Annotated in this window: 110 protein-coding genes, 6 tRNA genes and 3 rRNA genes (2 of these 119 only partly in view); 28 read left to right on the plus strand and 91 right to left on the minus strand. The window is 50.1% G+C overall.

Going from position 1 to position 115,343, the window contains the following annotated elements; all coding sequences use genetic code 11:
* From IJ22_RS15470 to IJ22_RS15490, 5 genes are all read right to left on the minus strand, one after another.
* Positions 1–56: the start of a LamB/YcsF family protein gene (locus IJ22_RS15470; RefSeq protein ID WP_062409463.1), read on the minus strand. Its footprint begins 718 nt before the window's first position; 56 of the gene's 774 nt are visible here — the first part of the coding sequence; its start codon is at positions 54–56; its stop codon lies off the left edge, out of view.
* Positions 57–168: 112 nt separating this feature from the next.
* Positions 169–477 carry a CD3324 family protein gene (locus IJ22_RS15475; protein ID WP_054818653.1) on the minus strand — a complete coding sequence of 103 codons (309 nt, stop codon included), beginning with the start codon at positions 475–477 and terminating at the stop codon, positions 169–171.
* A 540-nt stretch (positions 478–1,017) separates the two neighbouring features.
* On the minus strand, positions 1,018–2,034 hold the full coding sequence (locus IJ22_RS15480) for a 5-oxoprolinase subunit C family protein (RefSeq protein WP_062409464.1): 1,017 nt from the start codon (positions 2,032–2,034) through the stop codon (positions 1,018–1,020).
* A complete protein-coding gene (gene pxpB, locus IJ22_RS15485; RefSeq protein WP_054820073.1) occupies positions 2,031–2,840 on the minus strand; it encodes a 5-oxoprolinase subunit PxpB in 810 nt (269 codons plus the stop codon). The genes IJ22_RS15480 and pxpB overlap by 4 nt, the downstream gene beginning before the upstream one ends.
* 301 nt (positions 2,841–3,141) lie before the next feature.
* Positions 3,142–4,725: a bifunctional metallophosphatase/5'-nucleotidase gene (locus IJ22_RS15490; RefSeq protein WP_062409465.1), complete on the minus strand. Its 1,584-nt coding sequence runs from the start codon at positions 4,723–4,725 to the stop codon at positions 3,142–3,144.
* A gap of 194 nt (positions 4,726–4,919) precedes the next feature.
* On the opposite strand from IJ22_RS15490, the gene IJ22_RS15495 reads away from it, so the two are divergent.
* Positions 4,920–5,876: a phosphate/phosphite/phosphonate ABC transporter substrate-binding protein gene (locus IJ22_RS15495; protein WP_062409466.1), complete on the plus strand. Its 957-nt coding sequence runs from the start codon at positions 4,920–4,922 to the stop codon at positions 5,874–5,876.
* A 69-nt stretch (positions 5,877–5,945) separates the two neighbouring features.
* Here IJ22_RS15495 and IJ22_RS15500 read toward each other — a convergent pair whose 3' ends face one another.
* From IJ22_RS15500 to IJ22_RS15515, 4 genes are all read right to left on the minus strand, one after another.
* Positions 5,946–6,737: a lipid II flippase Amj family protein gene (locus IJ22_RS15500; RefSeq protein ID WP_062411014.1), complete on the minus strand. Its 792-nt coding sequence runs from the start codon at positions 6,735–6,737 to the stop codon at positions 5,946–5,948.
* 139 nt (positions 6,738–6,876) lie between these two features.
* Positions 6,877–7,650, minus strand: a complete 774-nt coding sequence (locus IJ22_RS15505; RefSeq protein ID WP_054820068.1) for an ABC transporter permease — start codon at positions 7,648–7,650, stop codon at positions 6,877–6,879.
* Positions 7,643–8,563: an ABC transporter ATP-binding protein gene (locus IJ22_RS15510; protein ID WP_062409467.1), complete on the minus strand. Its 921-nt coding sequence runs from the start codon at positions 8,561–8,563 to the stop codon at positions 7,643–7,645. Before IJ22_RS15510 ends, IJ22_RS15505 begins: the two co-directional genes overlap by 8 nt.
* Positions 8,564–8,649: 86 nt before the next feature.
* Positions 8,650–9,462 carry a uroporphyrinogen-III synthase gene (locus tag IJ22_RS15515; protein WP_062409468.1) on the minus strand — a complete coding sequence of 271 codons (813 nt, stop codon included), beginning with the start codon at positions 9,460–9,462 and terminating at the stop codon, positions 8,650–8,652.
* Between the two features lie 376 nt (positions 9,463–9,838).
* On the opposite strand from IJ22_RS15515, the gene IJ22_RS15520 reads away from it, so the two are divergent.
* Entirely contained in the window at positions 9,839–10,543 is a 705-nt protein-coding gene (locus tag IJ22_RS15520; RefSeq protein ID WP_062409469.1) for a 3D domain-containing protein, read from the plus strand.
* A 149-nt stretch (positions 10,544–10,692) separates the two neighbouring features.
* Here IJ22_RS15520 and IJ22_RS15525 read toward each other — a convergent pair whose 3' ends face one another.
* The gene (locus tag IJ22_RS15525) at positions 10,693–11,751 is read right to left on the minus strand and encodes a TRAP transporter substrate-binding protein (protein WP_062409470.1); all 1,059 of its coding nucleotides are present in this window, start codon (positions 11,749–11,751) and stop codon (positions 10,693–10,695) included.
* A 158-nt stretch (positions 11,752–11,909) separates the two neighbouring features.
* Here IJ22_RS15525 and IJ22_RS15530 point away from each other — a divergent pair, with 158 nt between their 5' ends.
* The 3 genes from IJ22_RS15530 (at position 11,910) to IJ22_RS15540 (ending at position 14,817) form a co-directional block, all read left to right on the plus strand.
* On the plus strand, positions 11,910–12,296 hold the full coding sequence (locus tag IJ22_RS15530; protein WP_062409471.1) for a hypothetical protein: 387 nt from the start codon (positions 11,910–11,912) through the stop codon (positions 12,294–12,296).
* Positions 12,297–12,459: 163 nt separating this feature from the next.
* Positions 12,460–14,034, plus strand: coding sequence for an ATP-binding protein (locus IJ22_RS15535; protein WP_054820072.1), 1,575 nt, complete (start codon positions 12,460–12,462; stop codon positions 14,032–14,034).
* 42 nt (positions 14,035–14,076) lie between these two features.
* Positions 14,077–14,817: a response regulator gene (locus IJ22_RS15540; RefSeq protein WP_054820075.1), complete on the plus strand. Its 741-nt coding sequence runs from the start codon at positions 14,077–14,079 to the stop codon at positions 14,815–14,817.
* A 7-nt stretch (positions 14,818–14,824) separates the two neighbouring features.
* Here the strand turns inward: IJ22_RS15540 and IJ22_RS15545 are convergent, their stop codons facing one another.
* From IJ22_RS15545 to IJ22_RS15670, 26 genes are all read right to left on the minus strand, one after another.
* Positions 14,825–15,535 (minus strand): DNA alkylation repair protein, encoded by a 711-nt coding sequence (locus IJ22_RS15545; RefSeq protein WP_062411015.1) that lies wholly within the window; start codon positions 15,533–15,535, stop codon positions 14,825–14,827.
* A 573-nt stretch (positions 15,536–16,108) separates the two neighbouring features.
* Positions 16,109–16,179: transfer RNA gene (locus IJ22_RS15550), tRNA-Gly, on the minus strand.
* Between the two features lie 233 nt (positions 16,180–16,412).
* Positions 16,413–17,261: an alpha/beta fold hydrolase gene (locus tag IJ22_RS15555; RefSeq protein ID WP_062409472.1), complete on the minus strand. Its 849-nt coding sequence runs from the start codon at positions 17,259–17,261 to the stop codon at positions 16,413–16,415.
* Positions 17,262–17,301: 40 nt separating this feature from the next.
* Positions 17,302–18,264 (minus strand): DODA-type extradiol aromatic ring-opening family dioxygenase, encoded by a 963-nt coding sequence (locus IJ22_RS15560; RefSeq protein WP_062409473.1) that lies wholly within the window; start codon positions 18,262–18,264, stop codon positions 17,302–17,304.
* Between the two features lie 98 nt (positions 18,265–18,362).
* Complete coding sequence (locus IJ22_RS25800) at positions 18,363–18,749, minus strand: RidA family protein (protein WP_074728795.1); 387 nt, start codon at positions 18,747–18,749, stop codon at positions 18,363–18,365.
* Positions 18,750–18,812: 63 nt separating this feature from the next.
* Entirely contained in the window at positions 18,813–19,574 is a 762-nt protein-coding gene (locus tag IJ22_RS15570) for an SDR family NAD(P)-dependent oxidoreductase (protein ID WP_054820006.1), read from the minus strand.
* 97 nt (positions 19,575–19,671) lie between these two features.
* Complete coding sequence (locus IJ22_RS15575; protein WP_062409474.1) at positions 19,672–20,763, minus strand: ABC transporter substrate-binding protein; 1,092 nt, start codon at positions 20,761–20,763, stop codon at positions 19,672–19,674.
* Between the two features lie 39 nt (positions 20,764–20,802).
* A complete protein-coding gene (locus tag IJ22_RS15580) occupies positions 20,803–21,156 on the minus strand; it encodes a Rieske (2Fe-2S) protein (RefSeq protein WP_062409475.1) in 354 nt (117 codons plus the stop codon).
* Between the two features lie 39 nt (positions 21,157–21,195).
* Positions 21,196–22,242: an amidohydrolase family protein gene (locus tag IJ22_RS15585; RefSeq protein ID WP_062409476.1), complete on the minus strand. Its 1,047-nt coding sequence runs from the start codon at positions 22,240–22,242 to the stop codon at positions 21,196–21,198.
* Between the two features lie 21 nt (positions 22,243–22,263).
* Complete coding sequence (locus IJ22_RS15590; protein WP_062409477.1) at positions 22,264–23,097, minus strand: ABC transporter permease; 834 nt, start codon at positions 23,095–23,097, stop codon at positions 22,264–22,266.
* A 1-nt stretch (position 23,098) separates the two neighbouring features.
* Positions 23,099–23,878, minus strand: a complete 780-nt coding sequence (locus IJ22_RS15595) for an ABC transporter ATP-binding protein (protein ID WP_062409478.1) — start codon at positions 23,876–23,878, stop codon at positions 23,099–23,101.
* A gap of 29 nt (positions 23,879–23,907) precedes the next feature.
* A complete protein-coding gene (locus IJ22_RS15600; RefSeq protein WP_062409479.1) occupies positions 23,908–24,993 on the minus strand; it encodes an ABC transporter substrate-binding protein in 1,086 nt (361 codons plus the stop codon).
* 11 nt (positions 24,994–25,004) lie between these two features.
* Positions 25,005–26,309: an FAD-dependent oxidoreductase gene (locus IJ22_RS15605; RefSeq protein ID WP_062409480.1), complete on the minus strand. Its 1,305-nt coding sequence runs from the start codon at positions 26,307–26,309 to the stop codon at positions 25,005–25,007.
* 27 nt (positions 26,310–26,336) lie between these two features.
* The gene (ilvD, locus tag IJ22_RS15610) at positions 26,337–28,019 is read right to left on the minus strand and encodes a dihydroxy-acid dehydratase (protein WP_062409481.1); all 1,683 of its coding nucleotides are present in this window, start codon (positions 28,017–28,019) and stop codon (positions 26,337–26,339) included.
* 27 nt (positions 28,020–28,046) lie between these two features.
* Positions 28,047–28,547, minus strand: a complete 501-nt coding sequence (locus IJ22_RS15615) for a 3-phenylpropionate/cinnamic acid dioxygenase subunit beta (RefSeq protein WP_054820325.1) — start codon at positions 28,545–28,547, stop codon at positions 28,047–28,049.
* Positions 28,548–28,585: 38 nt separating this feature from the next.
* On the minus strand, positions 28,586–29,956 hold the full coding sequence (locus tag IJ22_RS15620; RefSeq protein WP_062409482.1) for an aromatic ring-hydroxylating oxygenase subunit alpha: 1,371 nt from the start codon (positions 29,954–29,956) through the stop codon (positions 28,586–28,588).
* Positions 29,957–30,264: 308 nt separating this feature from the next.
* A complete protein-coding gene (locus tag IJ22_RS15625) occupies positions 30,265–30,663 on the minus strand; it encodes a RidA family protein (protein ID WP_054820326.1) in 399 nt (132 codons plus the stop codon).
* A 47-nt stretch (positions 30,664–30,710) separates the two neighbouring features.
* Positions 30,711–31,355: a GntR family transcriptional regulator gene (locus tag IJ22_RS15630; RefSeq protein ID WP_054820327.1), complete on the minus strand. Its 645-nt coding sequence runs from the start codon at positions 31,353–31,355 to the stop codon at positions 30,711–30,713.
* Positions 31,356–32,020: 665 nt separating this feature from the next.
* Positions 32,021–32,104: transfer RNA gene (locus IJ22_RS15635), tRNA-Leu, on the minus strand.
* A 24-nt stretch (positions 32,105–32,128) separates the two neighbouring features.
* A tRNA-Leu gene (locus IJ22_RS15640) sits at positions 32,129–32,214 on the minus strand.
* 16 nt (positions 32,215–32,230) lie between these two features.
* Positions 32,231–32,303: transfer RNA gene (locus IJ22_RS15645), tRNA-Lys, on the minus strand.
* A gap of 11 nt (positions 32,304–32,314) precedes the next feature.
* Positions 32,315–32,400: transfer RNA gene (locus tag IJ22_RS15650), tRNA-Tyr, on the minus strand.
* Positions 32,401–32,426: 26 nt separating this feature from the next.
* Positions 32,427–32,502: transfer RNA gene (locus IJ22_RS15655), tRNA-Phe, on the minus strand.
* A gap of 47 nt (positions 32,503–32,549) precedes the next feature.
* Positions 32,550–32,666, minus strand: a 5S ribosomal RNA gene (gene rrf / locus IJ22_RS15660).
* Positions 32,667–32,739: 73 nt separating this feature from the next.
* A 23S ribosomal RNA gene (locus IJ22_RS15665) occupies positions 32,740–35,652 on the minus strand.
* Positions 35,653–35,864: 212 nt separating this feature from the next.
* Positions 35,865–37,415, minus strand: a 16S ribosomal RNA gene (locus tag IJ22_RS15670).
* The 16S, 23S and 5S rRNA genes sit together here with 5 tRNA genes alongside, the layout of an rRNA operon.
* A gap of 527 nt (positions 37,416–37,942) precedes the next feature.
* Between IJ22_RS15670 and IJ22_RS15675 the strand changes: the two genes are divergently transcribed.
* The 3 genes from IJ22_RS15675 to IJ22_RS15685 all read left to right on the plus strand — a co-directional run bounded on the left by IJ22_RS15675 (position 37,943) and on the right by IJ22_RS15685 (position 40,968).
* A complete protein-coding gene (locus tag IJ22_RS15675) occupies positions 37,943–38,692 on the plus strand; it encodes an ABC transporter ATP-binding protein (protein WP_054819207.1) in 750 nt (249 codons plus the stop codon).
* A complete protein-coding gene (locus IJ22_RS15680; RefSeq protein ID WP_062409483.1) occupies positions 38,689–39,918 on the plus strand; it encodes an ABC transporter permease in 1,230 nt (409 codons plus the stop codon). Before IJ22_RS15675 ends, IJ22_RS15680 begins: the two co-directional genes overlap by 4 nt.
* A 99-nt stretch (positions 39,919–40,017) precedes the next feature.
* Entirely contained in the window at positions 40,018–40,968 is a 951-nt protein-coding gene (locus IJ22_RS15685; protein WP_062409484.1) for an alpha/beta hydrolase, read from the plus strand.
* Positions 40,969–41,093: 125 nt separating this feature from the next.
* Here the strand turns inward: IJ22_RS15685 and IJ22_RS15690 are convergent, their stop codons facing one another.
* The 3 genes from IJ22_RS15690 to IJ22_RS15700 form a co-directional block, all read right to left on the minus strand.
* On the minus strand, positions 41,094–41,546 hold the full coding sequence (locus tag IJ22_RS15690; protein ID WP_235594141.1) for a thiol-disulfide oxidoreductase DCC family protein: 453 nt from the start codon (positions 41,544–41,546) through the stop codon (positions 41,094–41,096).
* A 31-nt stretch (positions 41,547–41,577) separates the two neighbouring features.
* The gene (locus IJ22_RS15695; RefSeq protein WP_062409485.1) at positions 41,578–42,369 is read right to left on the minus strand and encodes an alpha/beta fold hydrolase; all 792 of its coding nucleotides are present in this window, start codon (positions 42,367–42,369) and stop codon (positions 41,578–41,580) included.
* 201 nt (positions 42,370–42,570) lie between these two features.
* Entirely contained in the window at positions 42,571–43,512 is a 942-nt protein-coding gene (locus IJ22_RS15700; protein ID WP_062409486.1) for an S-layer homology domain-containing protein, read from the minus strand.
* Positions 43,513–43,739: 227 nt separating this feature from the next.
* On the opposite strand from IJ22_RS15700, the gene IJ22_RS15705 reads away from it, so the two are divergent.
* On the plus strand, positions 43,740–45,182 hold the full coding sequence (locus IJ22_RS15705) for an FAD-binding oxidoreductase (protein ID WP_062409487.1): 1,443 nt from the start codon (positions 43,740–43,742) through the stop codon (positions 45,180–45,182).
* The gene (locus tag IJ22_RS15710; RefSeq protein WP_062409488.1) at positions 45,172–45,744 is read left to right on the plus strand and encodes an MFS transporter; all 573 of its coding nucleotides are present in this window, start codon (positions 45,172–45,174) and stop codon (positions 45,742–45,744) included. The genes IJ22_RS15705 and IJ22_RS15710 overlap by 11 nt, the downstream gene beginning before the upstream one ends.
* A 110-nt stretch (positions 45,745–45,854) precedes the next feature.
* On the opposite strand, the gene IJ22_RS15715 is transcribed toward IJ22_RS15710, so the two are convergent.
* From IJ22_RS15715 to IJ22_RS15740, 6 genes are all read right to left on the minus strand, one after another.
* On the minus strand, positions 45,855–46,661 hold the full coding sequence (locus IJ22_RS15715; protein ID WP_062409489.1) for an ABC transporter permease: 807 nt from the start codon (positions 46,659–46,661) through the stop codon (positions 45,855–45,857).
* On the minus strand, positions 46,662–47,462 hold the full coding sequence (locus tag IJ22_RS15720; protein ID WP_062409490.1) for an ABC transporter ATP-binding protein: 801 nt from the start codon (positions 47,460–47,462) through the stop codon (positions 46,662–46,664).
* A gap of 50 nt (positions 47,463–47,512) precedes the next feature.
* Positions 47,513–48,532, minus strand: a complete 1,020-nt coding sequence (locus IJ22_RS15725; RefSeq protein ID WP_062409491.1) for an ABC transporter substrate-binding protein — start codon at positions 48,530–48,532, stop codon at positions 47,513–47,515.
* Between the two features lie 43 nt (positions 48,533–48,575).
* Entirely contained in the window at positions 48,576–49,646 is a 1,071-nt protein-coding gene (locus IJ22_RS15730; RefSeq protein WP_062409492.1) for an ABC transporter substrate-binding protein, read from the minus strand.
* 50 nt (positions 49,647–49,696) lie between these two features.
* The gene (locus IJ22_RS15735) at positions 49,697–50,413 is read right to left on the minus strand and encodes a class II aldolase/adducin family protein (RefSeq protein ID WP_062409493.1); all 717 of its coding nucleotides are present in this window, start codon (positions 50,411–50,413) and stop codon (positions 49,697–49,699) included.
* 293 nt (positions 50,414–50,706) lie between these two features.
* Positions 50,707–52,065, minus strand: a complete 1,359-nt coding sequence (locus IJ22_RS15740) for an MFS transporter (RefSeq protein ID WP_062409494.1) — start codon at positions 52,063–52,065, stop codon at positions 50,707–50,709.
* Between the two features lie 118 nt (positions 52,066–52,183).
* Between IJ22_RS15740 and IJ22_RS15745 the strand changes: the two genes are divergently transcribed.
* Positions 52,184–53,002: a dienelactone hydrolase family protein gene (locus tag IJ22_RS15745; RefSeq protein ID WP_062409495.1), complete on the plus strand. Its 819-nt coding sequence runs from the start codon at positions 52,184–52,186 to the stop codon at positions 53,000–53,002.
* Between the two features lie 129 nt (positions 53,003–53,131).
* Positions 53,132–53,389, plus strand: coding sequence for a hypothetical protein (locus IJ22_RS15750; RefSeq protein WP_054819222.1), 258 nt, complete (start codon positions 53,132–53,134; stop codon positions 53,387–53,389).
* Positions 53,390–53,434: 45 nt separating this feature from the next.
* Here the strand turns inward: IJ22_RS15750 and IJ22_RS15755 are convergent, their stop codons facing one another.
* Positions 53,435–54,202 carry an IclR family transcriptional regulator gene (locus IJ22_RS15755; RefSeq protein WP_062409496.1) on the minus strand — a complete coding sequence of 256 codons (768 nt, stop codon included), beginning with the start codon at positions 54,200–54,202 and terminating at the stop codon, positions 53,435–53,437.
* 130 nt (positions 54,203–54,332) lie between these two features.
* On the opposite strand from IJ22_RS15755, the gene IJ22_RS15760 reads away from it, so the two are divergent.
* The gene (locus IJ22_RS15760) at positions 54,333–55,226 is read left to right on the plus strand and encodes a LysR family transcriptional regulator (RefSeq protein WP_062409497.1); all 894 of its coding nucleotides are present in this window, start codon (positions 54,333–54,335) and stop codon (positions 55,224–55,226) included.
* A 79-nt stretch (positions 55,227–55,305) separates the two neighbouring features.
* Here IJ22_RS15760 and IJ22_RS15765 read toward each other — a convergent pair whose 3' ends face one another.
* From IJ22_RS15765 to IJ22_RS15790, 6 genes are all read right to left on the minus strand, one after another.
* Positions 55,306–56,253 carry a substrate-binding domain-containing protein gene (locus tag IJ22_RS15765; RefSeq protein WP_062409498.1) on the minus strand — a complete coding sequence of 316 codons (948 nt, stop codon included), beginning with the start codon at positions 56,251–56,253 and terminating at the stop codon, positions 55,306–55,308.
* A 27-nt stretch (positions 56,254–56,280) separates the two neighbouring features.
* A complete protein-coding gene (locus IJ22_RS15770) occupies positions 56,281–57,180 on the minus strand; it encodes a VOC family protein (RefSeq protein WP_062409499.1) in 900 nt (299 codons plus the stop codon).
* 39 nt (positions 57,181–57,219) lie between these two features.
* Positions 57,220–57,723, minus strand: coding sequence for an aromatic-ring-hydroxylating dioxygenase subunit beta (locus tag IJ22_RS15775; protein ID WP_062409500.1), 504 nt, complete (start codon positions 57,721–57,723; stop codon positions 57,220–57,222).
* 26 nt (positions 57,724–57,749) lie between these two features.
* Positions 57,750–59,036: an aromatic ring-hydroxylating oxygenase subunit alpha gene (locus tag IJ22_RS15780; protein WP_235594142.1), complete on the minus strand. Its 1,287-nt coding sequence runs from the start codon at positions 59,034–59,036 to the stop codon at positions 57,750–57,752.
* Between the two features lie 182 nt (positions 59,037–59,218).
* Positions 59,219–60,001: a 2-keto-4-pentenoate hydratase gene (locus tag IJ22_RS15785; protein ID WP_062409502.1), complete on the minus strand. Its 783-nt coding sequence runs from the start codon at positions 59,999–60,001 to the stop codon at positions 59,219–59,221.
* 84 nt (positions 60,002–60,085) lie between these two features.
* Positions 60,086–60,898 carry a 2-keto-4-pentenoate hydratase gene (locus IJ22_RS15790; RefSeq protein WP_235594356.1) on the minus strand — a complete coding sequence of 271 codons (813 nt, stop codon included), beginning with the start codon at positions 60,896–60,898 and terminating at the stop codon, positions 60,086–60,088.
* Between the two features lie 145 nt (positions 60,899–61,043).
* Here IJ22_RS15790 and IJ22_RS26560 point away from each other — a divergent pair, with 145 nt between their 5' ends.
* Positions 61,044–61,184: a hypothetical protein gene (locus tag IJ22_RS26560; RefSeq protein ID WP_171005980.1), complete on the plus strand. Its 141-nt coding sequence runs from the start codon at positions 61,044–61,046 to the stop codon at positions 61,182–61,184.
* Positions 61,185–61,385: 201 nt separating this feature from the next.
* Positions 61,386–62,852 (plus strand): CAP-associated domain-containing protein, encoded by a 1,467-nt coding sequence (locus IJ22_RS15795; RefSeq protein WP_062409504.1) that lies wholly within the window; start codon positions 61,386–61,388, stop codon positions 62,850–62,852.
* Between the two features lie 86 nt (positions 62,853–62,938).
* Here IJ22_RS15795 and IJ22_RS15800 read toward each other — a convergent pair whose 3' ends face one another.
* Positions 62,939–63,829 carry a metal-dependent hydrolase gene (locus IJ22_RS15800; RefSeq protein WP_062409505.1) on the minus strand — a complete coding sequence of 297 codons (891 nt, stop codon included), beginning with the start codon at positions 63,827–63,829 and terminating at the stop codon, positions 62,939–62,941.
* A 609-nt stretch (positions 63,830–64,438) separates the two neighbouring features.
* On the opposite strand from IJ22_RS15800, the gene IJ22_RS15805 reads away from it, so the two are divergent.
* Positions 64,439–64,912: a ribonuclease H-like YkuK family protein gene (locus tag IJ22_RS15805; RefSeq protein WP_054819231.1), complete on the plus strand. Its 474-nt coding sequence runs from the start codon at positions 64,439–64,441 to the stop codon at positions 64,910–64,912.
* A 113-nt stretch (positions 64,913–65,025) separates the two neighbouring features.
* On the plus strand, positions 65,026–65,877 hold the full coding sequence (locus IJ22_RS15810; RefSeq protein ID WP_062409506.1) for a polysaccharide deacetylase family protein: 852 nt from the start codon (positions 65,026–65,028) through the stop codon (positions 65,875–65,877).
* 73 nt (positions 65,878–65,950) lie between these two features.
* Here IJ22_RS15810 and IJ22_RS15815 read toward each other — a convergent pair whose 3' ends face one another.
* The 9 genes from IJ22_RS15815 to nfsA all read right to left on the minus strand — a co-directional run bounded on the left by IJ22_RS15815 (position 65,951) and on the right by nfsA (position 74,505).
* Entirely contained in the window at positions 65,951–66,697 is a 747-nt protein-coding gene (locus IJ22_RS15815; protein WP_082660840.1) for a sulfite exporter TauE/SafE family protein, read from the minus strand.
* A complete protein-coding gene (locus IJ22_RS15820; protein WP_201023560.1) occupies positions 66,694–68,067 on the minus strand; it encodes an amidase in 1,374 nt (457 codons plus the stop codon). The genes IJ22_RS15815 and IJ22_RS15820 overlap by 4 nt, the downstream gene beginning before the upstream one ends.
* The gene (locus IJ22_RS15825) at positions 68,060–68,953 is read right to left on the minus strand and encodes a carbon-nitrogen hydrolase family protein (RefSeq protein WP_235594143.1); all 894 of its coding nucleotides are present in this window, start codon (positions 68,951–68,953) and stop codon (positions 68,060–68,062) included. Before IJ22_RS15825 ends, IJ22_RS15820 begins: the two co-directional genes overlap by 8 nt.
* 84 nt (positions 68,954–69,037) lie before the next feature.
* Positions 69,038–70,075, minus strand: coding sequence for an ABC transporter substrate-binding protein (locus tag IJ22_RS15830; protein WP_062409509.1), 1,038 nt, complete (start codon positions 70,073–70,075; stop codon positions 69,038–69,040).
* A gap of 28 nt (positions 70,076–70,103) precedes the next feature.
* A complete protein-coding gene (locus IJ22_RS15835) occupies positions 70,104–70,958 on the minus strand; it encodes an ABC transporter permease (protein ID WP_062409510.1) in 855 nt (284 codons plus the stop codon).
* Positions 70,958–71,782, minus strand: a complete 825-nt coding sequence (locus tag IJ22_RS15840) for an ABC transporter ATP-binding protein (protein ID WP_062409511.1) — start codon at positions 71,780–71,782, stop codon at positions 70,958–70,960. Before IJ22_RS15840 ends, IJ22_RS15835 begins: the two co-directional genes overlap by 1 nt.
* Positions 71,783–72,043: 261 nt before the next feature.
* Positions 72,044–72,811: a GntR family transcriptional regulator gene (locus IJ22_RS15845; protein WP_062409512.1), complete on the minus strand. Its 768-nt coding sequence runs from the start codon at positions 72,809–72,811 to the stop codon at positions 72,044–72,046.
* A 256-nt stretch (positions 72,812–73,067) separates the two neighbouring features.
* A complete protein-coding gene (gene queF / locus IJ22_RS15850; protein ID WP_054819240.1) occupies positions 73,068–73,562 on the minus strand; it encodes a preQ(1) synthase in 495 nt (164 codons plus the stop codon).
* Between the two features lie 94 nt (positions 73,563–73,656).
* Positions 73,657–74,505 carry an oxygen-insensitive NADPH nitroreductase gene (nfsA, locus tag IJ22_RS15855; protein WP_373864986.1) on the minus strand — a complete coding sequence of 283 codons (849 nt, stop codon included), beginning with the start codon at positions 74,503–74,505 and terminating at the stop codon, positions 73,657–73,659.
* 259 nt (positions 74,506–74,764) lie between these two features.
* Here nfsA and IJ22_RS15860 point away from each other — a divergent pair, with 259 nt between their 5' ends.
* Positions 74,765–75,646 carry a M15 family metallopeptidase gene (locus IJ22_RS15860; RefSeq protein WP_235594144.1) on the plus strand — a complete coding sequence of 294 codons (882 nt, stop codon included), beginning with the start codon at positions 74,765–74,767 and terminating at the stop codon, positions 75,644–75,646.
* Between the two features lie 73 nt (positions 75,647–75,719).
* Here IJ22_RS15860 and IJ22_RS26800 read toward each other — a convergent pair whose 3' ends face one another.
* Both IJ22_RS26800 and lipA read right to left on the minus strand, forming a co-directional pair.
* Positions 75,720–76,391: a YutD family protein gene (locus tag IJ22_RS26800; RefSeq protein ID WP_235594145.1), complete on the minus strand. Its 672-nt coding sequence runs from the start codon at positions 76,389–76,391 to the stop codon at positions 75,720–75,722.
* Positions 76,392–76,434: 43 nt separating this feature from the next.
* Positions 76,435–77,310, minus strand: a complete 876-nt coding sequence (gene lipA, locus IJ22_RS15870) for a lipoyl synthase (RefSeq protein ID WP_062409513.1) — start codon at positions 77,308–77,310, stop codon at positions 76,435–76,437.
* A gap of 180 nt (positions 77,311–77,490) precedes the next feature.
* Between lipA and larB the strand changes: the two genes are divergently transcribed.
* Complete coding sequence (gene larB, locus IJ22_RS15875) at positions 77,491–78,294, plus strand: nickel pincer cofactor biosynthesis protein LarB (protein ID WP_062409514.1); 804 nt, start codon at positions 77,491–77,493, stop codon at positions 78,292–78,294.
* Positions 78,291–79,277 (plus strand): nickel pincer cofactor biosynthesis protein LarC, encoded by a 987-nt coding sequence (gene larC, locus IJ22_RS15880; protein WP_082660841.1) that lies wholly within the window; start codon positions 78,291–78,293, stop codon positions 79,275–79,277. The genes larB and larC overlap by 4 nt, the downstream gene beginning before the upstream one ends.
* 127 nt (positions 79,278–79,404) lie before the next feature.
* On the opposite strand, the gene larC2 is transcribed toward larC, so the two are convergent.
* Positions 79,405–79,893 (minus strand): nickel pincer cofactor biosynthesis protein LarC2, encoded by a 489-nt coding sequence (larC2, locus tag IJ22_RS15885; protein WP_054817460.1) that lies wholly within the window; start codon positions 79,891–79,893, stop codon positions 79,405–79,407.
* A 161-nt stretch (positions 79,894–80,054) separates the two neighbouring features.
* Here larC2 and IJ22_RS15890 point away from each other — a divergent pair, with 161 nt between their 5' ends.
* Complete coding sequence (locus IJ22_RS15890) at positions 80,055–81,119, plus strand: M23 family metallopeptidase (RefSeq protein ID WP_062409515.1); 1,065 nt, start codon at positions 80,055–80,057, stop codon at positions 81,117–81,119.
* A gap of 91 nt (positions 81,120–81,210) precedes the next feature.
* On the opposite strand, the gene IJ22_RS15895 is transcribed toward IJ22_RS15890, so the two are convergent.
* The gene (locus tag IJ22_RS15895; protein ID WP_054817459.1) at positions 81,211–81,573 is read right to left on the minus strand and encodes an ArsR/SmtB family transcription factor; all 363 of its coding nucleotides are present in this window, start codon (positions 81,571–81,573) and stop codon (positions 81,211–81,213) included.
* Positions 81,574–81,689: 116 nt separating this feature from the next.
* The gene (locus IJ22_RS15900) at positions 81,690–83,132 is read right to left on the minus strand and encodes a nicotinate phosphoribosyltransferase (protein WP_054817458.1); all 1,443 of its coding nucleotides are present in this window, start codon (positions 83,130–83,132) and stop codon (positions 81,690–81,692) included.
* Between the two features lie 460 nt (positions 83,133–83,592).
* Between IJ22_RS15900 and IJ22_RS15905 the strand changes: the two genes are divergently transcribed.
* Both IJ22_RS15905 and IJ22_RS15910 read left to right on the plus strand, forming a co-directional pair.
* Complete coding sequence (locus tag IJ22_RS15905) at positions 83,593–84,039, plus strand: DUF6376 family protein (protein WP_062409516.1); 447 nt, start codon at positions 83,593–83,595, stop codon at positions 84,037–84,039.
* A gap of 83 nt (positions 84,040–84,122) precedes the next feature.
* Positions 84,123–84,437, plus strand: a complete 315-nt coding sequence (locus tag IJ22_RS15910; protein WP_054817456.1) for a YbjQ family protein — start codon at positions 84,123–84,125, stop codon at positions 84,435–84,437.
* 200 nt (positions 84,438–84,637) lie between these two features.
* Here IJ22_RS15910 and IJ22_RS15915 read toward each other — a convergent pair whose 3' ends face one another.
* The 18 genes from IJ22_RS15915 to IJ22_RS16000 form a co-directional block, all read right to left on the minus strand.
* Positions 84,638–85,975, minus strand: coding sequence for a DRTGG domain-containing protein (locus IJ22_RS15915; protein ID WP_062409517.1), 1,338 nt, complete (start codon positions 85,973–85,975; stop codon positions 84,638–84,640).
* A 237-nt stretch (positions 85,976–86,212) separates the two neighbouring features.
* Positions 86,213–87,235, minus strand: coding sequence for a Gfo/Idh/MocA family protein (locus IJ22_RS15920; RefSeq protein WP_062409518.1), 1,023 nt, complete (start codon positions 87,233–87,235; stop codon positions 86,213–86,215).
* Between the two features lie 32 nt (positions 87,236–87,267).
* Entirely contained in the window at positions 87,268–88,032 is a 765-nt protein-coding gene (locus IJ22_RS15925) for a sugar phosphate isomerase/epimerase family protein (protein ID WP_062409519.1), read from the minus strand.
* A 32-nt stretch (positions 88,033–88,064) separates the two neighbouring features.
* The gene (locus IJ22_RS15930; RefSeq protein ID WP_062409520.1) at positions 88,065–88,883 is read right to left on the minus strand and encodes a carbohydrate ABC transporter permease; all 819 of its coding nucleotides are present in this window, start codon (positions 88,881–88,883) and stop codon (positions 88,065–88,067) included.
* Entirely contained in the window at positions 88,880–89,815 is a 936-nt protein-coding gene (locus IJ22_RS15935) for a carbohydrate ABC transporter permease (protein ID WP_235594146.1), read from the minus strand. Before IJ22_RS15935 ends, IJ22_RS15930 begins: the two co-directional genes overlap by 4 nt.
* 60 nt (positions 89,816–89,875) lie before the next feature.
* Positions 89,876–91,192: an extracellular solute-binding protein gene (locus IJ22_RS15940; protein WP_062409521.1), complete on the minus strand. Its 1,317-nt coding sequence runs from the start codon at positions 91,190–91,192 to the stop codon at positions 89,876–89,878.
* A gap of 194 nt (positions 91,193–91,386) precedes the next feature.
* Positions 91,387–92,400 (minus strand): LacI family DNA-binding transcriptional regulator, encoded by a 1,014-nt coding sequence (locus IJ22_RS15945; protein WP_062409522.1) that lies wholly within the window; start codon positions 92,398–92,400, stop codon positions 91,387–91,389.
* Positions 92,401–92,512: 112 nt separating this feature from the next.
* Positions 92,513–92,734 carry a hypothetical protein gene (locus IJ22_RS15950; protein ID WP_062409523.1) on the minus strand — a complete coding sequence of 74 codons (222 nt, stop codon included), beginning with the start codon at positions 92,732–92,734 and terminating at the stop codon, positions 92,513–92,515.
* Positions 92,735–92,875: 141 nt separating this feature from the next.
* Positions 92,876–94,222, minus strand: a complete 1,347-nt coding sequence (locus IJ22_RS15955; RefSeq protein ID WP_062409524.1) for a sulfatase family protein — start codon at positions 94,220–94,222, stop codon at positions 92,876–92,878.
* 51 nt (positions 94,223–94,273) lie between these two features.
* Positions 94,274–95,101, minus strand: coding sequence for a carbohydrate ABC transporter permease (locus IJ22_RS15960; protein WP_062409525.1), 828 nt, complete (start codon positions 95,099–95,101; stop codon positions 94,274–94,276).
* Between the two features lie 10 nt (positions 95,102–95,111).
* On the minus strand, positions 95,112–96,434 hold the full coding sequence (locus IJ22_RS15965) for a carbohydrate ABC transporter permease (protein ID WP_062409526.1): 1,323 nt from the start codon (positions 96,432–96,434) through the stop codon (positions 95,112–95,114).
* A gap of 87 nt (positions 96,435–96,521) precedes the next feature.
* A complete protein-coding gene (locus IJ22_RS15970; RefSeq protein ID WP_062409527.1) occupies positions 96,522–97,844 on the minus strand; it encodes an ABC transporter substrate-binding protein in 1,323 nt (440 codons plus the stop codon).
* A 229-nt stretch (positions 97,845–98,073) separates the two neighbouring features.
* The gene (locus tag IJ22_RS15975) at positions 98,074–99,081 is read right to left on the minus strand and encodes a LacI family DNA-binding transcriptional regulator (RefSeq protein WP_062409528.1); all 1,008 of its coding nucleotides are present in this window, start codon (positions 99,079–99,081) and stop codon (positions 98,074–98,076) included.
* A 237-nt stretch (positions 99,082–99,318) separates the two neighbouring features.
* Complete coding sequence (locus IJ22_RS15980; protein WP_062409529.1) at positions 99,319–100,839, minus strand: tripartite tricarboxylate transporter permease; 1,521 nt, start codon at positions 100,837–100,839, stop codon at positions 99,319–99,321.
* A 16-nt stretch (positions 100,840–100,855) separates the two neighbouring features.
* Positions 100,856–101,275, minus strand: a complete 420-nt coding sequence (locus tag IJ22_RS15985) for a tripartite tricarboxylate transporter TctB family protein (RefSeq protein ID WP_062409530.1) — start codon at positions 101,273–101,275, stop codon at positions 100,856–100,858.
* A gap of 89 nt (positions 101,276–101,364) precedes the next feature.
* Positions 101,365–102,417, minus strand: coding sequence for a tripartite tricarboxylate transporter substrate binding protein (locus IJ22_RS15990; protein ID WP_062409531.1), 1,053 nt, complete (start codon positions 102,415–102,417; stop codon positions 101,365–101,367).
* Between the two features lie 89 nt (positions 102,418–102,506).
* The gene (locus IJ22_RS15995; protein WP_235594147.1) at positions 102,507–103,292 is read right to left on the minus strand and encodes an enoyl-CoA hydratase-related protein; all 786 of its coding nucleotides are present in this window, start codon (positions 103,290–103,292) and stop codon (positions 102,507–102,509) included.
* A 32-nt stretch (positions 103,293–103,324) separates the two neighbouring features.
* Complete coding sequence (locus IJ22_RS16000) at positions 103,325–104,512, minus strand: CaiB/BaiF CoA transferase family protein (RefSeq protein ID WP_062409533.1); 1,188 nt, start codon at positions 104,510–104,512, stop codon at positions 103,325–103,327.
* Positions 104,513–104,603: 91 nt separating this feature from the next.
* On the opposite strand from IJ22_RS16000, the gene IJ22_RS16005 reads away from it, so the two are divergent.
* Both IJ22_RS16005 and IJ22_RS16010 read left to right on the plus strand, forming a co-directional pair.
* A complete protein-coding gene (locus IJ22_RS16005) occupies positions 104,604–106,181 on the plus strand; it encodes an ATP-binding protein (RefSeq protein WP_082660843.1) in 1,578 nt (525 codons plus the stop codon).
* A gap of 30 nt (positions 106,182–106,211) precedes the next feature.
* On the plus strand, positions 106,212–106,898 hold the full coding sequence (locus IJ22_RS16010; RefSeq protein ID WP_062409534.1) for a response regulator: 687 nt from the start codon (positions 106,212–106,214) through the stop codon (positions 106,896–106,898).
* A 19-nt stretch (positions 106,899–106,917) separates the two neighbouring features.
* Here the strand turns inward: IJ22_RS16010 and IJ22_RS16015 are convergent, their stop codons facing one another.
* The 3 genes from IJ22_RS16015 to IJ22_RS16025 all read right to left on the minus strand — a co-directional run bounded on the left by IJ22_RS16015 (position 106,918) and on the right by IJ22_RS16025 (position 111,184).
* Entirely contained in the window at positions 106,918–107,439 is a 522-nt protein-coding gene (locus IJ22_RS16015; protein ID WP_062409535.1) for a gamma carbonic anhydrase family protein, read from the minus strand.
* 244 nt (positions 107,440–107,683) lie between these two features.
* Positions 107,684–109,933: a heavy metal translocating P-type ATPase gene (locus IJ22_RS16020; protein WP_062409536.1), complete on the minus strand. Its 2,250-nt coding sequence runs from the start codon at positions 109,931–109,933 to the stop codon at positions 107,684–107,686.
* 303 nt (positions 109,934–110,236) lie between these two features.
* The gene (locus IJ22_RS16025; RefSeq protein WP_062409537.1) at positions 110,237–111,184 is read right to left on the minus strand and encodes a carbon-nitrogen hydrolase family protein; all 948 of its coding nucleotides are present in this window, start codon (positions 111,182–111,184) and stop codon (positions 110,237–110,239) included.
* 224 nt (positions 111,185–111,408) lie between these two features.
* Here IJ22_RS16025 and pdxR point away from each other — a divergent pair, with 224 nt between their 5' ends.
* Both pdxR and IJ22_RS16035 read left to right on the plus strand, forming a co-directional pair.
* Entirely contained in the window at positions 111,409–112,842 is a 1,434-nt protein-coding gene (gene pdxR / locus IJ22_RS16030; protein ID WP_062409538.1) for a MocR-like pyridoxine biosynthesis transcription factor PdxR, read from the plus strand.
* 88 nt (positions 112,843–112,930) lie between these two features.
* Positions 112,931–113,152 (plus strand): hypothetical protein, encoded by a 222-nt coding sequence (locus IJ22_RS16035; RefSeq protein ID WP_235594148.1) that lies wholly within the window; start codon positions 112,931–112,933, stop codon positions 113,150–113,152.
* Here IJ22_RS16035 and IJ22_RS26475 read toward each other — a convergent pair.
* Together IJ22_RS26475 and IJ22_RS16045 are read right to left on the minus strand one after the other, a co-directional pair.
* On the minus strand, positions 113,145–113,288 hold the full coding sequence (locus IJ22_RS26475; protein ID WP_162492397.1) for a hypothetical protein: 144 nt from the start codon (positions 113,286–113,288) through the stop codon (positions 113,145–113,147). The two genes, IJ22_RS16035 and IJ22_RS26475, sit on opposite strands and share 8 nt — an antisense overlap.
* A 73-nt stretch (positions 113,289–113,361) precedes the next feature.
* Positions 113,362–113,550, minus strand: a complete 189-nt coding sequence (locus IJ22_RS16045) for an IS3 family transposase (RefSeq protein WP_054817445.1) — start codon at positions 113,548–113,550, stop codon at positions 113,362–113,364.
* Positions 113,551–113,597: 47 nt separating this feature from the next.
* On the opposite strand from IJ22_RS16045, the gene IJ22_RS16050 reads away from it, so the two are divergent.
* A complete protein-coding gene (locus IJ22_RS16050) occupies positions 113,598–113,789 on the plus strand; it encodes a hypothetical protein (RefSeq protein ID WP_062409539.1) in 192 nt (63 codons plus the stop codon).
* A gap of 94 nt (positions 113,790–113,883) precedes the next feature.
* Here the strand turns inward: IJ22_RS16050 and pckA are convergent, their stop codons facing one another.
* Positions 113,884–115,343, minus strand: partial view of a phosphoenolpyruvate carboxykinase (ATP) gene (pckA, locus tag IJ22_RS16055; protein ID WP_062409540.1) — the 3' portion only. Its footprint extends 115 nt past the window's final position; only the last 1,460 of its 1,575 coding nucleotides appear in the window; its start codon lies beyond the right edge, outside the window; it ends in the stop codon at positions 113,884–113,886.

A 115,343-nucleotide genomic window follows, 5' to 3' on the forward strand; every position in this document is an offset into this window, starting at 1 on the left:
CCGAAGCTTTCTCCCATATCTCCATTCAAGTCGATGAATAACTGCTTCGTGGTCATGAACGATTCCCCCTTCGCCTAACTTCAAGCCCCAATCCAAAAAAAACGGGAAGAAAGCCAAAAGCGTCCACTTTTGGCTTGTTCCGCGTGCTGTGCTGTTATAATTCCCCGCTCAATGTCTCGTGGTCGCCGCTTCCTGCCGGTCTGCTGCAAGTCCTCTCGTTTTTACGATAATTTTACGGATGCTGTCTTCCGAGAGATGGAATTGACGAATCAGCTCCGTCACGGAGTGACCGCTTTCATATAATCGGAAAATTTCATGATTTCTGCGCTGGATCGATTGCCGGGCGCCGTTGTTTTCACCCCAGCCCGCACGGGTTTGTTCTTTTTTCGGTATATACACGATCTCGCCCTGTATGTACTCCTGCAGCTGCTTCAGCAGCACGGGCGGCAAAATGTCTTTTCCGTTCTTGTACCCCACCGATGAAAGCCTCCTTTCGCGCCGTGATGGCCATAGCCTCGAAAGTCGTTAGCATGTTCATCTTCACACCTCCATCGGGTTTTGCTCTCGCAAAACGATCATTTCAGCACAAGGGCATAAAATAAAGAAAAACACGATAGCCCTATCGTGCCTGAATGCCTTTAATATGTCATGTATCATGCAATGACGATCAGGTGACGGTGTTGGAGAAAATGCCTATTCATTTGTCGGCAAACCCTTTTCCGCTGGTCCATGCAAATGTGTTTACAAACATCGAATGACACTCCCTTCACCTGAGTTAGATTGATGATACGCATTATGCTCCACATTATAAACCATGCTTTGCTTGAAGTCCATTGGCGAATCGGATAAGAAGGGGCCCGAAGGCCCCTTCCGACAACTTGGGCTCCCCGCTTTACGCGGAGATCACCCCGGTTAACGTAATCATGTTCACGATCACTCCTTTCCCTTAGCGTCAGCCGGCCGGCTACATGTACTATTTACTCATATGTCACGGCTTGCCGCAAGATGAAAGAATGATTATAACGATTTTATCCTTGCTTCCACGGCCGCAGCCAGCTGACGAAACGCAAGCTCGCGGAGAATGTACAGCGCCTGCGCTTCCGGCGCCGTGATCTCGGTGAAGCGCAGCCTGCTGCCTGGACGCGCCTGTGCGACAAGCGGCAGATCGACGGCAGCGACCTGCGCAATGCGCGGATAGCCGCCGGTCGTCTGCACATCGGCGAGCAGCACGATCGGCTGTCCGTCCGGAGGCACCTGAATGGTGCCCGGTGTGACAGCCTCGGAGATCATTTCGAGCGGAGAGATTAAGGCGATCCGCTCTCCGTCCAGTCGGCAGCCCATGCGGTCCGACTGCGCAGTCACGCGATAGGGGGCGGAGAAGAAAGCTTCGAGGCTGCGGGCCTCGAAGCTTTCGGCCTCGCGCCCGCGTACCGCGCGGATCGCCGGATGCTCCGCATACGGCGGACGCGCCTCGCGCGCGAGCGCCCACGGTGCGGGCGAGAGCGCCGCCCCGGGCGCAGCCGCAGCCGCGAGACGGGCGTGGAGCGCGGCGGCCGGGGCCGGAGGCGGGCCCACGGGCAAGCGGTCGCCCGCCTGCAGGGGCCGGCCGGCCAGACCGCCGAACCGCGCCGGCACGTAGGTGCTGCGGCTGCCGAGCACGGCGGGCACGGCGAAGCCGCCCGCCACAGCGAGGTACGCGCGCACGCCCGAGCGCGCGGAGCCAAAGCGCAGCACCGTACCGCTGCGCACAAGCACCGGCCGCCAGCCGGGCAGCGGCGGCCCGCCTTCCGCGTGCGCGTCCATCTCCGCGCCGCAGAAGGCCACGACCGCCTCCTGCTCAAAGCGCAGTACCGCGCCCGTCAAGGTCATTTCCAGCACCGCCGCCCCCGGCGCGTTGGCCACGAGCGCATTCGCCGTTCGGAAGGCGAACGGATCGACGGCGCCGGCCGTCACGACGCCGATGCCGCGGCGGCCGAATCTTCCGGCGTCCTGCACCGTCGTGAGCATACCCGGCTTTTCCACCACCATGCTCATGCGTCTCTCCCTCCGATCCTTTCCGAACTGCTTGCATCCCGCTGCAGTTCCCGCTCCAGCTCCTCGTACCGCTCAGGGGTCAGCGGCTCAAAACGTACCCTGTCTCCCGGCTGCAGAAGACTGGGACGTTCGCGGTGAGGATCGAACAGCGTCTCCGGCGTTCGGCCGATGATCCGCCATCCGCCCGGCGACGCGAACGGATACACTCCTGTCTGCGTTCCGGCAATGCCGACCGAACCGGCAGGCACGTACGGACGCGGCCTGTCGAGACGGGGACAGCATAAACGGTCCGGAAGTCCCCCGAGATAAGCAAAACCGGGCATAAATCCGATCAGATACACCGTATAGGTATGGGAACAAAACAGCTCGATCGTGCGCTCCTCCGTCAACCCGGCTTGAGCCGCGACCGCCCCGAGATCCATGCCAAAGACACCTCCAAAGCATGCGGGGATCACAACGGGATTGCCGTCAAGTTCACCTGCATTTTCTTCCGATAAGCCAACCAGACGGCGATGAATCCATTCACAAACCTGATCATAGGGGGAAGTTTCCTGGCTGCCGTTCAACCCGGAACGATTCCCTTCCAGCCCCTCTTTATACACAAGCCAGGAGTCGTAATATACCGTCACCGTCGTATAAGCCCTTACCCACTCCACCACGGCTGCCGGCGGATGCTCGGCTAATCTGCGTACCGTACCGTCCACCAGCTTCCGATTCCGCTCCGAGACAACGCCTTTCCAGCGAATGACTACCGCCTGCTCACCAAGCGGGTACAACTCATAGGCACCATGATCACGGATCTGCATCTGTTCAAAACCCCTTTTGCGCGGCCAAGCACCGCAAGCCTGCGTCCATGCGAGTGCCCCGTGACGGTCTTTTCGCAAGTCCCAGCCCGTGACGGCCGCTCTTATATACATGGAATCGTGGCCAATCGTTCTAAGGCCGCTCCTCAAATCATACTATAAAAGCGGTCATTTCGAAAAACGGTTTCGACCGCCCCGCCGAACAAAAAAAACCGGAGAAAGTCATTCCTCCAGTCTCACCCGTCAGCCGGACCTTCCGCTGTTTTGGGCCGTGCCATCTTCGCCTGCAATCCATACAGCGGGACTAATCCCACACCACTTCCCAGTTCCGGTTAAGCGTCGCCTCGATCGTACCGCGTTCCATGATATAACCGGCAAGCAGCTCGGCCATGTCCGTCGGAATGTCCTTGATCACGGGCTTGCCTTGGAACATCAAATAATTTCCGCCTCCGCCGGCGCGGTAATTATTCATGACCACGTCATATTCCGCCAAAGGATCGACCGGACGCCCTTGATAGTTCAACTTCACCACCCGTTCCCCGACCGGACGTGAAATGTTAATCCGGTATTCAATGCCCTCCCACATATCGTAGTTATAATGCTGCGGCTTCGGATCGCTAAAATCGGGACTTACTTTGATCGGACCGTTTCCGTCATACCGCTCAAAATAGGATGCGGACCGCTCCAATGCATCCTTGATATCCTGTCCCGTAACCCTGATCACCTGCAGTGTATTGGGATATATGTAATTCGTCACAATATCGCGCATCGTAATTTGCTCGGGAAAGCCCGGCGAAACGTTGTCGAACAGCGCCGTATTGGAAATCGGAGCTCCGGACAGCTCCATCTGCACTTTGTTGATAAATTCGATCAGCGGATGCTCCTGGAGCCTCACCTGCATCGGATCGGTGATCCGCATATCTCCGATTAAACGTCCGATCGGCTGATCCAGCCAGATTTGCGTCTGTTCTTCGTGAGGCCGCATAAGCGAAAGAACCGTTCGGTCCGGCTCAACGCCCTTAGCGGACAGGAGCTCGGAATATTTGGATGTGATCCGATAACGGCCGTCCGTTTTGCGAAGGGTCAGCTGGACTTTGCCAAGGCATGCTCCGGCATAGCCCGGCTGAACAATCGGAACGCCGCCGATTTCTTTACCGGCAAGCATTCGATGCTGATGGCCCGTAAGGAGCACGTCGATACCTTCCACCTCGCAGCAAAGCGCATAGCCCTGATTTTCTCCCGTCAACGGCTCCGCAATCTCCCCCGTGTCCAGATGCCGTTCGAATCCCCCATGATAGGAGACGATGACCACGTCCGCCCTTTCCGTTTCCCGCAAATAGCGAACCCACCGTCTGCCCGTATCCACAGCGTCATCGAAACGCAATCCCGCGATATGCTCCGCTTTTTCCCAATTGGGGATGTACTGCGTCGTTAATCCAAGAACGGCTACCTTGCAATCGCCGCCGTATGTTTTTATGAGATAGGGCTTTCCGAAATACGGCTCCCCCGTCGAAGCATTCACGATATTAGCGCTCAGCCAAGGAAATCTCGATTCCGATACCGCCTTATTCAACAGTTCGATTCCGTAGTTGAATTCGTGGTTGCCGATGACTCCCGCGTCGTAGCCAAGCTCGTTTAAGGCTTGGATCATCGGATTCGGCTGCTCCCTGTTCAGCTTCGCATGATGGTACGCCAGCGGCGTGCCCTGTATTAAATCGCCATTATCGATGACCAGCACGGCAGCTTCCTTGCGCCGTTCTTCTTTGATCAACGCAGCGATTTTGGCAAAACCCGACTCGGTCGGATCATTGTTTGCATATTGAATGGGCAGCATATTTCCATGAATGTCGCTGGTTTCCAATATAGTGATGGTTAGACAGGTGGACATCCTCGTATCAACTCCAATATTCGTTGGCTGAGACCCACTATATCAAATTTGTGGAAAAAGAGCTACAACGGCACGAATTTCGTTTATATCGGGGATATGATCCACATGAATCCATATTTACAAAAGACAAAAACCAAATATGTTATATTGTTATCAAGATTGGATTCAAGATATTTCACAGGAGGTTCATAAGCATGTTCCATAAATTCGCTTCGATCAGTTTATCCCTGGTTCTTCTGGCCGGAATTGCAGCAGGCTGCGGGCCACAGCAAGATAACGCGCCGACGGATCGAGGAGATCAGCAGGAAACGCCGGCAGCCCGCTATGTTCCCAAAGAACTGAAGGTTCAGGTTGTCCCCCCGCACAACGCGGAGACACTGGAAGCCAAAGCGAAGCCGCTGGAGAAGCTTCTTGGCAATAAGCTGAACATTCCCGTGAAAATTTCCGTTTCAACGAACGACCATACCGTCATCGAAGCGCTGTCCTCCAGGCAAGCGGATATTGGCTTCCTACCTCCGAATGCTTACGTTCTCGCCCATGACCAGAAAAAAGCAGCCGACGTGCTCCTTCAGGCTCAGCGCTATGGGATTGAAGATGCAACGGGCGCGGAAACAAACGAGCTGGTCGATGTTTACAAAGCCATGATTATCGTGAAAGCCGACTCCCCGATTCACGCATTGAAGGATCTCAAAGGTAAAAAAATCGCTTGGCAAGACGCTGCTTCTTCCGCTGGCTATGTATGGCCGGCCAATGAAATGAAAAAGGCCGGCGTCGATCCAAAGAAAGACGTGACCGGCATCGAAGTCAAGGGCCATGACAAAGGCGTGCTAGCCGTATTGAACGGCCAAGTAGACGCAGCCGCCATATACCAGGATGCCCGTAACCTGGTGATAAAGGACAGGCCGGACGTATTCAGGCAAACGCGCGTTGTCGCATTCACGGCACCGATTCCCACCGATACGATCTCGGTCCGCAATGATATGGACCAAGCCTGGAGAGACAAAATCGCTCAAGCGTTCATCGATATCGGGAAAGATCCCGAAGGCTCGAAAATCATTTACGATGTCTTTTCCCACCGCGGTTATGTGAAGTCTGACGACCGGAAATTCAATATCGTTCGCGACTACTTTAAAAATGCCGGACAAAAGTAATGATCGATTTGTATCCCCAAGGTGCATTTGCCTTTACAGGGCCGTGTCATATCCGCATCCGGACCGGACTTAACTGACGTACCAAGCAATCAGCTGCGCGCCCGGAGCCAGAAAAAGGTGCGCCAACAGGGTACCTGCGAGCCTGGACAGCATTAGGAACCCGAACATTCGGTTCATCTCATTCAGGCTTGTTTGGCCGGCCATCGTCTTATCCGTGAGCAACGCCACCCTTGGATCGATAAAGACCGTCAGCAGGATCGTGGCCACGCCGTTAATCAAACCCGACGATTGCGATGCGGCCCTGGAATGCTCCGGTACGAGATACGATGCGTAAAGTGCCGAGAGTACCCCTACGGTATAAATGCCGGTGACCAGCGTATTTAACAGAAGCAGCCGCTTGGGAATCCCTCCCACCCGAAGCCTCTTCAGCATCTCCCAACGGGGAAAGCGCACATTGTTTTTTACCCGTTTAAGCTTGTCGATGGAAACGGATTGCCGCAAAAGCAGGGGAATCGAGCCAGCCGCTTCCAGACGGGATACCATCCGCATTGAAATAAAGACCATCGTCGGAAACAAAAGAATGGCCAGCAGCGTACCCGCCGCCGCACCGGCCAAAATGAGATGAAACTGCCATTCCAAAGGTGTTCCCGGTTGAAGAACGGCCGAATCGATCAAACCACCGGTTAGCGGCCCCTGCAGCAAATTCGACGTCCGCGACACCAGAAGGATAATGCCGGTCAAAGATAAGGCCACTGCCAGCTTGCCTGTACGAATCCCGGCCAGCCTCACGGCATAGGCCAGCGTTTCCACAGCATGAATCACCAGCGTCAACAGCACAACCAGCAACAGCTCTCCGGTCAATAACGCACCTCTCCTTTCATACCATTCCCGGGACCGCTTATACAGCGGTTTGCTTTTAACATCAAGCCGTTCCATGCGTTCTGACCGTAAAAAAAGGGATGGCGCACTCCGTCTGGAGCAGCTGCATCACGCTGTTCAATCAGCCTCCGGCAACGTCCCTTTTCGTGAACAGCAGCCAAGAGACGGCGCAAAAGACGATCCAATAAACCACCAGCATAGACACCGAAAATCCAAGCGTCATCCCCGGAATCAGCGGATTTCCGCCCAGTACATAAGGGGATAAATCGGTGTTGGCGAACAATAAATATTTTACCCAGGTATACTTGAGCTGCGCCAGTACCGAAACGACCGTTCCGGAAGTAAACATGAGAAAAATGGACAACCCGATCGCAAGCGAACTGCTGCGGAATACGGTGGAGATCATAAAAGCCAAGGTTCCGGTCATGACAATCTCGACGGCCTTCAGCCCGTACCTCTGCAGGATCGAAGAAATCGTCTCATCCGGAGCAACGATTCCGCCTGCGCCGAACAGCAGCAAGCCCGTAAAATAGGAAATGATCAGCATGACAAGCAGAAGCGTTACGCTAAAGAGCAGCACTGTCACATACTTGGACCAGAGAATTTTCCCTCGGGACGACGGACGGATCAGAAGCAGCTTAATCGTACCCCATGTAAATTCGGCAGCTACGATATCCCCCGCCACAATAACCGTAAATATGGTAACGAGCGAAGCCAGGCTCGACGCGAAAACCATAAATTGGAGGACATGATCCATCCCCGCTTCAACCACATACTTCATCAGCACACCCATGGCGATGACCGCGAGCGCCAGGATCGCCAGCATCACCCACGTACGCAGCCGGGTATAAATCTTCATGTGTTCATTCTGTACAAGCCGGACAAAGCTAGACAATCCGATTCCCCCTTGTCACTTCGAGGAATTGTTCCTCCAACGTTTTGATCTGCGTACGAATACCGTATACTCCGATTCCAGCCTTCACCAGTCGGGCATTCAGCTCCGCGATGGCCTGCCGCCGATTCGGCAAAGTAACGACCAGCTCCGAATCGTCAACTCTGGCCGTCATGTCATCGGTTAGCATGTCGAGCGCCTGAGCAAGCTCGTTCACCTCGAAGCGCACCTCCACCGTTTCCGACTCCGTCAGAACGTTTTTGAAGGAGCGGACATCCAGCAGCCGGCCGTTCTGAATGATCGCCACCCGGTCGCACATCAGCTCCATCTCGGAGAGCAGATGGCTGGAGACAATGACAGCAATCCCCTCCTCGTTCGCCAAACGCCGCAAATAATCGCGCAGCTCACGGATTCCTTCCGGGTCGAGCCCATTGGTCGGCTCGTCCAGCACAAGCACTGAAGGGCGGTGCAGGATGGCCTGGGCTACTCCAAGCCTCTGACGCATACCAAGAGAGTACGTTTTCACTTTATCCTGAATGCGATTCTCCAGGCGAACCAGCTGCACGACTTCGTCAATTCTTTCTTGTCCTACATCCGGCATCATCCGGGCAAAATGAACCAGATTCTGATAACCGCTCATAAAGCCGTAAAATTCAGGATTTTCTACAATAGCTCCGACGTGCACCATCGCTTGTTCAAATTCGTTTCTGACACTGTGGCCCCGGATCTTCACTTCTCCGTCAGTGATCGACATAAGACCTACCATCATCCGGATCGTTGTCGTTTTCCCCGCCCCGTTCGGCCCGAGAAAACCAAAAACCTCGCCGGGCATGACTTGAAAAGTCAGTCCGTCAACTATGGTTTTGGAACCGATCTTCTTTGTCAGGCTTTGCAGTTCAATTACAGGACTGGTCATATAGCCTCCAAATGAAAAAAGATATGATACGCTTTTCTGGCACGAAAAGTATACCATACCTCATGAAATATGACCAAACGCCCCGATTAATCTTCGTTTTCTTCATAATACTTGGCCAAGCTGACGATCATGCTCCCCATTCTTTCCTCTGCAGGAGCTACAACACGGTCAATCCCTTCATCACGAAGGGCCTCCGCCGTCACCTTCCCTACGGCAACAGCCACCACACTGCCGTTGAACGCCGACTTCACTTGCTCCGCCAAGCCTTGCTTGCGGGCATAGGACATCAGAAAACGGACTTGGGGCGTGCTTGTAAACGTTACGGCATCCAGCCGCCCTTCGACGATTTCCGATAAGAGCTGATTCATCACGCTCAGTTCCGGGGGCACATGCAAGTACGGAAGAATTTCATAGTACTGAGCCTGCTGCTCGCCCAGCCATTTCACAAGACGGGGTGCATGATCTCCATACAACTGCAGGGCAACCCTGCGGCCGCGGAGTTCATACGGCATAAGCGCCCTCAGAATGCCTACCGTCGTGCCGTCGTCATCCCTTACCTTGGGCTCCAAACCGAGAGATTTCAAATACCTCACTGTCTTGTAGCCTCTGGCGGCAATTTGTGTACGTCTTAAAGTATCGATGAACGCTTCGCCGACTCCCATCGACTCTGCCGCTTGAACCAGCATCTCCGTTCCCATACCGGTAGTAAAGATGACCCAGTCCGTTCCGTTTTCGATGAGGCTGGTGATCTCCTTCTCTACTTTCTCCCGTTCGACGGCTACCGTGCCTTGGGCGGGACGGACGAGCGGAATGCCTCCAAGCTTTTCTACCATAACGCTCAGCTCTGCGGCCTTCCTCGGTCCAGTGAGCGCGATTCTCTTTCCCTCTAGTCTGCGCATGTCCTTTCTCCCCCATATCCGCTGGTATCTTCTTGATGACTGAACCGCTCGTTCATACAGCGTGAAGACACGATTAAAAAAAACAAATTATGTCAATTATCCTATCTATAGGCGTAGTCTATCTTTACATAATATTTGTAATAGTAATATACCTTATGGACCAGGAAGATTCAATACAAATCTGCTTATAACATTCATAAATTGTGCTTATGAAGCCAAAATAAGCGAACATTTAAAACAAAAAAAACTAAATTGTTCGTCTTTATTTTCACAAACATGCCCCCCTCTATGAATTACACAGGTTTATATTCTATGAATCCGGGCAACTCTAGTACTATCGCTTCTATTAAATCAGATTCAGAGGAGGATACACTTGATGAATAAGTTTAGCCGAATAACAATGTTATGTTTTCACCTGCTTCTGCTGCATGTTTTCATTGGGGCTGTGCCTGCCGCTGCTTACAATACGTATGACGAATACTATGAGTCATGCTGCATATCCGCATCCTATTTTTATTCCGGAGAGAACGTGAACGAAGCTCCCGGGCTTCAAGTTCCGCCACCCCTGACGTACAAAATCAAGTCGGGAGACACAATGTACAGCATCGCCAGGTCCTTTGGTATTAGCCTTCCAACCTTACTCGCTGCCAATCCGACGGCAGAACCCAGCCGTCTCACCATCGGACAGCTGCTGGAGATCCCGGCGGATGAGGCGGAACTGCGGCTGCCCGACGGCCAAATGAATACGATAAGCCAAGTGTTCACTTCTACACTCACCGCCTATACCGCCGGGGCCGAATCGACGGGCAAAACCCCTTCCCATCCCGCCTACGGTGTTACATCCAGCGGCAGCAGAGCGGAAGAAGGACGGACGATCGCCGTAGATCCGTCGGTTATTCCGATCGGTACGACCGTATTTATCGAAGGTATCGGCATTCGTACAGCCGAGGATACCGGTTCCGCTATCCGCGGCGCACGCATCGACGTATTTATGGAAGATGTGCGGAAAGCCCGTAAATTTGGCGTGAAGAAGAATGTCAAGGTGTATGTATTGGGCAAAGACGCAGCACGAACCGGCTGATGACGCCCGTCTGTATTCAACCGATGGCGCTCGAATATGACAAAACAGCGGCAGGGGCTGTCCTTCCGGTTTAAAGAAGGACAGCCCCTTACACGTTTATTTTCGGCTCCCGACGGAGAGCCCCTTTCAAGAGGCGGTTCCTCTTAAAGTCATCCTCCGTATTTTTTCTGAAGTTGGCGAATCCGGTCGATCAAATCTTTGCCGATGACTCCCTCAAATTCTTCATAAATCGGTTCCCAAACACGCATCCACTCCCGCCTCTCCTCCGGCGTCTGGATATGGATTTGCATCATAGACCGGTCATAAATCTCCTGAAGCTGGCGCGCGTTCATCACGACGGCATTTTGATTCGCCCATTCCGTAGTCTCTTTTAACGCCTCGCTGATCAGGCCTTTCAAATCGTCAGGGAGCTTATCCCAGTATTCTTTGTTCATCAGTACCGCATATCCTAAATAACCGTGATTGCTAATCGTCATATATTTTTGAACCTGATAAAACTTTTTGGAGTCGATGTTGCTGATGGCATTCTCCCCGCCATCCACGAATCCTGATTCCAGTCCGCGATACACTTCGTCGAAAGGAATGGCCACGGCTTTGGCACCAAATAATCGAAACTGGGCTTTAAGCACGTCACTGGGCATGATCCGAAACTGCTGCCCTTTAAAATCCGCCGGATGAATAAGCGGCCCCCGGGCCGAGGTCATTTGCTTAAAGCCATTGCTCCAATATGAAAGCCCTATCATATTTTTGCTCTTTAATTTCTTAAAAAGGATTTCTCCTATTTCTCCGTCAAACGCCTCTTGCACCGCCTGATCGGTCAAAAAAGCATAAGGAAGATCGAATGCCTGCCAGGCCGGCACATATTGAGATATTTTCGAAAACGCCGGAGCGATCATCTGAATGTTGCCGTTCATCAATGCATCCACTTCGTCCGTATCGTTATAAAGAACGGCATTCGGGAAAACCTCAACCTTGACGCGCTGGTCCGTTTTTTGATAAACGCGACGGGCAAAATCTTGAGCCGCCAAGCCCTTGGGCGTATTTTCCGCAACAACATGACTGAATTTGATGACGATTTCCCGGTCGAAGCCCTGCTGTTCATCATCATCGGCGGCAGGAGCGGAGCTTAATGTGGGATAAAAGCCGATGGCAACCGCCGCGACAAGGCCGATCAAAATGACAAGCATCGTTCCGAGCAGCCGTCTCAAATCCGCCCACCTCCAACCTCATCAGGATGATAAAACTTAAGTACAGTATACCATGAAATCTTTGTCCTTGCAGGAACAAACATGAATTCGGAGTTTTGCGGTTACACTACAAAAAAGCCCTGCCGGCCGCGGCCATGAGAGCGAGGAGGAATAGCCCTATGATGTATAAAGGTTATGTTATCCGTTTAATTTGTTGTCCCGCCCTTGTTCTGCTTGTTGCATCCGGGTGCGGACAAAATCAGCAAAATTCCAATCCAAACCAGCAAAGCTCGAATCAACAAAATGTCAGACCGGTCGATACAGAGCTTCAGTACCAAATGAAAATGTACCAGGACATCCGGCAGGAAGAATTCAAGCAGCAGGAACAAATTCGCAAAAACGAAAAACAACAGCTAAAGACCCTGCAAAAGCAGCAGGAGGAAATGCTGAAGCAGGAGCTTGAGTTTCAGGAAAAAATCCGAAAAGCAGGTGATTCCTGGTCGATCAAGAATAAAGAAGAGAAGTCTTCCGGCAAGCAGGAGAACCAAGATGAGCAGGACAGGTAAAGCGCCAGAGGCTACCCCCGCCGTACATGCCTGTCATTGTAATTATTTCCACAGATAGGAATGACGGGCAAATTTATTCCCAATGGCTTCAGCTTATTGTATGATTAGAATAAACAATGGCTCAGTCATTCGCCGACGGGAAAGGGGACATCTTGCCAAAGCTATGCTTCAGCGTTTGAAAATTAATTGGAAAATCGCCATTCTATCATTTGGTATCGTGCTTTTTTCGCTGTGCATCGCCGGAAGCGTTCTCATGGGCGGCATTATCCGGATGAAAGAGGAAGATCTCGGGTGGCGGCTGCTTGTCACCGCGCGAACTGTGGCCCAGATGCCCGAGGTCATCGCCGGTCTCACTAACCCCGATCTGCGACCAGGGATCCAACCCGCCACCGAACGCATCCGCATTATCAATGACGTGACTTACGTCGTTGTCATGGATATGAATCGGGTACGGCTCTCTCACCCGGTTCAGAGCCTAATCGGCACCCAGTCGAGCGGAACTGACGAGGGATCGGCCTTCGCTGAGCACACCTATATATCCAAGGCAAAGGGGGAGCTGGGTACGGCACTGCGCGCTTTCGTGCCGATTATGAACGATAATGTTCAAATCGGAGTCGCGCTGGTCGGCCGCATTATGCCGACCGTAGGACAAGTGCTGCTCGACCTTTCCGGCCAAGCTTATGTGGTTTTGCTGCTCTCTCTTTTATTCGGGTTTTGGGGTTCCTGGAAACTTGCCCAGCACATCAAGCAGCAAATGTTTGAACTGGAGCCGCACGAAATCGCCAGGCTTCTGGTTGAGCGCACGGCAACCTTTCACGCAATGCATGAAGGCGTTATCGCGATTGATAAGAATGAACGCATTACCATATTTAATGAAAAAGCGAAACAAATGCTGAAAATTTCAGGCGACGTGATCGGGAAGCTGATTCACGAGGTCTTTCCGAATTCCCGTCTGCCCGAAATTCTCAAGATGAATCACCCCGTATATAATCAAGAACAAGCGATTGGCAGCGATATCATTATGAGCACACGTGTTCCCATTACAGTAGGCGGCCGCACCGTTGGGGCAGTGGCGATTTTTCAGGACCGGACTGAAGTGACGCGAATGGCCGAAGAACTGACCGGTGTGAAAGCGTTCGTTGACGCCCTGCGTGTTCAAAATCACGAGTATATGAACAAGCTTCATACGATCGGAGGCTTGATTCAGTTGGGCAACAATGAAAAAGCGCTCGACTACTTGTTTGAAATTAGGGAGCAGAAAGAAGAGCTGACCCGTTTCCTTACCCGACGGATCCAGGACGACAGCCTGACCGGACTTCTCCTTGGCAAGATCAGCCGCGGACGCGAGCTTGGCATTGAAGTAACGATCGACCGTCAAAGCCAGTTGGAGCGGTTTCCGGAACGGCTCGATCACCATGACTTTGTTATTTTGCTCGGGAACCTGCTGGAAAATGCTTTTGACGCTCTTCAGCAGGTTCAACGGGATAAGCGCGTATTCGTCAGCATTGCCCAAGACGAACAGGCCCTCTCGGTGCTTGTGGAGGACAACGGCTGCGGTATGGATAACGCTACTCGCGCCCGGATTTTTGAACGCGGCTTCACTACAAAAGGCGGCAGCGAGCGGGGCATCGGACTTCACTTGGTTGCCGGTATAGTGGATAAAGGCGGAGGTACCATCGAAATCGATTCAACACCTGGTGAAGGAACCACATTTGTGGTTTCGTTCCCGATGGACTAATGTTTGATATAACGAACGAGGCAAGGTGAACCTATGAATATGATGAATTCCCCAGAATCCAAGCTGTTTCGTGTTATACTGGTCGAAGACGATCCTATGGTTCAAGAAGTGAACCAACAGTTTATCGAACGTGTGAAAGGCTTTCAAATTATCGGCACCGCTTCCAGCGGAGATGAAGGGCTGCGCATGGTGAAGAAGCTGAAGCCGGACCTGATGATCCTTGATATTTTCATGCCGGTACAGGACGGGATAGAAACGCTGGCACAAATTCGGAAACAGCAGCTATCCGTTGATGTTATTGTGATCAGCGCCGCTAACGATATGCGAACCATTGAGCGGATGCTGCAAAACGGAGCGGTCGATTACATTATAAAACCGTTTAAATTCGATCGTGTCAAACAGGCGCTTGAGCATTACCGGAGCATCAAAGAAACGCTTCAAAGCGAGCATACGGTAACCCAAAGCGAGCTCGACCGGGTTCTGTACGGCAATCCGCAAACGCCTTCTTCACTTATATCCGCTTCAGACGCAGCGGCGGTCCAAGATCTGCCCAAAGGTCTGCAAGCTTTAACCCTGAAGCAAATTCTTCAATTTTTATCGGGCCAAACCGATCCGCTTTCAGCTGAAGAAGTAGCCGAAGGCGTTGGCATCGCCCGGGTCACGGCTCGGCGTTATTTGGATTATTTGGAAAAGAGCGGTCAAGTACGCCTTGATCTGCAGTATGGCGTAGGCCGCCCCATGAACAAATATGTTCTTTCATCCCGGCCGGGAGAATCCCGTTGAACGTAAATTAACAAATACAGGTCTTTTTCTTCTTGCCGATTTTGCCGGCCTGCTTCGCTTTGCGAAGGTATTCCGACGCCAGCGGTACTTTACAAGCCGTTGCCCCGACATCCACGTGTACGCTACCGATCGATTCAGCAACCCTCATTGCCTCCTCATGCAAAACGGCTGCGTAGGTACCGACTGCAATAACGAATGAATTCATGGTATAGCGGACCCGGTTCATTTCGTCATGTACGGTCGCTTCCACCTGCTTTAAAAGCTGTCTGATTTCATTTATATCCAAAAGCTCGTCAGGAGTAATCGAGATATAGTTCGCATAAGTGCTCCAGCCGCAAACGGCGATCATTTCCTCAGGCGACTTTATCCATTCCCTGGCTAATTCCATGGCGTACGGACTTTCCGCGGCAACCCATGCTACCGTATACTCAGCAAGCATGTACCAATTGGCTCTTCTCACCCAGTCTTGAAGCATTTCTTTTGTCGCCGTCTTGGGGTTAACGGTAAGTCCGGCCAAATACATCGCATCGCTATTTCCGGTTTCGTATAGCGCACGAGCGAGATGCTGGTCTTTTTTCACATCTTTGACCAGCTTCTTTAAATCGCCCACCTTCACTCCGAACAAAGGCTCTTTCGCACCGTGACGCAGGAAGATCTGTTTTGTTTGCTCCGATCCCATTGCTATGAGCTTGTCCATGATTTCGTTTAAATCAGTCATTGTATCCACCTTCCCCTCAATGTATGCTTTTCTCGATTTTGAAAATCCGATACTTTTAAACCAATTCTGGAATGAAGCATGCTCAAAACAATTCAGGAACATACTATCATAAGAGATAAAAAGGCCCCAGGAACCCACATCCTTGGACCAATTTTTTACTTTCTTAAAAATTAACTTCCAATGTGATAAGCCCATCCCCAACTTCCATTTGCCCTCCATTCCAACATAGCGTTTACATCCATTATCTTATTTTCTTCTATAAGAACTAAAATCATAATGGTACGGATAATCAATTCTTCCTCTAATGTTGCAAACAGAACATTCTAAAAAAGCCACCTTTCAAGGTGACTATTCCTTAAATGTTCGTTCAATTATCTTCCTCACTTGGCATACTGTAAGAATCATATCCGAAGAACTATGACCACTAAGGCTTTGAATGACACTTATGTCTTCTCCTGCTCTCACGCTCTTTATTAAGCAAGTATCCTCAAATTGTCCCCACCCCCTGAAGATGAAGGTTCGTGAAGAGAATAGAAAATAAAAAAAACCTTGATATACAAGGTTCTTTCATTAAGCGGGTGATGGGAATCGAACCCACGCCGCCAGCTTGGGAAGCTGGAGTTCTACCATTGAACTACACCCGCATGGCTGATTAAAATGGTCGGTACGGGACGACACGATTGGAATGCCGGTAGAGTGACAAATATTAATATAGCAGGCTTTAAGTCAAAATGCAACATTCTATTTTATTGTACATCATGCTTTCAATGTGTCTGAAATGAGGTATCTTTAAAAGGAAAAAACAAGGAATCCCGTATTGATGATTCCTTGTTTTAATTATCCGCTCGAGAGGACTCGAACCTCTTTTTGCCGTGATCTAAATGATCTTCATGGAATTCTGGTTGCTCTGCGATTCCAGATGCTTCTGTATAAATTGAATGATCAGAGCGTTGATCTCGCGGGGCTTTTCACTCGGGCCGTAATGCCCACAAGATACAACCGCCAGCTCAGAATGCGGAATCAGAGAATGCATCAATTCGCCCATACTGATATCATTGATCTTATCCTCGGATCCCCAGATAATTAAAGCAGGGCTCTTTATATAAGGCAATCTCCGCTGCAGGTTGTATCTGGCGCGGTGTGTAGGTTCATTCATATGGTTCAATATTTTTTGATAGGCCTCTAATGCCCCCGGCAGCAAAGTGCGTTCATACCACCGCTTAGCGGTTTCAGCGATTTTCGTGGTTTCACCGCACGACGTTTCACTCACATGCTTCAAAATGTCATCATAGACCGGCGGCTTAAACGATGTCATCGATGATAAAGTGCGCTTGGATATCCCTCCGGCACTAATCAAGGTCAATGTGCGAACGCGATCCGGGCTTTCATAACCGAGAAGCGATGCAACCCATCCCCCCATCGAGTGACCCACAACATGCGCGGATGAAATTCCTAAAGCATCCTGAAACTCTCGGACAAAGTCCGCGAGATAAGAAAACGAATACTCGACCTGAAGCCGGTCTCCCTTTCCCCAGCCAACGAAATCAGGAGCATAAACATGAAAATATTGGCTGAGTTCAGCCATGTTCGGAAGCCAGTAATCGCCCCCCGTCCAAAATCCGACCCCATGAAGCAAAATCAACGGCTCCCCCTGACCTGCTTCCAGATAATATGTAGTGCCGTGACTTAACGCAAGCTGACGTTCCTTTACCGAATCGATATCCAACCAGATTCCTCCCCACTCTTGCCCTACACATCATTTGTGCTTATCTCCAGACTGCAAATGTCATTCCTACTCCCGTACCGGCGGGTGACCGATACCCTGAAACATATTCCAGATACTGCAGTTCCAAATGTTCAATTGCACCTGCAGAAACAATCCAGTTCAGAATCTCCCCGGAGGCCCCCTCCAGCTTTTCCCTGGGCAGCGTCTTGAGAATCTCAGGCTCCTTGCTCTTGAGCCCTTGAATAACTACTTGATCGAGATGCTCATCCAATTTAAAATGGCTCAACCCGCCGGATGCAATGACAGCGACACGTTGATCTTCTTCCCATGACTCAATGGCCCGTCTCAGTGCTTGCCCGAACTCATAACAACGTGCAGGGGTAGGCTGATTGGGCTTATAAAAGCAATTGACAAATACCGGGACCATGGGAATGGTCTTGTGAGTAGCCAACCGCCGTTGGACAAATGTATAAGCGTGACCGAGCGACCGGCCCTCGATCTGGGTTGTGCTTTGTGAGACGTCAAACCCCTCGATCATCATCTTTTCAATGATATGTTTGCCTAATTCGCTATGCGCGGGGTAATAATCGATATTCTCTGTCGTGTGCCAAGCCCATATGACGGGGCGCATCGACGGATGAAGATCCTCCAAGCGGAGGGGAAAATCTTTCAATTCCGATCCCCAGAACACACCGAATGTAGGCTTAGCTTCATCCAAAAAGAGCTCTTCCTGATCGTCCCCTACAACCACCAGAATGTCAGGATCAGCCTCCTGAATCTCGCGGTTCAAACGCTCCACAGCAGCTTGACATGCTTCGTATTTTTTCTGCCAAACTTCCGGGGATAATTGCTCCTGAAGCGTGTGACCGAGCTCCCGTTCACGTTCTTCATAATGAGTATCCGGATTCAATCGGTCCCGTTCCGCATGCAGTGACCAAATATCCGCCGTGCTGCTCACTTGTGGGCTATGCGACGAACCAATACCAAGCACGATCTTTGCCAAACGAATCATCCTCCCTATGATAAATCATTAATGAATGAAGCCGTTTTCAAATCGCATTGTAATTTTATTCGCAGTTGTTGCTCGAACTTATGATTTTTTCAGGGCAAAACAGCAATAATTTCAACTTGTACGATGGCTCCCATCCGCAGATTTTTAACTACAGAATGCCGTGCAGGCCGGCTTTCAGGATCAGGAAACATTTTCACCCACTCTTCATTGACCAAGTCCCGATATTGCTCATCCTGGAGATAAACCGTCATTCTTCCGATATCGGCGGGAGTGCCTCCCGAAATTTCCATGAAGCGTTCAACGTTTCGAAAAACAAGTTCCACTTGTTTTACCGGATCTTCCGGGATCTCGCCTGATGCCGGATCCATTCCTGCAATCGCAGAAGAGAAGACCAATTGATCCACTTTCGCTCCCAAAGGAATAGGGGCAGACCTATGAGTGATCCCCTCGATCTCGATACTTTTCCTACGAGCCATTCCATCACCTCGATTTGTTGTATGTATGGTTATATAGATTACTGACCAATTTTCCGCGATAAATCAGAGCATCAGGCTGCCGCCGGTTACATCAAGTACGGCTCCGGTCACATAGCTGGCCTCATCGGAAACAAGAAATGCGACCGCATTCGCAACTTCTTCTGGTTGACCGATCCGTCTCAATGGTGTTCTAAGCGCAGCTTGCCGGCTTAATTCCTTATCCACGCTTTGTGTCATTGGCGTATCAACACGTCCGGGTACAACTACATTTACCCGAATGCCTAAAGGACCGTATTCGCCGGCTAATTTACGGCTTAATCCCAGCAGTCCGGATTTGCTTGCAGCATAGTGCGCGGATGTAACCGGACTGTAGGTTCGGGATGCTTGAGAACATATATTGACGATTCGTCCTCTTTGATTTTCAACCATCATCTCCAGCGCAACCTGGCTGCAATTAAAGGGACCGTTCAAATTAACGGCAAGCACCCGGTTCCAATCTTCAATCCTAATCTCTTGAAATGGAATCGAACCATTCGGACCTTTAGGAGAGATACCGGCATTATTAATTAGGATATCGACCCTCCCAAAGCGTTCCTTTATTTTTCGTCCCCCTTCCCATACGGCCTCCGTGTCCGATACATCTAAAGGAAGATTCATAATTTCCACAGGATATGCGGAAAGCTTTAGAGACAGCTTTTGTAAAGCATCATGATTTATATCGCTAAGTATAAGATGACTCCCTTGTTCGGCAAGCTTATGGCTGATTGCCTGGCCCAAACCTCCGGCAGCTCCTGTTACCCAACTGACAAAATGATGAAGTTTCAATGCATTCACCTCCCATCCGGATAATTCCAGTGTATTTAATGCACACATTATTGTCAACAATATTTATAACAATTTTGTCATCGGTACACATCAGATGTTATTCTCCCATTTCCTTCAATGTTTTTTCCAATAATTCCGTATTTACGAAATCCTTGGGATCAACCATCTGTTTAATATAATTTTCCTTAAAGTACCAATTGATTTGTTCCTTGATATCTTCCACATTCATTTTACCGTTGGGATCAATGTACGGAAAAACGGTAATCCTCTCTTTAGGCTGCTCGCTATATTTGGAAATAATGCCGATCACTTCTTCATAGTTGCTGCCTTTTACAAAATTCCCGTCTTTTTTTGCAAGTACCGCATCGTAATAATAACGTGAACCTTTAATAAAGGCCTTCAGAAAACGTACACTCGCATCTTCGTTTCCGGCAAACTTTGACGAGAAAAATATCGCAGCGGATTGAGGAGAAATCTCGTCTGAAACCCAAGCGAGTACTTTTCCGTACCCTTCCTTTATCGCAATGGACACGTTAGGTTCACTGAGCCCAATGACATCCAGATTTTTGCCTTTTAACGCTTCCAGCAGACCACTGACACTATTTAACGATACCCATTGAACATCCTTTGAATTTAAACCGTTTTTTTCTAACATCATTCCTATATTATATTGATTGGCGCTTCCAATCGACGTGAGTCCGATCTTTTTGCCTTTTAAATCTTTAATCGATTTGATTTCGGAGTCATCCTCTCTAACCACGATGGCTGAATAATGATATGTTTTTTCTTCCCTCCCTTTATCTGCTACGGCAACAACCTTCTCTCCGGCTGAAATCATATTGTACAAGTCCGCTGAAAAGCCGCCTGCTCCAACATCTGCACTTCCGGATGCTACCGCTACATTGATCGCCTGGCCCGAATCTAAAAACTTGAATGTTACATCCAGATTTTCATCTTTAAAAAAACCTTTTTCCATAGCTATGAACAATGGCGCATTGGTTGTAAACTTCGATATGGCTACGTTTATAGAAAAAGGATTCTTAACCGGCTTTGGCGATTCTTCTTGAGTTGCACCAACTTTGGGAGTTTCCTTTTGAGTCTCTTGGGTGGTTGTATTTGTTCCACAAGCCATAAGTAATGTTGAGAGATGCAGCATAACCGCCAACATTACTATTTTTACTTTTCTCATATTAAGCAGCCCTCCAATAAATAGAGTTGTACTGCAAAACTAAACGGCGACAAATACATTTCCGTCTTCAACTTTGACTTCATAGATTTTCAGTCTTTGCTTAATAGACGGAATAACAGCCTTTCCCGAATCCATGGCAAACTCCCAATGATGCCAAGGACATCTCAGCACCAATTCATCATGCCGCATTTCATATTCTTCAAAAGAGTGGCAAATCAGGGTTCCGGTTACATGCCCCTTGCATATTTCCGCATGAAAATGCGGACAAATGTTCAATATGGCGTAATACTTGTTTCCTTCATAAAAAATGCCGATTTGCTTATTATCGACTTGTACTAACTTAGCCTTTCCGGGAGCAATCTCCCCTTCCCGGGCAACAAGATTCCATACCATTTGCTTCCTTCCTCCTGTTCAGGCCATAATGGATGACTGCTACTTCAAATTGAAAAATTCCGCAGCATTATCATGCAGTATTTTCTTTCTTGCCGTTTCCGAAAGCTTCTTCGGCAAAACGCTGGGTTCGTCAAAGTCCCAATGAGGATAATCACTCGCGAACATCAATATATTTTCGGCGTCCATCATATCGAATATATGAAGCAAATGTTCTTCTTTCTTCGGATCCGGCCATGGTTGGGTAGTCAGACGTACATGATCGGCTATATACTCGCTGGGCAGGCGCTTTAACCAAGGTGCTTGCTGACGCAGCCCCTTAAAGCGTCCATCCATTCTCCACATTAAATGCGGCAGCCAGTCAAATCCGCCTTCAATAAGTACGAACTTCAGTCGGGGAAACCGCTCAAAAACGCCTTCCAATATGATGCTTGCCAAATGACCCATATAGATCTGCGGTACACATGAATGCCACTCCAGATAATTGCGGGCGACACCTGCCGGTGTAGGCGACGCCTGCGCAAACATGGCATTGGATTGGCCGGTATGCACCCCTATGGGAAGTCCTTTTCGCTGCGCCGCCTCATAGATTGGATAGTAAAAGCGATTGCCGAAGGGAATGCGTGACGTTGAAGACATAGCAACCATGACCATGTCCGGATGGTCTCCAAGCCTTTCGATTTCTCTTGCCGCCAGATGCGGATCTTGGGGGGCTACCATAATGACGCCTTTAAATCGTTTATCCTTAGGCAGCCAATGCTCGATGGAATGGTCATTATATGCCGAGCATATCGCCTGAGCGTAATCGGGATCCGGAATGGCCGATATGTGATACCCCGATCCCGTCAGTAAAGCATACGAATAATTGTACTTATCCAGCAATTGCTCCCTTAAAAAATCAGGATCCGAACCGGCTGGGCCGCCATTGGGCGGAATGGAATCCCATCGGAATCCACCTTCATTCAGAATCCCGGAATCCATTTTCCTCTCACCGTACTTCAAAAGCTCCGATCTCCATGGTTCGGGCAAATAGGGAGCCAGGTCTACCTCTTTTCGCCGGGCATGATGGACATCGCAATCAATGATCATCGTATGAACACCTCTTCTCCTTTATTTCCACGGCAGCAGCTTTCGTTCCAGCCATTCCAACGAACGGTTAAACAATAGGCCGAGCATGGACAAGATCAAGACACCTACCATCAAATTGGTCGTCATCATCAGATTGCCGTAATGCAAAATCATGGAGCCGACCCCCTTCTCAGCCGCAATCATTTCCGCCGAGACAAGCAAGAGCAGGGAATTCCCGGCAGCAAGCTTTAGCCCGGCAAAAATGGTCGGCAGTGCAGCAGGCAGAATAACCTTGCGGATGACGCTGAAATATTTCGATCCGAACGTAACGGCAGCTTTGAGCAGGATCGGGTCAACCTGTTTGACTCCGGCATAGGTGTTAATCACTACCGGGAAGAATACGCCAAGCGCGATAATCGTAAACTTGGGCAGTTCTCCGATCCCAAGCCATAAGATAAACAACGGCAGCAGCGCAATCTTCGGGATCGGGTAGATCGAATAAATAACCGGAGTTAATACGGAATCCACCCAGCGAAAGAAGCCCAGCAGCAGCCCGATCACAATGCCGGCAACCGCTCCGATGGCATACCCCGTCCCTATCCGCATTAAGCTTGTCAAAATATTATCCGTGACTTCCCCCGTCGTTACCATCTGCCATCCGGCTGCAAGAATGGCCGAAGGGGAAGGCAAAAAAAGCGGCGGAATCACTTGTATTCGGGCAAGCCCCTCCCATAATGTCAAGATGCCGAGTACTCCCAGCACCGAAGCATAGACCGGGGTTCGTTTCTCCAAAAAGGCTACGCGATTGCGGATGGTTTGCCTTTGAGGCTGAACGGTCCGACTGACTATATTCACGTTCGTGCTTCCCTGTTCCATCCTAATCCCCCTCCTTCAGTGCTTCTTGTGCGTCATGCCGGATGAGCTGCCATATTTCATCCACATAACGTTCGAATACCAACCGGTATTCTTCCTGATTCCGGCCGATTTTCGGCAGATCGATGCGGATAATGTTTTTAATCTCTCCGGGGCGTCGTGACATTACAATGACCCGGTCGGCTAAATAGACCGCCTCTTCGATGTTGTGGGTGACATAAAGCGTACTTAGTCTAGTACGATTCCATATGGCCAGCAGTTCCTCTTGCATAATGGTTCGCGTTTGTGCATCAAGAGCCGAAAACGGTTCATCCATCAGCAGAAGGTCCGGCTCGACGGCAAGCGCTCTTGCAATCCCCGCACGCTGCCGCATGCCCCCCGATAGCTGCTTCGGATATGCGGACTCAAAGCCGGTCAAGCCCACCATTTCGATATAATGGCGGCCTTTTTCCTGCTGCTCCTCTTTGCTGGCACCTTGCTCCTCCAGACCAAATATCACATTTTCGTAGACGGTCCGCCAGGGGAATAACGCAATTTCCTGAAACACAATCGCGAGCTTCGGCTCCTTGTTTCCCTGCAGCCCTTCGAAACTCACTTCACCGCTGCTGGGGGACAGCAGTCCCCCGACAATGTTCAATAAAGTAGATTTGCCGCAGCCGCTTGGGCCGACAAGTACTACAAATTCCTGGGCCGCTATCGTAAAATTGATGTCCTTGAGCGCAGTGATTTCCCGCTTGTTTGTGTCAATAAATTGTTTCCGAACATTTTCGACAACAATTCTCACGTCCTATTCACCAGCCAATTATAATTTTTTTAATTCCCTGCCGCTTTTAAAGCTTCGTCTAACAGCGTGGTATCTACGAAATCGTCAACCTCCAACGTTTTGACAATCAATTTTTCCTTGGCATACCATGCGATCTGCTCCTTGAGATCATCAATATCAGGCTTTCCGTTACGGTCGATAAACGGAAAGGACTTTTTGATCACGTCTTCCGGCTGGCCGGTATATTTGGTGATGATCTTGAGCACTTCGTCAAAATTCGGGCCCTGCGCCAATTTCCCGTCCTTCTTGGTCAATGCCGCGTCATAATAATAGCGCAGTCCCTTGAGATATGCTTTCAGGAAACGTACACTCGCATCCCTGTCGGATATGAATTTTGAAGAAAAAACAAGGGCGGAACTTTGAAATTTTATCTCGTCCGATATCCAAGTGAGCGTTTTGCCAAAACCTTCATCCACAGCCTTGGTAACATTGGGCTCACTGATAAAACCGAAGTCCACGCGTTTGCCCTTAATGGCATCTACCACGCCGCTGACGGAGTTCATCGGTGTCCATTGAACATCCTTCGAACTCATGCCATGATTCTCCAATATTCTGGCTATCGAGTAATGGTTCGTGCTGCCGATGGTTGTAATGGCGGCTTTCTTTCCCTTTAACTCTTCAACCGATTTGTACGGAGAATCATTAGGCAGCACCAGCGCCGAATAGGCATATCCCTTTTCCTCTCTGCCCTTATCGGCGACGAGAAACATCTTTTGACCCTGCGCGATCATATTGTAAAAATCTGCAGTCAAACCGGCAGCCGCAATATCCACGCTGCTGGACGCCACGGCTACGTTGACGGCATTCGCCGAATCGAACCATTTTAATTCAACGTCGAGATGTTCATCTTTGAAAAAGCCTTTCTCATAAGCGATAAACAGTGGAGCATTGGACGTAAATTTTAATAAGGCCAACGATACCGACTTCGATTCGGCCGGTTTTGTATTAGCAGGCTCCGACGGGTTAGCCGGTTCCGCGGAATTCCCCTGTTTTTCCGCACTTTTTCCGCAACCGGAAAGCATCATCGCGAAAAGTAAAAGAATAGCAATTACCGGGTAAACTGTTTTTTTCACCATGAACACCTCCTTTATCCGTTATATGGATCCATTCTGGTAAGGTTATCCTTCAACCGTTCCTGAAGTGCGGCAATGTCGATCTCATGGACGCTGCCCGTACCGGCAAGGCTTAATGCGTGTGCTGCTGCCGCCCCCGTTGCAATGCACGGTCCCATAACACGTACGCTGGACAGAGCCGCCAGATCCCCGTCAATACAACGGCCGGCTGCAGCCAGGTTGTCAACATCGGGAGGCGTCAGACTGCTTAAAGGGATATAGTGGACATGATCCTCGGAAAATGGCTGCCAGACATAGCCATCCTTTCGATTATGCAGTTCAATCGGCCATGCTGTACGGGCTACTGCATCCGGAAACCGCGTTCCGGCACGCACATCCTCAACCGTTAATTGCCGGCGGCCGACAATCCAGCGCGTTTGCCGGACGCCGGGAAAGCCATAACTGCGTACTCGACACTGGCCGAATGCAAGAGGAAATTCATTCTTTAGAAATACAACCGTTCGATCAGCCTGATCCTTGCCTTCAAGCGCTTTTTCCGCTGCCGCAATCGGCTCAAGCGGCGTTTCAACGTGCGTCATATTGAGAAGGGCTGTTCCCCTGCCCGGGAATACGATGGCAAGACCGTCCCTCCGTTCAAATCCATAATCATCGGCCTTATCCTTAAGTCTTTGAATTAGCTCGTCATATGACGGGTAGTTCTTTTCGTCGATCCCCTCGAGTACCAACACCTGGGACCCATAAACCGAACCTTCCGCAGGCTCCCGGCATGGAAGGCCGGCGTGCCAAGCAAGTGCAGCGTCACCCGTCGCATCTACGAAACCGTTTGCATAAAGGCGCAAATCGCCATACCGGGTGGCCAAATCGATCGAATCGATACGCGTTCCCTTTCTTGTCACCCCCCGCAAAACGGCACCGGTAATTACGGTTACCCCGGCATCTCTAACGGATTTTTCTATCCATCGGGCAAGGGCTACCTCATCGTACATGATGGTATTAAATCTCCTGCGCAGGTGCAAATTCCCTGCAGCGCCAAGATCGCGGATGATGTCTTCAGCAATGCCATAGGTCATCAGGTATGGGTTCGGACCGTTGGAAACCAGGCCGGCGAATGTGCCTATGATCGAATTCACAGCCTGCCCCCCTAAGGTAGGCGAACCGTCCACCAATGCCACCTTATGACCGGATCGTGCCGCTTCCAAAGCGGCTGAAACTCCGGAAATGCCCGCACCTACTACACAAATATCGACTTTCACCTCCTGTACGTTTACCGTTATGTCTTTTTGAACCGTCCGCGTAACCTTTAAATTCATTTCTTCCATTCTCCAAACATCCCTTCTTGTGATTAATTATTTAAAGAGAATACCTCCGGTTTCAGGCAACGGCCTAACCAATCGCTGATAAATCGACAACCATCCGTGCTCTTCCATGGCAGGAGCGCCATTTAAGCGCGAACGCCGAAGCTCTAGCTCGCTTTCCGGCACTTCAAGATTGACGAAACGCTTCTCTACATCAATTACGATGGTGTCGCCATCTTCCACAAGTCCTATAGGTCCGCCCTCCGCCGCTTCAGGAGAGACCTCGTTCACCGCCAGACTCATATTGGAAAGTCCTGATTGTTGCCCGTCAGTCACCACTGCAACCTTATCGCCTAAACTCGCCCCGTTCAGGGCAAAAACAAAATTGGACAAGAAGCCCATGCCGGGTGCACCCTTTGGACCAAGTCCTCTGACTACAACCACATGTCCGGGCTTGATCAGTCCCTTATGTACGCCTTCAATGGCTTCATCGGCTGAATTAAAGACAATCGCCGGCCCGCTAAACTGAAGTTGCCGATCATCGGTGACTGCAAGTTTGACGATACCGGTGTCCGGTGCTAACGAACCGCGTATTAATACAATAGAAGGGCGATTGACGAACGCGCGGTTTACTGGACGGATCACCTCTTCATCGGAGATCGCGATCCCGTGAAGGTTCTCCTTTATGGTCCGGCCGGATACCGTTATTGTATCGGTATGAAGGAAAGATTCGAGCTGCTTCAAGACCGCTTGCGCTCCGCCAGCCGCCTCGAACTGCTCAATCGTATGCTCCCCGTTGGGCCGTACGGCGCTCAGAAGCGGAATTTCATCGGCAAACCGTTCGAACATGCCGTAAATGTCCACATCCATCTGAGCCTCCCTGGCCAGCGCTTGAAGATGCTTCACCGCATTGATCGAACCGCTGATCGCCAACACCACCTTCACGGCATTGGCAAAAGCTTCAGGTACAAGAATATCACGGGGTTTCAGGTCGTCCCACACCATTTGTACTATTCTTTTGGCAGCGAGCCCGACCGTGTCCCACATCTTCTGGCTGTTGGCCAGTACCGGAGTGCTGCCGGGAAGCGCCATGCCAAGGGCTTCGCAAACAATGTGCATGGTGTTGGCCGTACCCATCCCGGCACATACGCCAGGACCAAGGATCGCATTCTTGCTCATCTCACTCAGTTCTTCGACCGAATAAACCCTCTTGCCGTTTTGTTGCTTTACAGCGTTTAACCATAGATCCTCAAAATCAATGTGCTCGCCACGATACTGCCCGCTTGGCTGATAACCGCAAGCTACGACAATAGTCGGAATGTTAAGCCGGGCGGCCGCCATGAGAAGACCCGGCACTGTCTTATCACAGGATACCAGGCAAATCATCCCGTCCAGCATGGCTCCTTCCACCGCCACCTCGACGTCGTTCACAATCAGGTCGCGGGCCGGCAGAATATATCCTCCCTTACGTCCCATACTGGTTACGGCATCCGACGGTGCCGCCGTGCGTACCTCAAATGGCAAACCACCGGCAGCGCGTATTTCCTCCTTCATCTTCGCAGCGATGCCATCAAGGTGGGCAAAGCACGCCGCCAGGTTTGAGGAGGTGTTTACGATCGCGATCTTGGGCTTTTCCATATCCTCCTCGTTGATTCCGAAAACTCCCCATTGCGCCCGCCTCATGGCCCATCTTACACTACCCGGTTCAACATAGCTCCTAAGCTTTCTTTCCATTGCAATAAAAATCTCCCTTCTGTTGACTTACAAAAACGTACTCAAATTCATCATAGTTAACACGGTCTGATCCGGATAAATGCTCCGGGAAGCGATTTTCCAATCTCCACCGATGTTGCGCAATACATCTAAACGCTCGCCAAAAATTTGCTCTACGGCATGATCAACTCCCCTGCTTCGTTGAAACGAAAAATAACTTTGTACTTTTAACTCGTTACTGGATGTACCTTCTTTAATAATAATATTGGATACAAAATGGCGTGTACGCAGCGGAGGATCCTCGGCCCATGCCGAGCCGGTTCTAAGTCTTTTTACCCGTGTTGTCAAAGATTTCTTGGTTTCCTCATAATAAGCCATATCATTATTTTTATCGAAACCGTCTTTGGATTCCTTCGTGACCCGTACAGGCATCCGATAAACAACATCATCCGTAAGCAGTTCCAACCAATCCTCGAACTCCCTATTATCCAATAAAAGCGCTTCAGTGTTGAGAAAATTCGTTATTTGGTAGTGCAGCTCATAATTCATAACCATCCCCTCCTTTTCTCCCCTTTTTCTTACCGATTTCAATCGTTCCATTTACTATCATCTTTCAAATCGCTTGTCATCAGTTCCAACCAATAGTCATGCATCCCTCTCAAGGCGGCATCCACATAACATGTCGGGTAAGCGACACCGGGTCCCGGCCACGATTCATCCGGCAACACTTCATCCATACCCATCATATAGTTAAGCAGATTATTATAACTAAGGTCCTTATCGCGAGCCATTCTCCCCTTGCTTGCCTGAACCACCCGAGTCCAGATTTCCGTATCGTCCGCCTCTAAAGTTCCCGATGGACCAAACGAAGCCACATAGCCTTTATACGAATCCATTTTATACGCTTCCGGTGCAGCTTTATCGATCAAGAACCAAGACCATATTTCAATTTTGTCCGGCCCCATTGGACGCCATATACGCAAAGTTAAATAATTGTGCAAGTGACCTTCACTTCCATGCACCGGACAATGGAAAGAAAGATTCGGGAAGCAAGAACCGACGATCACGGTGGTCTTTTTATAAACCTCCAACTGTTCTTTGGATAAGTTCCTTTCAAACATGGGCCACATTTCTTTAGGCAGCCCTTGATAAGGCGGCATATTTAAACCGGGCACGACTGTACTTACGTTTACACAATGTCCATGATTTAACTTGACTTGATGGCCATAACTGGAATATAGCGGGTCCTTGGGACTTATGCCAAGTTCAACGGTAGATCTGTGAGTAGTTGCTACATGATAGGGGTCGCCCCCGAAGTTTTCCGCCGTTAACTTCCAATTCGTGTTTACAACCCAGCGCTGAGGACCTCCTTTGACCTCCATTCCTCCGTCGCTTCGTCCTAAAATAATGTCAAGATACCATTTGAGTTCCCCGAGATACTCATCCAAAGACATTGCATTTTTGTCCATATTGCCGAAAATCATGCCCTTATATGTCTCAACTCGGGGAATCTTGCGCAGCGACCACTCTTTCTTATTCAATTTTTGGCCATAGACCTTGTCGCCTGCAACGACTCCAATCAGCTCTCCCTCCGTATTAAACGTCCAGCCATGAAACGGGCATGTAAACGCTTTCTTATTTCCTGAATCGGCCGTACATAAATGTGTTCCTCTATGGGTACAAGAATTCAAAAAGGCATTGATTTCTCCCTGTTTGTTTTTGATTAACAACACAGGATCATCCAACAACCATCTGGTGACATAGTCCCCTGGTTCCTTTAATTCCGACTCATGCCCTAAATATTGCCATGTGTATCCGAATATCCTATCCACTTCCAAAGCATAAATATCCGGATCTGTTAAAATCCATTGAGGGAACAATCCTTCTTCAAATTTTTCTTTTATTTCATTAAGCATTTCTCGATCAATACCATTTCTTAAATTATGTATCCTCGCCATTTGATTACCTCCCAACCCAATGTACCTGCATCCGTTTGCATCGATGACGGCAGTTCCACAGAATCTCTTGCTTCCAGACTGCAAAAGTCATTCCTGATCCCGTACCGGCGGGAGACCGATACCCTGAAACGTATTCCAGATACTAAGCTTTAGAGACATCAACCCCCTCGGTCATGATCTTTTCAATGAAATGTTGGCCTGATCGTTTCCTACAACCACTAAAATGTCTGGGAGCGTCCTGAATCTAAACGCCTCATAAATGAAACCCCTTTCAAATCTTCATACGAGAAACGGCAGCAAAAATACTTTCACGCTTCCTCGCGTAAAACAGCTGTGATTTCAACTTGCACGAGCGCTCCCGCCCGCAAATCCTTCACTACCGTATGTCGCGCAGGCCGATTGGCAGCATCGGGAAACATGCTCACCCATGCCTGATTGACTAAGTCCCGATACTGCTCATCCTGGAGATAAACCGTCATTCTCCCGATATCGGCTGAAGTTCCTCCGGCGACCTCCATGAAGCGATGAACGTGATCAAAGACTAGCTCAATTTGTTTTTCCGGCTCATCCGGAATCTTGCCGATTGCCGGGTCAACCCCGGCAATCGCAGAAGAGAAGACAAATCGACCCACTTTCGCTCCCAAGGGAATCGGAATCGTTCCGTGATGATTTACCCCTTTAATCTCAATACTTTTTCGACGAGCCATTCCCTCACCCCACTCACGTTAAACATTCACTTTAAGAACAAAAACGTCTAAAATAAATCTCGCAACCCGTTTAAAATCCGGCCGAGGTGCAGGCGCATGGCTTGTTCTGCCGCATCAGGATCACGTCGGATTACAGCTTCAACGATCGCCCGATGATCTTCGTATGATTTATCAGGCCGCCCCCGTTGCAAAATCGTTTTATACTGAAAACGAACACTCTGTGAATTGAGCGTATCCAAAACCTTCGCTGCGGTCTTATTCCCCGACATTTTAATGAGCATGTGATGAAGCCTTGTGTTGCAATCTGAATATTTCAGCAGATCGTTTGCCTCGTAATATATTTTCATTTCATTTAAAATGTCCTGAAGAACACCCTCGTCCTCGTCTGTTGCATTTTCTGCGGCGCGACGAGCGGCTAGGCCTTCTAAAGCTGTACGTACCTCGAGGATTTCAATCGCTTCTTCCTCCGTGACGAGACGGACACGCGCTCCGCGATAGCGTTCCCGCTCTACCAAGCCCTCTTGCTCCAAGCGCGCCAATGCAGTCCGTATCGCCGCGCGTCCGGCACCATATGATTTCGCCAAATCCAATTCCACAAGGTGCTGGTTGGGCATCAGAATCCCGCGGCATATATCCTCCTTCAATCGGAGATAGCATTCTTCTTCGTTCAGTAATGTAGCTTCATTTAGCATTGTACGCCAAATACTCCTTCCCCAGATAGCTAACTTTAGTATATTTCTATTCCAACATTATTGTCAACAATAATTTATACAATTTAGCTGAAAATATGATCTATCATTTTATGCACAATCTTATTTTGTGTAACGCGGTAGTTTGGTAAAGTATCTGGATAAAAAGTAGGGGCTTTCCCATATGTCAACCTGATGGAGTAACTGGATGACTGAGGGACGGCCCTTGTGGGATATGGAAAAAACGACGGTATGGCAGAAGTAAAGGGTTGGGAGCCCTTGCCAAGGCCATCGCCTGCAGATAGAGCTGTTAGGCTGATTTTCAGCGCAGCAGAGACAATCTGCCACCGAAGGTGGTTCTCACACACGATTGAGGCTTGGGACCCAAGTGGGAAACAAGTCAAGGATGAGGAACATAAAGCCCATGAAAATCCTTGTAGAATCAAGGGTTTCCGCGGGTTCCGCATCCGCAAATTTTTATCCGACTTATCGCGGACCTTAAATGGCACTGGCGAACGGTGTAAGTAAGAATCAGAAATGGCCGGTCATAGCCATTTCTCCACCATCACCAATATTGGATTAAAGTTCTAAGTATCTTCTGTCCAAAAATAAAAAAGATCCCCAACCTGCCAGAATGTGCAGATCAGAAACCTTTACTGACGTTATGATGCGGTCGAGAGGACTCGAACCTCCACGGCTGTTACACCACTAGAACCTGAATCTAGCGCGTCTGCCAATTCCGCCACGACCGCATGTTTGAAATGAGTTTAAAATTATGGTGCGGTTGAGAGGACTCGAACCTCCACGGGCCTACGCCCACTACCCCCTCAAGATAGCGTGTCTGCCATTCCACCACAACCGCATATAATTTTGAAAAGTGAGCCATGTAGGACTCGAACCTACGACACCCTGATTAAAAGTCAGGTGCTCTACCAACTGAGCTAATGGCTCATAGGAATAAATGGTGGAGGATGATGGATTCGAACCACCGAACTCGTCAGAGAACAGATTTACAGTCTGCTGCGTTTGGCCACTTCGCTAATCCTCCGCATATGAAAGAATGTATGCCGTTCATGGTGGCTCGGGACGGAATCGAACCGCCGACACGAGGATTTTCAGTCCTCTGCTCTACCGACTGAGCTACCGAGCCCGACTATACATGCTTCATAACAGAATCCCCACTCTTGTAGAAGCTTCGCTTGGCGACGTTCTACTCTCCCAGGACCCTGCGGTCCAAGTACCATCGACGCTGGAAGGCTTAACGGCCGTGTTCGGTATGGGTACGCGTGGTTCCCTTCCGCCATCATCACCAAACGTATTCTTATCTCAAGGCTTGCGCCCTGAAAACTGGATCGAAACCAAGCCGCTGATCATCTTCATGTGTTTTTTGGATAAGCCCTCGACCGATTAGTATTCGTCAGCTCCACACGTTGCCGTGCTTCCACCCCGAACCTATCTACCTCGTCGTCTACAAGGGGTCTTACATACTGGGAAATCTCATCTTGAGGGGGGCTTCACGCTTAGATGCTTTCAGCGCTTATCCCTTCCGTACTTGGCTATCCAGCCGTGCCTCTGGCGAGACAACTGGTACACCAGCGGTACGTCCATCCCGGTCCTCTCGTACTAAGGACAGCTCCTCTCAAATTTCCTACGCCCGCGACAGATAGGGACCGAACTGTCTCACGACGTTCTGAACCCAGCTCGCGTACCGCTTTAATGGGCGAACAGCCCAACCCTTGGGACCTACTTCAGCCCCAGGATGCGATGAGCCGACATCGAGGTGCCAAACCTCCCCGTCGATGTGGACTCTTGGGGGAGATAAGCCTGTTATCCCCAGGGTAGCTTTTATCCGTTGAGCGATGGCCCTTCCATTCGGTACCACCGGATCACTAAGCCCGACTTTCGTCCCTGCTCGACCTGTTTGTCTCGCAGTCAAGCTCCCTTTTGCCTTTGCACTCTGCGAATGATTTCCAACCATTCTGAGGGAACCTTGGGGCGCCTCCGTTACGCTTTAGGAGGCGACCGCCCCAGTCAAACTGCCCACCTGACACTGTCCCCATACCCGCTTAGGGCACCAGGTTAGAACTCCGATACGATCAGGGTGGTATCCCAACGTCGCCTCCACACAAGCTGGCGCTCATGCTTCCCTGGCTCCCACCTATCCTGTACAGATCGTACCAAAGTCCAATATCAAGCTGCAGTAAAGCTCCATGGGGTCTTTCCGTCTTGTCGCGGGTAACCTGCATCTTCACAGGTATTAAAATTTCACCGGATCTCTCGTCGAGACAGCGCCCAAGTCGTTACGCCATTCGTGCGGGTCAGAATTTACCTGACAAGGAATTTCGCTACCTTAGGACCGTTATAGTTACGGCCGCCGTTTACTGGGGCTTCGGTTCACAGCTTCGGTCTTACCCTAACCGCTCCCCTTAACCTTCCAGCACCGGGCAGGCGTCAGCCCGTATACTTCGCCTTGCGGCTTCGCACAGACCTGTGTTTTTGCTAAACAGTCGCTTGGGCCTTTTCACTGCGGCCCCCTCGGGCTATTCACCCTACCGGGGCACCCCTTCTCCCGAAGTTACGGGGTCATTTTGCCGAGTTCCTTAACGAGAGTTCTTCCGCGCGCCTTAGCATCCTCTGCTCGCCTACCTGTGTCGGTTTGCGGTACGGGCACCTTCTCCCTGGCTAGAGGCTTTTCTTGGCAGCCTGAACTCATGACCTTCGGTACTCCAATTTTCCCTCCCCATCACAGCCCAGCCTTTCGATGTGCGGATTTGCCTGCACACCAGCCTCACTGCTTGGACGAGCATCCATCAGCTCGCGTCACTATCCTTCTGCGTCACCCCATCGCTCATAACGGTTCACGGTGGTACAGGAATTTCAACCTGTTGTCCTTCGACTACGCCTTTCGGCCTCGCCTTAGGTCCCGACTTACCCTGAGCGGACGAACCTTCCTCAGGAACCCTTAGGCTTTCGGCGGATCAGATTCTCACTGATCTTTTCGTTACTCATACCGGCATTCTCACTTGTAACCAGTCCACCAGTCCTCACGGTCTGACTTCAACCCGATTACAACGCTCCCCTACTGCCCATTACTGGACCCATAGCTTCGGTGGTGTGTTTAGCCCCGTTACATTTTCGGCGCAGAGTCACTCGACCAGTGAGCTATTACGCACTCTTTGAATGGTGGCTGCTTCTAAGCCAACATCCTGGTTGTCTGCGCAACTCCACATCCTTTCCCACTTAACACACACTTGGGGACCTTAGCTGATGATCTGGGCTGTTTCCCTCTTGACAATGGATCTTAGCACTCACTGTCTGACTCCCGGGTTAACGTCTGTGGCATTCAGAGTTTGACTGGACTTGGTAACCCTTGGCGGGCCCCGCACCCAATCAGTGCTTTACCTCCACGACGCATCTCCCGAGGCTAGCCCTAAAGCTATTTCGGGGAGAACCAGCTATCTCCGAGTTCGATTGGAATTTCTCCGCTACCCCCACCTCATCCCCGAATTTTTCAACATTCGTGGGTTCGGGCCTCCAGTGCGTGTTACCGCACCTTCACCCTGGACAGGGGTAGATCACACGGTTTCGGGTCTACGCCTGCAAACTCATTCGCCCTATTCAGACTCGCTTTCGCTGCGGCTTCGGCTTCTCACCTTAACCTCGCTTGCAAACGTAACTCGCCGGTTCATTCTACAAAAGGCACGCCATCACCCTTTAACGAGCTCTGACTTCTTGTAAGCACACGGTTTCAGGTTCTCTTTCACTCCGCTCCCGCGGTTCTTTTCACCTTTCCCTCACGGTACTGCTTCACTATCGGTCGCCAGGGAGTATTTAGCCTTGGCAGATGGTCCTGCCGGATTCCCACGAGGTTTCACGTGTCTCGCGGTACTCGGGATCCGTCTAGGGCTTTCGCAGAATTTCGGCTACAGGGCTGTTACCTTCTCCGGCCGGCCTTTCCAGACCGCTTCACCTACTCTGCTCAACCCACGTTGACGTCCCACAACCCCAGGGGGCAAGCCCCCTGGTTTGGGCTAATCCGCTTTCGCTCGCCGCTACTGACGGAATCACTTTTGTTTTCTTTTCCTGAGGGTACTTAGATGTTTCAGTTCCCCTCGTCTGCCTCCAATGCAGCTATGTATTCACTGCATGGTACGTATCTATTACGATACGCAGGTTTCCCCATTCGGACATCCCCGGATCAAAGCCTGCTTACGGCTCCCCGAGGCATTTCGTCGTTCGCCACGTCCTTCATCGGCTCCTGGCGCCTAGGCATCCTCCGTGTGCTCTTATTAGCTTAACCAATTTGGTTATTCGGTACCGACACTTACGTATCGGCTGCTGACGATTTTCTTACGAAAATCGCAGCGGGATGATTCAGCATTTTGCTTCGTTTCGATATCCAGTTTTCAAGGAACAAACGGTATTGAAAGGCATTGCACCTTTCAAAACTGAACACGAGTGAGTGCTTCTTGCTTATTGTCCGTTACCCCGCAGGTAACATGGACTCCATAGAAAGGAGGTGATCCAGCCGCACCTTCCGATACGGCTACCTTGTTACGACTTCACCCCAATCATCTACCCCACCTTCGGCGGCTGGCTCCTTGCGGTTACCCCACCGACTTCGGGTGTTGTAAACTCTCGTGGTGTGACGGGCGGTGTGTACAAGACCCGGGAACGTATTCACCGCGGCATGCTGATCCGCGATTACTAGCAATTCCGACTTCATGCAGGCGAGTTGCAGCCTGCAATCCGAACTGAGACCGGCTTATAAGGATTCGCTCCGGATCGCTCCTTCGCTTCCCGTTGTACCGGCCATTGTAGTACGTGTGTAGCCCAGGTCATAAGGGGCATGATGATTTGACGTCATCCCCACCTTCCTCCGGTTTGTCACCGGCAGTCAACTTAGAGTGCCCAACTTAATGCTGGCAACTAAGCTCAAGGGTTGCGCTCGTTGCGGGACTTAACCCAACATCTCACGACACGAGCTGACGACAACCATGCACCACCTGTCTCCTCTGTCCCGAAGGAAAGGTACATCTCTGTACCGGTCAGAGGGATGTCAAGACCTGGTAAGGTTCTTCGCGTTGCTTCGAATTAAACCACATACTCCACTGCTTGTGCGGGTCCCCGTCAATTCCTTTGAGTTTCACTCTTGCGAGCGTACTCCCCAGGCGGAGTGCTTATTGTGTTGACTTCGGCACCAAGGGTATCGAAACCCCTAACACCTAGCACTCATCGTTTACGGCGTGGACTACCAGGGTATCTAATCCTGTTTGCTCCCCACGCTTTCGCGCCTCAGCGTCAGTTACAGTCCAGAAAGCCGCCTTCGCCACTGGTGTTCCTCCACATCTCTACGCATTTCACCGCTACACGTGGAATTCCGCTTTCCTCTCCTGCACTCAAGCCACCCAGTTTTCGGTGCGATCCGGGGTTGAGCCCCGGGCTTATACACCAAACTTAAGCGGCCGCCTGCGCGCGCTTTACGCCCAATAATTCCGGACAACGCTTGCCCCCTACGTATTACCGCGGCTGCTGGCACGTAGTTAGCCGGGGCTTTCTTCTCAAGTACCGTCACCCTCAGGGCAGTGACTCCCCAAGGCGTTCTTCCTTGGCAACAGAGCTTTACGATCCGAAAACCTTCTTCACTCACGCGGCGTTGCTCCGTCAGACTTGCGTCCATTGCGGAAGATTCCCTACTGCTGCCTCCCGTAGGAGTCTGGGCCGTGTCTCAGTCCCAGTGTGGCCGATCACCCTCTCAGGTCGGCTACGCATCGTCGCCTTGGTGAGCCGTTACCCCACCAACTAGCTAATGCGCCGCAGGCCCATCTGTAAGCCACAGCTTGCACCGTGTTTCTTGATCCCTCCATGCGGAGAAATCACCTATCCGGTCTTAGCTACCGTTTCCGGTAGTTATCCCGGTCTTACAGGCAGGTTGCCTACGTGTTACTCACCCGTCCGCCGCTCCAGGAGGTCTCCCCTAAGGGAGAACCCCCAGCGCTCGACTTGCATGTATTAGGCACGCCGCCAGCGTTCGTCCTGAGCCAGGATCAAACTCTCCAATAAAGTTTAGAGAAAATTGATTGCTCAATTCGTTACTGACTTGTTTTGAAATCTCTTGCCGAGACTTCGCACTCACTCGTTGTTCAGTTTTCAAAGGACAATTACTTTATGGTTTCACCGATCCGCTTGTCTCATGCGGCCGGAAAATCAATCTACCATAACTCCGTACCGTTTGGCAACTGTTTTAATTTGCCTTATTCAAAACAGTTCGAATCAAACAGCGAAATCTAATTTACCACATTTACTATCTGCTTGGCAAGCACTTCTTTTTTCCATTCTAGGGGACGAACCCGATAGCTCAGAATCTTTTAAAGCGCTACAACTGACAGCGAAATGTAATTTACCACAAAACAACTCTACATTGCAACTGTTTTTTTATAAACCATATCCGACGCCGGGATGAACCATCTTTCCTGACCTCCACCGTAAAAAAATGGGGGAAGGAAAATTTACCCAATGACAGATGCCGTCCGGCTTTTTTCTTTTCCCGCCTAAACAAGGTACAATAGAAACCGAGGTGATTTACTTTCATGGAGCCATTGTTGAAGGTGGAAAAGCTGACCGGCGGCTACAGCCGGCAAAAGCCCGTACTGCATGACTTGACGTTCTCGGTGCGTCCGGGAGAAATGGTCGGCTTGATCGGGCTTAACGGAGCCGGAAAAAGCACCACGATTAAACATATTCTGGGCCTGATGCAGCCGCACTCCGGTGAAATCCGATTGAACGGAGTCCGCCTGGATACCGCCCCCGTGGTTTATCGGCGAACGTACGCCTACGTACCGGAAAGCCCACTGTTATATGAAGAACTGTCGGTAAAAGAACATCTGGAAATGGCTGCGATGGCTTACGGATTAGAAAACGGCGCTTTCGAGCAGCGGGCCTCCGAGCTTCTCGAAGAATTCCAAATGAAGCCTTATCAGAACCGGCTTTCAGCTCATTTATCCAAAGGAATGAAGCAGAAGGTTATGATCATGAGCGCCTTCCTTGTCCAGCCGGAGCTTTATATCATTGACGAGCCTTTTCTCGGCCTGGACCCGCTGGGCATCCGTTCGCTTCTGGAATTGATGGTCAAGGTAAAAGAAAGCGGGGCGGCCATTCTGATCAGCTCCCATATCCTATCTACCATCGAACGGTACGGGGACCGCTTTCTCCTGCTCCATCAAGGGCGTATGACCGCCGCCGGGGACATGAACGCCCTGCGCAAACAAGCGGGTATGCCGGATGCCTCCCTTGACGATATCTTCTGCAGCCTGGTAACCCGGGATGTGAAAGTGGAATGAGCAAACAGGAGCATCACAAGCTATCCATAGATACGGACCGCCTGTGGAACAAACGAACGTCCGATTTTTTGCTTGAAATCCGGCCCTTTATCGGGTATGCGCTGCAAAGCGCGGCCCTCTTGATTGTCCTGTTGATCCTGGCCGGAGCTTATTTTTACACCCGGTTTTTGTCGGAGGCTCCTCCCGATTTCCCTTTCCGAGAGCTTGCGGCCCTTGTGTTGCTGCCTTTTCTGGCACTGTCTCCAATCCGGACGTACCTGAAGGAAGCGGATCTCATCTATATGGTTCCCATGGAGACGGAGATGTCCGCGTATATGCAGAAGGCCACCGCCCGTGCGTTCCGGATACAGACACTGGCCCTTCTGGCCGTCTGGACGGCGGTATGGCCGATGTATGCCCTCTCGGCCGGCGGAGACGGAAAAAGCTTTGTGGTCATTCTTCTCGTACTTGCAGCGCTAAAAAAAGTCATGCTCTTCAGCCGATGGCAGGAGCTTAAACGGACAGAGCGCTTACAAACGCTATCCTGGTCGGCGCTTCGCTGGCTCGTTGCCGGAGGTCTGGCCTACCTGATTCTGCGATTGCCGCTTTGGACCGGGACTTTGATCGTTACGGCGTCGCTGCTCCTGATATTCGGCACGCTGCGTTGGCTTGATAAACCAAGCCTCCATTGGCCGCGGTTGATCGATACAGAGAAAAAGCACCGCGCGTTCATTTTTCGTCTGCTGAACCAATTCATTGATGTATCGGAGGTGCAAAGCCGTCCGCGGCCCAAACCTGCACCGATGAAGCTTCTTCGCTTGCTTGGGGGATTCCGGTTTGCTTCGCAGGACACGTATCGTTATATGTATACTTTAGTTTGGCTTCGTTCCGAGTTGTTCGGCATTACGATACGGCTGTCGCTGCTGGGAGCGGTGCTGATTTCTTTTGCCCGGGACGAATGGATGACCGGTTTTCTGTTCGTCCTGTTTGCAGGCCTCTTAGCCCTCCAGTTGAAGGAACTGCCAAAAATGCATCGCCATTCCGATTGGTCCTTCATCTACCCTCTGCCGGCGGACTTACGCGCCCGTTCGGCCCGCAGCATCCGATTTCGGATTCATACCGCTTGTATGGCGGTACTTGCTGTTCCCGCTCTCTGCACGATGCCCGAACCGTTATATGCGCCAGGGCTGTTTTTGATCGGATGGGGTGTCCCTTATCTGTACGGTATAATGAGGCGTGAGAGCTAAATAAGCCGGGCCTGGGATTCTTTTGTCCGGTTCCGGCATATCGTATAATGTGTGAAAGAATACCGATCAAAGCCCTACAGCAGAAAGGAATCTCGCGGCATGAGAACAACTCCTCTAATACCGAGAGTTCCGGGGGCACGCCGCAGCCGAAAAAAGATATGGCTGTGGACCGCGGGACTGCTTCTCTTCGTATTCCTGGCCTGCGCAGGCATAGCCGCCTATGTCGGATGGCAGCTGACCCATCCCGGACCGGCCGCGCTGGATGACTCGCCGGATCGACTGGGTCTGGCCTATGAGAATGTTCAATTCAAAAGCCGGGGAGATGATATCACTTTAAAAGGCTGGTTTCTGCCAGGCAAAACCATAGATCGTGAAGATTCCGGCAAGACCGGAATCATCATGACCCACGGGTACAGAACGAATCGGCTGCAAAAAAGTGCTGAAGCGTTGGACTTGGCCAAGCGCCTTACGGATCGCGGGTACAGCGTATTCATGTTCGATTTCCGGAACTCGGGAGAGTCGGAGGGCAGCAAAACCACCATCGGATTTGATGAAAAATATGATGTGCTTGGTGCAATTGATTGGATGAAAGCCAATCATCCGGGGAAAATAGCTTTGCTGGGATACTCGATGGGAGCGAGCACGTCCCTTATAGCGGCGGCCGAGGAGCCCGGCGTGTCGGGTGTCATAGCCGATAGTCCTTTTAACCATCTTAGACTTTATCTGGAGGATCATCTTTCGGTATGGTCCAACCTGCCGCAATTTCCCTTCACTCCGCTCATTTTGGGCATTTTGCCGGGGCTTGTCGGCGTAGACCCCGATCATGTGGACGGATTCGCGGCCGTAGACCGCATTTACCCCAGGCCGATCCTTTTCATTCACAGCACCAGGGATGCTTCCATTCCGATTTCAAACAGCGAATCGCTCTGGGAAAAGCACAAGGACCGGTTTGACATGTGGGCAACATCTGCGGAGGGGCACGCCAGAAATTATCCCCCGCTGAAAGAAGAATACGTTGAACGGGTCACGGACTTTTTGGAGAAACTGTAACGGTCCGTTTCATCCGCCAAAAGCAGCTGTCCGCAGGCAGCTGCTTTTGTATATGCCGATGTTCCCCGGGAAGCTTTGACGATCCGCATTCCGCAGGAAACAAGAAACGGACGGAAGATCTACAATCAATAGTCAAGGAAACGCTCCCTTGCCTTCGAATCAGGAAGCAGGCATGCATCGCTCCGGCCAAAGAAGCGGTACCGATGCCGTGCAATCCATTCGTACACCGCATCGCGTATGGGCCTGGGCACAGCCATAAAAGCGTACAAAAGCGGCCAACCTCCGCCAAGACCGCGGAGCACCCTAAGACCCGCGGTTGACCGCGTGTACACCTTGCCCCGATCCAATAAAACAAACGTGCTCAACGCATCGGGATCCATCCCGTGATGAAGGAGCAGCTTCCTGCCGATATCCGACTGTATGGCGACAAACCGGAATCGGGCATTCCGGTCGCGGGGAAGAATAAACTGGACGATCCGCTGGCAAAATCCGCATACCCCGTCATAAAAAATCAGCGGATGCCCGTCCGTCATTGCCGTAAGCTCCTCTATCGTTTGCTCCTTCATCCGATCTCCCATGCGGTCACTGTTCACTCCTTCCATGCTGCCGTTACAGCTTGGCTGTAAAATCAAGAATCGCTTGAGCAAGAACTTGAGGCGTTTCCATCATGCCCGCATGGCCGGCGCCGTCCAAGGTTACGCTGGTGATATGTTCCCCGCTCACAGAAAAAGTTCTCTCCGGCGCAATGATCTGATCGCCCGCTCCGGCCACCAGCAGTACGGGCACCCTCGCCCCAAACAATACGGCGTTCCGGTCCGTCCTGATCCTCATGCCTTCCAGCGTACGGACCGCCCCTTCCGGACTTGTGCCAAGGCCAATTTGTCTGGCTTTTTCGACCGCTTCCGGCATTGTCTTAAGATGAGCCGGCGCGAACAATTTGGGGATCAAGCCTTCCAGGAAAACGGGCAGCCCCTGCTCTTTAATCGTCTCCATCGCCTTTAACCGGCCTTCCTTTCCTTTCTCGTCATCGGGAAATGCCGTAGAATGTATGAGCCCGAAGCCGAGCAGCTTGTCCGGATGCTTTTCTGCCAGTGCCAACGTCACATAGCCGCCCAGTGAATGTCCCAGAACGACAGCTTGTTTGCAATCCCTTTTCTCCAGCAGTCCGGCAATGTCTTCAGCCATAGTCTCCATCGTATATGCGCCTTCCGGGGATGCGGAAGCCCCATGTCCGCGCAGATCGGGCACGATCAACCGGCAGCTTCCTTCCAGCAGCGGTATGACCTCCTCCCAATATGCGGAGCTTCCGCAAAAGCCATGGAGCAGCACCACCGGCGTCCCTTCTCCACGCTCGATATAGGCTAGCTTGACTCCGTTTACATTCTCATTCCGCTTATCCATCCCGGGTCACTCCTTTAAAATATCTTATGTGATCTGCAGCATTGATAAGTTTAGTATGTAATTCAGCTTTAAAACCTATTATACCCGTTATCCCCGTCCGTTTCCTCTATGAATTCCCGCATCTGACGGCGAGAAAAAGCCGGACGATCACGAACGAAATTCGTCAGTAATCGGCCGGCTTGTAAACAACCCTCAATCTTTTTATTTATCCGCTTCTTCCACAACCGTGTCCGTGCTGAACCAGCTTGGTTCGGCCACCGGCTTATATTTGGAGGAGACATATGTTTCTGCTTTAGGCTCCGTAATCACCGTCGCGTTCATGCTGTCCGGCTTCGGATCGGTCAGTGAATAAGTAATGACCGCTCGTCCGTCCTGTTCGAACCGGATACCGTCAATCGTAATGCCATAGCCTGCAGTCGGCTTCTGGCCTCTGGACAGGATGACTTTGTTGACATCGTCGCTCACCTTCTCCACCGTTACAGTGACTTGCTCCTGCTCCACTGGACGCTCCGCATGCGACTCGACGAAGCGGATCGCCTTGTACACCCATACTGCCGCTTCCCCGCGAGTCAGCTCACGCTTCGGATAAAATTTGCGGTCCTCTCCCAGCTTGACGATTTGATGCAGCACGATCCGCTGCAGGCTTTCATGGAACTTCGGATCAATTTCATTCCCGTCCTCAATAATAATCAGCATTTTGATCACAGGGAAGGTCCCTTTGGTATCTATAGCGTGAATGACCAGGTCCGCAAACTGTTCACGAGTAATGGTGCCGTTCGGATCTACATCCTTTGGAATCGGCAGACCGTTCAAATGCGCTTTCACAAACGACTGGGCGTACCAGGCATTGTTCGGAATATTCGTAAAATAATCCGATGCCTGCGGAACTTTAGGGAACCGCAGGGTGTTGATATGGAGATCCAGCCCTTTAACCAGCATGTGAACGGCTTGAGCATAGCTGACTTTACCCGTCGGAACAAAATGCTTGCCGTCTACACCGCTGACGACTCCCCGATCCTTCAGTGCCAATATCGGAGCTTTCTGATCCTGATTCAAATCATCGAACGCAAATGCAGAGCCAGCCGTCAAGCTGCCCAAAAGCGCCGTGGCCGACAAAAGAGTAACTATTTTTTTGACCGACATCAGATAATCCCACCTTTGCTTTTATTTCACTCCGGAGTACTTTCTAAACGTATCCGCTCGCCAAAAGGTTGCAGCGCATGATTCCGTCCCCTCATTTTCCTACATTTGCCCCCCGACTTCTTGCCTGATTAGACCCATTATTCCCCAATTACACTTTTTACCCCGGCCGGTCATGTGATAATCTAACTTTATAAGCCCAATTTAACGGAAAGGATTAAGATCCCTTCATGAAAAAGAGGTATCTGCTTTTTATCGCCGTCTATCTGCTGTCGTTTGCTTTCTCGGTATACGGAAGCTGGTCCCGCGGACCGGAACTGCTGATGACGGATGTAAGCCGGACTCTATCCCGCAAGGTGACGAAAATCGTTCCGGCAGATGATCTCAAGAGCTTGCAGGATACGGTTCGGGAAGCCGCGGAAAAAGGACTGCCCGTCTCCATTGCCGGTGCCGGCCACAGCCAAGGCGGCCATACGTTCTATGAGGATGCGGTCGTACTGGACATGAAGCCATTCAACCGGATTTTGCACCTGGACGAAAAGCGGCGCATCCTTCGCGTACAAAGCGGTGCCACCTGGGCCGACATTCAGAACTATTTGAATCCGCTTAACCTGTCGGTCCGCGTCATGCAATCCTCCAATATCTTTACGGTGGGCGGATCGCTCAGCTCGAACGTGCACGGGCGAGACCTGCACCACGGACCGGTGATTGAGACGGTCGAAAGCTTCCGGCTGCTGACGGCCGACGGCACACTGCTCAACGTCAGCAGAGAAGAGAATAAAGAGCTGTTTGGTCTTGCCATCGGGGGCTTCGGATTGTTTGGCGTCATTGTCGATGTGGACCTCCGGGTGACGGATAATCCCGTCTACCGGATCGATACGTTTATGACCGATTACCGCTCGTTCCCCGGCTGGTTCCGGAATGAAATCTTGTCCAGGCCGGAAACGGAGCTGGCCATCGCGCGATTGTCCGTAGCTTCGGACAGCCTGCTGGACGAAATGTATGTAACCACATATACCAGGACCGACATGAAAGCGACACCGGCGCTAGCCGAGCTGCAGGAGGAGCGTTTCGTAGAGCGCAACAAATTTTTGTTCGGTTTGTCGCGCAAATGGGATTGGGGCAAGGACTTCATCTGGAGCGTTCAAAAAAAGATGTTTGCCGATGCGCCCAAGGGAGAACTGATTACGCGCAACAACGCGATGCGGCCCGATATCGAGTTTCTGGAGCACCGGTCCCCCACGGACACGGACATCCTGCAGGAATATTTCGTACCCGCCGACCGCTTTACCGCTTTTGTTGACGAGCTAAGAACGATCGTGCGGCAGGAGAAGGTCAATCTGCTGAATGCTACGGTTCGGTATATCCGGAGTAATGATGAAGCTCATCTCTCTTATGCAAGGCATGACGGCTACGCCGTTGTGATCTTAATCAATCAGAAGCTGTCGGATCAAGGGACGGCACACATCGAGAAAGTCACGCAGCAGCTTGTGGATGCGGTGATCCGAAACAACGGCACGTATTATTTAACCTACCAGCTGTATCCGACTCCGGAGCAATTGAGGCAGGTCTACCCCAAAGCGGACAGCTTCTTCGACGCCAAGCGGCGTTATGATCCGAACGGACTTTTCCAAAATTTATTTTACGAGAGGTATGCCGATCATGGAAAATAACCCCTTGTCCAGAAATCGCGGACACGCCATCCGCAGTCTGATGCTGTCGCAAAGCGCGGCGCTGTTCGGAAGCGGATTGGTCTTTCCGTTTTACCTTATTTTCATCAAGGAGATCGGAGCTGGTTTTACCGAATACGGGCTGGCTTACGGCTTATTTACCATCAGCTCCTCCCTGCTCCAACCCAGGCTCGGCGCCTGGTCCGACCGATACGGCAGGAAATCGCTGCTGCTCTGGAGCGCTTGGGGAATGGCAGTGCTGTTCCTGTTTTTCCCCGTGGTGACAGGGATTTGGCAGGTTTACGTACTGCAGGTGCTGATGGGGCTGTTCGGAGCTATGCAAAAAACCGGCGAAAAGGCACTGTTGGCCGATGTGACGGAAGGCCCGGTCAGGGGACGGCAAATCGGCTCCTACCACGGCTGGATAGGCCTGTTTTCCGGTCTTGCGGTTATCGCGGGAGGCGTTCTGATCGACTTCTTCACGCTGGATTTGATCTTCTATATCGGCTCGCTGTGGATGTTTGTGAGCGGTTTTCTGCTGCTGAGAATGGAAGAGAAAAGATAGAAATGGAATACTCAGCGCCAAAAGCTCCGGAAGATCGATTCTTCCGGAGCTTTGGATAGGGGCCGGCGGTTACCGCGGAGCGGCTTTATGACAAGCTTTATCGATGAAGGCTAGCTGCGCCAAGGAGCAATTTTCCGTTCAACCACCTTCAGCAGCTGCGTCAGCAGTACGGAAAAGACCATCAAAACCCCGACATAACCCAAATATTCCGCGGTACGGAACAGCTCGGATGCATGCCGGATGGCATACCCTATCCCTTTATTGGCCGCCAGCATTTCGGCCACAACGACCGCAATCAGCGCACGTCCGATAGCCAACCGTATTCCGGTAAGGATATAAGAGAGTGTGGAAGGGAATATCACTTCTTTGAACATCTGAAACTCATTGGCTCCATAAGAACGGGCCGCTTTGATCAGAGACGGATCGGTTGTTTTCACTCCCGACATCGTATTGATCAAAATAGGAAAAACCGCCATCGTAAAAACCATCATAATTTTGGACAAAATATCCAAACCAAACCACAATACGAATAGCGGCGTCAAGGCTACTACGGGTGTAGTATACAGCGCAGTAATAATCGGATCAAAGGAATACTCCAGCTTTTTCCAATACCCGAGAACCAAACCCAAGGGTATCCCGATCATAGCCATGGCCAGACCGATCCCCGCTTCCAAACCGCTTATGGCCAAATGCCTGAGCACACTTCCGTTCATAATAAATCCCCAGGTTTGCACCAGGATTTTACTGGGCCAGCTGAACATAAAGGGATCGATCATCCCTATCTGTCCACAGATTTCCCATACCAATAAAATGATGGCTATCGTAACTAGAGGATAAGACCAGGCAGGAGATAATTTTGATTTTTTTGCGGGAACCGGACTGGCCGCAGCCGGCTTCAGCGATTCCAATTTTGCCATCTATACTTCCCCCCTTTGATATTGTCTGGTAACTTCCCCTTTGAGGTGGTTCCAAATTAGAGCTTTATATTCCTGATATTTGGGAAGCAATTTGGTTTCCAGCGTTCTGGGATAAGGGATGTCAATTTTTAAATCTTCCACAATTCGGCCGGGACGTACGGTCATGAGGAATATCCGGCTGGATAAAAACACCGCTTCATCGATAGAATGGGTAATGAAAACAACCGTCTTTTTCTCTTTAAACATAATTTTCAATACTTCTTCCTGCATAATCTCGCGTGTCTGTTCGTCAATGGCGGAGAAAGGCTCATCCATTAATAATATTTTGGGGTTCACGGCGAAAGCGCGTGCAATTCCCACCCGCTGCTTCATACCGCCCGAGAGCTGATGAGGGTATTTGCCTTCAAAGCCTTCGAGCCCGACCATCCGGATATAGTGCATGACATGATCGCGTATATCCTTTTCCGATCTGCCCTGCAGCCTTAGCCCAAAAGCCACATTTTGAAAAACGGTATGCCAGGGCATTAATGCAAAATCCTGAAAAACCATGGCCTTCTCTCCACCCGGACCTTCAACGCGGTGTCCGTTCACATAAATGGAACCGGTCACCGGACGAATCAATCCGTCCAATGTATGCAGCAGGGTGCTTTTACCGCATCCGCTCGGACCGATAATGGAAATAAACTCGCCTTCATAAATTTCTCCCGAGGCATCCTGAAGGGCATGAACCTGATTGGGCTCGCCCTGATTATATATGACATTCAGATTCTCAAAGTTCATTAACGGCGCTGCTGCTGTCATCCGATTGCTCCTTTGCTAAAAATTATCGTTCAAGGGGGGCGGTCCCCCTTTTATTCGGCATAGTATTTGTCATCCACGACCTCTTCCACAGGCAGATCATTCCGGATTCCGCCGATGGCTTTGACGGCATCGATAGCCCATTTCATCCCTTCAACATTCAGCTTTCCCTTCTTCGGGATGGCGTCCAAAGCAAAATCAAAAGATTTCGTCGTCACTTCCGGATCGGTTCCAAGCGACGCCACTCCGATGCTGATCGCCTCCTCCCGGTTGGCAGGATCTTTAATGAATTGTATACCTTCCGCCGTAGCGGCCATGAAAGCCCGAACCACTTCCGGTTGATCATGAATTACTTTACCGTTAGCGGCAATCACGTCCTGATTATAATTCAACAGCTCTTCACTCATCACGGCTAACCGTTTCATTCCGGCCTTCTCGCCGTTTACATCGTTAGGCGGTTGAAGCAGCGTCCCCTGCACCTGACCGTTTCTTAAAGCGGTTAATCGGGCCGGTGTTGCCCCGGCGGAAACAATCCGGACATCTTTATCAGGCTCAAGACCATGCTTTTTCAGCCACCAGCGCGTAATGATGTCCACACCGTTGCCCGGCTGCAAAACCGCCACGGCCTTCCCCTTCAAATCTTCAGGCTTGTTGATATCCGGAGAGACAAACATGGAGAATAAGGTTTTATTGCTTAATGCGCCAACGACCTTTACATTGGCCCCTTCGGATACTGCAGTGATGATCGATTCAGGCAGGCTTGCAATAAACTGGAAATCCCCCGATTGCAGACCCCGTAAGGCAACCACCCCGCCGTCCACCGATTTGATATTGACTTTTAAATGATGTTTTTCAAAATAGCCTTTTTGGGCGGCTACATGCCACGGCAGAAAATCGATCGTATTGGATACGGTAGCGATATTTACTTCTACGACTTGGTCCGGCTTGCTTTTTGAGTTGGGCTCACCTACCTTCAAGTTGTCGACCGGCGCCGCAGTTGATCCACAGGCAGCCAGCACGCACGCAAGCGCTATCCATGAGATAAGTAAACCGATGAAACCTTTTCTTCTCAAACGGACCCCCTCCTGTTATGTTATAACCTGGTCATGAAATGAATTATTCCATGTAATATTGTTCATCCACCACATCTTCCACCTTTATATTCTCGGTCAATGTTCCCGCTTCTCTGGCCGTGTCGATGGCCCATTTAATCCCTTCCAGATTCAGCCTTCCTTTATCCCCATAAGAAGGAAGCGCAAATTCAAGCGACTTGGCCACATCCTGCTCCCTGGAATCCAATGCCTTGACCCCGATCTGAATCACTTCGGAACGATTGGACGGATCCTTTATAAAGTCAATGGCTTCTGCAGTGGCCGCCATAAACGCCCGGGCGATTTCCGGGGTTTCGGTCAGCATTTTTCCGTTGGCGGCAATAGCATCATGGTTATAGCTCTTCAGTTCATCGCGAATCAAGCCGATTTTCTTAAATCCGGCAGCTTCCGCCTGCAAATCGGTAGGCGGACTCAGGAGGGTCACTTGAGCCTGACCGGCTTTCATCGCCTGCACCCGTGCGGGATTACCGCCGGCCGATACAATCCGTATGTCTTTATCCGGCTCCAGTCCATGCTGCTTCAACCACCAGCGCAAAATAACATCGGTTCCGTTCCCCGGCTGCACTACCGCTCCCGCTTTCCCTTTTAATTCCTGAATGTCCTGAATATCCGGGGTAACGAAGATCGAATACATCGATTGCGAGGTTAATGCGCCAATCAATTTTACATTCGCGCCTTGCGAAACGCCGGTGATCGCGGCTTCCGGCAAGCCTCCCAGAAAAGCAAAATCTCCTGATTGCAGACCCCTTAAACCAACCACGCCGCCTTCCACTCTTTGAAGCTCGACTTCAAGATGATATTTGTTGAACAGACCCTTTTGAACCGCTGCGTACCACGGCAAAAAATTGATATTTTGCGTCGGAATGCCTACTTTGATCTTGGTCAGCTGTTCCGGCATTTTCTTGACCGAGACTTGTGGCCCTGCCGCTTTTCCTTCACCGGGCGAACCCTCCGGCTGTCCTTCGCTCAGTGAGCCCGACGTTTGCCCCCTGCTGCCGCAGCCTGCCACAAGGAGCAGCACGCCAAGCGATATGCACATGAAGGTAAAGAGTTTCAGTCTTTGGACGTTTCTCATAAAAAACCTCCATTCCCACATGATTGAAAGCGCAAACATTTTTGCCGAAACTAGTTATCCAGCAAACTGCAATAATATCTCCACCGGCTTGCCATGGGCCCCAAAGCGTCTTTGATCTGGAGTTCCGCTTCTTCTTGGCTCATGCCGCGAGGAATTCCAGCCGCCGAGGCTTGCCAGGTTAATTTGGCCTGGTGCTCCAACCATATGGCAAACACCACAGCTTGCTCGATGCTGTCACCGACCGTGCAAATTCCGTGATTCCGCAGATGAACGGCCCAATGGTCTCCCAGGGCCCGAGCCACGCCTCTGCCCTGCTCATGTGTCACGATTTTCAGCGAGGATTCAAAAACAGGAATCTCTCTTGCGGCTACGGCGGCCATGACCCCCTGCATCGGCAGGATGCGCAATCCTAAATCACCGAGTATGGTGGATATAGGCTGATGGGTATGGACAACAGACATCACCTCCGGACGCGCTTTGAAAATTTCCGTGTGCAGTACGACTTCATCGGGGGGATTCAAGTCCTGACCCTCGACCCTTCTTCCCTCCAAGTCCACCATCACGACTTTATCTGCCGTCATATCCAGCAAGTTTCCCATGTCCAGTCCCCTTGCTTTAATGAACACAAGGTCTGTTCCGGGTATGCGGGCGCTGACGTGTCCGAGATAATCGGACAGCTCCAATTTCGCTAAAATTTTACATCCCAGAGCGATCTTTTCTTTTAATTCCTGCACCACGGTTTGATCGAGCCTTTCCAATCCTTTCATCCCATACACTCCTTCATTCCGTTAATGGAAGCGGTTACCCGAACGGGGACACGACGGCTTTTTTAACTGTTGAATCGGATTTTCCGGAGATCAAGGTTCGGCCATATCGCCACGTACTGCAAGCGCTTCATATCGGCCGGCATGCCCCCGTTCAAACCTGGGGCATGCTTGAATGCTGTATTTCCAAGTATGTCACTAATGATATTTCATAAATTCCTCACATTCAAATTGATAATTTCGATACCAACGTATTAAGGAAATCTATAAGTTCCATATACCCACTTTTCTATCTTCTATCGAAAAAAAGACGGGGCTTCCCTTTTCACCCGATGTAACCGGACCGTTAAAATCAGCATCAGTCCGCCGATAACAGCACAGATGAGCGCCATGGAATGGAGTTCCTTCGAAGCGATTTCCGTACCGAAAACATTGCCGAGCAAGCTGGATGAAAAAATGGTTCCGATATATCGGGAGGTCATTAAAAGACCCGAAGCAATCCCCGTTTCTTCCATGGATACGAATGAATATAAAACGGTCTGCAAGCCCAGATTATTGAGTCCCGTGCTCATGCCAAGAAAAGAGAGCGCGACAAAGAACCAGGTCAGTCCGGAGCCGTCTTGAACGGTCATCAACAAAAGCATTCCCAGGATGACGGTCAGTGTTCCGACGAACAGAGGATACCGGGATCCTTTGGCATCCAGCCATCTTGCGGCCAGGGGGGTAATCACCACGGCGAAGCCCGAAAGGAACAGCATCGACAGCCCCGTTTCTTGGGTATCAAAATGCCGGGCCGTCTGCAAATACATGGGAATTCCAAAAGTGATGGAATAAAACACGATGTTCACCAGAATATTTTGAATGTAAATCAGGGTCACATGAGGATTGCTTTTTAGGAAATGAACATCAATAAAGGGCTGCGGTTGACGAAGCTCAAACCGGTAAAAGAGATATCCCAATGCCATGCCTGCACCGAGCAGCCACCATTGCCCCCCGCTGCTGACGGAGAGCAGAAAAAGGAGCCAAACCAACACCAGCAAAGAAAACTGTACAATCCCCCATGAATCGATTTTCATGTTCACCGGCTGCTGCGTATCCGCGGGCATGACTTTGACAGCCAAGATCAACGAAACGAGAATGACGGGAAAATTAATTAAAAAAATGGCCGGCCAATCCCCATAATGAATCAAAAATCCGCCTATGGAAGGCCCAAAAGCAGCTGAAGTGGAAGAGAACACCGATAAGATCCCAAGCGCACGCGCCTGATTCTCCGTAACTACGCTGCGGATCATGCTCATTCCTGAAGGAAACACCGCGGAAGTCCCGATAGCCTGAACGAAACGGAAGGCCAGAAGCCAATGAAAGCCCGGGGATAACGGAGCCAGCATGGAAGACGCCGTAACCAGCAGTAAGCCCAGGATAAACATCCGTTTTCTGCCGAACATATCGCTCAGCTTCCCCAGCACCGGCTGTCCAATGGCGCTTGCCAGGTAATACGTCGAAATCAGCCAGGAGATATCCGCGAAGGATAGCCCAAAATCGTCCTGCAAACGGGAAAAAGCTACGGATATCATCGTCGTATTCAATGGATTTAAGATAAAGCCCAGGGCTACGGCTATAATTAATAGCCTGCGTTTTTTCTCGCTCTGTTCCATTTCGAGTCCTCCAGTCGATGTGTTCGCAGATTAATTATGAACTTTTGTGTGCCACAGCGCAAACATTAATGGTAAAATAATGAAATCAACGCTATGGATTTCAAAGGAGGAATTGGACATGGGTTTTGTTTCGGAATGGGTGCAATATGGCGAACGAAGGGAATATACCGGATATGCCGCTAAACCGGTTCAGCCTGCATCCGGCCTGCCTGCGGTCTTGGTGCTGCAGGAGATTTTCGGTGTGGACGAGCATATTCAGGATGTGGCCGACAGGTTGGCCAGAGCCGGCTATGCAGCGTTCGCACCGGATCTTTTCTCCCGCAACGGTCAACGTCCGGCGCATCTGACGCCAGAACGGATTGAAGCCGCCAAAAGCTTCATGGAGCAGTTGCCTTCCCCCGGTTGGCGGGACATCCATGTGAGGAATCAGGCACTTTCCGTTTACCCTCAGGAACAGCAGAACCATATCATGGAGACGATTGAAGGAATGTTCGCCGCCACTGCGCCCGCGCAGCACCTGGAGCAGATACTCGCGACAAGCCGTTTTGTACAAGAGCAATATGCCGCAACCAAGGGAGCCAAATTCGCAGCATTAGGTTTTTGTATGGGCGGTGCTTTATCCGGTTACTTTGCCGTTCACGAACCCCGTTTATCCTGTGCCGTGGTCTTCTACGGCAATCCGCCGGCAATAGAGACCGCTGCATCGGTACAATGTCCGGTCATCGGTTTCTACGGGCAGCTGGATACGGCGATTACGGAGAAGATTCCTGCTTTTGCCGAGGCGATGAAGAAGCACGGCAAATCCTTCGAATATCATGTTTACGACGAGACTCCGCATGCCTTTTTTAATGACACGCGCAAATCGTACCGAATCAAAGCGTCCAGAGACGCCTATTCGCGAAGTCTGGATTTTCTCAACAGACATTTGGGATCTTAAACAAACTCCCCCCGGGACTCATTCCGTATAAAAGAACAGACCGGTTTCCAAGCCCGGATGCCGCCCTTATGATAAAGATATACGCTTTACGATGACGAGTCACAAAGCGCAAAAAGGCGGGATTCCGTTATGAAAATCATTGAACATCCGTTTCGGCCGGGTATCGTCAGTTTTTATAACGAACAGACCGGCAAACGCAGCTATTGGTTTAGTGCCCACAACGTATTCACTGAAGTCATGGATAATGAAGAAGCCATTGAACTCATGCTGGGCTGGGGGGAATCAGAGGTGGAGCAGGCTGTTCTTCAGACCCTTCTGCTGGAGGAGCATTGGGTACATGATCCGACGACTTACGAATCCGCCGTGATTTCCCCCGCGAAAAATTAAGCCCTCAAGGCGCACTTTATGCGCCTTGAGGGTCAGAAAGACGTTTTATCCCTGCATCCCTAGCCGTTCCGTGATGATCCGGCTGCACGTTTTCAGCTCGCGTATATACCGCTGGATCTGACTGTCGTAAAAATGCGCCGTCGATCCGGCTGCGCTGATCGCTGCAATGACTTCCCCGTTATCGTTATTGACCGGAACGGATACCGAGCTGACACCGGCTTTCAGCTCGTCATGGCTTACGGCGTAGCCTTTTTTATGAACATCGGCCATACAGCTTCTTAGCCGGTCGGGGTCGGTAATCGTTTTATTCGTATGGGCGGTTAACCGGTTCCGCAGTAATCTGGATATTTCGCTTTCGCTCTGATGAGCGAGCAGGACCTTGCCGACAGAGGTGCAGTGGAACGGAACTCTGCGGCCGATTTGCGTAATGGTGCCCAAATGATCGTCCGGAGTCAGTTTACAAATATAAACGACTTCTCCGTTATCATAGACCCCCATATGCACGACCTTTCGGAGAGATTTCGTCAAACGCTCAAGCAAAGGCAGGGAAACCTTGCGCAATTCCATTTCATGATATACTGCGAAGCCTAACTCCAATGCGGCCAATCCCAAATGGTATTTCTGCGATTTTTTATTTTTCTCGACCAGATGGTCTTCACTTAACGTACGAAGCAGTCGGAACACCGTGCTTTTCGCCAATCCCAGGTGTGCACTCAATTCGCTGATTCCCATTTCCGGATTTTCATAGGTAAAGACCCGTAAAATGCGGAGCGCATTATGCACGGAAGATAGCGTTTCCTGCTGCTTGGCCATGACATGTTTCCTCCCCGCCAGTTTGATTTCACATACAGGAACAACCGTATTTACCTCATTGGTCCTGCGCATTACATTAAAAGACAGTACCCTGATGCATGATCTTCACAACAGAGGTGATCCCTAACCCATGGAGTTAAAAAACATTGAGGCCTTCCTGATGGTTGTCGAAAAGGGCAGTTTCTCCACCGCTGCAGAAGCATTATACGTTACCCAGCCTACAATCAGCGTCCGCATCCAAATGCTGGAGCAGGAATTGCAGAATCCCCTGTTTAACCGAATCAGCGGACGAAAGGTCATCCTCACCCCTGCAGGCGAAAAGGTGCTGCCGTATTTCCGCGAAGCTTACGACAATATTACAAAATGCATGCTGGCCTTGAAGGAACCGCCGTACGAACAAAAAACCATTACCATCGCATGTCCCAATCACATGGGAGTGGAAATTATGCCCGAACTTTTGAAAGCGCTTTATAATGTGTTTCCGCAAATCGATTTTACTGTAAATATAAGCACGACGAAAGAAATACTCGAGGATATCCGCTCAGGCGCCGTAGATATCGGTTTGGGCTATATACAGTCCGCTTCCGATACCAAAGGCCTGGATGCCATCCATATTGTAAACGAACAGAATATTTTGGTCTGCGCGCCGGAGCATCCTTTGACTCAAACCGGAACCATTACCACCGCGGAACTGAAAAAAGAACGTATTATTACGTACAGCAAGCCGTTTTTGACCACCCAGCTGGTAGACCAATTTTTGAAAAAAAACGGGCTGAAGGATATTCAGACGGTGGAAATCAACAACCTGGGCTGGATCAAAATGATGGTCCGAAAAGGGCTCGGGGTTGCTTTCCTGCAGAAAATGATCGTCAGCGAAGAATTAAGAAACGGAACGATTGTCGAACTGCCGATGAATCTTCCGCTTCCGAGCGCCCCTATTTATCTGGTGCTCGGAACCCGGCTGCAGCAAGAAATCCGGGAAACGGTAGTCTGTGCCGCAAAGAAGCTGTTTCAGCAATTATAGCATGAGCTCATTACGGCATCCGGCTGGGGTGATCCCGCAGCCGGTTTTTTGCGCGATGGGGGAGTCCTGCTGTCGAATGCTATTTCTCATAATCATAAGGGATAAAGCTGTCGGACAAATCATACGGCTGCTGAATAAACCCTTGCTCAATGCATGCTTGATAGAAGGTTTCCAAAATAGGTTTGTTTTCGGACCACCCGTTCTCGTTCCAATCCCTTCCCCCCAGGCCCGATTCGGTTTGGTGCAGATGCCAATCGGCAAACGGCAGGTACAGGCTGGCCATGTGGGCCGCTTCCCGGTAACCCATCGCCTTGGATTTCTCGTAAACCTCCATGACTTCATCGATAATTTCCGGAGAGCTTTGCACGATTTCATCTTTGATCGCCATCACATGCGTAATCGGAGTGATTCCGGAATGGTGAACAAATTGAATCTGTTCTTCAGGAGACGGGGGGAATAACCAGCGCAGGCCGTCGAATCGATCCGGTTTGCGTGCATAAAAGAAGCAATCGATCTGCCCGCTGCGCAGCAGCTCTTCCGGCGTCCCCTCCACATAGTCCCAATGGATCTGATGATCCTCGGGATAAGGCATGTTATCCATTCGGTCCTTACGAAGCGGGCACCAAATGATATCCTTCGCGTCTACTCCGTAATGATGGGTCAGCAGCCATCTGTGCCAAATGGAGGCGGTAACCCAATATTGAAATACGGCTACTTTCTTCCCTCTTAAATCTTTATAGCTGTTTAAGCCGGATTCCCTGGAGCAAAAGGCATAGACTTGAGGAATTTTCCGGGCAAATACCGGCAGCGCCTTCAAGCTCGAATCGGTTTCCTGTACTTTGAGGAAGGTCGCCAAAGACATTTCTCCGATGTCAAAATCCCCTTTTAAAGTCCGCAAGGTGCATTCGTCAATGGTTTTGACATTCTCCGCGGTATAATCGAACCCCTTCGTTTCAATGGCATGGTGAAGCAAAGGCATCGTATGCAGGTAAAACGTACTTCCGATTTTTAAATTTCGTTTGGACAAGGGTCATTCATCTCCTTCATTCTCGAATTACACTTCTACGTGGCCCACTTTCCCGATCCGAGGGTCGGAAGCACCTTCCCACATATCCGTGGTGCGCAGCGTGTTGTCCAGCATTCTGGGCTCCCGCGGGTTCTCCTCCGGAAATTCCTCCATGCCCAGCGTATATTCCAGGGTCAAGCCGTCAGGATCCAGAAAGTACATAAAAATACTGCCTGAAGCCAAGTGACGGCCGGGCCCGAAAATCACCGGCACGTTATAATTCAGAAGTCGGTTTCTCGCGGTTCCCACATCGTTGATATCCGCCACCTTGAAGGCAATATGAAACATGCGGAGGTCATCGCCTTGAGCTATGCCGAAGGAATGATGATACGGGTTAGGAAAACAGCGCATAAAGGCAAAATACATCTCGCCATCCGGTTTATGGCGCGTGTCGGATATTTTAAAGTTCAACACATCGGTAAAAAAGCGCACCGTCTCCTGAAAGTCAGGCACCCGCAGCACGATATGGTCCAGCTTCAACACTTTAATGGGATCGGGTTGATAAGGCTTGGCTCTTTGCAGCATCCGATTGTACAATTCGAAAGTGACTCCGTTGGGATCCTTGAACCGGAACGCCTTATCGATTTTGAGCAGGGATCTTTCCGCTTGATCTACCTCCGCCGGATGACATCCGGATTTCTCCAGAAGTTCAAAGGCTTTTTCGAGCTGCTGTGTGCTTTCCATTTCAAAAGCGATTCTCTTGAGTCCCGGTTTGTCGGATTGATTCAGAATCAGATTGTGGTAATCGGAGCTGGACGACAGGAAGGCGATATCCTCCCTGATTTCCCCCACCTGATCCAAACAAACCATGTCCCGGTAAAAATTCGCGCTGCGCTCAACGTCCGTTACATTGACTGCAATATAACCAAGCTTTGTATAGCGAAGCATAGATCATCCTCCCATTTCGTTCAGGATTTCGTTAACGATTTACAGTAAAATGCTTACCGATCCCAGTTGCCCTAATTCCTCGGCATCCAATATCGCCTTGCGCTCAGCAATTTTCAACTGCCCGTCCCGGACCGCCAATTTATATTCGTACACGCCGACATACTGCCTGATCTGTTCGTTCCTCCTGTACCGCATGACCATAAAATTGGCGGAGGCGGAAATCATCTCGCTATCGCGGGCCGTAATCCGCACATTGGTAATCAGCCTTCTTGTACGGGAATGCGGATTTTCCGCATGGGCGTGGCGGCTCTTCAATCTTTTGATTCGCGAACGGATGCGGTCAATGTTATCCGCGACATGAAACAGCGTATTTTCCGGGTTCCCTCTGGGCACATCATTGGGAGGAACAAGATACCAGGCATCCTCCGTCAACAGCTCCCCCCATTCGTCCAGCCGCCATTCGTCCAATAAATAAGCTTCGTGATACAAAAAATCTTCAATATCAGATCGCTCAAAATCCTGCGTTGTCGTCCTTGCGCTCATGAACATTCCTCCTGGCCGCATGTACTTTAGTTTGTACCCGGTGTGGTCTCGCCTGTCATCAATTCGTTCCATCTTCTCCAGAACGTCCGCAGATGGATTTCGTCCGTATTCAGTTGTTCTTCTTTGTGCAAGCCGCGCGAAATGTCGGACCACTCCACCTCTTGATACGCTTCGTACCCCTGCTGAGCAACCTCCAATGCTTCCACATCGTCGGGGGTGGCAAATCCGCCCGGTCCGTAGAAGGTCAAATAACTGTCCAGTCTGACTCTTCTCGCTTCCGGACTTTCTTCTTTTGGACCTAAGGCCCAAGCCGTGACCTTCATGTGATTATAACTAACCGGGTAGAAGGTTCTCACGGTAATCGATGATCCGTCGTTGATCACGAGATTCGGGAAAATGACGAGATTCCGGTTCGTTTCCGCTATCCTCATCCCCTTCTCTTCGCCAAGACGCTGCACAAGCTCCTTCCGCTTCTCCTCGATCACCGGCTTGGCATCCTCTCCGTAGATGGGCATCCATCTTGCAATGGGTCTTCCCCTGTAGGTTTTGTTATCGATGACGGCATGACCGTTGCCAAGCGGCTTGCCGATCCCGTGCGCCGGCATCAACAAGCCTTTGGGCAGCGCAACCTCCACACCGGAATCCTTCAAATAATCCAAATAAGTGATATGCGTAGGCACCACATGGTAGTCGTCGAAGCTGTTTTCCACCAGCAGCTTCCAATTCGCCTTCATGTCATATTCTTGTGTGCCTTGAATGATTTCCATATCACCGGTTTCGGATTGATCCACGATCAAATCCAGATATTCCTTGGCTCCGGCCAAATATTCGTCCAACGAAACCGCATGCTTGTCGAAATTCAAAAAGTAGAAGCCCCTGTAGCTTTCCAAGCGCGGAACGCTGTGCAGACCCATAAGCGATTTATCCCATCCGGGCGGATACGAGTCTTCGCCGGGGATGGCTATGGTATCCCCATTGTTGCTGAACGTCCACGCATGATAAAAGCAGCGGAACGTTTTGCAGTTGCCTTCTCTTTCCCGGCATACGAGCGCACCGCGATGGGAGCAAGTATTAAGGAACGCATGTACCCGGCCGCTGCTGTCCCGATTAAAAATGATCGGTCTGCCCGCGACATTTCTCGTGACGAAGTCGCCTTTTTTCGTTACTTCCGATTCATGTCCCACATAAATCCAGCATTGATTAAAGATCGTTTCTTTCTCTTTCTCCAACAGCTCCGGCCTTGTAAAAACGGAACGGCTTACTTTAAACAGCATGCGTTCCGGATCGTCGATGATAAAGCGTTTACATGTCAATCGGAATTCCTCCTTTTGTTCCAGTCTCTAAGGTCTTTTCTCTACTTCCAATAATAAGGCAGTTCTCTTCAATGCTCCAATTGAAAGTGTCAATCGGCACCCATTGACAAAATTTATGGCCACGAGAAAAGCCGCCCCTTATGGAGCGGCCTCTCTTAGCTGCCTGGCATATCGGTTACTTGCTATTCCTCTACTCTGAATTCCATCGTTCCCAGACCGTCCCACTTCACGGTAACCGTATCTCCGGGCGAAAGCATCAGTGCTTCGGTCATTCCGCCGGTAAGGATGACCTGGCCTGCCTTCAGCTTGAGCCCCTTGCGGGACAGCATGCCGGCCAGCATCGCAACCGACTGGGCAGGATGGCCCAGCACGGCAGCTCCCGAGCCCAAATCCTTCAGTTCACCGTTAACCGCCAGCGTAACACCGACTAAATCAAGCTCCAAATCCGCGGGCTTTCTCATCGCTGAACCGATAAACACCCGCGACGCAGAGGTATTGTCCGCAATGACATCCGGCAGGGTGAATTGAAAATTCTCATACCGGCTGTCAATCATCTCAAGAGCTGGAACTACGTACTCCGCAGCAGCCAACACCTGTTCGATCGTTACCCCCGGGCCTTCCAGATCCTCGCCGAGAATAAAAGCGATTTCCGCCTCCACCTTCGGATGAATCAGCTCGCTCAGCTTCAGCACATTGCCGTCAACCACCATGTAATCAAAAATGTAACCGTAAATCGGTTCTTCCACACGCATTTGCTTCATCTTGGCAGGACTCGTCAGCCCCATTTTGGTACCGATGATCCGGTATCCCTGCCCAAGCTTGATGCCGACAAGCTCCTCTTGAATGCGGTAGGCATCATCAACCGTCAGGTCGGGATGCTCCGTTGTGATCCGCGTAACCTCCCTTTTGCCGACTTCCGCATCGATTAAGCGCTGGGCTATGCTGATGTATTGGTTTCGATCCATAGCATCCTCCTAGAACGAAGCTGCTTTATTTTTCTATTTGTCGATTTGCCGTTGTTCCCTGAATCTGGAATAGCTGCCTTTACCTTAGACATGCCGTTCCTTTCCCCTTGCATCATGTTTGTCCGTGAACCTTACGCCGACTTCGCCAAGATGTGCCAATCTGGCGTTGAAGGCATCTCCCGGTTCCGCATGAACCGCCGCTGACAGCGCCCCGGAAAGAATGACCTCGCCTGCTTTTAGCACAATGCCGAATTCAAATAATTTGTTTGCGAGCCACGCTACGCAGCGGGCGGGATGGCCAAGAGCCGCCGCGCCTACGCCGGTATTGACCATTTCGCCATTCTTGTACAGCACCATGCCGATTTGCGCCAGATCCGCTTCATGCACCTTCACCTGTTTGCCGCCCAACACGTACAGACCGGAAGAAGCATTGTCGGCGATGGTATCCTGAAGCCTGATTTTCCAATCCCTGATCCGGCTGTCCACAATCTCAAGGGCAGGCATCACATATTCCGTTGCCAGCAGGACATCGGTCACCGTCACTCGGGGCCCGATCAGATCACGCTTTAATTTGAACGCGATTTCCGCCTCCACTTTAGGTTGAAGTACACGGGCGAACGGGATCATCCCTTGGTTCTCCACCGCCATGGTATCCAACAAGTGGCCATAGTCCGGCTGATCCACACCCAGTAATTTTTGCATGGCAAGCGATGTGAGACCGATCTTTTTGCCGACGACATTGGCCCCGGCCTCGACTTTTCGTTCGATGGTTTTTAATTGGACATGATAGGCTTGTTCAATCGTGATATTCGGCTCCAGAAGCGTTAACGGTTCTACGCCGGCTCCTGTTTGTTCCGCTTGGGCCAGATGGTTCGCAAAGGATTCGCTCTTGATCACATTCACTGCTATTCCTCCTTCATAGCTTCATCTTAAATCCGCGGCAAGCGCCCTCACAAGGCTCCCGTTCCGTTATACGGAATTCCCCTCAACTGTTATAATATGGCGGGAGTTTAGGCACGCTAACGCATGGAGGTGATCGCTCATGAGTGGAAGAAACAGCAAACCCGATAATGACGGACCTGCAAGCAGCCCCAGCCGCCTTGATCAATTCGGCGGCAAGCTGGCGGAAGACACGGTATCCCGTGAAGCCGCGGAAGCACGCAAAACCCGCAAAAAGAAATAGCGCTGCCACGTATAGAACAAAACCGAGGACCGCCTGCTGCCCCGCGCAGCAGGCGGTTCTTTTGTTTTCCGCTCCAATCGCGGAGCTTCTATGAATCTAATACAATTTTACCAATAAATGGTATATAGTTGTACATGCATAGAAAACCGACTAATATGGCAAGCCGGACACGAACTTTATTGGGAAGAGGAGGAATGCAAGTTGAATAAACGATGGTTGTCTTTCGCGCTGCCTGTCGTTCTAAGCGTTACTTCTATACTATCCATCATTTCGTCATCCGCGGCTGCAGGTTTAAGCGGCTTTCAGGATATGTCCCGCCATTGGGCCTCTAAATCTGTAGCATGGGCAGCTGCCAATGGTATTGTCAACGGATATGAGGACGGTACGTTCCGTCCCGACCAAGTCGTTTCCGAGCCCGAGTTTCTTGCGATGCTTTTACGTGCTTATCCGGAAACGCCAGTCCCTTCGGCGCAACCCGGCGCTGATTGGTACGAGCCTTATTATGATTATGCCCGGCAGCAGCAATGGCCGGTTCTTAACAGCCCTGACCGAAACTTGTATAACCGGGGATATGTGGCCCGATTGATTGCCGCCACCCAAAAAGGGACGATGGGCTTGAACGATTCCATCCGCTTTTTGCTGGATCAAGGCTTGTCGCAAGGGAAAACCGCTGCTACGATCGAAGGCTATCAGGCAGAGGACAAACTAACCCGCGCCGAAGCGGTTCAGTTTGTTTGGAATATCAAGCAAAAATTCGTCGGCTTGAATGCGGCGCCGGCACCGGCACAGCCGCAACCCGGCGTTTCAGTGGTTGCGGACGTGCCGATATCCGTCAAGGGTATTGCGCTCGGCGACTCTGTCGATTCGGTGACGCAGAAGCTCGGAGCTCCCGCCCGTAAAGACGCAAGTGAGTACGGCTTCCAATGGTATATTTACAACAAGGATTACAAAGATTACGTGCAAATCGGCATTAGTGGAAATAAAGTCGTTGCGTTATACTCGCCATCGAACAACTGGCGCACCGATCGCGGCATAGCGGACGGTTCAAGCCAGGCCGAAGTGGAAAAGCAGTACGGCGCCCCGGTCTCGTTCATTCAGAAGGGCAGCACCCGTTTTATGATGAATTACGGTAAAGGCGAGTACGGAACCTATGAAATCAATGGCGCCTATGCTACCTTCTTCTACGACGTGCACTTAAACCATGTCGTCACCGGAGTTCAGGTGATCGGCAAGTCAACGGAGCTTTCGCTGGAAACCTTCTACCCTCAGGCCAGCGATGCGCTGGCAAGAGCGTACGAGCGGCAAAGCTTCGACCTTGCCAATGCAGGACGGGCGAAGCTCGGACTGTCCCCGTTTGTCTGGGACGATGCCATTGCTGTGACAGCGCGCAAACACAGCCAGGATATGGCTGCCAAGGGCTACTTTGACCACACGAACCCAAGCGGTTTAAGCCCGTTCGACCGAATGAAGCAGGACGGTCTCAAATTCCGCGCCGCTGCCGAGAACATCGCCGCAGGTCAAACCAGCGCTATCTTCGCCCATCATGGTTGGATGAACTCGGAAGGCCATCGCAAAAATATACTCGGCAGCTATAAAAACCTGGGTGTCGGAGTTTACTTTGGCGGAAAATTGAACATCTACTACACACAAAATTTTTACACGCCTTAAAGCTTGAACCAACAAAGACCGCCTCTTTCCATGGCATCAGCCTGGAAAAGAGGCGGTTTTTGTTAGATAATGCATGACAGGAGTGATCACGGCGCCTGCTTGTCCATATATTCAAAGAGGAACGATTGGCCGTTGCGGTAAAAGCGCGGGTCGTACAAGCCCAAACGCTTGTCATCCTCTACAACAACCACGAACGGTGCCCACTCGTACAGCGTCTTGGCCTTGGGGTTAGCGGCAAACAATGCCTCCAGATCGGCATCTTCATTCGATTTCAGTTGTGTCACCGGCCGAATGCCTGTCCATACGGTTCCTTTGGACAATTCAACCGTATTGCCGTGCTTTCCGATGACCGTAAACGTCCCGGGGACAAAATCCGCGGCAAGCGCCACTTGTTCGTACTGATGGTTCACCTGCTGATAAAGCGTATAGCCCTGGAAAGACTGTAATCCTACGTGCAGCGCAATCAGCAGCCATACGGTACGGTACACCCGGTGCGAAGGTACCTTCAACCGCCCGCTCCTTTTGCGAAAAAATACCCACAGCCATCCGCCAAGCATGAGCGCCCAGAATACCAGATCGACGATCGGAATGGTGCCGAAGGTAATGCGTACCGTCGAAAACGGCTCCAGATAGCCGGTTCCCCAAGCGTTGAACAAATCGCTGGTGTTGTGGATGAACACGGCAATCATGCCGATGACAAACCAGCTCCAGCCCTTGACCTTCCACACAAGCCGGGCCATTCCCGCAAGCAGGGCCGCAAAAACCGGCACCAGAAAGACCGAGTGGGTCAATCCCCTATGCCACATCTGATAGCGCCCCGCCGTATCCCACCAAGCGGAGATCACATCAATATCGGGAATTTGCGAGCCCGTTACGGTCGTGAACAGGAGCGCCTGCTTCTCCCTGCGGGTCATGCGGGATTTATCTACAGCGCCATAAAGCGTTAAACCGAACAGTGTATGTGTAATGGTATCCATCCAGCTGTCTCTCCCTCTTGATTGAAAATCCACTTACTTAAGTATAGCTTAGTACGGTTTTGGAGACAAACTGTAAGAGCACCTGGCATTTCGTTATGAAGCCTCGATGAAGCAAAAAAATACCGCCCGGCTTAAAAGCCGAACGGCCATTTTGTCTTCACTGCAGTACGTTTGAATGGTGAAGGTAAACGTAAACCCCTGACCTAAGACCGATAGTCTCATGCAAACAATCCAACAAATGAAAATCTCTGGTATTATTCCTTGCGGTATATCCGTTAAATAAAGCGAAGCTTTGACAAAAAAACTAGAGCGACCCTATTAGTCTTATCCATCCGATCATAGACAGCCACAGCGGAATACTGAGCATGACTCCGATAAGCAAACCGACAGGCAATCTCCCCTCCATGGCTTCCAGCCTCCTTCGGGACTGCAATCGCTTACATTAATATTATATGCTGAAATATTGTTATTTTACATATATTTTTCGGAATTTTTAAAAAAAATTTACGCCGACAAAAACACAATTTGGCTGAGGACAAACTATTTCTCCGCTTTTTAGAGTAAAATAAATAATAAAAGCTTCGTATATGCCTTAAGGAGTTGGGATTTATGTTATTCGTCAGCCCGACATGGGGTACCGTTTCCATTGATGAAATGGTATCGCAGCTTCAAGTTTACGTTAAGGAAGACCCGGATGCAAAATACAAGCTGGTCATCGGTACCGATTCGCACACCACGAAGCGTTCGACGACCCTGGTTACCGCACTGATCATTCATCGGATCGGCAAGGGTGCCCGTTTCTTCTACCGCAAGCTGAACAGCCGGCCGCTTCACGACCTGCGCTCGCGGATTTATCGGGAAACTGAGCTTAGCCTGGAGCTGGTGGAGCATCTGAATAAGAACGGCATGGGCGAGCTTCTGCTCGCATGGCCTCTCGAGATCCATATCGACATCGGTCAAAAAGGAGAGACCAAAGTGTTGATCCAGGAAATTTGCGGCTGGGTCACCTCCGTGGGGTACGAAGCACGAATCAAGCCGTTATCCTTCGGCGCCAGTTCAGTGGCCGACCGGTTTGCCGAGTGAGAACGTTAAAATAAGTATAAAAACATGAGTCCGAGCGCTTGATATTCGGTCGAAGAATCGCTATAACTTACTATAGGCTTTATTTTCTTCCAACCCTCTGAAGGAGATTCTTCATGACCAAAAATATATTCGCCGCGCTGCTGCTCGCGGCTGTCTTGATCAGCGCATTCGACACGTGGGGCCCCAAGCTGACGGAAAGCTACAGCGACCAAGTCACCGTTCTGATGTACCACCATGTGCATGATACGGACCAAAGCTCAAGCACCGTGTCCAGCACGCTTTTTCGCGACCAGCTAAGCTTTCTTCAATCCAAGGGGTACCGCTTCATCTCATTAAGCGAGTTTGAGAAATTTTACGAGGGCGCTCCGGTTCCCGATAAGGCAGTGCTTGTCACATTCGACGACGGGTACCGAAGCTTCTACGACTATGCCTATCCCGTCCTGAAAGAGCTGGATATCCCGGCCGTAAATTTCATTATTACTGCGGATTTGGACGATCCGACGGCTCCCATGATTCCAACGCTTTCCAGAGAGCAGATTCGGGAAATGCTGAGTTATCGCAAGGACATGTTCGATTTTCAATGCCATTCTGACAACCTCCATTATAAAAAGGACAACCTTGCCGCACTGACCGGCAGACTCGACGGTGAGACGGAGGAACAATACAATGAGCGAATACAGAGCGACAGCCAGGCTTGCGTTCAGAAGCTGAACGAGCTGTATGGCGGCAGCCGTACAGTAAACGCCTATGCGTATCCGTTCGGAATTTTCTCCAAGACCGCTCAACAATGGATTAGCGAAGCCGGAATCCGCTATGCCTTTACGATCGTCAACGAAATGGCGACCCGTGCCAGCCATCCGCTGGAAATTCCAAGAATCAATGCGGGCAATCCGAAGATCAAGCCGGAGCTGCTCGACAAACAAATCATGCTTCGGATCGAGCGGGTCACCCACCTGCCTAAATAAAATACATGAATCAATCTTAAGCAAAAAGAGGTTGTCCCATAAGCAGATAAATCTGCTGAGGGGCATCCTCTTTTTAATCCAATTGATGAATTAATAAAAGCATCGCACTTACGACCGGCGTAACCACCATGCCGTATCGCAGGATAATTCGCGGAAGTCTTTTGGTCAGCTTTGCACCGATATATGAACCCACTATCGTACCTAGAGCGACCTTCAAAAATAATGATGAATCGAAGAATCCATTTTGCATAAATCCCAGAGAGGCCGCTAATGAAATGGGTATTAACACCAGCATGGTTGTGCCGGCAGCCGCAAACATTGGATAGCCAAGCCATTTCAGGAGGGAAAGTTGAATAAAAGGAGCTGCCCCTATGCCAAACGTTCCCGAAATCATTCCGTTTCCCAAACCGATGATGGACGATCTTAATGGATATAATTGTACCTCTTCCGCGGCAGAATGCTCCAAAATCAACCTTGTTTTTAACCATATCATTAACCCCGATAAAACCAATGCGGTTACCGTGAAATACATTAATATTTCCGGGTCAATGATTTTGGTCATGCGAGTACCCACATAAGAGCCGACGGATCCGAAAAGGCCAATAAAAAGACCTTGTTTCAGGATCAAATTCCCTTCCCGAAAATGACTCCAGCTCCCTGTCAAAACACTTAAAAACATCACGGCAGCCGCTGTTCCCAGAGCATGGTAAATAGGGATGTCAAAGAAGGTTACCAGCACCGCAATAATAAACCCGGATCCCCCCGCTCCAATAAATCCCAGCACAACTCCTAAAACAAACATGGTCACAATGATCATCATATGACTTTATTGACAAGTTCAGGCGATTGTTTGTGCCAATCCGATTCCAGCTGAAACAAATGGCCTACATCAACCAGTTTCTGTTCCTGCATTGGAGCAGCGATGAGCTGCATGCCTAGAGGGAGGTTTTTATCCTTTGAAAATCCAACCGGCAGCGTTAAGGTCGGCACACCTGCATTGGTGAATGGCAAATTATAAGCGGGCGAACCCGTTTCTTTAATTCCTTCGGGAGCCGGCGACGGTGTCGCAGGAGTGACCAATAGATCGACATCTTTGAATACATCGCATAACTCCTGGCGAAATACAGAACGGATACGTTGGGCCTTTAAGTAATCAATTGCTTTAATTTGTAATCCTTCACGAATAAATTGCTGCAAATAGGCATGAAAACGGGATGGGTCTTTAGCATACTGATCGGCATGATAACTTGCTGTTTCACATTTCATAACGATATGGTGGGCTGCATTGCCCGCCTCCAAGCTTTTGGGCAGGCGGACGGGAACGGTTTTGATTCCCAATGATTGCAGCAAATGAACCGCATTCTCAATCGCCGCCGCCATTTCAGAATCTGCATCCTGAAAATAGGAATCGACGACAATTCCGACCGTATAATCCTTATTGGTTTGCACTTTCAATGCTTGCTTAGGCAAAGTCCAAGTGGCCGTATCGTCTGGGTCAGGGCCTGACAGCACATTGTAGACGTGAACTGCATCTTCCACCGTCTTCGTCAAAGCGCCAACATGGTCAAGGCTCCAGCTTGCGGGAATCACACCCGCTTTGCTTATTCGTCCGTACGTCGCCTTCAGGACGGTAAGCCCGTTGTAAGCCGCGGGACGAGATAACGATCCCGCAGTTTGCGTACCTAACGTCATCAATGCCATATTTGCCGCCAATGCGGCCGCTGAACCGGAGCTTGATCCACCCGGGGTATGATTTACATTCCATGGATTTCGGGTTTCAGGGGCTCCTCCCCAGTTGGCGAATTCCGTTGTCGTTGTTTTCCCAAGCAATACGGCATCTGCCTTTTGCAACCGATGAACGACTGTTGCATCAGTCTCAGGAACAAACCCTTTAAGTACGTTGGAGCCGGCTTCCGTCCGGATTCCTTTGGTATAAATAATATCCTTCGCCCCATAAGGAATGGCAAATAGCGGGGGAAGTTCTTCTATTGTCTTCATTTTCATTTCTAAAGCTTTTGCCTGTTCCATAGCGGTTTCCTGCTGAAAGGTAACCCACGCCTTTACATGCGGTTCCCATTTTTCAATGTGTTTGAAAAACAGAGAAATCAATTCAGTGGGTGAAATTTCCCTTTTTTTTAACATTTGATTCGTACTGGCAATCGTTAAATGCTGCAGCTGTGTCTTAATCAATGCCTACAACTCCTTTGGGCCCAAAAAGAGGGGTAATTTCTCTTTCGATTGGAAAGCTTCTGACTTTTTGGACTTCCTTTGAATAAGCATGATATACATCGACTTGAAGATGGTTTAACAGGTTCAACCGCTCTCTGGTCTCGCGTATAAGATTAGGATCCAACGTTACAGACATGATTTGCCAAGGATTTTCGTCAAGACCATCGCTTAAAGAATTACCCATGGGGTCAAATGCACAAGTCAAGCCAAAGAACTTCAATCCGGAACGGCCGACATTTGCAGCGCGCTCCTCTCCTGCGCGATTAATGCCTAGTACAAAAACCCCGTTTTCTCTGGCTCTGGACTGACATTCGGCAAGCCATGCTTTCTTTCTGTCGTCTCCGGAAGCCGCGGTGGGTATTACAATCAAATCTGCCCCCTGTAAAGCAAGCGCCCTGGCGGCTTCCGGAAATGAGCGGTCGAAACAAATTAATATTCCCACTTTATAGCCATTCACATCAAACACCGGGAAATGAGTGCCCCTATTAAAATAATAGGTTTCGTCCGTCGTTAAGGTGGGAAGGGTTAGCTTCGGAATATGCGTTTTCCGATAATATCCTTGCAATTCGCCATGATTTGAAATGACGATGGCCGTGTTAAAATAACGCGTTCCATCTTTCTCTTGTGCTTTTTCAAAAATGGTAGCGATAATATGAACATTATTTTCTTTTGCTTTTTTGGAAAAATAGGAGAAGGTTGGACCATCCGCCGGCTCCGCCAGCTCAAAGAACGTTTCACTGCCTGTTGTACAAAAATAAGGAACGGTCATAAGTTCAGGAAATACAATCAGATCGGGTTTCCTGCCTTCCTGCAAGGCCTGGTCGAATAGAGCGGACAACCGCTCCATTCGATGATTGTACGCATCACCGTCCCGGTACGGTCCAATCTGCAATCCTGCCACTTGAAGAGTCATAGGGTTTCATTCTCCTGTCTATTCATTCGGGATAAAACTGGCATCCACAATATCTTCATACTTCATATCCGTCTTGATGTTGCCCACAAATTTCTGCATATCGATGGCAACTTTAAAGGCCTCTTCCGTGATGTTGGCGTTCGGCGGATACACATTGCTGTCGATCATACGCTGTACAGCATTGTCTACTACTTCGCCATCTAATTCGGGAAATTCTGCCCGCGCCACTTTTTTTGCAATTTCGGGGTTTTGGTGAATGAATTTCAGCGACTCATCCATCGACTTCACAAAGCGTTTGACCAAGTCGGGATTTTTTTCCATTAACTGAATGGACGTATTAAATGTGGAGAAAGCATACTCGGGATATTCTTCCGTAAAGTTATAAATTAATTGAAGTCCTTGAGATAAACCTTGTTCAACCTGCGGCTGATAAGCAACAGCGATATCCGCCTGCCCTGCCAGGACAGGCCCTAGCTCAGAGCCATTTTGCACTTCCGTCACCGTTACATCCTTTGTAAAATCAAGACCATGATCGCGTAACAGCCGTTTCAGCAATGTATTGGAGGTTCCGGGCGCCAAACCGACGACAATCCGCTTTCCCCGCAAGTCTTCAGGAGAATTAAACGCTACATTTTTATTGGCAAGAATCCATACAGGAGCACTATTGGCAACGGCACTTACCGCCTTGGCATGACCGCCCTTTTCCTTTGCAAACCCGACATGCTCCGGTCCATGTACGGAAAATTGGGCTTCACCGGCTAAAACAGAGGCCAGGGCGGTCGGTCCTGTACCGGCAGAACGGATATTCGAAATTTTGATATGATTATTTTCAAATAATCCCTCTTTGTTCGCAACGTACAGCGGCAAGTAAAGGAGCGTGTGAAACGCTTCTGTCACAAGCACTGTATCCATTTCCTTGTTGGCATCGGATTTCGCCGGATCCGGCGCTTCCGCCGCACTCGTCAATGGTGCAGGAGAAGCCGAATTTCCAGATGAACAGGCTCCAAGAGCGGCCACAAGAATCGAAAGGATAAGAATTAAAAACGGTTTTTTCATGGTATGGTTCCTCCCGCACAGTTGAAAGTTATTTTGTCTTTTCTAATTCAGCTTGTTCCCATGGAAGCAATTTGGATTGCAGCTTCGTCACGATGGCATACAGCAGGATCGCTACAAGCATCAGCGTCAAAACCCCAACCCATACCACATTCAAATTGAAGAGGTTCCCGGCAACAAAAATCATTCTGCCCAGCCCCTTATCCGATGAAATAAATTCACCCCCGATAACAGAAATCAAAGCAAAGCCGATATTCAAACGAAATGCGGAAATTATCCATGGCAGTGTCGATGGAATGACCACTTTCCGGAATATTTGCCCCTTCGTGGCGCCCAGCGATTTCATTAAATGAATGAGACTGGAATCGATTTGATGGGTACCTTGGTACGCCGATAGAAGCGCAACAATGAAGGTGGCAATGGTCGCCAATGCCATTTTTGAAAAGATGCCCGAGCCGAACCAAATGATAATCATGGGGGCAAGCGCGATTTTGGGCAGGCCATTCAACGCTACAACAAACGGATCAATAACTTTGGCAGCCCTCTCGGAATACCATAGTAGAAGCCCTACGCCAGAACCTAATAAGCTCCCGATAATAAAACCCGTAATCGTCCCGTACAAAGTGGCTATCGTATCCGTGAACAGCTGCCCCGATTGGATGAGTCGAATGGCTTCGCTCCATATGCCTTGCGGAGAACCCATTAAGAAAGCATTGACGAATTGGAACCGAACGGCAAGCTCCCATAATCCCACGATGGCCAGTATAATGAGTATGCGATAAAAATTGAGAATCAGAAAAGGGCTGCGTGTTTTCTTTTTTTCTTTTGGTTTTACATACACTGTTGAAATGCTTTCCTTTTTTACTCCCGTTTCCAGTGTGGCCATCAAGATTCCCTCCCTATTTGAATATCCAAATCAGCCCATATTTGGTCAAAATACGAATTATAACGCGGATCTGTCCTTGCCTTCATGGCCGAACCGTACTCCTGGGCAAGTCCTACATCATATACTTTTTTTACAAAGGTGGGGCGTTGGCTCATAACGGCTACCCGGTCAGACATCGCGATGGCTTCACCAATATCATGAGTAATTAAAACAACGGTTTTATCATAATCCCTCAGAATCGTTAAGATTTCTTCCTCAAGCACAAGCCGCGTCTGATAATCTAATGCGGAAAAGGGTTCATCCAACAAAATAATGTCGGGGTTGATGACGAGCGTCCGGATTAATGCCACTCTTTGTTTCATTCCGCCAGAGAGTGTGGCAGGGTAGGCGTGTGCAAAATCGGCTAAACCGTATTTGGCCAAATATTCCAAAGCTAACTCTTCCCGTTCCTTTCTGGATCTTCCTTTCACTTCAAGTCCAAGACTTACGTTTTCGATTACTGTTCGCCAAGGAAACAACAAATCTTTTTGCATCATATAGCCGACATGCCCCGTGGATGATGAAACATCATGTCCGTGAACACTGACCTGGCCTTCCGAAGGTTCGAGCAAACCGGCAATGATGTTAAACATCGTACTTTTCCCGCAGCCGCTCGGTCCAACAATGCTGATAAATTCCTTATCCTTAATCTCAAGCGTGATATCTTTGATTACCTGAACCATATTTCCCTCTTGATCATAAAACCATTTCTTGACTCCTTGTAATGCAATGGCGCTTTTCGTTTTTACATTCTCATTCCGGCTCTCAACAAAATTCAGGACCATTGATCTTCCCCTCCGAGTTGTTAAGTTGTCTTTACAACTATCACTAAAAAAATAATGGATGATTCAGCATATTTTTGTTAATTTTTATTACACATAATGATACATAATACTTGAAACACCGTTTATATATGCCCTAATTATAATATCAATTGCATTTTTTGTAAACATATTTGTAATAAATAATGACATAAATTATTAAGTTAAACTTATGATCGTATATTTATGTTATATTTATTAACATGAGAATCCGAGAAATGTATCTTATTCGTTATTCGCCGGTATATTCGTAAAATGAACATTCGATTCAAGCCGTATTTGATCGATTTCAAAGCTAAAATGTGAGCCAAGGTAGACAATCTTCACCTTTTCTATCGGCTGATTATTTGTTGTGTATACCACCCCTTTCCACAGCATCAACGGCGTTCCAGCTTTGACGAGCAGAAGTTCCGCTTCTTCTTTCGTAGCCGCAACAGCTTGGAATTTTTGCTTGGAGTGGCTGGGGAAGTGATTCGATTTAGCCAGCATTTCATACAACCCATAATTCTCCAGGTCCTTATTCATTAATTCGGGATCAAACGCTTTGGGGATAATGGAGGTTCGAATGGCCAGAGGTGTTCCATTTGCCAATCTTAAACGAACGATTTCAAATACCGGACTGTCCGGCTCTATATTCAATTCATTTGCCAATGGAACGGAGGCGTTATACTGCTTTTTGGAAATCATCTTTGCGCTATGGTTTAGTCCGATCATTTCCATATCCTCGCCGAATGTGCGCAATATGGACGCTTTTCCCGTAAACATCGGGCGGGCAACGTAGGTTCCCAACCCCCTCCTTTTTTCCAAATAACCCTCTTGTACCAGTTCGGCAAGCGCTTGTCTGACGGTCGGGCGGCTAATTTCATGCATTTCCGAAAGCCGATGCTCCGTCGGAATTTTCTCGCCGCTTTTAAATTTTTTCGTTTCAATCTGGGTAATAATCCATTCTTTTAATTGTATATAAAGCGGCAGTCTATTATGTTGATGAATCATCCGTCATCCCTCTTTTGTTTACTTAATGGAGTTTTGCCGTATTCCAATGTTTTTCTGCAGATAAATTCAACAAAAGTGCCTTAAAACCCTTGCGGGATAAAGAATTTTTGATAATGAAGCCGACCTTAAGCGGAACATCGCAGCACACGGAAATATGATAGCAAACAAAAACCGTGATACCCGCTTCCAACGGGCTCACGGTTCATTTTATTGCCGGGAGTCTCCAAAGCCATGTAAACCCGGAGTCTCTTACCGGTCAACGGTTGTCTACCTTTTCCGGATACAGGTCATGATTCAGCAAGCGGTGCTCCGCCATTTGCTCATACTTCGTTCCCGGCCGGCCGTAATTGCAGTACGGATCGATGGAGATTCCTCCGCGCGGAGTGAACTTGCCCCAAACTTCGATATACTTGGGATCCATCAGCTTGATCAGGTCGTTCATGATGATGTTCACGCAGTCCTCATGAAAATCGCCGTGATTGCGGAAGCTGAACAGGTACAGCTTGAGCGATTTGCTCTCTACCATCTTGCGGTCCGGAATATAACTGATATAGATGGTCGCGAAATCCGGCTGCCCTGTAATCGGACAAAGGCTCGTGAATTCGGGACAATTGAATTTTACAAAATAGTCGCGGTACGGATGCTTGTTATCGAACGATTCGAGCATCTCGGGCGCATAAGTCATCGGGTATCGAGTTTGCTGGCTGCCGAGCAGCGTCAGCTCCAGCTCGTCCTCTTTTCTTCCTGCCATAGGGCTGTAGCTCCTTTCAAGCTTGCTGATCTATTATTATAACGGATTTGCAGAAAGAAAGTAAGCGGGGGTTGGAGAACAAGCCAGAGCCGCATTACGCTTTGGAATCGGGAGCTTTCCGGTCGTGATCCCAAAACCGCTGCGAGCTGATGAATTCCTTCATATGCAATCGGGACGGCGTACCCAGTTTGACTTGCATGGCCTGCGTCCAATTCGTATCTTTAGTGCCGTTTGTTCGATCCAGCATATATTGCTTCATTGTCTCATCGTAGGCTTGAATCAGATTTTCATAATTCTCCGCCGAGTATACATCCTCATGCAAAACCGCCTCATAAGGCAGCCTCGGCCTGATCGAAGGGGATTGGTCCGGGTAGCCGAGACACATGCCGTACACCGGAATCACATATTCCGGCAGCTTCAGCAAAGCGGATACCTCCTTGATCTGGTTGCGGATTCCTCCAATATAGACGGCTCCGAGCCCCATGGATTCCGCGGCCACGACGGCGTTCTGGGCAGCCAGGGCTGTGTCTGTTATGGCGACAACCAGATTTTCCGTGGTACCGATATACCCTTCTCCCTCGGCAAACCCGCAGGCGGTTTTGAGCCGGTACAAGTCTGCGCACCAAACCAAAAATACGGGGCATTCCTCGACATAGGCTTGATTCCCCGCAAGTGCGGCCAGCCGGCTTCTTTTATCCCGGTCATTGATTTGAATCACACTATACGCCTGCATATTGCTGGATGTGGAGGCCATCTGGGCCGCACGGATAATCGTCACCAGCTGTTCCTTGGTGACAGGCTCCTGTTTAAATTTGCGTATGGACCGGTGATTCATCAGTTTATGAATGGCTTCATTCATGGACATTCCCTCTCCTTTGCTGCGATCGTTTAACGGCGCGGCATACCGAAACTCCCGCTCAGGCTGCCGCCACAGCTCAATCATATCCTCCATTACCACTTTACGATACTGACAAGCGTACTGCAAATTTTTAGGATGGCATTTGACGGATAAGAGCGATACAATGAACAATGATGAATCAAAAAGCACCCGTCATTTAGCATGCAGATTACGGTCGTTGATCATCCGCGGGACGGCCTGTCCTGCAAAAAATGCAACTTTTCCCGGTTTCTTATCGTCAAACCATATAGAACTGGACGCATGCCAACTCAGATATGCCAATGTGAGAAAGGATTTGTTTCTATTGAATTTACGTCTAACCGCCGCTGCCGCTCTGCTGCTGACTTGTATCGCTTTTACCGCTTCCGGCTGCGGAAACCCTTCTTCAGTCGAAGTCGGACAAGGAGAAACCGGCGGTGCTCCCGCTGCCCAAAACCCTGGCGATCCCCCCGCCGCGGCACCTTCCCAACCGGATGATACAGTAAAGCAAGGAGGATCTTCGGAAACCGGGGACGCTGCGAAGGAACCGACGAAACCGCCGGCAAACCTCCCGCCGTCAGGTAAGGGGGATGATTCTTCGATCCGGGTCATTGCGAATCCGGAAGACGTCGCTGTTCTTGTCAATAAAACGAACAAACTGCCGGAAAATTATAATCCGAAAGATCTGGTCGAACCGAACGTGCCTTTCATCTTTAAAGAAAAATCGGAGAAACGCATGCTCCGGAAAGAAGCCGCCTCGGCGCTTGAGGACTTATTCGATGCTGCCAAGAAGGACGGCCTCCCGCTGGCCGGGGTTTCGGGCTACCGCTCCCATGCGACACAAAAAACGCTTTATAACAACTACGTCAAGCGCGATGGAGAAGCGGCCGCGAATAAGTACAGCGCCAAGCCGGGACACAGCGAGCACGAAACCGGACTTGCGATCGACGTCACCGGAAGCAGCGGCAAATGCCCGGCGCAGGACTGCTTTGGGGATACGAAGGAAGCCAAATGGCTGGCCGAGCATGCACCGGAATACGGCTTCATTATTCGTTATCCGAAAGGCAAGGAATCGATTACCGGCTATCAGTATGAGCCATGGCACCTGCGGTATGTCGGGAAGAATGCCGCCAAAGAAATCGCCAAGCAGGGCATCACGCTGGAGGAATACACCCACGGCGGGGTCCCGGTCTCCAATCCGAAATAAAGAAGTCCCGCTCTCCCCTATACGGAGGGCGGGACTTTGCTTATGCTTCCACGCGGGAAGATTCTGTTTTGGCTTATTGCTGTTGATTGGACTTGTACCCTTTCCCCTGCTTATGCACCGGCTTTGAGCCGAAATCCGCTTGCTGTTGTGCAGGCTGGGCCTGGTTTGCTTGGTATTGCCCGCGGGGGGCTCCTCCTTGCTTGCCTTCGAAGTGCCGCGAAGACGTTCCGGACTTGGAGCTCCGCGGATGCTGTCCTTTGCCATTCGGAGGCTGGTTATTCCGGCGGCTTGCATCCCACGGCTGAACCTCGGACGGGGATTTCATTTGTGACAGGGCTTGTCCGGCCGGCCGCTGTTCCTGATCCCGCTGCTTATGCTCATCCGTCTCGGATTCTTTGGATTTCTCCGGCTCTCCGTCCTGCCAAATTCCGCTTTCCGGAACCGATTCGCCGGGATGGCCTTGAGGCTGCTTGTTTCCGACTTTTTCGAGAATAAAATAAGCGCAGCCGAAGTTGCAGTACTCATTCAAATAGTCGGGCAGTGTCGAGATAATCGTATCTTTGCTGCCCTTCGGATGATTATCCTTAAAAAAACCGCGGAGACGAAGCTGATTATAGCCCCAATCCCCGACAATATAATCGTAACGTTCCAGCACTTCGCTGTACCGGTCCCGGAACGCCTCAAAACGCCAGCCATTCTTGTGATCGACAATCACTTCATATGTTTTGCCCGATATATGAATCACGTTCTATGCCTCCTCACGATCTTACGACTGCCGCGTCAAGCTCTTACGACCGCTGCGCCGATTTCACTTGATCGTGCGCATGATATGAACTGCGCACGAGCGGACCCGATTCCACATGGCTAAAGCCGCGCTTCATCCCTTCTTCCTTCAGCTCGGCGAACTGCTCGGGCGTATAATATTGCATGACCGGCAAATGATTCACGCTGGGCTGCAGATATTGGCCAATCGTCATAATGTTGCAGTCCACCGCCCGCAAATCATCCATCGTTTGCAAAATCTCGTCCCATTCTTCACCTACACCCAGCATGATGCTCGATTTGGTTGGAATGTTTGGAGCGATTCGCTTCGAGCGCTCCAGAAGCTCGATCGAACGGCGGTATTTGGCCTTGGCCCGCACCCTGTCGGAAAGACGCTCCACCGTTTCCACATTATGGTTCAGTATATTCGGTCCGGCTTCGAGCACCGTGCGGAGCGCTTCTTCGTTTCCTTGAAAATCGGGGATCAGCACTTCCACACTGGCGAGCGGCAAGCGTTCGCGCAATGCGCGGATCGTAGCGGCAAAAATCGATGCCCCCCCGTCCTTCAAATCGTCCCGTGCCACGGATGTGACCACCACATGGCTGAGTCCCATCTGTTCGGCGGCTTCGGCCACACGCTCGGGCTCCTGAAGGTCAAGTTCCGTCGGCAAACCCGACGTTACCGCACAGAACCGGCAGGCCCGTGTGCATATGTCTCCAAGAATCATGAAGGTAGCGGTCCGGTTCGCCCAGCATTCGTGAATGTTCGGACACTTCGCCTCTTCGCACACCGTATGCAATGTTTTCCCGCGCATCATATTTTTTAATTCCTTGTAATTGTCACCGGTAGCCAGCTTGATCTTCAGCCAATCGGGTTTACGTTCTATTTGTCGAGTCGCCATAGAGCTTCCCCGCTTTCTTCAGAAAATAAATATCTTCAAGGAAAGTATACCACAAACCGGAATTTAACGCAGAAGGAAAAATAATCGTACGGTCGGATCAACTGCGCTTCGAATTACATTCCGCAGGAAATATGGTACACTAGGAAAAGGGTTGAATTTGGGAGGATAGTCTTTTCCGACATGATGAATACAGATCAGATTTTGAAGCTTGTAGCGTCGGGAGATCTCGATATTGCCGATGCTAAACGTCTATTGGAGGAAGCGGGGGAAGGTCGGGGAATCTGGACTGAAGCCCTTCCTGTGGACGATTCCCTCGGGTATGCGCAGCTTGACCTTAAGAGAGAGGCAAGAACCGGCTTTCCCGAAGTTATTTTTGGCGAGGGAAAATCCGCGGAGCAGATTACCGCGATCTTCGAACGGCTCATGGCACATACGGACCGCGTGCTTGCGACGCGGGTCAGCGGGGAGAAGGCCGCATATGTTCTGGAACGCATACCCGCCGCGGCCTATCACGCCGATGCCCGGGCGATTTCCTGGCGGTCTAGAGATGCCCGGACAAATGAGGAAGACGGATACATCGCCGTCGTATGCGCGGGTACATCGGACGTGCCTGTCGCCGAAGAAGCCGCCGTCACCGCCGAATGCATGGGCTGCCGCGTTGAGCGTGTGTACGATGTCGGCGTGGCCGGCATCCACCGGTTGTTCCGCCGGCTGCCGCTGATCCGCGGCGCCAGCGCCGTTGTGGTCGTCGCCGGCATGGAAGGCGCTCTTGCCAGCGTGGTCGGCGGTCTCGTTGCGGTTCCGATCATTGCGGTCCCGACAAGCATCGGCTACGGCGCAAGCTTTCAGGGCATGGCCGCGCTGCTGTCCATGCTGAACGCCTGTGCGCCAGGCATCTCCGTCGTCAATATCGATAACGGTTTCGGCGGTGGTTATAACGCTTCATTAATCCATTACAACCGGGTAAAGAGGGATAAAGAATGAAACTTTTGTATTTGGACTGCTTCTCCGGTATTAGCGGGGACATGACGCTCGGGGCGCTGGTGGATGCGGGGGCCGATCGCCATTACATAGAAGAGGAGCTCCGCAAAATCAAGATCGAGCCCTTCACGCTGGAATGGAAGCGTGTAAATAAACGGGGGATCTCCGCACTGAAGCTGGATGTTCTGCCGGATCCGAACACCCCTCCGAAGCATCATCGCCATTATTCGGAGATTGTTGAGCTGATCCATCGGTCAGGCTTCAACGAACGCGTGGTCAAGCTGAGTCTGTCCATCTTTGAAAAAATCGGCATAGCCGAAGCCAAGATCCATAATATCCCCATTGAAAAAGTACACTTTCATGAAGTCGGCGCGATCGATTCCATCGTTGACGTCATCGGGGTGGCATTGGCTATCGATTCGTTGAATATTGAGAAAATCGTTTCCTCCGCCGTTCCGCTGGGTTCAGGCACGGTGCACTGCGACCACGGCATTTATCCGGTACCTGCTCCGGCGACGCTTGAAATGATGAGAGGACTGCCTATTGCCCATACCTCGATTGCGCTGGAAATGACGACTCCGACCGGAGCAGGGATTGTATCCGGCCTGGTGGACGAATTCGCCAAAGGTCTGCCTCCCATGATCGTGGAAGCCATCGGCTATGGCGCAGGCACACGGGATCTGCCGGAACAGCCCAATGTTCTGCGGGCTATCGTAGGAGACGCCGACCCGTATGCGAACAAATGGCGCATTCATCACGAAGAAATTCACCATGAACATGCCCATCATCACAGCCATCACGATGAGGACCATCATCACCATCACCATCATGACCATGGGCATAACCACGATCACCATACCCATAGTCACGATCGCCATGGACATGGCCATCAACATCATGAACACACGCATCACCATGGGCACCAGAACCATGAAGAAGGCCTGTGCCAGGAGCCGCGGCACGAATCCGCGTGCAACCACGGCTAAAGAGGTTCACGATCCCGATATTTTCAAGAAAAGCCTCATCTAAAACCTTCATTAAATAGGCTGCAAGCCGAAGCTTTTCTTGCTGCTCCCGCCTCTGTTACGCGCGGCATTTGTAACGGGGGCTTTTTTATGCTTTTCCCTCTTCCCCCGTTCTTTCCATAAACCTTCTGCGCACCTCGTCGTACACCGTTTTCAGCGGTATGCCGTACGTCTTCGCCGCGTGCTCACACTCTTTGAATTCCGGTGCGAATTGCACGAGCTCTCCCTGATGAAATCCTGCCTTAACGTGAATTATGCCCCATGGGGTATCTACCGCATGAAACGTCCTCCCCAGACGATGGACGGATGCTCTCACGTAACGAAGCCCCAGCGTCGTCGTTTCGCGAAAAATGACGGTTTCCATCTTTTCCGCTTGCGATTCGTCCGTAAGCACATTGAGCATGACGCCGGGACGGCCCTTTTTCATAATGATCGGAATCCAATAGACATCGTTCGCCCCCTGTTCAAACAGCAAATCCGTAATGTATGAGCAGTATTCAGGGTTCATATCATCGATATTCGCCTGTAAAATCAGCATCCGTTCATCCAGATGCTCCTCACGGTGTTCAAACGCCATACAGCATCCCTCCAGAAGCATCATATCAAACTTGGCATGGGATAAAAAGCCGTTATTTAGCGTAACCTATCGATACACAAAAGGTAATGCTATCAACATTGTAAAGGGATTGAAGCAGCATATCCGGATCGAGAATGTCATTAGAAGGAGGTAACTTTCCTATGGTCGCATGGTATGCCCGGGCTCTAACCGCCGTGCTGGTGTGCACGACCTTGACGAGCGCCGCGCTCTGGCCTGTGGAGAAACAAGCGTCCGCAGCCGCCCCTGCCGTATCCCCAAAGTCTGCCCCCAAAAGCGGCAAAGAGGCAGCCGGGATGAAAGAGGTATTTGCAGAACGAAAAGATTTATTCGATAAGGTGAGCGCGTTAACAGGCATTCCCTGGAATTACTTGGCTGCCATCGATCAATATGAACGCTCGATTAATTTGTCCAAGAAAAGGCCTCTCAAGGACAGTCTGGTGGCCATCTATTTTACAGATCTGCAATGGGGCGGAATGTTCAATCCGGACCATGAGGATATGAACGAGCAAAGCATTAAGCTATTTGGCGGCATGGGCCGCGACGGTTCAGGCGACGGCTTGGCGGATCGGATGAACGATCTTGACCGGCTTTATTCGATGGCTTCTTATCTGCTCAACAAAGGAACCGCCGAAGAGGATCTGCGCATTGGACTCTGGGAATACTATCAAAATAACCGCAGCGTGGAGCGAATTCAGCAATTCGCCCGGATTTACGGTACATTCGACACCTTGGACCTGCATGAGCACTGCTTTGTGATGCCGCTTGGCTCCAATTACTCCTATCGGAGCACGTGGGGCGCCAGCCGCGGCTGGGGAGGATTCCGGATTCATGAAGGAACGGACCTGTTCGCAGGCTACGGAGTACCGGTACGCAGCGCAACATACGGCATTATCGAGGTGATGGGCTGGAACCCATACGGAGGCTGGCGGATCGGCATCCGTGACTTGAACAATGTGTATCACTACTTTGCCCACTTGTCCGGATTCAACAAAAAAGAAGTGAAGCTGGGCGACGTCGTAAAACCGGGCCAAGTGGTCGGCTGGGTCGGCAGCTCCGGCTACGGGAAGCCCGGAACATCCGGCAAATTCCCACCGCATCTGCATTACGGGCTTTACCGCGACAATGGATTGACCGATTGGTCGTTCGACCCGTATCCGCATTTGCGAAAGTGGGAGCGCGAAGAGCGAATGCGGCGCAAGAGGTAAATCATGCTATGACGAAACACCCCTGTGAAGGGCAGCCGCTGCCGGCTTGTCGATCACAGGGGTGTTTTATCGACCCTGGAACGCATGGGCATTATCCGTGCTTCACATGCTGAAGCATCTGAACGAAAATTTGTTCGATATGCTCATCATCCAGCGAGTAGAATACCGTTTTGCCGGCTTTGCGCCGCTTCACGATGCGCAGATTGCGCAGATAACGCAGCTGATGGGAAACCGCCGACTGCCCCATATCCAGCACTTGTGTCAGGTCGTGCACACAAAGCTCTTTTTCCAGCAGCGTATATATAATTTTCACCCGGGTCGGGTCCCCCAGCACCTTGAATATATCGGCAAGCGCCGATGCAGTCGGTTCCGGTATCAAATCTCTTTTCAATTCGGCAATCATACCGGTGCCCGTGCAGGGATCATCGCATTGTTCGTTAAGGAATTTGTCCATGTCCCCACCGCCCCTTTTTGGTAAGCTTAACTATCCGTCCAATCATTATAGCAGAAAACAGAACGGTACGCCGCCGACATCACAACAGGCTGAGACAATTCCCATATCCATCCATATTACCCGTTGTATTTTTGAATGAGCTTCATCTTTAGGGCCCACGACGCGGGGCTAAGATTAACCCTGTACAATTCGGGATTCAATATGCGGAGATATTCCGGCCAAAAAAGCTGGAGCTGTTCTTGGTGAAACCGACGGATGTCTTCCAGCTTCGGCAGTGAATAAACCAGCTCGCCATCGATATAAATAGGTTTTAAAAGAGGGACTCCCTCATAATTAGTGATGATTTTATTTTTATACGGTTGCAGGGGATCAAACAATTTCAGAGGCTTGCCCCGCCGCACGTCGGTCTCGTCACTTTGAGCAATGTAATCCGCTTCCGCTTTTCCCGTCTCTTTATTGATAATGCGGTAGATTTCTTTGATGCCCGGATTGGATACTTTTTCCGGATTGCCTGAAATCTTGATCACCGGCTCGTATGCACCTTTCTTTTCTCTTGCCACGAGTTTATAGACACCGCCCAAGGACGGCTGGTCCGCCGCGGTAATTAACTGTGTCCCCACTCCCCACACGTCTATTTTCGCTTGTTGGGCCTTCAGGTTAATGATAATATTTTCATCAATGTCGTTGGAGGCGATGATTTTTACATAAGGAAGTCCCGCACGGTCGAGCATTTCTCTGGCTTGCTTGGATATGTAGGCCAGATCCCCGCTGTCTATCCGGATGGAGTTCATTCTTTTCCCCTGCTGCTCTAACAGTTTTGCCGTTTTTATCGCATTAGGAATCCCGCTTTTTACCGAATCATAAGTGTCCACAAGTAAAGAAACCTGATCGGGAAGCGCTTCAGCGAATTTTTGGAAGGCTTCTTCTTCCGTATCATGATCCTGGATCCAGGCATGGGCATGGGTGCCCTTGGTAGGAATGCCGAACAGCATGCCGGCCCGCAAGTTAGAAGTCGCATCAAAGCCTGCAATATAGGCCGCTCTGGCCCCCCACACCGCCGCATCGGCCTCCTGCGCTCTTCTTGTTCCAAACTCAAGCAAGGTCTCATTGGCAGCCACCTGCTTGATCCGCGACGCTTTGGTTGCAATGAGCGTTTGGTAATTCATAAAGTTCAGCAATGCGGTTTCAATCAACTGCGCTTCAAATATACGGGCCTCAACGCGAATTAACGGTTCATTCGGAAAAACCAACGTCCCTTCCGGCACGGCGTGGATGTTACCGGTAAACCTGAAGTTTTTCAGCTCGTCCAAAAATCCTTCCTTATATCGCTCCTCCTGCTGCCTCAGATAATGAATATCCTCATCGCTGAAGGTTAACTGCCGGATATAATCTACAATTCTCTCCAAGCCCGCAAAAACGGCATACCCGTTGCCAAACGGCAGTTTTCTAAAGTAAGCCTCAAACACGGCCTTTTTATTCAATGACCCCTGCACCCAATGGGCATACATCATATTGATTTGATATTTATCCGTATGCAGAGTTAAATGTGAATAACTCAATTCGCTCACTCCCTAATTAAAACTATGGCCAATGCAGCCATGATTGAAACATCGAATGTATATATTCTGATGATACGAATTGGGAATGACCGCTTTCAGAGCCTCCCCCGAGGCACCTTCATTTTCCGGGATGAAGCTGCTATATATAAAGTACCGTAAATTGCCCGAATCAACAAGAATGCTCCATGAAAGAATGCGCCCGGTCTACCCGGTTTTCGCCTTCTCCAATGCAGACCGGCCCGGTTTGACGCGGCGCTTTGGGGTTCGTTATAATAAAAATAACTATAAAGGGGAGTAGCCCAGAGGCAAAGTCGTCATTACGGGAGAGCGGTTCTCCCCGGCTTTGCCGGCAGTGCGAGCTGTTGGCGAGACCTTTACCGTACAGTCCGGTCCGGTGAAGGTCTTTTGTTTGTAAGCGGGACTTCAACCGGATTGCAAAATCAGGAGAGGAGAATGAACCATGTGGAAAAAAAGCGCCGCCCTAAAGGTTATCCTGCTTGCGTTGCTGTTGTCCGGTTGCGGAATGCTGAACGATATTCAGCAATCCGTCAATTACGCAGACCAAGCGACCGACTATATCCATCAAGCCGGTACGTTCGCCGAGGAAGTTTCCGCTCTTTCCAAACAGCTTCTGACCGACGAGGAGGCACGGGCGCAATTATTGCAAAAGCTGGACGACATGAACCAGCGCATCCGGGATTTCAACAGCATCGAGCCTCCGAAGATCGCTTTGCAAATTCATGAGCAGCTGATTGCTTATAATGAATCTCTGCAAAAAGGAATCAACGATACCGTGGAGCAAATACAATCAGGAGTATGGGATCCACAGCTGCTGCAAATCACGAACATATTGGAAACGATCGGGCAAATTACGAATATTTTAGACCAGCTGAAGCAGCTTGGATAGGCTTCGGCGGATTCTACTGAATCCTTTTCCAGTCATTGGCGTATACCATATATGCAGTTTATTCTAGGGAAGGAGTCGATTCCATGATTGTGACCACCACAAATACCTTAGAAGGTCAAACGATTATCCGTTATCTTGGTTTAGTCAACGGCGAAGCCATTATGGGGGCCAATATCGTACGCGACTTGTTCGCTTCCATCACCGATATTGTCGGCGGCCGGTCCGGAGCTTACGAAAGCAAGCTGAAGGAAGCGCGCGATATTGCGATTGAGGAAATGAAATCCCAAGCCGTACGTATAGGCGCCAATGCCGTGGTCGGCGTTGACATTGATTACGAGGTGATTCGGGAAGGCATGTTAATGGTAGCGGTCAGCGGGACCGCGGTGTATGCGGAATAATCCAAAGAACCTGACGGCAGATGACCATCAGGTTCTTTTTAAGTTCAGTTATGCAAGGCAAGCTGTGCGATTTCGAGCCGAAATCCGGCGACCATTATCGGCAGCCCGGTATGATGGAGCCAAAAATGCCGTGGCCCAATCGACTTCCGCCCGCCGCGAGCGATCGTTTCAGACTGTCCCTTTGCCGTTTTACCGACCGCCTAAGACTGTTCAATAACGCGGGCGGTCAGCATGGCTTTGGCCACGCGGGCGCCGCTGTGGAAAATCTCAATATCAATCTTGCAAAAGCGCCGGCTGACTTCAATAACCGTAGGAAAAATTTCAATGACGCTGTCGATTTGAACCGGCTTCAGAAAATAACCGGAGAAATTATCCAGAATGAGATCGCCCTTCTTATGCTCCTTGGCGGTCCGGTAAGCGACCTGTGTCATGATGGTGGTCAGCACACCCTCGGAGACCGTGCCGAGATGATTCGTCATCTGCGCCGTGATCGTCCCGCGGAAATACAGTTTGCCCTCGTCGTCTCTCCGGTCCTCGAATCCCGACCATATCAAATCCTCGAAGGTTTCTCCGTTTTGCGGCTGCATCTGGATGTACTGCATGGCCTTCAGCACCTCCTGACGGCTGATGACCCCTATCATTTTGCGGTTCGTATCGATCACCGGCAAGAGCTCGATGCCTTCCCACACCATGATATGCGCGGCGGAAGCGACGGAAGCCTGCGGATGGATTGTGATGGGATGGCGCGTCATAAGCCGGTCCACCGTCTGGTCCGGTTCCGCTCCGACCACATCCTTCGTCGTGACAATCCCGATCGGCCGGTTCCATTCATCCACCACCGGAAACCGGTTATACCCCGTCTCCTCCATCAGCTTTTCCATGTCGGCAACCGTGTTATAGCTGCGCAAGCTGCTGACGGGGGCATCGGTGCGGATGATATCCTCCACCAGCATGATTTGCTTCTTGATCAGCCGGTCGTAGATGGCCCGGTTGATCATTGTCGCCACGGTGAACGTATCATAGCTGCTGCTGATCAGCGGCAATTCGAGTTCATCCGCCAACCGCTTCACCTCCGGAGCGGTATCGAATCCGCCGGTAATGAGCACCCCTGCGCCCTGCTCCAGCGCGCCCATATGAGCCTTGTTGCGGTTGCCTACGAGCAGCAGGCTTCCGGGCTCGATGTACCGCATCATCGCATCCTGCTGCATGGCGCCGATGACAAACTTGTGGAGCGTTTTCTCCAATCCTCCAGCCCCGCCCAGCACTTCGCCGTCCACCATGCTCACCACCTCCGCAAAGGTCAGCTTGTCGATATTTTGCCGCTGCTTGCGATCTACCCTTACGGTTCCTGTGCGCTCCTTCGTACTCACAAGCCCCTGATTCTCCGCTTCCTTTATGGCGCGATACGCGGTTCCTTCGCTGACCTCCAGCGCTTTGGCGATTTTGCGTACGGATATGCGCGTCCCGACGTTAAGCTCGGCGATATATCGGATAATCTGCTCATGCTTGGTGAGCAGCTCCTGCGGCTCTTCACTCATTCCCGAAACACCTCCATGCAAACTGTAATATCCTGTTTTTCAATTATTATATAATAGATGTGTCAAAAAAACAGCCTGACCGAAACAGATTTCCGGTATATCCTCCACATTAAGGTCCCCGGAATGGAAAAAAGCCCAGGGCGTTCTCTCGCCTCAGGCTTCCTATTGCTGTGCAGCCGCAGATTAGCGGATTAGCAGATTATCCAATGTTTGCCACGATGCCGCACAGTGTCTTGTCTATGACAATTTGACGATTTGGCCAGTCGCATAAGATTGGAATGCGCCTAATATCACCTTCAATGATTTCAGCCCTTCTTCCCCGGAGATATCCGGTGCTTTGCCCGTTACAAGGCAATCTACGAAGGCGTCGATCACGCCGCTTGCGGTCTGTTTCTCATTCGTAGCGATGGCTCCGACTTTGTACCGTTCTACAGTACCGTCGCGCAGCTCGACAATCACCTGATCCTCCGGATGCGTACCCACCTTCATGACGCCGTTCTCGCACCAAAATACGGTGCTGTTGTCTTCGCCTTTGTAGTACGTCCAGCTGGCCGCCAAGGTCCCGATCGCACCGCTTTTCATCCGCAGCACGCAGGCGGCGTTATCATCGACGGCCGTATCTTCTTTGTGCAGCGTATCGATGATGGCAGCCACTTCAGCCACTTCGTCTTCCAGAAAGTACCGGATCAGATCGGATTTATGCACCCCAAGGTCGCCCATTGCTCCCATGATCGACTCATCCTTGCGGAAAAACCAGCTGTCCCGTCCGTCTACACTCCACCTCTCCGGACCGGGATGACCGAACGAGGTCCGGAAAGTCAGCACTTTGCCGAGCTTACCCGATTGCAGAATCTCCTTCGCTTTCCTATGCGGAGGCATCAGCCTTTGATTGTGTCCGACCATCAAGTAAACCCCGTTCCTCCTGGCCGCCTCGATCATCGCTTGCGCTTCCTCTTCGGTTGCCGCTATCGGTTTTTCTACCAGGACGTGAGCCCCTGCGTTGGCTGCGGCGATGGTCGCCGGAGCATGCAGAATGTTAGGCGTACACACACTGACCGCATCCGGCTTGACCTCGCGCAGCATGTCTTCATAATCGGTGAACGCTTGAGCAGAATAGGGCTCCGCGCACATTTGCGCGCGATCGGGAATCGGGTCGCAAAAAGCAACCAGCTCCACGTTCGGATTCACCGCATACTCCGGGATATGTCTTCTTTGCGCGATCGCGCCGCAGCCGATCACGGCCACTCTTATTTTTTTCATGATTTCAGCCTCCTCATATCCTTTTATCCTTTTTATAAACGGGACAAATAATTCTCACGCAGCCATTGCATACTGATCTCTACACTTTCAAGCGGCGGATTTTGACACCGGTCCTGCTCCACAATAAGCCACTCGACATCGGCATCCGAGGCGGCTTGAAGCACCTCGGGCAGATGGATAATCCCTCTTCCAAGCTCCAGCGTATCGATGCCGCCGTCTTCGGCATAGCGGAAATCCTTCAAATGCAGCAGCGGAAGACGTCCCGAATATTTGGCGGTATACGCCAACGGATCCTGACCGATATATTGCACCCACCCAAGATCCATTTCCACCTGGGCCAAAACAGGAGGCAGCGCATCGTACAGCGCGTCGAAGACAAATTGCTCCCCTACTTTCTCTTCAAATTCGAAGGCATGGTTATGATAAGCGAACTGCAGACCATGCTTTTGCGCTTTCCGGGCAACCTGTTCAAAAAAGGAAAAATGCCGCTCCCAATCTCTTCGATCATCCTGAGGAATATTAGGGCACACGATATATTCAGCTCCAATGGTCTTCAAATAGGCGATCTCGTTCTCCAGATTGTCCTGGAGAAGATGATACCTCACATGGCTGCCGATCGCTTTTAAATTCAACTCTTGGAGCAAGCTCTTCATCTCTTCGGCGGGCACGTCGCCGTAACCGGCAAACTCCACCCCTTCGTACCCCAGCTCGGCGACTTTACGCAGCGTACTGCGGAAATCTTTGGCCGTTTCGTCACGCACCGTATACATTTGCAAGCCAATCCCCATTCGTTTCAATGGAATCTCTCCCTCTCCGAATTGTTATCCCATTATTTCACCGCTCCGCCGGTCAGTCCCGTAACGATTTTTTCCTGGGCCATAAAATAAACCGTAAGGATCGGTAAGCTAGCCAAAGTCAGAGCGGCCATTAATGCGGGGACATTCACCGTTAATTCTCCATAAAATTTCTGCATTCCGAGCGGCAGCGTCATGTTCTCCGGGCTCGAAATCAAGACCAGAGCGAAAATAAACTCCGTCCAGATATGAATAAAATTGTAGATCACAATCGTAGCCACCGCAGGCGTAAGCATCGGCAGAATAACGTTCCAAAACATTCGCATATGACCGCAGCCGTCGATTTCTGCGGCTTCTTCCACCTCGCGGGGAAGCTCCGACATGAACTGGGTCAATATAAATATCGAGATCGGTAAGCTAAACGCGACATACGGACCGATTAAAGCCGGAAGAGAGTCACTTAAACCGGCATTGCGGGTCAGAATAAAAATCGGAATCAGCGTAGAGTGAATAGGCAGCATCATACCCGACACCAGCAGCAGGAATACTGGCTTATTCCAGCGGAATTTCAATCTGCTCAGCGGATAGCTCGCCAAGGCTGCGATGAATACGGTAAGCGCAACCGATATCGATGTAACGATGACGCTGTTGAAGAAATACGCCACAAGTCCATTTTCAAACGCCAGGATATAGTTGGAGAATTGAATCGACGTGAACAACGAGAACGGATCCATAAAAAATTGTTCCTGCGTTTTGAAGGAGGTCGCAACCATATATAGGAACGGGTATCCCGTAAAGACCAGCAGCGCAACGGCAAGGATGTACTGGGGAACAAGCCTGATCGTCGCCGTCATGGCATCGCCCCCTTCTTCTTGCGGCCGGCTTCCATAACTTGGATGACGCCCGCTGCTATGAATGCCAGCAGGAACATCATAAAGGCCACCGCACTGCCATAGCCCATATCAAAATGAATAAACGCCTGTTTGTACATGTAGGTACCCAGCAGCTCCGTACTGCCGTTCGGTCCTCCACCCGTCATAATATAGAAGATGTCGAACGCTTTTAACGAACCGACAATGGCCAAAGTCGATGAAGTCACGATCGTCGGCAGAAGAAGCGGAAGCGTAATATGCCAAAATCGTTCAAACGCGCTCGCTCCGTCTATGCTTGCCGCCTCGTACAGATCCTCCGAAATCCCGACGATCGCCGCTTTAAACAAAATCATGTAAAAGGGCGCGTACTGCCAAACAATGACCAATAAGATAGCGCTCATCGCCGTCTTCTCTTCGCTGAGCCAAGCGACATATTCGAAGCCGAACAGACTGATCAAACGGTTGACCACGCCATTCAAGGGATCAAACATGAAGATCCACAGCATACCAATGGCTACCGTCGACATCAAAAAAGGCATGAAGTAAATCGTCTGAAACAAACGCTTGCCCCGTATGGGAGCAAACAAAATCAATGCCATGATCAACCCCAATGGAATTTGAAGAAAAACCGAGGTAAAAATGATTTTGACGTTATTCAGAAACGCCTTCCAAAAAACAGGATCCGAAAAAAGAACGGTATAATTTTGCAACCCGATAAAGGTTTTATCCGCTCCGCCCTTCCATTGATAAAAGCTGTATTGAGCCGTCCCGAATATCGGATACAGGATGTAAATGCAGTAAACGATCAGTGCCGGCGCAAGAAACAAGCAAATGGTCAACCTTTTATCGAATTGTTTTTTTCGGCCCGGGCTCAGCGAAGTCGCTGCAGGGTAAGAATATTCTGTTTTTTGCAAGTTCCCCACATCCTTCCTGCACAGGTTGAGAAGATAGGGGGAGAATCCCCCCGTCCTGCTTTACTTCAAGATTTGCTTCGCTTTTTCTTCCATTCGTTTCGCCGCTTCCTCCGGAGTAATCGACAATCCGAACAAGGCCTGCGTCGTATCCTTATGCAGCTCGGCCAATTCCGCCGGCAGCGTTTGGTCATAAGGCCAAAACATCGCTTTGGCATTCGCCGCCATTTCGGCCAGCCGTTTAGCGTATACGTCTTTGTAAGTTACTCCATTGATCGCAACAGGAGAAGCCGTACGATCCGAATAAGCTTGTGCGGTTTCCAGGCTGGTCAATTCCTTAATCAATTCGATAGCCAAATCCGGGTTGGCCGACTTCTTGGATACGGACCATACCGGAGCCGTGGTGGCTTGAAGGTTGCCCGGATCGCCTTTGCCTCCCGGCAGCGTCGGGAACGGGAAGAAATCCAATTTGGCCTCAAAGCTCGGCGCTTCCGCCCGCATGTTATTTACGAACGCATTGGACATCAGCATCATGGCCGCTTGCCCCGTGTACATCAGCTGGCGTCCTTGACCCGCATCGTAGGCAATGCCGTTGAAGCCTTTGTTAAACGCTTCGCGTTTGGAAAGCTCTTGAATGTACTGCCCTGCCTTCACATAGCCCGGATCGTCAAAGCCGCGGCCCTGACGTGCGAACGCATGGTTGAACAGCTCCGGACCTTCCGCGCGGTCAGCCAAATACATCAAGTAGTAAGCCCCCGGCCATTTGGGCTGGTTGGCCAATGCGATCGGGATGACTTTATTTTGCTTCAGCGTATCGACGACATTCAAGAACTCCTCCCAAGTAGCAGGGGGGTTGATCTGATGTTTGGCAAATATCTCTTTATTGTACCAGAACACGGACAGGGAAAGCCCCAATGGCAGCCCGTATACTTTATTGTCGAAGGTCGCATTGGCTAAAGCCTGTTGGTTATAAAGGCTCGAATCGAACTGACCCGTAATTTCCAAAACATTGTTCTGACCGACAAACTCTTTCAGCCATCCGCCGCCCCACGAATGGAACACATCGGGCGGATTGCCTCCGGTCATCGCTACAGCAAATTTTTGTTTATAGGTGTCATTTGGCGTTTGCAGCGTTTTGACTTCGACGTCCGGATGCTTCGCTTTGAAACGTTCTACCGCTTCCAAATATACTTTTTCTTTCTCGCCGGGATCGATATACCAAAACTCCAGCGTTTTCTTGCCTCCGCTATTTCCTCCTGCCGCCGGGGTGCCGGATGACGTTCCGGATGTGCTTCCTTGTTGGCTCGTTGGTGTTGTGGAACTGCTGCAAGCCGCCAAAATAAGGGAGATGGCACTTAACATGACCATTGTTTTTTTCATTCCAAACCCTCCTGAACATGGTAATGAAGGATAAAACAACACCGAAAAATGGAGCCCGTTAATGGGATCGCTTCATCACCCCCTTCAAGCCGTATGGTTTTGTGTTTGCATCGGGATTGATTTGTAATCGATTACAAATCAATCGTTTGTTCATGTCCTGAAAGCGGACACGAACCTTGTTGTATTGTAATCGATTACAAACGGTTTAAATGAAATCCGCAGGATTCGCGGATGACTAACTCGTCATTCAGAATCACATGTTTGCTGCTTAAAGGCTCGCCCTTCATCATGCGGATCAGCATTTCTACCGATATTCTGCCCAAGTCCTCTTTAGGCTGTGCCATTGTAGTCAACGGCGGTTCACAGATCAATGCCATTTTGATGTCGTCAAATCCGACCACCGCAAATTCATCCGGGATGGATATCCCCAGTTTTCTGGCTGCTTTCATAGCCCCAATGGCCATTTCATCACTTGCCGCTACCAATGCCGTAGGAGGGTTGGGGGAGGCCAGCATCTGCAAGGCCAGGTCATAGCCGGATTGAAAATAAAAGTCTCCTTCACAAACCAGGGATTCATCGACAGCCAATCCATGGGCTTCCATCGCGGAGAAAAAGCCTTCCTGCCGCTCCTTGCTCAAGGAAAGTCCAAGGGGGCCGGAAAAATAGGCGATTCTGCGGTGGCCCAACCGGATGAGATGTTCGGTTGCCGTTTGTGAGCTTAAGCGGTTGTTATTGATTACAAAAGGAATGTCTGCGGGTGTCTCTTGGTGCCCTACAATCACAACAGGGTGCTTGTCTATTACACGCTGTATTTCTGAGGGATGCATGCGAGGATACAAAAAAATCACGCCATCAACCATTTTTTGCTGCAGCAGGTGCAAATATTTTTCTTCCATCTCCGGCGATTTGTCGGTATCTCCTAACAGAACCTGATAACCGTTCTCAAATGCCGCATTCTGTATGGATTTTAAGATGTAAGAAAAAAACGTGTTCATAATGTTGGGGATCACAACCAAAATACTGTTGGTTTGCAGCTTTCTAAGATTGCGGGCCAACATATTCGGTTGGTAATTCAGCTCCTCAATAGCCCGATATACCTTCTCGCGATTTTTCGGGGAGACTTTCTCCGGATTGGTATAGACGCGTGATACGGTCGCGACGGATAACTTGCATCGTTTGGCTACATCATCCATCGTCACCTTTCGCATTCCGACACCCCCTTCTTTATCCCTTGCCGCATCGAATGTAATCCATTACATGTATGCGTTTACAAAGATTCTAATACAAGATATTTCCATCGTCAATACAAAATCTGGATTTTCAGCTTTTTATTCCCGGGAAACGCCTCTCTATGCATTGAATGAATTCGCCATACGCATCCCGCAAATCGGTTATCGTGATCAGCTCGGGCGTATTGGCAATCTCCTCGGGCGATTGATCGCCCAGAATACTGTCAAGCCCCTGATAGTTAAACTTTAAATCCTTATACGTTTGATCCAGCTTCTCCAGCACGACTCCGATTAAGGTTTGATATTGTTCCATGTTTGCTCTCCTGCATTTTTTAACTCATTGTATCATAATTACCTCTGCAGCGGACAATGAAAAAAGACCGTATTCCGGTGAATAACGGTCTTTTCAATCATGCGGCGCTTCAGGAAAAAAGGGGGTTATTCGCCCGGTTACTTACCTGGAGGCGTTACTTCCCTTAGCGGCATAAGCCGTACCGTTCCGGTATTCCGAATCCCATTCGGGAGCCGGTACGCCCGGTACCTTGCCTTTTAACAGAGGATCATTCGTTTCCCGCATTCTGCGCTCTACGCGTTCACGCAGCTCAAGCAGTATATCCCTGAATGCCGGATCTCCGGCCAAGTTGTTGGTTTCAAGCGGATCCTGGGACAGATCATACAGTTCCTCGGGGACATTGGGCACGTAATATTCGTCCCTTACTGCACGCCCGGACAGGCTGCGGTGAATATCCAGCGGCAAGTAAACGGACGGCCCCGGCTCAAAGTTGCGGATATATTTGTACCGTTCCGTGCGGATTCCGCGCATAGGGTGGTACAAATCATGCCACGTCAGCTCGCAGAAAAAATGGTCCCGTACGGAATCCTCTTTCCCTTCGAGCAGCGGCAGGAAGCTTCGTCCGTCAAGGTCGGCGGGCAGCGGAGCTCCGGCCAATTCCAGAAGGGTCGGCATTAAATCGATATTGCAAAGCAGCTGCCGCTCTGTCCTGCCCCCTGCCCATTGCTTCGGCCACGATATAATCAGTGCGGTCTCCAATCCGCTGTCGAACAGGGTGCCTTTGGCCCGGGGGAACGCTATGCCGTGATCCGTCGTGTAGATGACGACCGTGTTATCGTCCAGCCCCGTTTCTTTCAAGGCATTCAGAATACGTCCGACGCCAAGATCAAGCGTCTTGGCCGAACCGTGAAGCAGGGCGAAATCATCGCGCACATCCGGCGTATCCGGAAGATAAGCCGGGGGAACGGCCTTTTCCCTAGGGTCCGCGGCATGCTCATATTCATCGAAATCCCGGTGCGTTTCAAAAAAACCGACAGAGGCAAAAAACGGCTTCCCGCCCTCCTTCGCCTTTTCTCTTAAAAAGGCGGCGGTTCGTTCACCAACCGCAGGAGCTCTGTCGCCCGGGACGGAAATGACTTCCTCATAACCGAGTGCCTTGCCCGAAGAAAAGTTCGTCCCGCCGGGCTCCCCGATCGTCTCATGGCTTAACCCGATCAAAGCCGTTTGATACCCTTCCTTGCGGAGTTCCATCGGCAGCGTAGCCACGCCGTCACGAATGGAAAATCCAAGATGGGCAAGCCCAATCATGCCGTGATTATGCGGGTAACGTCCGGTAATGACGCTTCCCCTGCTGGGACTGCATTGGGGCGCCGGACAAAAATAGTTGTCGAAAAGAACGCCCTGAGCGGCCAAACCGTCGAGATTCGGCGTTTCTACAGGTCGTCCGTAACAGCCTAAATATCTTCCCGTATCATGCGATATCATGAGAAGAATGTTTGGTTTATTCATTGATCATACTCCTTCTGGCATTCATCATCACCTAAGCCGCGAATTGCAGGCTCATTCTTTGACCGCACCGGATGTCAGACCGGAAACGATCCGCTTTTGAAAAATAAGGACAAGAATAACAATCGGCACTGTCACACTGACGGTAGCCGCAGTAATTTCTCCCCAAGGAAACGTATATTCCCCTTGAAACATCGCGATACCGACGGGTACCGTCATCATGCTTTGCTTCGTGTTGATCGTAAGCGAAAAGAGAAACTCATGCCAGGAATCGATAAATACGATAATGGCCGTCGTGAACATCCCCGGCACAGCAAGCGGCAGGATGACTTTGCGAAAGGTTTGCATGAGCGTTGCGCCGTCAATCTTTGCAGCCTCTTCCAATTCCACAGGGATCTTCTTGAAAAAAGTGGTCATATACCATATCGCAAGCGGAAGAGCAAATGTCGTATGAGGGATTACCAGCCCTAAATACGTATTGCGGAGTCCCGTTGACTGCATAAATAGAAAAATAGGCGAAATCGTAGCAATCTGAGGAAACATCGAAACAGCAAGCAGCAGCCCCAGAAATAACGTTTTCCCGTAAAAGTGCAGCCGTGCGATGGCATATGCGGCGAAGGACGCAACGAACAAACTGTATACCGTCGTCAGCAGAGCGACCGTCAGGCTGTTCACAATGTAACGCGCAAGCGGATGCGCCGTAAACGCGTAAATATAGTTATCCAACGTCGGTTGCTGGGGAATGATCCGAAAAGCAGATTCACCGAACAGCTCTGACGGAGATTTTATAGATGCGAGGAAGGTCCATAGAAATGGAAACAACACCGCAAATATAAACATGAACAACAATATGTGAAATCCGAAACCCGCTTTTTTGCGCATGTGCTTCCCCCTATCCCCCGCGCTTGGCGATGATATCCGAACCGAGAATTTTAACGTAGATCATGCAAATGATCGCAATGCATAGGAACACAATGACCGACAAAGCCGATCCCGCTCCAAAATTAAGCTGGGCAAACATCGTTTTATATGCATAAATAGAGATGGACTCCGTAGAGTTCGCCGGTCCGCCGCCGGTTAATACATAAATCAGGTCAAATACCCGGAAGGCGTCCAGCGTCCTGAACAGGAGCGCTACCAGAATCGTCGATTTTAACATGGGCAGCGTGATCCGGAAAAACCGCTGCCATTTGGTGGCGCCGTCTACCTGAGCCGCTTCATACAAGGAATCGGGTATGGTCTGAAGTCCGGCGAAGAGCAGCAGCGCGATAAACGGAGTCGTTTTCCACACATCGGCAAAAATGACGGCGAATAACGCCCCGGCTTTCGTGGACATCAGCATCCCCATGTCGGAAATGATGCCGAGATCCGTCAGCCATTTCGCAAAAATGCCGCTTTGGCCGTCATACATGTAGGACCAGATCATTCCCGAAATGGCCGTCGGCGTTGCCCAGGGAATCAGTATAGCGGCCCTGGCAAGCCCGCGGCCCTTGAAGGGTTGGTTGATCAGGAGGGCGATCATCAGTCCAAGCACCAGTTCGATGGAGACGGAAAACACGCTAAACAGCGTCGTATTGGCAAGCGAATCCCACATTCGCCGGTCCGTCAGAAAGTAACGATAATGCTCCAGCCCGATAAAGTTCGGCTCTACAAATGAAGACTGAAACGCCTTGACCAAACCGATGGAATCATCCGGTCTTTTTAACGCATCTTGAGACTTTAATTGGTGAAGACGCTCTTCGATTCGGGTCAGTCCCGAGCGGACATCGACCGCGGTTTGATTATCGATTTCAGCATATTTCAAAGCATCAGGCACCGGCTTGAAATCATACAGCAGCTGATCCACCTGATCATAACGTTCCTTGACAATGCTCTCCTCGTTCAACTTTCCAGCCAACTGCTTAACATCGGCGGCAATCCGGCGGATATCCTCTTTCGCGGTGCCGGCGGCGCTGCGCGCTTCATTGTCCAGTACATTGAACAAAACGTTAATCGTACCCACGTACCGTTCCATATCAATGGAATAGCTGTTGTGCATGGCCGATTTGGCGGGATCGTTCAGGCGGACGTCGTACAGGCTGATCCAAAACGAACGGGCTACGGGCCAGACTGCAATCAGGAAAATCATGATGAACGCCGGCAGCACCAAATAGTACCCCGCATGTTTCTCCGAAAACCAATTCCGGCGGGCTTTGTTCTTGTTTCCCGGGTTCATGGAACACCCACTTCCATTAAGCTTTTGAACAGTCGGGAGCCATATGGAGACGGCTCCCGACCGTATTCAGGTTGATATGATGTGCGTTTATTTCGCCGCTTTGATTTTCTGTTCCATGTTTTGTACAGCTTGTTCGGCAGTTTGTTCGCCGGCGATGGCCTTGGATACTTCGACTTGGATGATATCGGAAATTTTGGCATACAGCGGCGTAATAGGTCTCGGAACAGCAGCGCTAAGTCCCTCTACAAACTCGCGGTTGGCAAACAGCGGGCTTGCTTTTTGCACATCCGGATCATCAAAGAGCGGCAAATAGGTCGGTGTCTGCGTACTGTCGATCGCAATAATTTTTTGGCCTTCCGGGCCCACCATGAATTTCAAGAACTCCCACGCTTCACGCGGATGTTTCGAATATTTATTGATCGCGGCAAACCATCCGCCCAGCGCCGCCGCAGACTTCACATCTCCGGCCGGAAGCGGAGCGATGCCTACCTTATCGGCAATTTTAGACACTTTCGGATCGATCGCCTGGGCATACAAAGCCGGCCAATGGCGTGCAAACACAGCCGCGCCTTCTATAAAAGCGTTACGTGTTTCAAGCTCGGTGAAGGTTTTGATATCAGTCGGCACAAATCCCGATTTCGAGATTTCGATCAGCTTGTTCAGCCCTTTAATGGTATTTGCGCTGTTGATGGAAACGTTCCCTTTGTCGTCATATACTTGTCCGCCATAAGCAGCAGCCAGCTCGGTGAAGTTAACGACAAGACCCTCGTATTGCTTGGCCTGATAAACATACCCGTATTTCGTCCCGCCTTGACCCTTCAGCTCATTGGCTTGCTGAATAAGCTCATCCCAGGTTTTCGGCGGCGATTTCACAAGATCTTTACGGTAGTATAACAAGCCGGCATTGTTATAACGCGGAAGCGCCCATTGCTGACCGGCAAAATAACCGGCGTCTATGCCGCCCTGCAAATAGTTGCTCAGATCAATCTTATCCTCCTGGATAAAACGGTCGAGCGGAAGCAAAAAGCCGGCTTGGGCGAATTCGGCAGGCCAGACGACATCGAGGTTCATCACGTCGATTTCAGAAGATTGTCCGCCTAAAATGGTAACGTATTGATCGTGCATCTGCGTTGAATTGTTAGGAAAATCGCGCAGCTCCACTTCAATGTTCGGATGCTTGGCATGAAAAGCATCGATCAATTTTTTTGTAGCGGGGGTCTGATCGTTCCCCTGGGCAAAAACAATCTTCACCTTCTCCGCCTTATTTCCCTCATTTGCAGCCGATGACTGGTTGTCACTGCCGGATGGATTGCTGCTTGAACCGTTATCCTGTGCGCCTCCGCAAGCGCTCAGAGTAATCATACTCGTCATAACCAATCCGAATACTAAGGATTTTTTCCACAACTTCATTTTTTTTCCTCCTCTGTACCATACATTCTTTCATTGTTTCATGTTCAGTAAACCCTCAGAAGCACGACCCATTCCGATAAACTCCCTTGCATCCCCCCATAGCCAAATGATTTTTATGAAAAGCTTTTCATTCATAAGAGAAGTCATTTCTCTTAATAATTGCATTAATAACATTAAAATTACGCTATTCATGAATGAAAAGCTTTTCAGTCCTGCGGCTATCCTCCATTTAAATTTTTGCCACAGATTGCCGCTCCACCAGTTCATGAGCAATATAGGTTCTTAATTCGCCAACCTGTTTGCCTTGAACCAAGTTATCCAGCTTCTCCACGGCCAATTGGCCAATTTGGTAGAGAGGCTGTGCGATCGTGGTTAATTTGGGAAAACACATCACCGCAAGCCGCGTATTATCAAAACCAATCACGGACAGATCGTCGGGAACCTTAATGCCGTGCTCGTGGCAATAAGAAATAGCCCCCAATGCCCGTTCATCGCTCGACGCAAAGACAGCAGTGAGATCCGGAGATTTTTGCAGCAGCCTGCCCATGGCTTCATAACCGTCCTCAAAGCGGTAGTTGCCGTTTTGTACGCAGGTCTCATAATCGGCCTCGATATTGTAGGTGCGCAATGCCCGCATGAACCCCTGCAGTCTGGGAACAGCGGTAACCGGATCCATCATGGATCCTGCAATCATTCCTATTCGGCGATGCCCGTTGCGGATCAAATATTCGGTCGCCTCAAATCCCGCCTGTTCATCGTTCACTTTTACCGATGGAATTTCAAATTCCAGGCTGTGTGTGGCCGCCAAAACGACAGGGATCTGAAGCTGCTGGAACAGCTCGTTGTAGTCCGGATAGATGGGTTCACTTGTAAAAATCAGACCATCGATTTGTTTTTCCTTCAGCACTTTTAAACTTGCTAGCAGACGGGGTTTGTTGTTATCCGTATTGCACAAAATGAGATTATAGTCCAGCCGGTGCGCCGTATCCTCCATCCCCCGCAGTATCTCCGCGTAAAATAAATTGGAGATGTCGGGAATAAGCACGCCCAAGGTTTGCGTCCGCTTATGAATCAGGCCTCTGGCCAATGCATTCGGCGTATAGTTGAGCTCCGCTATCGCCTTGAACACTTTGTCCCTGGTCTCTTCGGCTACCAGATTCGGCGAGTTCAATACTCTGGAAACCGTACTGATCGAAACGTCCGCCAACTTGGCTACATCTTTAATGTTTGATCTCATGCCACGTTACCTCGCCAAGCAAAATGGGTATAATGAAAATTTTCTGAAAACCTTTTCATTCTGTATATTAATTATACTCCTCTTGAAAAATACCGTCAATACTTAATTCATACAATTTCTATGGGAATTTAGACAATAGGGCAGCGGGATACCAAATCAGAGAAAAAAACACCCGATCTGGAACCTCCGATGACGGGTGTACTGTATTAGACATTCAACCCATAGGAAACCGGGCTGTTACTTACCGACCGTTTTATGGTTTTGCACCGACTTTCTGTTTCTGATCCAATAGTTTACGATAAGGGGCGCGATGATAAACAGCACAATCAAGGTCAGGATGGTGATATTAATCGGACCTCTGACAAAGATGGCCGGGTCGCCGTTGCTGATATCGAAGGATTGGCGAACGGCCGTTTCAAACATAGGCGTAAGAACAAAGGCCATCAACAGCGGTGCGATCGGATAACGGTTGATGCTTAAAATAAAAGCCACTACTCCAGCAATCAGCATCACCCAAACATCGAACATGTTGTTTTGATCCGTATATGCCCCCAATACACAGAAGATAATGATCAGCGGAATCATAATGGCATTCGGTATACGGATAAAATAAATCAACAGCGGGATAATAGCGAGAGAGGCCGCCAGACTGATCAGGTTTCCGATGTACATGGACGAAATCAAACCCCAGACAAAATCGGGATTGGTTGTAAACAGCAGCGGCCCCGGCTTTAACCCCCACATAATCAATCCGCCTAACAATACAGCCGTAGTGCCGGAGCTGGGAATTCCCAAGGAAAGCAGGGGGGCGAACGCGCCGACGGCCGTCGCATTGTTGCCCGATTCTGCAGCCGCAACGCCCTCGAGGGCTCCCTTGCCCATTTGCTCCTTATTTTTGCCTACCTTCTTCTCCAGAATATAAGAGAACATAGAGCCTGTGGTCGCTCCCGCTCCCGGCAAAATCCCGATAAAGCTCCCGAGAATACCTGTCCGGATGGAAGGGGCCAAAATTCTTTTCACTTCACTCTTGTCCAGTATGCTTTCGCGAATCGTAATTTTGGCATTGTACTCCGCGTGTATTTTTTGCAGCATGAGCTCAATAATTTGGCAAAAACCAAACATCCCGATAATCAGGGCGACAAATGAAATACCGTTCAACAGATTGACCGATCCGAAGGTAAAACGCGATTGTCCCAGGGTCGGGTCTACGCCGATCGTCGCCAGCAGTATCCCGATAAAAGCCGCGATCAGCCCTTTTCTTTGATTTTCCCCAAACAGCAGACTGATCGAGCATAAAGCCAATAGAATCACGCATGCAATTTCGGGCGGGCCGAAGGATAAGCCGATTTTGGCCAATACCGGACCCATAAAGGTCAGGAAAATAATGCCGATCGTCCCGCCTATAAACGAAGACATGTTCGATGTAAACAACGCTTTGCCGGCCAGCCCTTTTCTGGCCAGCGGGTAACCGTCAAGCGCTGTGGTAATCGACGAGGATTCTCCCGGAATATTGACCAGAATAGCCGTGTAGGAACCGCCGTACATACACCCGTAATAAATGCCCGCCAGCATGATGATCCCCGTTGTCGGGTCCATCGTGAACGTGATCGGCAGAAGCAGGGCAACACCGGTAACGGAACCCAGACCCGGAAGGCCGCCAACGAGGATGCCCAGAACCGCGCCGACGACTGCGGCTAATATATTTTGGATCGATAAAGCAACAACGAACCCATCCAGAAGCGATTGTAAGATCCCCATACGATCATCCTTTCATTTAAATTCCCAAATAGCCCGTCGGGAAGGGGACGTGGAGAAAATGCTTGAATACAAAATAAACGACGGCCGTTGTGCCGATTCCAATCGTCGCGGCCTTGAGCATCGGATATTTCTCCAGAAATGCCAGCCAGGCTATAACGAACAAGCCGAAGGTCAGGATCATGCCGAACACTTCAAAAGCTGCAATCATTACCAAAGTGGCGATCACCGGTACGACATGTTTTTTCTCTATTTTGGAAGACGACGGTTCATTTTTGAAAACCTCAAATAAACTTAACACGGCCGTTAATAATCCTATGACAAACGGCAAAAATCCGCCGCCAGGTCCTTTATCGACCCAAATCTCATGATGAAACCAGCCTTGATAAGCCCAAAAAACGCCAAATAAAGCAATCGCCGCAGATACGATTCTTCCCATCCCGGTCCAGCACCTCCACTACACTGTTCTAAGCCATGATCTTTAGGAAGGCAAAAGGCTTTGGGTAAAGCCTTTTGCCTGCCTGTACGTTACTTAATCGTTCCTGCCTCTTTATGAATTTCAAGATACAAATTCAAAGCTTCTTCAAAATACGCTTTGCTTTCTTCCGCGTTTTTATATTCGCTCTTCAAGTGATTTTTTTTGATATAGTTTTCCTGCCAATCCTTGGATTCGCTTACCTTCTTGAAGACTTCCTCCCAATACTTCACGGCTTCCTTAGGCATATCCGGAGGACCAGCGACGGCCCGGAATTGTGTCAGTTGAATCTCGGGGTAACCTACATCTTTGAAGCTCGGGATGTTATCCAACGGGCTGGACAGACGTTCCTCCGATGTTGTAGCCAGAGCCCTGAGCTCTCCGGCCTCAATCTGGGCAATGACTTCATTCGGATTGCTGGAAACCACATCGATATGGCCTCCCATTAAGGCCGTCATGGCCTCACCGCCGCTGTTGAACGTCACATATTTCAATTTCGCTCCCGCATGCTTATTGATCATATGGTAAATCAGATAATCCTCTTGGGTTGCTCCGGCTCCGCCTATCGTGATCTTTTCCGGATTGGCTTTGGCCGCTTGGACTAAATCGTCAAAGGTTTTGTACGGGCTGCTCGCTTTGACAAGAACCAGAAAGGAATCTACCGCCAGTGTAGCGATAGGCGTCAAATCCTTCAAAGTGACTTGCGCATTGTTGACCACAGTGGCGGCCTGTTGGCCGGATACCCAGGTCATAATCGTATGAGCGTCCCCTTTCTTGCTGAATGTATAGGCATTCCCAATAGCCCCGGTACCGCCGGGTTTGTTGACAATCATGATATTTTTGTCTACCAGCTTTTCATTTTTCATCACCTGTGCCAAAGTCCGGGCATTAATATCGCTTCCTCCACCAGGGCTGTAGGGCACTACGAATTCAATATCTTTGGTGGGAACAAATCCGGCCGGAGCTGCACTTCCTTGTTGGTTTTCCGTATTGGCACCGCCACCTGTGCCAGGAGCAGCCGGAGCAGCGGTTTGCTGACTCGAACAAGCAGAGACTAAAGAAAGGGCAATCACCGACGACAATAAAACACTTATAGGCTTCTTCATAGCATCACAACTCCCCTTGTTTTGTTTTCGTAAACCTTTTCAACTTACTCTTAACGCTAATCACGGGTTATACGACGAAGGCTAGGCCATCACGAATATTTGAACGCCGGACGCCTTTTTTCCAGGAATGCGGCGACGCCTTCACGGTAATCCTCCGTTTCAAAGGAATCCAATACGAGCTTGGCGATCTCCGGAGTATCCTCTGTTTCCCCTTCCAGCACCTTGCCGATAATATACTTCGAACCTCTAACCGCAAACTGCGCATTTTTGCAGATCAATGCCGCATATTCATACGTTTTCTCCACAATTTCCTCCGCGGGGTAGATACGGTCAATCAAACCGATACGGAACGCCTCTTCCGCCTCCAGCAATCGGCCTGTGTACAAAATATCCTTGGCTTTGGCCGGCCCGACCAGATCCACCACATTTTTGGTTCCCGGCAAGTTGTATACTAAACCGAGCTTGGCCGGAGTAATGCCGAATTTGCCGTTTGGATCGGAGAATCGAAAGTCGCAGGCCACGGCGATTTCGCAGCCGCCGCCTACGCAAAAGCCCTGGATCATCGCAATAGTGGGTTTGCTGAGGCGCATGATTTTCTCCTCGGCAATCAATGTCGCCCGGTTATATTTGTCCGCTCCTTCCGCAGTGTACCGCAGCGTCTTGAATTCGCTGATATCGGCCCCGGCCGAGAAAGCCGTCTCATCCACTCCGCGAAACACAACCACTTTAACCGCTTTATCCTGTTCACATTCATCCATCAATTCGGCAATCGTAACCCACATCTCGTAATTAAGCCCGTTTCGTTTCTCGGGGCGATTAAAATAGACCGTAGCTACATCCTTGTTTTTCTCCATATAAACGTATTGCGTTGACATATGCATCCTCCCTCTACTTATAAAATGAATCATTACAAAATAACGCCATTTTGCCGCATCGACTGGATTTGTTCCTCTTCCACACCGATCGATTGTAAAATTTCGTCCGTATGTTGGCCCAACGTTGGAGCCGGCATTCGGATTTTGCCGGGAGTAAGCGAAAATTTCGTCGGAATCCCGATCATTTTCATTTTGCCGATCACCGGATGCTCCACTTCCTGGATCATGTCCCGGGCCAGATAATGAGGGTCCTGCATCGCTTCGGCAAAATTATTGATCGGCCCCGATGGAACGCCCGCTTTCTCGCATTTATCAAGCCAGTAAGCCGAATCATGGGAAGCCATCACTTCCTCAATCAGCGCTTCCAATTCTTCAACATTGTTGATGCGGTCCGTATTGGTCTTAAACCGCGGATCGGTGATCCATTCCGGTTTGTCGATCACATCGGTGCACAGCTTTTCCCACGTTCTCTGGTTTGCGCAGCCGACCATGATATAGCCGTTTTTGGTTTGTACCGACTGATACGGAGCGACCGAACGATGCCTCCAGCCCGACGGTCCGGGAATTTTGCCGGTGGCAAAATAAGCGGCGGCCTCCCAGGTAAACCAAGGCAGTCCGATCTCCGCCAGGGAAACATCCACATGCTGCCCCTGGCCTGTCTTTTGCTTATAAATATAAGCGGCCAGGATGGAATAGGCTGCCGTGATGCCCGCACCGATATCATAAACGGCAATCCCCGATTTCATGGGTTTTTTGCCCGGTTCGCCGGTCATGCTCATCAGCCCCGTCATGCCTTGAAGCACCAGGTCAAATCCGCCCTTGTGAGCGTAAGGACCCGTTTGGCCGTAACCGGAAATCGAACAGTACACAATGCCCGGATTGATTTCTTTTATCGTGTCATAATCGATTTTTAACGACTTGGTAACGCCCGGACGGTAATTTTCCACAATAATATCCGACGTTTTGGCTAATTTATAAAAGATTTGTTTTCCTTCTTCGCTTTTCAAATCGAGCGCTATGCTTTTTTTGTTGCGGTTAATTTGGAAAAAGCTTGTCGATTCCCCGTTGATGAAGGGCCCCAGCTGCCGGGAATCGTCTCCTCCGGCCTTTTTCTCCACCTTAATGATTTCGGCTCCCAAATCGCCCAAAATCATCGTGCAGTGAGGTCCTGCCATAATTTGCGATACATCCAGAACACGAATTCCTTCTAAAGGAAGCATATTGCAACACTCCTAACCTATAAAAATAGTATATTATTATGAAAATTTCGAATATAATATTGAAATCATCTTCTAAAAGGGGAGAGATGTTTTGCCGTTCATCAAGCGTAAACTCCCGTTGCAGCTTCGCATCATCGGATTAGTGCTCACAGTGGTACTGACGATTCTGGTAAGTATCGGCTATCTTTTTAATTTGATCATTGTTCAATTTGTAGAAGACGCCGTCGGGGACAGCGCGCTCGATGCCGCCAAACTGATAGCCGAATTGCCGGACATCAGAGAAGCGATGGAGCTTGGCGATCCTCACTCATACCTTCAACCGCGGACACGGGAAATAAGAGAGAAAACCAAAGTGGGTTTTATTACGATCCTCGATTCCAACGGCATACGCTATACGCATAACAATGAGGAGTTGATCGGCCAAAGATTTACAGGAGGCGATGAAGGACCCGCCCTTGCCGGCGAAGAATATATTTCCAAGGCCGTCGGTATTTCCGGGCCGTCGATCCGGGCATTCGTACCCGTCAAAAAAGACGGCAAAGTCATCGGCGTCATCGCCGTAGGCATGTTCAACAACAACATATACAAAATCGTAAATTCGTACTTTATTTCCGTCATTTATTTTCTGTGCATCGCTTTGGCACTCGGAATTCTTCTCTCCATCCTGCTGGCCAGGAGCATCAAGAAAACGATGTATGGTCTGGAGCCCGATGAAATCGCTAACATTGTGAAGGAACGCGAAGCCCTCTTGGACTGTTTGCATGAAGGGGTCATTGCCGTTGATAAAAACCGGAAAGTCACCTTGATCAATGAAACGGCCCGCAAGATCCTGTCGTTTGACAGCGATGCGCTCGGCAAGCATGTAACGGAGATCATACCTTCATCCAGATTAAGCGAAGTCATGGATACGAAAGAAAAAGAATACAATACGGAACATACCGTCAACGGCGTCACCGTGATCGTCAACCGCGCTCCCATTATCGTAAACAATGAGGTCGTCGGCGCCGTTTCTACGTTCAGAGATACCTCCGAAATGCGAAGCCTGGCGGAAGAACTGACCGGCGTGAAGCAATACATGGAGGGCCTGCGTGCCAAGACTCACGAATTTATGAACCGGCTTCACACCCTTCACGGTTTGTTGGAGCTGCGGGAATATGAAGAAGCGAAGTCGTTCATATTGCAAACCACCAACAGCCAACAAAAGCTGCTTCAATTTTTGGGACGAAAAATATTGGATCCCAAAACCTCCGCTCTCCTTCTGGGAAAGATCCAGCAAGCCGAGGAGCGGAACATCTCGTTAAAAATCGATCCCGGAAGCCATCTGCCGCCATTGCCTGAGGAGATTTCCAACAGCATGATCCTGATTCTCGGCAATTTAATTGACAATGCGTTTGATGCTGTCAAAGGCATTGCCGATGGACAAATCGAGGTCACCTTGCTTGATCAGCAGGACCAATGGGTCATCATGGTGGAAGACAACGGCCATGGAATTCCGGAAAGCCGGATCCCGTTTATTTTCAAGAAGAACTATTCAACCAAAAATGCCGACAGAGGCTACGGCCTGTATCTGGTTAAGAACCATATCGATCACGTACTGCACGGAGAGCTGAATGTCACTTCCTCACCGGATCTTGGAACCGTCTTTTGGATAAGCATCCCCAAACGTTGATTGAAATAGCAAAATACAGGAGGGCTCACCTTGTTACTTAAAGTGTTGATTATTGAAGATGATCCTATGGTATCGAGCATCAATCAAAAGTACCTCAACAAAATCGATTTGGTGGAATGTGTCGGCAGCGCCAGAAACGGTCAAGAAGCAATGGAGCGGATTGTAGAGCTTGCTCCGGATGTGATTCTTCTTGATATCTACATGCCTTCCATGAACGGCTTGGAGCTACTGCGTGAAATTCGCCGCCAATCCATTGAAGTCGATGTCATTTTGATCACGGCCGCTGATCACCCCCAAATTATTGAAGAATCCATGCGGCTCGGGATTGTGGACTATATTATTAAGCCGTTCGATTTTGACCGCTTCCGTTCCGCATTGGAAACCTTGAAAAAAAGACATCTGCTCTTCCGTCAGCATACGAACCTGAATCAACAGCTGCTCGATTCGTTATACGCAAAATCCAATCCTAAGCGGTCGGGCGGTGAAGAAACGGAAGTACCTAAAGGCATTGATCCGATTACGCTGCAAATGATCCGGGACACGCTCGCAAATTCCGGGCAGCCGTTATCCGCTCAGGACATTGCCGATCAATTGATGCTGTCGCGAATAACAACAAGAAAGTATCTGGAATATCTGTGTGAAATAGATGAGATTATGCTCGAATTGAAATATTCCAGCAAAGGGCGTCCTACCAAGCTGTATGTTTATAACGATTGATTTAATTGTAAGCGTTTACCTATTGGCTGATCATGTTCTCTGCCATATATCTTCGGCTCTGTCCGACATAATGATCGGATACGAACTGAAGCACTCGCAAATCCTCCTCATTCAGTTCCCGGACGACTTTAGCGGGAGACCCCATGACCAACACTCCAGGGGGGATTTTTTTCTTTTCTGTAATCAAGGTACCGGCGGCAATCAGAGCCTGCTCCCCGATTTCTGCATGATTCATAACAATAGCCCCCATGCCGATCAACGCTCCGTCATGGATCGTGCATCCGTGTAAAATTACGTTGTGTCCGACCGATACCTTGTTTCCAATGTGCAGCGGCAGTCCGGGGTCCACGTGAAGCGTACAGCCGTCCTGGATATTGGTTCGATCGCCGATCACAATCGGCGCATTGTCCCCGCGCAGTACCGAATTGAACCAAACGCTTGACTCCTCCCCGATGGTAATATCGCCTATTAACTGAGCCCCCGGTGCCGTGTATGCGGTGGGATGCAGCTGCGGCTTAACATCGCCTAATGAATAAATCATCCGCGTCTTTCCTCCTTTGCTTGCACACAAGACCAACACCCTTCCTTTAATGATAGCGATTACATTTTTGATTATAGCGGACCCGCCGCCCGTTTTGTTTTTTCGTATTCAACGTAAATTAATTCAGCTTTTGTAACCGGTTTTTGTAATTTTTGTAGCGATCGGCAGTGCAATACCAGTCATGATGCGCTTCATAGCAAAGCCCGGCATCGCCTTGAAAATCAAGCGATGCCGGGCTTTGGAATTATTCCGCCGATGAGATGTTGACTCTTTGCAGACGCAGCGCATTAAGAACAACGGATACCGAACTTAAGGCCATGGCCGCACCAGCCACCCATGGTGCCAACAGGCCGATGGCTGCAACGGGGATCCCCAGCGTGTTATAAGCGAGGGCCCAGAACAAATTTTGCCGGATGTTGGCCATCGTTTTTCTGCTTATCGCTATGGCGTCGGCAATGCTGTTCAAATCTCCGCGCATCAAGGTAACATCCGCCGCTTCCATCGCCACGTCCGTTCCTGTGCCGATGGCCATGCCGATGTCTGCAACCGCGAGCGCCGGGGCATCGTTGATGCCGTCTCCGACCATCGCCACCTTCCTGCCTTGTTCCTGCAGCTTCTTCACTTCCCGTGCTTTTCCTTCGGGCAGCACTTCCGCGATGACATCCTCGATACCTGCTTGTTTGGCGATGGCTTTCGCCGTACGTTCGTTGTCGCCGGTAATCATGATGACGTGAATTCCCATTTGCTTTAAGCGGGCAACCGCCTCTTTGGACGTATCCTTGATCGTATCCGCCACCGCGACAACACCCGCATACTGCCGGTCGATTGCGACGAGCATCGCCGTTTTGCCTGCCTGCTCCAGCTTTTCCATCGTATCCGCCATCGTATTCGCCGCAGTTGCGATCGCAACATCGTATTTGGCCATCAGCTTGCGGGTTCCGGCCAATACTTCTTTACCTTCGACTACGGCTCGAATCCCGAAACCCGGAATGGCTTCGAATTCATCGGTCTGCCCCAGTGAAATGCCTTTCGCTGAAATTCCCGTTACGATAGCCTCGGCAAGCGGATGCTCGGAATTTTTCTCGGCGGCTCCAACCAGCTTTAATAACGTCGTTTCATCGATCCCGGATGGAATCACATCCGTGAGTTCCGGTTTGCCCTTGGTCACCGTACCCGTTTTATCCAATACGATGGTTTCAATCCGGTGCGTGGACTCCAGGTGCTCTCCGCCCTTAAACAAAATGCCCAGCTCCGCCGCACGGCCGGAACCGGCCATAATGGAGGTAGGGGTGGCAAGCCCAAGCGCACATGGGCAGGCAATAACCAGTACCGCAATGGCTTTTTCCAAAGCTCCGGCCAAATGGCCGGGTTCCATCCAGATATACCATACGGCGAAAGTGATAATGGCAATTCCGACTACAACGGGAACAAAAATTCCGGAAATCACGTCTGCAATCCGCTGAATCGGCGCCTTCGAGCCTTGCGCTTCCTCCACCACTTTAATGATTTGAGCAAGCGCCGTCTCCTTGCCGACCCGGGTTGCTTTGATTTGAAGCATGCCATTCTTGTTTATCGTTGCTCCGATAACGCGATCCCCTGGTCTCTTTTCGACAGGAATGCTTTCGCCGGTAAGCATCGACTCGTCCACGGACGATCTCCCTTCGATGACTTCACCGTCTACCGGCACTTTCTCTCCGGGCTTCACCAGAACGATGTCGCCTACGGCGACTTCTTCTACAGGAATAGTCATTTCCTGGCCGTTTCTGACGACCAGAGCGGTCTTGGCCTGCAGTCCCATAAGCGATTTGATCGCTTCGGATGTCCGCCCTTTGGCCAGGGCTTCAAACCATTTCCCGAGAATAACCAATGTGATAAGTACAGCGCTGGTCTCATAATACATGGCCGGCGCGTGCTGTCCGCCATGAGCGTTTGTCGCCCAATCAACCGTCAAATACAAACTGTAAAAATAAGCCGCGGAGGTACCCAAAGCAATGAGAACATCCATATTCGCACTTTTGTTGCGGAGCGCTTTATAAGCGCCGGTATAAAAGGGTTTACCGATGATGAATTGGACCGGTGTCGCAAGCGCCAATTGAAACCATGGATTCATAAAAACCTCAGGCATCCAGATCCATGAAGTGAACGAAAAGTGAGTGACCATGGCCCATAGAAGCGGAAAGGACAATATGGCGGAAATGAGCAGCGTCACCTTCTGCCGCTTGAGTTCCTGCTGACGGCGCGTGCCGTCGTCCCCCTCCTCCTGCTTCGGAACAGCCTTGTAGCCGAGCTTATCCACCTTCTGCTGCATATCTTCGATAGACACTTCAAGCGGATTGAACTCCACATGAGCCGTTTCCATCGCAAAATTAACAGTGGCTTTCGAAACGCCATCCAGTTTATTCAATCCTTTTTCAATGCGATTGGCGCAAGCGGCGCAGGTCATTCCTGTAATCAGTAAAGAAGTTTGCTTCGTTCCGGTACTTGCGGAATCCATACCAAACACCCGCTTTCGTATATGTTGCATTTTTTCATATATATTGGTTTTGTCAGGTTTACCTGTTACCGATTTTAGTATACCCCCCTATAGTATATTTGTCAACGGACTTCTTCTTTGTTTTACCATTCCCCTTGGCAAGTTGAACCATACCGGCCGCAGATCATCCAGAAATCCATACCGGTTTTGTCTGTTCAATATGAATTCTATAAACGAAAACATATCGCCAAAAAAAAGCAAAAGCCTGGTCCTGCAGTCTCTGCTTGGACCAAGCTTTTTGCCACGCCTTGAATTTCCCTTTATTTAACGTTGGAACTCAACGATACTCCGCTTTTTTTCATTCACCGTGAGCTGAAATATATCCGGCCGGTTGTAGTGTCCCATGACATCAAAGTCGTACCGGCTTTGGACGATCTGGTCCAACGGCAAATCGGCGACCAACAGCCCTTCCTCATCCCATAACGGCTTGATTACATATTCGCCTAACGGCCCTACGATCGCGCTCCCGCCCCGGGACAGCACGTCGGGCTGCCCGGAAAGCTCGTCCAGGCAGGCTAAATCATCGGGGTATGTGTTTTTTGTGGCATACTGATTAGAGGATAACACGAAGCAGCGGCCCTCCAAGGCGATATGCTGAATCGTTGCCTGCCAGGTATCGCGTGCGTCCGCCGTCGGAGTGATGAACAGATCAATCCCTTTGGCATACATCGCGGTTCGCGCCAAAGGCATGTAGTTTTCCCAGCAGATCAATCCGCCGATTCTCCCGAATGGCGTTTGAATCACCGTTAGCGTGCTGCCGTCTCCCGATCCCCACAGCAGCCGCTCTGCGCCCGTGGGCATCAGCTTGCGGTGTTTGCCGAGCAGCCGTCCGTCGGGTCCTATATATACCATGGAGTTATACAAGGTCGAGCTGCCGAATTCGGCTTCGCGTTCTACGACGCCGACAATCAGGTAGACTCCGGCATCATATGCTATTTGTCCAAGAAAATCCATGTCTTCACCCGGAATTTCTACAGCACTTTCCCAATATCTCGCCCAATCCTTTCTGCCCGAATCCGTTCGGCTCCCCACCCGGGTCCCAAACGTAAATCCTCTAGGGTAGCCTGAGACGAACGTTTCCGGAAAAACCACCAATTGGGCCTGCTGCTTTGCCGCTTCCTTCGTCCACTCCGCTATTTTCTGCATCGCTGAGGCCTTGTCAAAAAGAACAGGAGCCGACTGAACCACCGCTACACGTACCGTACGTTCCATAGGAATGACCTCCGTTTATCGTATTTACTCCTTCAAGTCCGTACTTCTATCATAACGTGCGTGAAGAAATGGTAAACAGCCAATCCTCCTCCTTTATCCCCATCCAATCCGCAGCATGCCGAATCAGGAATTCATAAATTATTACCAAATTGGAAGCATGATTTATGTTAAGATACCAAATAATATGACTGAATCAGTCGATTCAACAGTTAGGCGGTGTCCCTATGTGGAAGCCCGATCGCACAAGCAAAAAACCGTTATATCAGCAAATTGCCGAATTTATGGAACGCAGAATAAACTATGGCGAATACCCTCCGGGCAGCGTTTTGCCATCCGAAAGAAAGCTAGCGAGCCAGCTTCAAGTCAATCGGAGTACGATCGTGCAAGCTTATGAGGAGCTTCGCGCCTCCGGACTCATCGAAAGCCGCGTCGGCTTCGGAACCAGAGTCAGCGGCGATAAATGGGGATTTACCCCGAAGCATGCCGCAAACTGGCGCTTATATGAAGAGAGCGGCGCTTTTTTACCGAATATTCCTTTCATTCGGCGTATTCGGGAAGAGATTCGTAAAAACCCGGACATTATCGATTTTGCCAGCGGCGAGCTTTCGGCGGATTTGTTCCCCAATCAGGCCTTTCAAAAACTGTGGCAGGAAAAACCTTATCTTGACCATTGGGGCTATGACGACCCTCAAGGCTATTTGCCATTAAGAGAAACGCTGGCGTCCTTTTTGCAAACGTACCACGGGATCGGTTCAACCTCGTCTTCGATTCTCATTACTTCCGGATCGCAGCAGTCTTTATTTTTAATTACTCAATGCTTGCTTAGTGCCGGGGATGCGGTGGCCATTGAAGATCCTTCCTATTGCTATTCCCTGCCTATGTTTCAATCGGCAGGATTGCGGCTGCTCCGTTTGCCGGTCAAAGACGACGGGATCCAGCCCGATGATCTCTTGTCTTTATACCGCCGGCATCGTGTACGCATGATTTTTTTAAACCCGAATTATCAAAATCCTACCGGAACGGTGCTAAACCCGGCGCATCGGATGAAGCTGCTGGACGCCGCCGCGGATTTGGGGATTCCCATCGTCGAGGACGATCCCTTCAGCCTGACATCCTTTGACGGCAATGCGCCTAAGCCTTTGAAGGCGTACGATACGGCCGGAAATGTGCTCTACATTGGATCGCTGTCCAAAATTGCCGCATCCGGCTTGCGGATCGGGTGGATGGTGGCCCCGCAATCGGTGGTGCATCGCCTGGCGGATGCCCGCCAGCAAATGGATTTTGGTTTAAGCGTCATTCCGCAGTGGATTGCAGCGCAATTTTTAGGTTCGAAGACCGATTTTGAAGATCATGTGGCCTCCTTGAGAAAAGCACTGCTTCGCAAACGGGATCTCCTTGCTTCAGCCATGGATGAATATTTGAAAGGCGAGGTGGATTACTCCTTACCTCAAGGAGGATTGAATATGTGGTGCAGCATACACAAAAAAGTGGATGATTTCAGGCTGTTGGAAGAAGGGATTAAACGCGGCGTTATTTTTGTCCCGGGAAGCGTCTATGGCTCAAAGCCCGGTTATGTCCGTTTTTCATTTTCAAGGCCTGACCCGGAAAGCATACACAAGGGAATTCGTGCCTTTGCAGAAGGATTGAAGCATTGCTGATCCCAATGGACGGGATAAGACGCTCCCGATTGGATGGTTACAACACAACATTTTCTTGTTACGATCCAAGTATAAGACTAGGAGCTGGATGGTGAATGCAATGCCTCTCTACATTTATTACATTATTTTCTTAACGATTATGTTAATTGGGACGATAGCCACGATCATGATCGGCCTGTCCAAAAAAAACAAAGAAGGAAATCCCGGTTATGACAAAAGAACAGGCAGCATTTTTAAAAATCTGTCCATTTATTATATTATCGCTATCGTTCTCGGTTATATTGCGTTGATTCTATATATAGTCAAATGATCATTCGTGCAGCCAAAGAAGGAGTCGGTTTTCCGGCTCCTTCTTTTATTTTGAAACGGTTAAGGTTTATCTGCAGAATGACATTGTCTTTTTCTTTACCCGCTGAGATTTTTAAATATCCCCCCTGCTCGTCCATAGCTTCAATTCCATTCTTGGGATAGAGCCCTTCCGTTTTGAGATGCGAGAAGAAGCTTTCCATTGAGGCGTTATCATGACAGTTGCCTCTCCGAGACATTTTCCCGGTATTTCTTCATCCATTTCTTCATCCGTTGTTTATCCTGAATCCCCAAGTGTTCGTTGATCTGCCCATAGGTCCACTTTTCTTCTGCATGTAGACGAATAGCTTCTGCCTTCATTTCTTCTGAATATGTTTTGAACTTCTGTCCTTTGATTGCCATAAAAAATACCCCCTAGAATTCATCGGATTTCCCTAGGGGGGTTTCCAATGTCTATTCTAAGGGGTGCACTTTACCCTTGCCGCCGTTCTTTTTTTCATTTTGTCATGGATGATAAATTGGTAAAATATGAATGGGAACGTAATGAAGAAAACATTCAACAAAAAATTGTTGAGGGCGAAGTTAACAGCCGCAACGTTCCTCCACTTTTTTCATGCGTAGTAGTTAACATTATACAATGACCCCCTTTATTTTTCTATGATAATTTGAATACTTATTTTCTGCTGCGAAAAAAAAAACTGTGCCGCTCACGCAGCACAGTTTTGGGTAACAGGTTTATTTTCTCCGAGGACCTGCCGATTTAATCTCCTCGCTCATATCGGAAAATTTCTCGAAATTTTGGATGAAGCGCTCGGCCAATTCCGCCGCTTTCGCTTCATACGCCGCTTTATCCTCCCATGTGTTTCTGGGTACCAGCACTTCGCTTGGAACGCCGGGAACGGATTCGGGGCAAAGCACGCCAAAGACCGGATCGGCGACAAATGTCGTTTGTTCAATGCTGCCATTGATCGCGGCGGACACCATAGCACGGGTATAAGCAAGGTTCATCCGTTTCCCTACGCCGTAAGGCCCGCCGGACCAACCGGTATTGACCAGGTACACTCTAGCTTTGTGCTCCTCGATTTTCTTCCCCAGCATCTCCGCATACACGCTTGGACGCAAAGGAAGAAAAGGGGCTCCAAAGCAGGTGGAGAACGTCGCTTCCGGCTCCGTTACCCCTCTCTCCGTACCGGCCAGCTTCGAAGTGTAGCCCGACAAGAAGTGATACATGGCTTGTTCCTTCGTCAGCTTGGAGATCGGAGGAAGCACACCAAACGCATCGGCCGTCAAGAAAATGATCACGTTCGGATGTCCGGCAACCCCCGGGATCAGTGCGCCGGGAATATAATCGACAGGGTAAGCGGCGCGCGTGTTTTCCGTAATCTGATTGTCGCTGTAATCGGCAATTCCGGTGTCTTCATCCAAAACGACATTTTCCAACACCGAACCGTAACGTATGGCCTGCCAAATTTGCGGTTCCTTTTCTTCCGAGAGGCCTATGCATTTCGCATAACAACCGCCCTCAAAGTTAAACACGCCCTGATCCGACCAGCCGTGCTCATCGTCTCCGATTAAACGGCGGTTCGGGTCGGCGGAAAGCGTCGTTTTCCCTGTGCCCGACAGCCCGAAGAATAGAGCGGTGTCCCCATTCTCTCCGACGTTAGCCGAGCAGTGCATCGGAAGAACGCCTTGGAACGGAAGAAGATAATTCAGTACGGTAAAAATGGATTTTTTCATCTCGCCGGCATACTCGGTGCCGCCGATCAGGACGACTTTCTTTTCAAAAGAAACGCAGATGAAAGTTTCGGAACGGGTACCGTCAACGGCGGGGTCGGCCTTCAATCCCGGAAGGGCGATCACGGTAAACTCCGGCTGATGGGCCTGCAGTTCTTCTTTCGTCGGACGGACAAACAGCTGACGAACAAATAAATTATGCCAAGCGTACTCATTGATGACACGAATGGGAAGCCTGTACTTTGAATCGGCTCCTGCAAATCCGTCGAATATGAACAGCTCCCGCTCCGCCATATATTTTTGCGCTTTTTGATACAGCCTCTCAAACTGAAGCTGTGATATAGGCTGATTTACGGCGCCCCAAGCAATATGGTCCATTACTGACGGTTCCTGCACCACAAATTTATCCTTAGGAGAGCGGCCGGTATACTTTCCCGTCAATGCCCGTAATGCTCCGGAGG

The organism is Paenibacillus naphthalenovorans (assembly GCF_001465255.1).
Taxonomy (GTDB): Bacteria; Bacillota; Bacilli; order Paenibacillales; family NBRC-103111; genus Paenibacillus_G; species Paenibacillus_G naphthalenovorans.

Bases quoted from the DNA above. Each gene is read 5' to 3' on its own strand.
- IJ22_RS15480 (WP_062409464.1), bottom strand. From the start codon at position 2,034: ATGAGCATGGTGGTGGAAAAGCCGGGTATGCTCACGACGGTGCAGGAC.
- pxpB (WP_054820073.1), bottom strand. From the start codon at position 2,840: ATGCAGATCCGTGATCATGGTGCCTATGAGTTGTACCCGCTTGGTGAG.
- IJ22_RS15490 (WP_062409465.1), bottom strand. From the start codon at position 4,725: ATGTCCACCTGTCTAACCATCACTATATTGGAAACCAGCGACATTCAT.
- IJ22_RS15495 (WP_062409466.1), top strand. From the start codon at position 4,920: ATGTTCCATAAATTCGCTTCGATCAGTTTATCCCTGGTTCTTCTGGCC.
- IJ22_RS15510 (WP_062409467.1), bottom strand. From the start codon at position 8,563: ATGACCAGTCCTGTAATTGAACTGCAAAGCCTGACAAAGAAGATCGGT.
- IJ22_RS15515 (WP_062409468.1), bottom strand. From the start codon at position 9,462: ATGCGCAGACTAGAGGGAAAGAGAATCGCGCTCACTGGACCGAGGAAG.
- IJ22_RS15520 (WP_062409469.1), top strand. From the start codon at position 9,839: ATGAATAAGTTTAGCCGAATAACAATGTTATGTTTTCACCTGCTTCTG.
- IJ22_RS15530 (WP_062409471.1), top strand. From the start codon at position 11,910: ATGATGTATAAAGGTTATGTTATCCGTTTAATTTGTTGTCCCGCCCTT.
- IJ22_RS15535 (WP_054820072.1), top strand. From the start codon at position 12,460: ATGCTTCAGCGTTTGAAAATTAATTGGAAAATCGCCATTCTATCATTT.
- IJ22_RS15540 (WP_054820075.1), top strand. From the start codon at position 14,077: ATGAATTCCCCAGAATCCAAGCTGTTTCGTGTTATACTGGTCGAAGAC.
- IJ22_RS15545 (WP_062411015.1), bottom strand. From the start codon at position 15,535: ATGACTGATTTAAACGAAATCATGGACAAGCTCATAGCAATGGGATCG.
- IJ22_RS25800 (WP_074728795.1), bottom strand. From the start codon at position 18,749: ATGGCTCGTAGGAAAAGTATCGAGATCGAGGGGATCACTCATAGGTCT.
- IJ22_RS15575 (WP_062409474.1), bottom strand. From the start codon at position 20,763: ATGAGAAAAGTAAAAATAGTAATGTTGGCGGTTATGCTGCATCTCTCA.
- IJ22_RS15580 (WP_062409475.1), bottom strand. From the start codon at position 21,156: ATGGTATGGAATCTTGTTGCCCGGGAAGGGGAGATTGCTCCCGGAAAG.
- IJ22_RS15585 (WP_062409476.1), bottom strand. From the start codon at position 22,242: ATGATCATTGATTGCGATGTCCATCATGCCCGGCGAAAAGAGGTAGAC.
- IJ22_RS15590 (WP_062409477.1), bottom strand. From the start codon at position 23,097: ATGGAACAGGGAAGCACGAACGTGAATATAGTCAGTCGGACCGTTCAG.
- IJ22_RS15600 (WP_062409479.1), bottom strand. From the start codon at position 24,993: ATGGTGAAAAAAACAGTTTACCCGGTAATTGCTATTCTTTTACTTTTC.
- IJ22_RS15605 (WP_062409480.1), bottom strand. From the start codon at position 26,309: ATGGAAGAAATGAATTTAAAGGTTACGCGGACGGTTCAAAAAGACATA.
- ilvD (WP_062409481.1), bottom strand. From the start codon at position 28,019: ATGGAAAGAAAGCTTAGGAGCTATGTTGAACCGGGTAGTGTAAGATGG.
- IJ22_RS15615 (WP_054820325.1), bottom strand. From the start codon at position 28,547: ATGAATTATGAGCTGCACTACCAAATAACGAATTTTCTCAACACTGAA.
- IJ22_RS15620 (WP_062409482.1), bottom strand. From the start codon at position 29,956: ATGGCGAGGATACATAATTTAAGAAATGGTATTGATCGAGAAATGCTT.
- IJ22_RS15625 (WP_054820326.1), bottom strand. From the start codon at position 30,663: ATGGCTCGTCGAAAAAGTATTGAGATTAAAGGGGTAAATCATCACGGA.
- IJ22_RS15630 (WP_054820327.1), bottom strand. From the start codon at position 31,355: ATGCTAAATGAAGCTACATTACTGAACGAAGAAGAATGCTATCTCCGA.
- IJ22_RS15675 (WP_054819207.1), top strand. From the start codon at position 37,943: ATGGAGCCATTGTTGAAGGTGGAAAAGCTGACCGGCGGCTACAGCCGG.
- IJ22_RS15680 (WP_062409483.1), top strand. From the start codon at position 38,689: ATGAGCAAACAGGAGCATCACAAGCTATCCATAGATACGGACCGCCTG.
- IJ22_RS15685 (WP_062409484.1), top strand. From the start codon at position 40,018: ATGAGAACAACTCCTCTAATACCGAGAGTTCCGGGGGCACGCCGCAGC.
- IJ22_RS15690 (WP_235594141.1), bottom strand. From the start codon at position 41,546: ATGGGAGATCGGATGAAGGAGCAAACGATAGAGGAGCTTACGGCAATG.
- IJ22_RS15695 (WP_062409485.1), bottom strand. From the start codon at position 42,369: ATGGATAAGCGGAATGAGAATGTAAACGGAGTCAAGCTAGCCTATATC.
- IJ22_RS15700 (WP_062409486.1), bottom strand. From the start codon at position 43,512: ATGTCGGTCAAAAAAATAGTTACTCTTTTGTCGGCCACGGCGCTTTTG.
- IJ22_RS15705 (WP_062409487.1), top strand. From the start codon at position 43,740: ATGAAAAAGAGGTATCTGCTTTTTATCGCCGTCTATCTGCTGTCGTTT.
- IJ22_RS15710 (WP_062409488.1), top strand. From the start codon at position 45,172: ATGGAAAATAACCCCTTGTCCAGAAATCGCGGACACGCCATCCGCAGT.
- IJ22_RS15715 (WP_062409489.1), bottom strand. From the start codon at position 46,661: ATGGCAAAATTGGAATCGCTGAAGCCGGCTGCGGCCAGTCCGGTTCCC.
- IJ22_RS15720 (WP_062409490.1), bottom strand. From the start codon at position 47,462: ATGACAGCAGCAGCGCCGTTAATGAACTTTGAGAATCTGAATGTCATA.
- IJ22_RS15730 (WP_062409492.1), bottom strand. From the start codon at position 49,646: ATGAGAAACGTCCAAAGACTGAAACTCTTTACCTTCATGTGCATATCG.
- IJ22_RS15735 (WP_062409493.1), bottom strand. From the start codon at position 50,413: ATGAAAGGATTGGAAAGGCTCGATCAAACCGTGGTGCAGGAATTAAAA.
- IJ22_RS15740 (WP_062409494.1), bottom strand. From the start codon at position 52,065: ATGGAACAGAGCGAGAAAAAACGCAGGCTATTAATTATAGCCGTAGCC.
- IJ22_RS15745 (WP_062409495.1), top strand. From the start codon at position 52,184: ATGGGTTTTGTTTCGGAATGGGTGCAATATGGCGAACGAAGGGAATAT.
- IJ22_RS15750 (WP_054819222.1), top strand. From the start codon at position 53,132: ATGAAAATCATTGAACATCCGTTTCGGCCGGGTATCGTCAGTTTTTAT.
- IJ22_RS15755 (WP_062409496.1), bottom strand. From the start codon at position 54,202: ATGGCCAAGCAGCAGGAAACGCTATCTTCCGTGCATAATGCGCTCCGC.
- IJ22_RS15760 (WP_062409497.1), top strand. From the start codon at position 54,333: ATGGAGTTAAAAAACATTGAGGCCTTCCTGATGGTTGTCGAAAAGGGC.
- IJ22_RS15770 (WP_062409499.1), bottom strand. From the start codon at position 57,180: ATGCTTCGCTATACAAAGCTTGGTTATATTGCAGTCAATGTAACGGAC.
- IJ22_RS15775 (WP_062409500.1), bottom strand. From the start codon at position 57,723: ATGAGCGCAAGGACGACAACGCAGGATTTTGAGCGATCTGATATTGAA.
- IJ22_RS15785 (WP_062409502.1), bottom strand. From the start codon at position 60,001: ATGGATCGAAACCAATACATCAGCATAGCCCAGCGCTTAATCGATGCG.
- IJ22_RS26560 (WP_171005980.1), top strand. From the start codon at position 61,044: ATGAGTGGAAGAAACAGCAAACCCGATAATGACGGACCTGCAAGCAGC.
- IJ22_RS15800 (WP_062409505.1), bottom strand. From the start codon at position 63,829: ATGGATACCATTACACATACACTGTTCGGTTTAACGCTTTATGGCGCT.
- IJ22_RS15805 (WP_054819231.1), top strand. From the start codon at position 64,439: ATGTTATTCGTCAGCCCGACATGGGGTACCGTTTCCATTGATGAAATG.
- IJ22_RS15810 (WP_062409506.1), top strand. From the start codon at position 65,026: ATGACCAAAAATATATTCGCCGCGCTGCTGCTCGCGGCTGTCTTGATC.
- IJ22_RS15815 (WP_082660840.1), bottom strand. From the start codon at position 66,697: ATGATGATCATTGTGACCATGTTTGTTTTAGGAGTTGTGCTGGGATTT.
- IJ22_RS15825 (WP_235594143.1), bottom strand. From the start codon at position 68,953: ATGGAGCGGTTGTCCGCTCTATTCGACCAGGCCTTGCAGGAAGGCAGG.
- IJ22_RS15830 (WP_062409509.1), bottom strand. From the start codon at position 70,075: ATGAAAAAACCGTTTTTAATTCTTATCCTTTCGATTCTTGTGGCCGCT.
- IJ22_RS15835 (WP_062409510.1), bottom strand. From the start codon at position 70,958: ATGGCCACACTGGAAACGGGAGTAAAAAAGGAAAGCATTTCAACAGTG.
- IJ22_RS15840 (WP_062409511.1), bottom strand. From the start codon at position 71,782: ATGGTCCTGAATTTTGTTGAGAGCCGGAATGAGAATGTAAAAACGAAA.
- IJ22_RS15845 (WP_062409512.1), bottom strand. From the start codon at position 72,811: ATGATTCATCAACATAATAGACTGCCGCTTTATATACAATTAAAAGAA.
- queF (WP_054819240.1), bottom strand. From the start codon at position 73,562: ATGGCAGGAAGAAAAGAGGACGAGCTGGAGCTGACGCTGCTCGGCAGC.
- nfsA (WP_373864986.1), bottom strand. From the start codon at position 74,505: ATGATTGAGCTGTGGCGGCAGCCTGAGCGGGAGTTTCGGTATGCCGCG.
- lipA (WP_062409513.1), bottom strand. From the start codon at position 77,310: ATGGCGACTCGACAAATAGAACGTAAACCCGATTGGCTGAAGATCAAG.
- larB (WP_062409514.1), top strand. From the start codon at position 77,491: ATGATGAATACAGATCAGATTTTGAAGCTTGTAGCGTCGGGAGATCTC.
- larC (WP_082660841.1), top strand. From the start codon at position 78,291: ATGAAACTTTTGTATTTGGACTGCTTCTCCGGTATTAGCGGGGACATG.
- larC2 (WP_054817460.1), bottom strand. From the start codon at position 79,893: ATGGCGTTTGAACACCGTGAGGAGCATCTGGATGAACGGATGCTGATT.
- IJ22_RS15890 (WP_062409515.1), top strand. From the start codon at position 80,055: ATGGTCGCATGGTATGCCCGGGCTCTAACCGCCGTGCTGGTGTGCACG.
- IJ22_RS15895 (WP_054817459.1), bottom strand. From the start codon at position 81,573: ATGGACAAATTCCTTAACGAACAATGCGATGATCCCTGCACGGGCACC.
- IJ22_RS15905 (WP_062409516.1), top strand. From the start codon at position 83,593: ATGTGGAAAAAAAGCGCCGCCCTAAAGGTTATCCTGCTTGCGTTGCTG.
- IJ22_RS15910 (WP_054817456.1), top strand. From the start codon at position 84,123: ATGATTGTGACCACCACAAATACCTTAGAAGGTCAAACGATTATCCGT.
- IJ22_RS15915 (WP_062409517.1), bottom strand. From the start codon at position 85,975: ATGAGTGAAGAGCCGCAGGAGCTGCTCACCAAGCATGAGCAGATTATC.
- IJ22_RS15920 (WP_062409518.1), bottom strand. From the start codon at position 87,235: ATGAAAAAAATAAGAGTGGCCGTGATCGGCTGCGGCGCGATCGCGCAA.
- IJ22_RS15930 (WP_062409520.1), bottom strand. From the start codon at position 88,883: ATGACGGCGACGATCAGGCTTGTTCCCCAGTACATCCTTGCCGTTGCG.
- IJ22_RS15940 (WP_062409521.1), bottom strand. From the start codon at position 91,192: ATGAAAAAAACAATGGTCATGTTAAGTGCCATCTCCCTTATTTTGGCG.
- IJ22_RS15945 (WP_062409522.1), bottom strand. From the start codon at position 92,400: ATGCGAAAGGTGACGATGGATGATGTAGCCAAACGATGCAAGTTATCC.
- IJ22_RS15950 (WP_062409523.1), bottom strand. From the start codon at position 92,734: ATGGAACAATATCAAACCTTAATCGGAGTCGTGCTGGAGAAGCTGGAT.
- IJ22_RS15955 (WP_062409524.1), bottom strand. From the start codon at position 94,222: ATGAATAAACCAAACATTCTTCTCATGATATCGCATGATACGGGAAGA.
- IJ22_RS15960 (WP_062409525.1), bottom strand. From the start codon at position 95,101: ATGCGCAAAAAAGCGGGTTTCGGATTTCACATATTGTTGTTCATGTTT.
- IJ22_RS15965 (WP_062409526.1), bottom strand. From the start codon at position 96,434: ATGAACCCGGGAAACAAGAACAAAGCCCGCCGGAATTGGTTTTCGGAG.
- IJ22_RS15970 (WP_062409527.1), bottom strand. From the start codon at position 97,844: ATGAAGTTGTGGAAAAAATCCTTAGTATTCGGATTGGTTATGACGAGT.
- IJ22_RS15975 (WP_062409528.1), bottom strand. From the start codon at position 99,081: ATGAGATCAAACATTAAAGATGTAGCCAAGTTGGCGGACGTTTCGATC.
- IJ22_RS15980 (WP_062409529.1), bottom strand. From the start codon at position 100,839: ATGGGGATCTTACAATCGCTTCTGGATGGGTTCGTTGTTGCTTTATCG.
- IJ22_RS15985 (WP_062409530.1), bottom strand. From the start codon at position 101,275: ATGGGAAGAATCGTATCTGCGGCGATTGCTTTATTTGGCGTTTTTTGG.
- IJ22_RS15990 (WP_062409531.1), bottom strand. From the start codon at position 102,417: ATGAAGAAGCCTATAAGTGTTTTATTGTCGTCGGTGATTGCCCTTTCT.
- IJ22_RS15995 (WP_235594147.1), bottom strand. From the start codon at position 103,292: ATGTCAACGCAATACGTTTATATGGAGAAAAACAAGGATGTAGCTACG.
- IJ22_RS16000 (WP_062409533.1), bottom strand. From the start codon at position 104,512: ATGCTTCCTTTAGAAGGAATTCGTGTTCTGGATGTATCGCAAATTATG.
- IJ22_RS16015 (WP_062409535.1), bottom strand. From the start codon at position 107,439: ATGATTTATTCATTAGGCGATGTTAAGCCGCAGCTGCATCCCACCGCA.
- IJ22_RS16020 (WP_062409536.1), bottom strand. From the start codon at position 109,933: ATGGATTCCGCAAGTACCGGAACGAAGCAAACTTCTTTACTGATTACA.
- IJ22_RS16025 (WP_062409537.1), bottom strand. From the start codon at position 111,184: ATGGAACGTACGGTACGTGTAGCGGTGGTTCAGTCGGCTCCTGTTCTT.
- pdxR (WP_062409538.1), top strand. From the start codon at position 111,409: ATGTGGAAGCCCGATCGCACAAGCAAAAAACCGTTATATCAGCAAATT.
- IJ22_RS16035 (WP_235594148.1), top strand. From the start codon at position 112,931: ATGGTGAATGCAATGCCTCTCTACATTTATTACATTATTTTCTTAACG.
- IJ22_RS26475 (WP_162492397.1), bottom strand. From the start codon at position 113,288: ATGGACGAGCAGGGGGGATATTTAAAAATCTCAGCGGGTAAAGAAAAA.
- IJ22_RS16045 (WP_054817445.1), bottom strand. From the start codon at position 113,550: ATGGCAATCAAAGGACAGAAGTTCAAAACATATTCAGAAGAAATGAAG.
- IJ22_RS16050 (WP_062409539.1), top strand. From the start codon at position 113,598: ATGTCTATTCTAAGGGGTGCACTTTACCCTTGCCGCCGTTCTTTTTTT.